Below are 115,343 nucleotides of genomic sequence, written 5' to 3' on the forward strand. Positions count from 1 at the left end.
TAATTGCATAATGGATTGGTGCACCGCCACGAAGTTCAGGAAGTAAAGAAGCGTGGACGTTAATACATCCATACTTCGGTGCTTCTAAAATTTCATTTGGTACAATTTGACCGAACGCAGCTGTTACAATTAAATCTGGCTCTAATGCCAATACTTTTTCATATTCGTCTTTTTCACGAATTCTTAACGGCTGTAACACCGGAATACCATGCTTTTCTGCTTCCACTTTAACAGGTGTAGGTGTTAATACTTTTTTTCTGCCTACCGGACGATCTGGTTGCGTAACAACACCTATTACATCATAGCCATCTTCAATAAGACGACGAAGCACCGGCACTGAAAAGTCCGGTGTTCCCATAAATACTACTTTTATCATTTAAAAACCGCTCCTTTTAATACCTATTCTAATTCATTTTCCTCATAATATCTTGTCACTTTCGATGTAAATAACACACCGTGTAAATGATCGATTTCATGTTGAATTGCACGCGCTAAAAACCCTTCTGCTTCTAGTAAAAATACTTTGCCTCGACGATTTTGCGCACGCACTTTAATATAATCCGCACGTTCCACTTCACCATAAAGTCCCGGGAAGCTTAAACAGCCTTCGGGACCTACTTGTTCACCACGTTTTTCTAATATCGATGGATTGATTAACTCAATTTTCCCAGTATCATCACCGATATCAACTACCGCCACTTGCAAGCTTACCCCTACTTGAGGCGCAGCTAAACCGACTCCGTCCGCAATTAACATTGTTTCATGCATATCTTTCAACAATTTCACTAACTTTTTATCAAAGTTAATTACTCTTTCACACGGTGTTTCTAACACTTCATTTGGATGCTTTACTATTTCTAAAACTGCCATATTTCCCTCCGCTACATTAACATTGTTGGATTAAAATCAATTGAGATTTGTAGCTCTTTTTGCATTTCTGCTTGATAATGTTCATTTACCATTTTGAGCACGTTCTTTAAGTTTGGTTCCCGTTTGTATTTTATCATGCATTGATAACGATATCTATCTTTTATCCTTGGAATTGCTGAAGCAACCGGTCCTAACACCATCGTTTGCTGCGAACAGTGCGTCCGTAAATGACCGACAATTTTTTCCGTCACTTGTACTGCTTTTAATAATTCCGGATGAGATACCGTCACAAGTACAACATAGTAATAAGGTGGGTATTGTCTCGTTCGCCTCATTTGCATTTCTTGATCAAAAAACACATCATATTGTTGGTTCTTTGCTAACTCTATACTATAATGTTCTGGCGTATACGTTTGAATTATAACTTCCCCTGGCAATTCATGTCGGCCTGCTCGTCCACTTACTTGCGTCAATAACTGATAAGTCTTTTCACTCGCCCGGAAATCAGGTAAATGAAGCATCGTATCAGCAGTTAAAACACCAACAAGCGTTACTTTCGGAAAATCTAACCCTTTTGCAATCATTTGTGTTCCAAGTAATATATCTGCTTTTTCTTCCCCGAACGCCTTTAATAATTTCTCATGCATCCCTTTACGACTCGTCGTATCTACATCCATTCGAATGACTCGTGCCTCTGGAAATAGTTTTGTAATTTCTTCTTCTACCTTTTGCGTACCTGTACCAAAGAAACGAATGTATGTACTTTGACAAGCAGGACACGCAGTCGGCATATTTTCTTCGTAACTGCAATAATGACATTTTAAACGATGATTCATTTTATGATATGTCAGCGAGATATCACAATGCGGACATTGTACAACGTACCCGCAATCACGGCACATAACAAATGTAGAATGACCTCTTCTATTTAAAAAGAGCACCATTTGTTCTTTCTTTTCTAACCGATCTGCTATTTTTTCATGCAGTGCCTTTGAAAACATGGAGCGATTCCCGTCACGAAGTTCTTCACGCATATCAACAATCTCTACTGTCGGTAAAGCTTGTTCGTTCATACGTTTTTCCATCGTCAGTAATTCATACACACCTTTTTTCGCTCTTGCAAACGATTCAAGCGTCGGTGTTGCACTACCAAGAACGATAGGGCATTTATGATATTGTCCTCTCCACACAGCTACATCCCTTGCATGATACCTCGGATTATCTTCTTGCTTGTAGCTCGATTCATGTTCCTCATCAATGATAATAATCCCTAAATTTTCAAAAGGAGCAAATACAGCTGAACGTGCACCAACTACGACTTTCACTTCTTTTCTTAAAATCTTACGCCATTCATCATATTTTTCTCCAACAGACAGCGCACTATGAAGAACTGCAACTTGTGAGCCAAATCTACCTTTAAAACGATCTACCATCTGAGGCGTTAGTGCAATTTCAGGAACAAGTACAATAGCTTCTTTTCCTTTCTCGAGCACCGCTGCTATAGATTGTAAATATACTTCTGTTTTTCCGCTTCCTGTAACACCATATAGTAAAAATGGATTGTAAGTTTCATTTGTAATTGATGATAAAATCGGTGTAATAACTTGCTTTTGTTCCTCAGTAAGTGGGAATGGTTTCGTTTGTTCAAAATCGTCATCGTCATACGGATTTCGGTACACTTCCACATACTTTTCTGAGAGTAGTCCCTTTTTAACAAGTGCTTTAATTGGAGCATCTGTTATTTGTAACTCTTCTGTTATTACTTTCAACGGTACACTTTTATAATTTTCCACAAAATAATAGAGGACATCTTGTTGTTTTTTACTTTTCAGTTCAAATGCTGCTAATTCTAATTTATCTTCTGGCAACTCCGGTTGAACGACTCTTTGTTTCTTCTTTTGTACCTTATCTTTTACTTGATAAACGACTTCAATCGTGCCATGTTTAATTTCTTGTTGAATCGTGCGGTATAGCTGTGGCTGCGTCTCAATCGCTTCCCAATCTATCGCTTCTTTGTCCTGAAATAAAAACAGTAGTTCAGGTGCTACTTCTTCTTGTTTACGAAGTTGTAGACGTTTTTTATATGTTGCTTTTATCGCCGTTGGAAGCATAACTTGAAAAGCTGAAATCATATAACATAACGTTTCACTTGTAAGCCAATACCCTAGCTTTAACAACTCTTCATTTAAAACGGGTGTTACATCTAAAATTTCATGAATTGTCTTTAACTTCTTACTTTCTACTTCAACCGAATCTTTAATCCCAATAATAAAACCTTGCAATTTCCTTGGGCCAAACGGAACTACTACACGCATGCCTGTCTGGACAATATCTTCCCATTTTTTAGGAATAATATAATCAAATGGTCGATCTGTCTGACGTGCAGGTACATCAACAATTACACTTGCAAATTTCATAGACGATCATCTTCTAACATTATTTCAATTTGCTTTAATATTTCACGAGCAACCTCTTTCTTCGTTAAAAGTGGCAACTCTATAACTTCTCCATCTTTTCTATACATTGTTACAATGTTCGTATCTGTACCAAATCCAGCTCCTTGCGCCTTTACATCGTTTGCAACAATCATATTCGCATTTTTCTCACGTAATTTTTTCGTTGCATATTCCTCTACGTTTGTCGTTTCAGCCGCAAAACCGATAAGTAACTGTTTGTCTTTCATCTCACCTAACGTTTTTAAAATATCTACTGTTCTCTCAAGTTCAATTACAGCATCGCCATTTTTCTTTTTCATTTTATTATCATGAACATATTTCGGACGATAATCTGCAACCGCTGCTGTTTTAATGACAACATCTACGTCTTCATAATGTTGAATAACCGCCTCTAACATATCTTGTGCAGATTCCACTTGCACCGTAGTTACATGTAATGGTGGATGTAATGCTGTCGGTCCCGAAACGAGTATAACATCAGCGCCTAAGTTCGCTGCCACTTCCGCAATCGCGTATCCCATTTTTCCAGAAGAAAAATTAGTCATAAAACGGACTGGATCAATCTTTTCACGAGTTGGGCCAGCAGTTATTAATATTCTTTTTCCTTGTAGTGGTTTTTGCTCTGAAAAAGCCTCTTCTAACCGTGCAATAATCGCTTCAGGTTCTTCTAATCTTCCCTTCGCTACATAACCACACGCTAAAAAACCTTCTCCAGGCTCAATAAATGTATATCCTAACGTTTTTAACGTCATCATATTTTTTTGAACAATTTTATTTTCATACATATGCACATTCATAGCAGGTGCAATCCACACTGGGGCTGTAGTAGCTAACAAAGTAGTTGTAATCATATCATCTGCAATACCGTTAGCTAACTTTCCAATACAATTGGCTGTAGCAGGTGCAACAAGTACAACATCTGCCCAATCTGCTAAATCGATATGAGCAATAACAGCTGAGTCTTTCTCATCGAATGTATCCGTATATACATCATGGCGAGAAAGCGCCTGGAATGTAAGAGGTGTAACAAACTTCATTGCCGACTCACTCATCATTACTTTTACAATAGCACCAGATTGTGTCAATTTACTCGTTAACGCAGCCGCTTTAAAGACCGCAATGCCTCCTGTTACACATAAAAGTATCTTTTTCCCTTTTAGCATATGGCTCGTCCTCTTTCTTTTTCAAACTTATAATACTGAAACAAGATTATCAGCTCATCAGTATCAATATTTCTTCCCTACCGTAAAAAAATAACAACCTACTTGTAAATAGGTTGTTACCGTTACATAGAAAATTATAAAGTCTATGTTTTAAATTGTCGAAGACAAAGTCTTATTCAGTTACTTTATCTTCACTTGGTACGTAGCTTAACGCTTCCATATCGATTTCTTCTAATGCTTTACCTACACATTTATGAGAAACTGGTTTTTCTACAACACAGTTATTAGCAAGTTGCATTTCGCGCGCACGTTTTGCAGCCACTGTTACAAGTGTATATTTAGAATCGATTTTTGTTAATAATGAATCAATTGATGGATTTAACATAATTATAGACCCTCCGTCATTTCTTTATAATATTTTGCTACTCTTTCGCGGCGGCAATGTTCGCCAACCACAATTGCTTTAATTCTTTCACAAGCTAGTTCAACTTGGTCGTTTTCTACAACGTAGTCGTAAGCGTCCATCATATCAATTTCTTCTTTCGCTACCGTTAAACGATTTTCAATAACATCTTCAGTTTCTGTACCACGACCGACAATTCGGTTCTTTAGTTCAGATAAACTTGGAGGTGCTAAGAAAATAAATACACCTTCTGGGAAAGCTTTCTTAACTTGAATTGCTCCTTGCACTTCAATTTCTAAGAATACATCTTTTCCTTCTTGTAATGTTTTTTCAACATAGTCAATTGGTGTTCCGTAATAATTACCTACGAACTCAGCCCACTCAAGTAATTTTTCATTACGAATCATTTCCTCAAATTCTTCTCTCTCTTTAAAGAAATAATCCACACCATCCACTTCACCTTCACGTGGCTTACGTGTCGTTACTGAAATGGAGTACTGAAAACGTGTATCCTCATGACTAAACAGCTCTTTTCGAACCGTTCCTTTACCAACCCCAGAAGGTCCTGAAAGAACGATGAGCAATCCTCTTCTACTTCTCATAAATATGTAAAACCTACCCTTCCTCACTTAACTCTTCTTTATTATTCAAACGATGTGCAATCGTCTCTGGCTGAATTGGACTTAATACAACATGCCCATCATCCATAACAATAACCGCCCTTGTTTTTCTCCCATACGTAGCATCAAGCAAAGCATTATGTTCGCGTGCTTCCTGTACTGTTCGTTTAATAGGAGCTGACTCCGGACTTACAATAGCAATAATTCGATGAGCAGATACAATATTTCCGTATCCAATATTTAAAAACCGCATGGCCATAGTTTGCGCCTCCTAGTAAGTCTATCCGATTTCTCCACCACGTATAACTTTATATATTTTTTGAAAGCTACTCAATATTTTGTACTTGTTCACGAATTTTTTCAAGGTTATTTTTCATTTCTACAACATATTTTGAAATTGTTAAGTCATTTGCCTTAGAACCAATCGTATTAATTTCTCTATGCATCTCTTGCACGATGAAATCCATTTTCCTTCCAACAGGCTCTTCAATCTGCAGTGTTTCATGGAATTGTTCTAAATGACTTTGCAAACGAACTAACTCTTCGTGAATATCACAACGCTCAGCAAAAATTGCAACTTCTGTTAGCAATCTTTGTTCATCTAGATCTTGATTATGTAATTCCTTTAAGCGATTTTCTAATCGTTCACGATATTTTTGTGTAACAATTGGTGCATGCGGAATAATAGCATTTACACAATTATGAATCTCTTGTAAGCGATACGCTATATCTTTATGTAATCGTTCTCCTTCGCCATCTCTCATCGTTTTTAACATATGAGCAGCTTGGCGAACAGCCTCATATAAACTGTTCTCAAATTGTTCATTTACGTTTTCTACCTCTTCAATCGCTGTTACTTCTGGCATTGCCATTAATTGCTCGAGTGTAATAGAATCTTGTAATTGAAATTTTCCTTTTATATCTTCCATAATCGATTGGTACTGCTCAAGAAGCGACCAATTCACACTTAATTTTCTTTCAACAAGCCCTTCACCCGCTATACTAATAGACACTTCAATACGTCCACGGCGAACTTGCTGTGCAATTATTTTACGAATTTTGTCTTCAAATACCGTCATTTGCTTCGGTAGTCGAATACTCATCTCTAGAAAACGGTGGTTCACCGATTTCATTTCTACTGTAATTTGAAAAGTATCACTCTCTACTTTCGATCTTCCAAATCCTGTCATACTACAAATCATTTTTTATCACATCCAAGCCATGAAATAACTCAATGAAAAAGGTAATAGAGACAAGGCTCTACTACCTTCTGTAAATTATATCACATTTTCATATCATTGACTATTTCAAGTTTAATCCCTTCTTATATAATATTGGCTTTTCCTTCTTCCCCTTCTTCCCTGTTAATAAAGAGCCTACTAATAAGAAGGTCGGAATTGACGATAAACCTCCAATTAACAACCAATCTCTCGCTTGTATTGGCATCGTGCTAAAAATCGGTTGTAACGGTGGATAATATATAACGACTAGCATGAGTAGTAATGAAATGATAACCGCTCCTACTAAATACACATTTCCAAACGGATTGCGGTGGAAAACAGAATGCTCACTTCGGCAATCAAATACATGAATCAGCTGAGCAAGTACCAATGTTGCAAACGCTACAGTTTGTGCATATTTCAGTTCATTTGGATGTTGATTATACGCAATAATAAATGCTACTAGCGTCACTGCCCCAATTAGAAAGCCACGACTTATAATTTTCCAGGCAAGCCCTCTAGCAAATACCCCTTCTTTCGGATGACGCGGCGTTCTCTTCATCACGTCTCCCTCGGCCTTATCCAAACCTAACGCCATCGCCGGTAAACCGTCAGTAACTAAATTCACCCATAAAATTTGAATTGGAACCATCGGCAGCGGTAGTGCAAGTAACATGGCAAATAACATGACCAAAATTTCTCCAACGTTCGATGCTAATAAATAACGAATAAACTTACGTATGTTCTCGTATATATTTCTACCTTCTTTAATTGCTGATTTTATCGTAGCGAAATTATCGTCCAGCAATACGAGAGATGAAGCTTCTTTTGCAACATCTGTCCCTGTAATTCCCATCGCTATCCCAATATCCGCAGTTTTTATAGCTGGAGCATCGTTTACTCCATCACCTGTCATCGCCACTATATGTCCTTTATTTTGCAACGCCTTAACAATTTTTAATTTATGTTCTGGTGATACACGAGCAAATACATACGTATCTTCTACAACATTTTCTAATTCTTCTACATCCATAGTTGCGAGTTCTACCCCTTCAACAACGCGTCCACCTGGTGGTAAAATGCTTAATTGTTCTGCAATCGCCATTGCAGTCACTTTATGATCACCTGTAATCATCACTGTTCGAATACCAGCTTCTCTGCACTCTTTTACTGCCTGCTCTACTTCTGGTCTTGGCGGATCAATCATTCCTTGTATTCCAACTAACATAAAATCTTTTTCAACATCTCTTTCATGTTCAATTGAGTCTGTTACTTTTAAAGGCTTAAAAGCAACTGCAATTGTTCGAAGTGCTTGACTACCTAAGCTATGAATAGCCGCCTGTACTTCTTTTCTATACAACTCACTTAATGGTTGCTGCTTATCCCCCCATAAAATCGTTTGACTCATTTGCAGAAGGACATCTGGTGCTCCCTTCGTAACGACAAACTTTTTCCCCTCTCGATCTCGTACAATAACACTCATCATTTTTCGAGTTGAATCAAACGGAAATTCACGAATAATTTCAAATTTCCCTTTCAGCGCCTCACGCGTTATCCCCGCTTTCATTGCTGCAGCTACAAGCGCCCCCTCAGTTGGATCTCCATCTAATACATACGCCTTTTTCTTTTGAATAATATTTGCGTTATTACATAGCGAACCAAATGTAAGTAGTTGATAAAGTGATTTCGTCTTAGCTGGATTAATTTCTTTTTCACCTTTCATAAAAGAGCCATTAGGTTCATACCCTTGGCCTGTCACTTTCCACAATTCTCCACCTGACCACATATGTGTTACCATCATTTTGTTTTGCGTCATCGTTCCTGTTTTATCAGAGCATATGACAGAAGCACAGCCTAACGTTTCTACTGCTGGTAACTTCCTTACAATTGCTCTCTTTTTTATCATACGCTGTACACCAAGCGATAAAGCTACTGTAACGATTGCTGGTAACCCTTCTGGAATAGCAGCAACAGCTAGCGACACGCCAGCTAAAAACATATGATATACTTCATTCCCTTGATACACACCAGCTAACACGACAAGCGCTGTCAAAATAAGAGCCACAATAATTAATATTTTTCCAAGTTGCTCTAATCTTCTTTGCAATGGTGTTTCCATTTGCTCTGCATTTTGCAACATATTTGCAATTTGGCCCATCGCTGTATTCATACCCGTTGCTACAACGACTCCTGTTCCAGACCCTCGTGTAATCATCGTACCCATAAAAGCCATATTTTTTTGATCACCAATTGAAACATCTTGCCCTTGCAACGCTTCTACTTTCTTCTGCACTGGAACTGACTCTCCTGTTAAAGCTGATTCTTCAATATATAAACTCGACGCCTCAACAAGACGTACATCAGCTCCAATACGATCGCCACTAGAAAATTTAATAACATCACCTAAAACGAGTGCTTTAGACGGTGCCTTTACCCACTTTCCATTTCGCAGTACAGTTACTTGCGGGGCGGCTAGCTCTTTTAAAGCTTCCAATGACTTTTCAGCCTTTCTTTCTTGAAAAAATCCGAGAATACCATTGATAATAACAATTGCCACAATCGCAATAGAATCAATGTATTCCCCTAAAAAAGCCGAAACGATTGTTGCACCAAACAAAACAAGCACCATAAAATCTTTAAATTGCGCCAAAAATACCATTAGTGCAGAAGGCCTCTTTGCTTCATCTAGTTCATTTGTACCAAATTTTTTAATTCGCCCTTCTGCTTCTTTCTCTGTAAGTCCAACCTTCACATTCGTATTCGTTCTTTCTTCCACTTCATGTGCACGCATTCCATACCAGTTCATCCTGCTATCGACCTCCTGATTCCAGACATACTCTATTGAAAGCTTATTCAGCCTCGTCCAAAAAAATGCTATAATTAACTTTTAGTTAGAAAGGAGTGTTCATTTATGGCATTCGATGGATTATTTACAAGAGCGATTACACATGAAATTGCAAATTCTCTTTACACGGGAAGAATTTCAAAAATATATCAACCTTCAAAATACGAGATTTTATTACATATTCGAGCAAACGGAAAAAATCAAAAACTGATTCTTTCCGCTCATCCGACATATGCACGTTTACACTTAACAAATCAAAATTATGATTCACCTGCACTTCCGCCAATGTTCTGTATGCTTCTTCGTAAGCATTTAGAAGGTGGATTCATTGAAAAAATTGAACAAATTGATTTAGAGCGTATTATTCAAATTACCGTTCGTAGCAGAAATGAAATTGGTGATGAATCGCTAAAAACATTAGTAATTGAAATTATGGGACGACATAGTAACATCATTTTAGTAGACACAAAAACAAACAATATTTTAGATAGCTTAAAACACGTTTCCTTAGCAGTAAACCGACATCGAACTGTATACGCTGGAGCTGAATATATTGCACCACCAGCACAACATAAAATTAACCCACTTCAGATCGAAACAAATGATGAATTTATTAGACCGCTGGACTTTCTATCTGGAAACATGGATAAACAGCTAGTCGGAACCTTTACCGGAATATCACCGTTATTCGCAAAAGAAGTAGTGAAAAAAGCAGGTATGGTAAATGAAAAAGCATTAGCTGACGCATTTTTCTCCATACAAAAACCATTATTAACTCATACATATTCACCAACAATGACTACTTCAAATGGGAAAGAATTCTTTTATCTTTTCCCTCTTGCGCACTTAGCTGGAGAAGACAAGACATTCTCATCTGTTAGTGAATTGCTAGACCGTTTCTTTTTTGGAAAAGCAGAGCGTGACCGTGTAAAACAACAAGCTCATGATTTAGAGCGCTTTATGCAAAACGAAAAAAATAAAAATGAGAAAAAACTCATTAAACTAGAAAAAACATTACAAGATGCTGGAAAAGCAGATAAATATCAACTATTTGGAGAACTACTTACAGCCAATATGTACGCTTTGAAAAAAGGCGATAAAGATATTGAAGTCGTTAACTATTATGATGAAAATGGCGGAACTGTAAAGATCGCATTAGATCCTTTAAAAACGCCATCTGAAAATGCACAACGCTATTTCCAAAAGTACCAAAAAGCGAAAAATTCCGTTGTTGTTGTAGAAGAACAAATCGAAAAAACAAAGGAAGAAATTCTTTATTTTGATAGCTTACTTCAACAAATGGAAGCTGCTTCTTCAAAAGATATTGAAGAAATTCGTGAGGAATTAGCTGAAGAAGGTTATATGCGCAATCGTAAAACGAAAAACGGAAAGAAAAAGCCTACTAAACCAGTATTAGATAAATATGTAGCAAGTGATGGCACAGAGATTTTCGTCGGTAAAAACAATAAACAAAATGATTATTTAACAACGAAATTTGCCCGTCGTGATGAAATTTGGTTACATACGAAAGATATACCTGGTTCTCACGTTGTCATTCGTTCTTTAGAACCTGCTGAAGAAACTTTACTAGAAGCTGCCAAAATTGCTGCTTATTACAGTAAAGCAAAAGAGTCTAGTTCTGTACCTGTTGATTTCACCAAAATACGCCATGTGAAAAAACCGAGTGGTGCAAAACTTGGTTTTGTTACGTACGACAATCAGCAAACTGTTTATGTAACACCCGATGCTGATACTGTAATGAAATTAAAAGCTTAAATAAAAAAATGCGTTGCTTATAAGCAGCGCATTTTTTTATTCGTTCCAACTAGTTCATATACCCATTCACTAATTCATAACATCTTTCTTTTGTCATCTTGTATTTCTCTTCTGAAGCATCTATACGTCTCATCGTCCCGTTATTTGTATCAGTACCAATTGCTTTAACCTTACTTTCCTTTTCTTTAACCCACGCAATTTGTTTCGTTTTTAATGACTGAAATGCATCAGGGGACATCGTATTTTTTAATGTACTGTAAATTTCATTTAGTTTATTATCCCACAGTTCATAATTTCCTTCTATTTCATTTACTATGTCATTTGTTGACATGACATTTGTATGTTTTTCTTGGTTTTCTAGAGCCGCTAACTCATTTAAAGCTTTAGTTTTACCTACTGCTGACGAAGTTTCTTTTTTAGTCTGCTTCTCTTCTTTAGAAATAGCATGCGTACTCATGCTATTTTCCTTAATGTTTTCGTGTTCTTGACTATTATTTTCTTTCGTTTCTTTTTCCTGCTTTTGCTCATCTAAATCATATGTAATAACCGATGTTTTTGCATCTACAGCAATTAATCTAGCATTTTCTTTAAAAATATATTTTTTGTCACCACTGTTCTCCTCTTTAACAAAATCGACATTCTTAAAGCCTCGAATTTTCAGAAACTCACTAGCTTCTTCCTTCGTAAGTTTTAAATCTCTCGGTGTATGCGATGACCATTTATCCATTAACCATTTTCCATCTTTATAAACGAAAATAAATTCCCATATCTCTGCTTCATTTCCCATATCATTTGAAGGTATAATCGTTTCAATCGTTAAATTTTTATCTTTCTGTGTATACGTTAATCTCATTTCTGGTTCAATATTAATAGGGAATGGCAACATATCTGTCTCTCTAGATCTATTAAATGTTTCAAGCGAATTAGGAAGCTGGTTCTCTACAAATTTTTCTGTAACCAATCCCTTAACTCCTTTTTTCGCTGTCGCCAAATCTCCTGGATTATTTCGACTCCATCCATTTTCTTTTTCCATCTCACTAAATGCATTTGCTATTGCATCTACACTCTTTCTTACAATCTTTTTCGCTTCTTTTTCTGTCACTTCTGGGGCTTCATCAAGCTGTTCAATCGTTTCATTTGCTTGAACTTTGATTTCACTTTTTTCACACCCTGTTACAACTAGCATACTAGCAGCGAAGCAAAATGACATGACTTTACTTAATTTCTTCATATACTCACATTCCTTATTCCTATTTATTCGTTACGCACCTTTATCTACAAGAAAACATAACGACCTCTTATTATACCAATTATCACCATTTATTTATACAAAAAATATAATATTAGAATTGAAAGATTATAATATGCAAGTTTACATTACTGTATAAATTTTTGACATCCTCATTTTATATTTGTCTAGTTTTTTTGACACAAAACTCCCGCTTCTCTTTTATTGTCAATAAGTATATTGGCACAAGTTTTGCTTTATTAAATATAAAAAGGAGGCATTAAAATGAATATAAGAATAACTAATATCCAAAAACAACTACATAAGTACGGAATTGACGGGTTACTTATTACAAAAAAAGAAAACCGCCAATATGCAACAGGCTTTACAGGTAGTGCTGGCGCCGTCTTAATCTCTGCCGATCAAGCTGTTTTTATAACAGATTTCCGCTATGTAGATCAAGCAAAATCACAAATAAAAGATGCTGAAATTATTATGCATAAAGGAAATTTAAAGGAAGAAGTTGCAAATCAAGTGTCAAAATTAAACATTCAAAAACTCGGAATTGAAGAAAACAACATGACATTGCAACAATATAAAAACTTGCAAAAGTACGTACAGGCGGAAATGATTCAAGTTTGCGAAATTATCGAAAATATTCGTATCATTAAAGACACGCCTGAAATAGAAATAATGAAAATTGCAGCTAATATTGCGGACGAAGCATTTCACCACATTCTTACGTTTCTAAAACCAGGAATAAGTGAAAATACTGTACGAGATGAATTAGAGTTTTTCATGCGAAAAAAAGGTGCTGCATCTTCATCATTTCAAATTATTGTAGCTTCTGGTGTTCGTTCTTCCCTTCCACATGGAGTTGCATCAAATAAAATAATTGAACGAGGCGACATCGTTACATTAGATTTCGGTGCACTTTACGACGGATATTGTTCCGATATAACACGTACTGTAGTAATCGGGGAACCATCAGAAGAATTCAAAAAGATATACAATATTGTACTTGAAGCATTAAAACGCGGGACTGAAGCGATTAAACCTGGAGAAACTGCAAAACGTATCGATGATATAACGAGAAACTACATTACTGAGCATGGATACGGTCAATATTTTGGACATTCTACTGGTCATGGTCTTGGATTAGAAATTCATGAACCTCTCCGCCTATCCCAAGAAAGTAAGGCTACTTTAGAAGAGGGTATGGTCGTTACAGTTGAACCAGGTATTTACATACCGAACTGGGGCGGTTGTAGAATTGAAGATGATATTGTCATTACAAAAGACGGATATGAAGTTATTACAAAATCAAATAGAGAACTAATTGTAATCCCTTGTTAATATTTTGAAATTTCCAACAGGATTTTTTCTCTGCACATAGAATTCCTTCTCTGGAGTATTCGTTTCAAGAGGGGGAATTGTAATTGAACTTTGTAATCGATAAAATAGATGGTTTACATCCTGAATTTTCCAAACTAGTTTCCATGATGAATTACGCTCGCTATACAACAATGCAAGCGGTGGAAGATTTAACAATGGAAGAACTTGATTATTTATATAATGAGGAAGCAAATTCAATCGGCATGCTATTATATCACATGGCTGCTGTTGAATTTTACTACCAGATTCATACTTTTGAAGACCGCGAACCAACGGAGGCCGAACTAGAAAGATGGTTACCTGGCCTCGAGTTAGAAGCTCTTGGACGTGAGGAAATAAAAGGAAACTCTATAGAATTTTATATTGATACATTACAAGAAGTACGTTCCAAAACAATTGAAACATTCCAATCGTTACCTGATGAATGGCTGTTTAAAACGACAGACTTTTGGTATGACAAACAAGCAAATAACTATTTTAAGTGGTTTCACGTATTTGAAGATGAAATCAATCATCGCGGACAAATTCGTTTAATTAAGAAGATGCAAAAAGCTCATTCAATAAAGTAAGAAAGTGCCACCAGATAAGGTGGCACTTTCTTCTATTATTCATTAACGAATAGCTTTTCATTTACTGTTTTAGTGACTACCGCTACCAACATTAAAATGCAAATTAAATATAGCAATTTCGTAATAAATAACCACCCTTGAAACATTACAATTCCATCTATTATCTCATTTCCCTTCAGTAACAAAAACGGAATCGTACTAATTATCATGACAAACTCAATACTGAATACAATTTTCTTTTTTCGGCTATATGCTTTCCACTCATCCCAGCGATACATAGGAGCAAAAATCAATACTCCTATACATAATATAACTGGTACCCATTCACTTTTTAAAAATTGCCCTGAAATAACTGATAATAGTAAACAAACGAGCACACCATAATAACCTATTTTCTCTCTCATTCGTACTCCCCCATTCTACTTCTCCTTTAATATGTAACTTGCTATGCTTATAACAATTCTTAGAAAAATAACTACTACAATTACAATATAAAGACTTTTTGCAGACGACATCCATTCTTGAAAAATAGACATTTTCTTCATTTGTTTCTGACCCTCTATTAAAATAACTCCTACGAATAATGAACAAACAACGATGATACCTATCATAATTCCAATACTTTTCTTGCTATATTGTTTCATATCATCCCAGTTATATAAAAGTATAAGTACAAACCTAAAAACAGGTATAATACTGATCCATTCATTGCTTGTAAACAAATTTAAAATGATTAATAGACTACAAGAGAGAATAAAGCCCCAAAACCCAATTATTTTGCGCATAAGCCTCCTTTAATTCCATTTTTAGGATTAATTGTATTTTAACATCCATTTTTTAACCTTGCCACTACGGTACATGAAATTTTGGTTTTTCGGTTTCCTATACTCACATACTTTCCCTACTTTCATACAATAAACTACACGAATGCCTAAAGGATGTGAATGTTATGGGAGTTGAATTAACGCTATTACACGCTCTCTATGTTATTTGTTTACTCACCATTATTACCTTTTTTATTTTCCGAAAGGATACGACGATTATTTGTATCGTTTTCATCTTTTTATTAGCATTAACTGCTACAAGTTCTATCCCTCTTGCCGTTAGCGGCATTTTTCAAAGTTTTATTTACGCTATTACTGAGCTATTACCAACTATATTAATCATTTCCATTATCGTATCCATGAGCAATTTACTCGTTCATACTGGCATAAATGATACAATGATTTCACCATTTACAAAGATGATTCGTACCCCTACCCTCGCCTACTGGATTATCGGTCTTTTGATGATGACAATTTCTTTCTTCTTTTGGCCTTCTCCAGCTGTTGCCTTAATGGGAGCTATTTTATTACCGGTTGCTGTACGTGTCGGCCTTCCGCCAATTGGAGTGGCAATTGCTATGAACTTATTCGGTCATGGGATTGCTTTATCCGGCGACTTCGTTATACAAGGCGCACCAAAATTAACCGCAGACGCTGCTGGTCTTCCTGTTTCTAGCGTTGTTTCTGCAAGTGTTCCACTCGTTATCGTTATGGGCATTGTGACAACTTCCGTCGCTTTTTTCTTCTTACGAAAAGAATTTCATACAGGCTTATCTATACAAGAGTCTATTTCATCAACTGCGTCTTCTAAAACACTCACTTCATTATCTACTCGGACAAAAAAATGGCTCGCTATTTGTATTCCGATCGTATATGCCATCGATATCCTTTGCATGATTCAATTTAAACTACAAGGAAGCGACGCAACTGCACTTATCGGCGGAACAACTGTTATTATGATTATCATCATTTCTCTCATCGCCTACAAAGGTAATGGACTGAATAAAACGACCGATTACTTTATAGAAGGGCTCCAATTTGGCTTTAAAATTTTCGGACCAGTTATTCCTATCGCTGCACTCTTTTATTTAGGAGATAGTGGCTTTTTGAAAATTATCGGGGACTATTTACCAAAAGGTTCACACGGAATCATTAACGACTTAGGCATCGCTTTATCTCAAACTGTTCCTTTAAATCAATATGTATCGGCAGGGACATTAACTATCGTTGGTGTCATTACCGGCTTAGATGGATCAGGTTTTTCAGGTATATCACTTGCTGGTTCCATTGCCAATCTTTTCGGAACAGCACTTGGCCATGGAACAGCTACATTAACAGCACTCGGGCAAATTGCAGCTATATGGACCGGGGGCGGGACGTTAATTCCTTGGGCACTTATTCCTGCCGCTGCGATTTGTAAAGTCGATCCATTTGAACTTGCACGTCGAAACTTTTTACCAGTTATGATTGGCTTAATTGTCACCACGATCGTTGCGATGTTTATTCTATAGCGTAAGCAAGTGTTCTCTTGCTTACGTTTTTTGCTTGTAAAATTCATCATGAATGATCAGTTTTCAAGAGGGATTCGTTATTACTTAGCGAAATTATATTAGGAGAGTAATCATTTCAAAACGTTTATAAGAAACAGATTACTGCAATTAGAAAAGGGGACATACCTATGAATGAATTGATTTTCGTCTTATTAATTTGTCCGTTATTTATCTTTATCGTATCTGTTATTGGAACACGCAAAACGAAAACGTATTACGTAATGCCGATTGTAACGTTTGCTAGTTTTTTAATAATAGGTGTTATCGCCTTTACTCCAAAATTTTTCTTTTGGGTTGGCATGTACAGCATCTTCTCATTTATTGTTTCTTATATGACGCTATTGTTTGTGAAAGGATATGAGGTTGCTGAAAACGCTAAATAGTTGTTAGCAAGGAGACAGGAATATGATTTTCTTTGATATTGATGGAACTTTACATGAAGTTTTAACAATAATATAAAAAAACGACTGCGTTCCCCCGCAGTCGTCTTTTTTCGTGTTACGCTGTGATCCAAGCTTCGTTAGCTGGATTTTTACGCCACTCTTGTAATTTTTTCGTTTCAGCTTGTCCGATCATACCTTTTTCTGCTGCAACTTCAGTTAATGCACTGTAATCACTTAAAGAATATGATGCTACGTTCGCTGCTTCTAACTTTTCTTTTCCTGCTTCTAGCTCGTATGTGAAGATTGATACGATTCCTAATACTTCACAGCCAGCTTCGCGAAGTGCTTCTACACATGTAATTGCACTGCCGCCAGTTGAAATTAAGTCTTCTACTACTACAACTTTTTGACCTTTTTCAGCTTTTCCTTCGATTTGATTCCCTTTACCGTGACCTTTTGCTTTACTACGTACGTAGCACATTGGTAAATCCATACGATCACTTACCCATGCAGCGTGCGCAATACCAGCAGTTGCTGTTCCTGCAATAACTTCTACAGTTGGGAAGTGCTCTTTAATTAACTCTTCTAATCCAGCTGCAATCGCTTGACGTACTTTCGGATAAGATAAAGTTAAACGGTTATCACAATAAATTGGTGATTTCATACCTGAAGACCATGTGAATGGATCATTCGGTTGTAAAAATACTGCTCCAATTTCTAATAAATGCGATGCGATTTCTTTTTTCATACTGTTACACCTTCCCACTGTTGTTTTACTGTTTTATACGCTTCAAGCGGATTTTCTGCTTTTGTAATACTACGTCCAACTACGATATAGCTTGAGCCAAGTTCCCTCGCACGTTTCGGTGTTGCTACGCGCACCTGGTCATTTACATCATCGCTTGCAAGACGAATCCCCGGTGTTACTGTTACAAATTCATTTCCGCATACTTCACGTAATTTTGGAACTTCGAGCGTTGAACAAACAACGCCATCCAGTCCACTTTCTTTCGTTAATTTTGCATAATGAGCAACCGCTTCTTCTAACGTTTTCTCAATGCCGATCTCTTTTTTCATCATAGCTTCCGAAGTGCTTGTTAGTTGTGTAACTGCAATACAAATCGGTCTCTCTTTTCCTTCTTGCTTACCTTCCTCTAATCCCTCAATTGCAGCTTTCATCATGCTGCTTCCCCCAGCAGCATGAACATTTACCATATCAACATCTAGACTAGCTAGGCTACGCATAGCGCTTTTTACCGTATTTGGAATATCATGAAGTTTTAAATCTAGAAAGATCTTATGCCCTTTTTCTTTTAAGTACGTAATAATCGCAGGGCCTTCTTTGTAAAATAACTCCATACCAACTTTGACAAATAACTCTTCCCCTTCAAAGTGGCGCAAGAATTGTTCTACATCTTGTTTCCCCGGAAAATCTAGTGCAACGATTAACGACTGTGACATGTTTGCTTCCAGCTCCTTCCTTGACATTCCGAAATGTGATCAAATCCTAATTCATCTAGTAATGCTGGTAACTCTTCAATAATTGTCGGACATACGAACGGATCGATAAAGTTCGCTGTACCTACTGCAACTGCGCTTGCGCCAGCGTAGAAGAATTCAATTACATCTTCCGCTGTTTCAATACCACCCATTCCGATAATTGGAATGTTAACCGCTTGGCTTACTTCATGTACCATACGAATTGCTACTGGCTTAATCGCAGGACCTGATAATCCGCCTGTACGGTTTGCTAAAATTGGTTTAGCTGTTTTTAAATCTAGACGCATACCAAGCAATGTATTAATCATCGTTAAACCATCTGCACCTGCATTTTCAATCGCTTTTGCAATTTCCACAATGTTTGCCACGTTCGGTGACAACTTCACATATACAGGTACTTCAGAAACCTCTTTTACTCGCTTCGTTAAATCAGCAGCAATTTCAGGATTTGTACCAAAGGCGATACCACCTGTTTTTACGTTTGGACAAGAAATATTTAATTCCAGTGCATGGACATTAGGCGCTTTAGAAATTTCCTTTGCAACCGCTACGTAATCCTCAGCTTGTGAACCTGCAACGTTTGCAATGATTGGAAGGTCAAATTGTTCTAACCATGGTAATTCAGAATTCATTACTTTTTCTAATCCTGGGTTTTGAAGTCCGATTGCATTTAACATGCCACCCGGTGTTTCAGCAACACGAGGCGTAGGATTTCCATAGCGTGGTTGTTCTGTCGTCGCTTTGATCATGATTGATCCTAGTACACTTAAATCGTAAAACTGTGCATATTCACGACCAAATCCAAAGCATCCAGATGCCGGTATAATTGGATTTTTTAATGATAATCCTGGTAATTCAACTTGCAATCTGTTCATAGTACAACCTCCCCGATTGGAAATACTGGTCCGTCGCTACACACCTTCTTGTAAGAATGTCCACTTGGATCTTCTTGTAAGTGGCATACACATGCGAAACAAGCTCCAATACCACAGCCCATACGTTCTTCTAATGAAATATAGGCTTTTTTCTCTTTGTAACGTCCTTCTAATGCACGAAGCATCGCTAACGGACCACATGAATAAAGAATATCAAAGTCAATTCCGTAATGATCAATTACATCTGTGACAAATCCTTTTGTACCGTGTGTACCGTCTACTGTCGCAACGTACGTATCACCAAGTTCTGCAAATTTTTCTTCATAGAAAACAACATCTTTCGTTTGAAAACCTAAGATGTGAATTACGCGTACACCTTTTGCAACGAGGCGCTGTGATAATTCATAAAGTGGTGGTACACCAATCCCCCCACCTACTAGTAAAGCTGTTTGACCAGCTTCTGCTTCTTCTACAGGAAAACCGTGCCCTAATGGTCCTAGTACGTCTACCATTTCACCTTGTTTTTTAGTTGCTAATGTTTTTGTTCCTTGTCCTTCCGCACGATATAGCATTGTAAATTCGTTCTTCTCTTGATCTATATTACAAATACTAATTGGGCGGCGCAGAAGGGGCGCAATGCCCTCTGCTACCTTAATGTGTACAAACTGCCCTGGTTCGTTCATTTGCTGTACTAAAGTTCCTTGAAGCACTAATTCGTAAATGTTCTTTGCGATTTCTTTTTGATTAACGACGATCATATTTTGCTTTTGCATCATGCATGTACCACCTCGTGACGCTTTGTTTGCGTAATTTCTTTCATTGAATGAGCTGAGAATGTCATAGATTCTAATACTCGTAAGATTGCTCTCGTTGTATCAAGTGATGTTAAGCAAGCTACACCATTTTCTACTGATTCACGGCGAATGCGGAAACCATCACGCGCTGGTTGTTTGCCTTTTGTTAATGTATTGATTACAAACTGTGCTTTTCCTTGGCGGATAATATCTAGTAAGTTGTAGTCTTCAGAATCAATTTTGTTTACAACTTGTACTGGGATATTTTGCTCTGTTAACGATTTTGCTGTTCCAGCTGTTGCTAATAAGTTATAGCCGATTTCATGGAAACGTTTTGCAATTTCCATCGCCTCTTCTTTATCTTTATCCGCTACAGTAATGATTACTGATCCGTGCGTTGGGATGTTAATTCCAGAAGCAACTAAACCTTTGTATAATGCTTTTTCAAGCGTTAAATCTTTACCCATTACTTCCCCTGTTGATTTCATTTCAGGTCCTAATGTTGTATCCACTGAGCGTAATTTCGCGAATGAGAATACCGGAGCTTTTACATACACTTCTTTCTCTTCTGGGTGATAGCCCGTTCCGTATCCTTGCTCTACTAGGTCTTGCCCTAGAATAACTTTCGTTGCAACGTTTGCCATTGGTACACCTGTAATTTTACTTAAGAATGGTACTGTACGGCTCGCACGTGGATTTACTTCAATTACGTACACTTGATCTTCGAATACGACAAACTGGATATTTAGTAATCCAACAATGTTTAATCCTTTTCCAAGTGCAATTGTATGTTCAATAATTTGTTCTTTTAATTTTTCAGATAAGCTTTGTGGTGGATATACTCCAATTGAGTCACCAGAGTGAACTCCAGCGCGTTCAATATGTTCCATAATACCTGGAATGAATACATTCTCACCGTCTGAAATTGCATCTACTTCAATTTCTTTACCAACCATGTAACGGTCGATTAATACTGGGTGATCTGCGTGAACTTTAACTGCATTTTTCATGTAGTGCAGTAGTTCTTCTTGACGATATACGATTTCCATCGCACGTCCACCTAGTACGTAAGATGGTCTTACTAATACTGGGTAACCAATTTCTTCTGCGATTGCTACCGCTTGCTCTACAGTCGTTGCTGTTTTACCAACTGGTTGTGGGATACCAAGTTTTGTTAAAGCAGCTTCGAATTTATCACGATCTTCTGCACGGTCTAAGTCTTCAAGTGATGTTCCTAAAATCTTCACACCATGTTCTTCTAATTTTGCCGCTAAGTTAATTGCTGTTTGTCCACCGAACTGAACGATAACACCTTCTGGTTTTTCTAAATCGATGATGTGCATTACATCTTCAATCGTTAATGGTTCAAAGTATAATTTGTCAGAAATACTGAAGTCTGTTGAAACAGTTTCTGGGTTATTGTTAATGATAATTGCTTCATATCCAGCTTCTTTAATTGCCCATACTGAGTGAACTGTTGCATAGTCAAACTCAACACCTTGACCAATGCGGATTGGACCAGATCCTAGAACTACTACACTCTTACGATCTGTTACAATTGATTCGTTCTCATCAGCGTATGTGCTGTAGTAATACGGTGTTGCAGATTCAAACTCTGCCGCACAAGTATCTACCATTTTGAATACCGGCGTCATATTATTTTCTTTACGCATATCGTAAATTTCGCGCTCCGTTTTGTTCCAAGCTGCTGCAATGTAGTGATCGCTGAAGCCCATTTCTTTTGCAGTTTGTAGTACTTCCATATTTCCTACATTCGCTTTTACTTCGCGTTCCATATTTACGATATTTTCAACTTTTTGTAAGAAGAAGAAGTCCATTTCACACCATTCGTTAATCTCTTCTTTCGTTACACCTTGACGAATTGCTTCTGCTACGATAAACAGTCGCTCATCATCTGCTTTAATAATGCGTTTTTTCATTGTTTCTTTATCAAGTTCTTTTAAGTGGTCTAATTCTAAGTGATAAATACCAAGTTCTAAAGAACGAACCGCTTTTAATAATGATTCTTCTAAGTTACGTCCGATTGACATAACCTCACCAGTTGCTTTCATTTGCGTTCCAAGTGTTCTGTTCGCTGATTCAAACTTATCAAATGGCCAGCGTGGAATTTTTGAAACAACATAGTCTAATGCTGGCTCGAAGCAAGCGTAAGTTTTTTGTGTTACCGGGTTTACGATTTCATCTAACGTTAAGCCGACTGCAATTTTCGCTGCTAATTTCGCAATTGGATATCCAGTTGCTTTAGACGCTAGTGCAGATGAACGACTTACACGTGGATTTACTTCGATTACATAGTATTGGAAGCTATATGGATCTAGTGCAAGCTGAACGTTACATCCACCTTCAATTCCTAGTGCACGAATAATTCGTAATGACGTGTTACGTAACATTTGGTATTCACGGTCGCTTAGCGTTTGGCTCGGTGCTACAACGATAGAATCACCTGTATGAACACCAACTGGATCGATGTTTTCCATGTTACATACTACAATCGCGTTATCATTTGAATCACGCATTACTTCATATTCAATTTCTTTACAGCCAGCAATACTTTTCTCTAATAAACATTGTGTTACTGGGCTATGTTTTAAACCACTTGTTACGATTTCAATTAACTCTTCTTCGTTATGACAAATTCCGCCGCCCGTTCCGCCTAATGTGAATGCTGGACGAACGATTACTGGATAACCAATTTCGTTTACAAAGCCATATGCTTCATCAAGGTTATGAATAATTTCACTTGGTGGTGTTGGTTCATTTAAATCTTGCATTAATGTACGGAATAAATCACGATCTTCCGCTTGCTCGATTGCTGATAATTTTGTTCCTAAAATTTCAACTCCGCACTCTTCAAGTACGCCTGATTTTGCAAGTTCAACAGCCATGTTTAAACCTGTTTGACCGCCTAATGTTGGTAAGATTGCATCTGGACGTTCTTTACGAATGATTCGGCTTACGAATTCTAATGTTAAAGGCTCAATGTATACTTTATCTGCAGTTGCAGTATCTGTCATAATTGTCGCTGGGTTAGAGTTAACAAGGATTACTTTGTAACCTTCCTCTTTAAGAGATTGACAAGCTTGTGTTCCAGAGTAGTCAAACTCCGCTGCTTGCCCAATTACAATTGGTCCTGATCCGATTACTAAAATTGTGTTAATGTCTAGGCGTTTTGGCATAACTCTTCCCCTTCTTTCTTGAAGTTTTCAATCATTGTTAAGAAATCTTCGAATAAATCATTTGCATCTTCTGGTCCTGCTGAAGCTTCTGGATGGTATTGAACTGTAAATGCTGGGAACTTCTTATGACGAAGACCTTCTACTGTTCCATCATTTAAAGCAACATGTGTAATTTCAAGTTCTGTATTTTCAACTGATTCTTCTTCTACTGCGTAACCATGGTTTTGAGATGTAATTGCTACTTTTCCAGTTGCAAGATTTTTTACTGGATGGTTTAAACCACGGTGACCGAATTTTAACTTACTTGTATTCGCACCAGATGCTAAAGCAAATAGTTGGTGTCCTAGGCAAATTCCGAATAAAGGAACTTTACCGATAATGTCTTTTAACATTTCAATTGCTTCTGGTACATCTTTTGGATCCCCAGGTCCGTTACTTAACATAATTCCATCTGGGCTAAGGCGTAAAATTTCTTCAGCTGTCGTGTTGTAAGGAACTACAATTACATCACAATCACGTTTATTTAATTCTCTTAAAATACCATGTTTCATACCGAAGTCTACTAATACAACACGATGTCCGCGGCCTGGGCTTGGGTATGGATCTTTCGTTGATACGCGTTTTACATGGTCTGTAAATACTGTCGCTTTTAATTGACTTACGATGTATTCTACATCTGCATCCATGTTACAAAGGCGTCCGCGTAATGTACCGTATTGACGAATTTTTCTCGTTAATTTTCTCGTATCAATTCCTGCTAATCCTGGAATGTTTCTTTCTTTTAAGTAGTCATTTAACGAAATTTCATTACGGAAGTTTGATGGGTGATCACAAATTTCGTTTACGATTAAACCATTTACAGATGGGTGAATCGATTCAAAATCGTCACGGTTGATGCCGTAGTTTCCGATTAATGGGTACGTGAATGTTACAATTTGACCGCAATATGATGGATCAGATAATGTTTCTTGATATCCAGTCATTCCTGTTGTAAATACAACCTCACCTGACTTTTCGATTTCTCCTCCGAAACCTGTTCCAATTAATACTGTTCCATCTTCTAAGATAAGTTGTCTTTTCATACTAATGCACTCTCCTTTTGCCATGCGATCTTACCACCAACGATTGTCATTACCGGCCATCCTTGGCATTTCCAACCTGCGAATGGTGTATTTTTTCCTTTTGATAAGAATGTTGTTGGATCAATCTCTTCTTCTTGTTCTAAATCAATGATTGTAATATCAGCTGTTCTACCTTCTTTCAGGCGACCTGCTTCTAAGCCGAATGTATCAGCTGGCTTTTCTGTTAAGAATTGAATTAACTGTTCTAGTGTAATAATTCCTTTTTTCACAAGGTTTGTGTATAGAAGTGGGAATGCTGTTTCAAAACCAGTAATTCCGAACGGTGCTCTTTCAATTCCTTGCGCTTTCTCTTCCGCTGTATGCGGTGCATGATCAGTTGCAATCATATCGATTGTTCCATCTAATAAACCTTCAATTAATGCTGCATGATCCTCTTTTCCACGAAGCGGTGGGTTCATTTTAAAGTTAGGGTCAGCTGATGGGATATCATCTTCACATAACACTAAGTGATGGGGTGTTACTTCTGCTGTTACTTTAATTCCAGCGCGTTTCGCATCACGTATTACACGTACAGATCCTTTCGTACTTACATGACATACGTGATAGTGACAATCTGCCGCTTCAGCAAGCAGTATATCCCTTGCAATATGTACAGATTCACATACTGATGGGATACCGTTTAATCCGTGTTTCTCAGAAAACTTCCCTTCATGTACACAACCTTTATTAATAAGAGTATTCTCTTCACAGTGCGCAACTACTGCCATATTCAGTTTTGCTGCACGCTTCATAGCAGCTAACATCATGCTAGCATCTTGTACGCCTACACCGTCATCAGTGAAAGCAAATGCTCCAAGCTCTTTTAATGTTTCGAAATCTGTCATTTCAGAACCCGCTTGACGTACTGTAATTGCTCCATATGGTAATACGTTAACATGTGCTTTTTCTTTAATACGATTTTGTAAGTCTTCCATATGTTCTCTGCAATCTGGTACTGGGCGTGTATTTGGCATTGCGCAAATTGTTGTGAATCCACCTTTTGCCGCTGCTAGCGTACCTGTTTCAATTGTTTCTTTATGTTCACCACCTGGTTCACGAAGGTGTACGTGTACATCTACTAATCCAGGTGCGATTAACTTTCCGTTCACATCGATTACTTCAGCATTATCTGCCGTAATATTTTCTGCTACCTTAGCGATTTTACCGTCTTGTACGAGAAGATCCGTTGCTACGATTTTTCCTTCTTCATTCATATAACGACCATTTTTAAACAAATAATTCATGTTTCATTCCTCCTAATACATTTGGTAAGGCGCGTTTTAGTACAGCCATTCTTACGTAAACTCCATTTTCCATTTGTTTAAATATGCGTGAACGCTCACACTCAACAAGTTCACTTGCAATTTCAACATCTCGGTTTACAGGAGCTGGATGCATAATAATGCTTCCTTCTTTCATACGCTTTTCTCTTTCTACTGTTAATCCGTGTTTCTCATGATACTCTTTCATAATGTCTGTTTCATAATGATCATGACGCTCATGTTGTACACGAAGTAGCATCATTACATCCACTTCCGGAACAAGCTCATCTAATGGTTTGTATGTTCCAAATGTGTTGTCTTCATCTTTCCACTCTTCTGGACTTGCAAAGTAAATTGTTGCACCTAGCTTCGTTAATGCTTCTGCATTAGAACGTGCTACTCGGCTATGACGAACATCTCCTACTATCGCAATCTTCAAACCTTCAAATCTTCCAAACTCTTGTTTAATTGTAAGAAGGTCGAGTAGGCACTGCGTTGGGTGGTTTCCACATCCATCTCCAGCGTTTAAGATCGGGATATTCACCTGATCTTTTAGTTCATCGAAGTAGCGATCTTGCTCATGGCGGATGACCACTGCTTTTGTTCCGATTGATTCTAGTGTTCTTATCGTATCGTATAAAGTTTCTCCTTTTTGTACGCTAGATGCATCCGCTGAAAAGTTTAAAACATCAAGTCCTAATCTCTTCTCAGCAACTTCAAAGCTAAATCTCGTTCTCGTACTATTCTCAAAGAACAAGTTTGCAACAAAAGTTTGCTCTGTCGTTTTGCTCTCTTTTCCATTCGCAAAATCTTCTGCGTCTTTTAGGATTTCTGAAATTTCTACTTCCGATAATTCACTCATCGTTAACAAATGGCTCATCGTCATCCCTCATCTTTCTGATTTTTATGTTACCACTTTTGTATTTTTATAACAACCTTTGCATAAAAATACCCTAGTCATGTGAGACTAGGGTGCAAGAAAGAAGCCACCCTTTCCGGTCTCACAGGACTGAATTAAAAGGTTATTATTATGAAGCAATCTGCTTAGATTGTTTTATTTGTTTCGTTTCCGGTAGTAGTAGATTTAACAGTACACCTACAATTGCTGCTAGTGCCATTCCTTCTACTTGGAATGATTCTCCTACGTGAAGTACCGCTCCACCAATACCGATTACTAGTATTACTGATGCAATCATTAAGTTTCGTTTGTCACTTAAATCTGTTTTATCGTCTACCATCATGCGTAATCCGCTTGATGCGATTACACCGAATAGTAAGATTGATACACCACCCATAACTGGTGTGGGGATCGAATGAATCAGTGCAGAAATCTTACCGATAAATCCGAACATGATTGCGAATACCGCTGAACCGATGAATAAGTATACACTGTACGCTCTTGTAATTGCTAGCACACCGATGTTTTCACCATACGTTGTATTCGGTGGTCCACCGATTAGTGATGCGATTAATGTGGCTACTCCATCACCGAAGATTGAACGGTGTAAACCTGGTTTTTTAATTAAATCTCTTTTAATAACATTTCCTAATACAATTTGATGTCCGATATGTTCTGAAATTGTTACTAGTGCAACTGGTACCATCAAGAGTACAATCTTCCATGAAAACTCTGGTGTGTATGTTACAAATGGTACTGTGAAATCTGGTACAACAAACCATTTTGCCTCAGCTACCGGCTTTAAGTCTACTAACCCTTGGAAGTAAGCGAAGATATATCCGCCGATAATGCCAAGTAACACTGGTATGATACTGAAAAATCCTCTTCCGAATATTGAGCATATAATTGTAATTGCTAATGTTACTAATGCTACTGAAAAGTGTGTAAAGCTATATTTGCCATCCGCACCATTCATCGCCATGTTAACTGCTGTATGTGCTAAAGCTAGCCCGATTACCATTACTACTGGACCAACTACGATTGGTGGTAGTAATTTCATAATCCACTCTGATCCTGATTTCTTAATTCCGAGTGAGATTAAGATGTATACAAGTCCTGCTAGCAAACCACCAAGCATTGCTGCTCCAGGTCCCCCTGCCGTTTTCGCTGTTATAATCGGTGCGATAAAGGCGAATGATGACCCAAGATAGGCAGGTACTTGACCTTTCGTTATAAGAAGAAACGCTAACGTTCCTAATCCACTTGATATTAATGCTACTGACGGATTCAATCCTGTTAAAAACGGAACAAGCACTGTTGATCCAAACATCGCGAACAAATGTTGTATACTTAAAAATAACCATTTTCCCGGTTTCGGTACTTCATTAACGTCTAACACTGGCTTTTGTTCCATTGTTACATCCTCCTTCAGTTTAAATCTTTGCAATAAAAAAACTCTTTGTGCCTGTGCACAAAGAGTCCTACACTTTCGTATGCCAAATTTGACATATGAAAGCCAAGACCCTTTGGCAGCCTCACAGGACTACATTTAAAAGGGCTTTACTTATCGTATATGCTTACTCGATCTTGTTGATCTGTCTCTTGCAAATCAACTTCGATACGCTCTTCACTTGATGTTGGAATGTTCTTTCCTACATAATCAGCGCGAATTGGTAGTTCACGATGACCTCTATCAACAAGAACCGCTAGTTGGATTTGTGATGGTCTACCTAAATCCATAAGAGCATCCATTGCTGCTCGAACAGTTCTGCCTGTATATAATACATCATCCACAAGGATAACTTTTTTCTTCGTAATATCTACAGGGATATCAGAACCTTTTACAAGTGGTTCTTTATTTTTCGATTGTAGCGTTAAATCATCACGGTATAACGTAATGTCTAGCTCTCCAACCTCTATTTCTTTTCCTTCAATTTGACCAATTCGTTCTGCCAAACGTTGTGCAATAAAAATTCCACGAGTTTTAATTCCGACAAGAACACAATTATCGACACCTTTATTTCGTTCCACGATTTCATGACTAATTCGTGTTAAAGCGCGGCGAATCATTTGGTCATCTAAAACGACAGCTTTCTCTTGCATGCTCTACACCTCCAAGCTTTTTTCTTGCGTGAGAGTAATGGTATAAAAAAAGTCCTCTCAGCGTGTGCGAGAGGACTTTTGAAAAAGGGTATAGCATACCCTATGTATTTCAAACCGTTACCTTCTCAACCTCACGGGGCTGTGTTAAAGGATCATTATTTAACTGTTGTCAGTATCTCAGTTTTCTTATGATTTGTCAATACTATTTTCGCAAAATATTTAATGCTTCTTCAAACACTTTTGGAATCGGTGCCTCAAACTGAATATATTCACCAGTACGAGGATGATCAAAGCCTAAAATACCTGCATGAAGTGCTTGTCCGTTCATATCTAATGTTTTCTTTGGTCCATACTTTGGATCTCCTGCAAGTGGATAGCCAATATATTTCATATGAACACGAATTTGATGTGTACGCCCTGTTTCTAAGCGACATTCTACAAGTGTGAAATCTTTGAATCGCTCTAACACTTGGAAATGCGTAACAGCATGCTTACCATTTTCATCAACCGTCATACTTTGGCGTTCTTTCTTATCACGAGCAATCGGAGCATCAATCGTTCCCTTATCGTGCGGAATAACACCGTGTACAATCGCTTTGTAACGTCTCGTTACTGTTTTTGCTACAAGTTGATTTACAAGTGATTCGTGTGCCATATCATTTTTAGCAACCATTAATAGACCAGACGTATCTTTATCAATACGATGTACGATACCCGGACGCATCACACCATTAATGCCTGATAAGTCTGTACAATGGTGCATAAGACCGTTCACAAGTGTACCACTTGTATGACCTGGTGCTGGATGCACAACCATACCACGCGGCTTATTAACAACAAGTACATCTGCATCTTCATAATAAATTTCTAAATTCATATCTTCTGGCTGAATATCTAACTCTTCTGGCTCAGGAATCGTCACTGTAATTTCATCATTTTCTCTAACTTTATAATTCCCTTTTACAGCTTTTCCATTAACTGTAACAACGTCATCTTTAATCCATTGTTGCACTTGTGTACGTGACCATTCATTATTTATTCCTGCAACGAATTTATCAATTCGCTCATTTTTTTGTTCTTCTGCAACTGTTACTTGTACTACTTCACTCATTCAATTACTCCTTCGTTTTCTTGCCTTCTAATAATGTTTGAATAATAATTAATACAACACCAATACATAATGCTGAATCAGCGATATTGAATACTGGATAGTTGTACGAGAAAATATACACGTGAATGAAATCCACTACTTCTTGTCTAAATACACGATCAATAAAATTACCAATTGCTCCGCCTAAAATTAGACCTAATGAAATTCCTAGAAGCTTGTCTGTTTTTGCATATTTTTTCATATAAAATACGATAAATGCTACAAAAACGACTGTAATAATGTAGAAAAACCACATTTTATTTTCTAAAATGCCCCAAGCAGCTCCTCTATTTCGATGTGATGTTATGTATAATACATTATCGATAATCGGAATACTCGTACCTAATTCCATGTTCTTTACAATTAGCCATTTCGATATTTGATCGATGGCAATGACAAATAACGCTATTACATAATATATCATTTTCATTTCCCCCACAAAGACAGTGTACCTCAAAATTTTAGCATAGCTGCAACCTTTTCACAATGAACCTTTATAGAAGAATAAAATAAATTAAAAAAAGGTAATATAATATCGTTGTGCACATTCATACATTTACTTTTTCATAGAAAAATTCATGAATGGTACGTGCAGTCGGCATCGTTTTCATTTGTTTTACCGACATTACTCTCCCTGTGTCTTCACAAATACCATACATATCTATTTCCATTTTAAATAATGCACGTTCTACATCTTTTAAATCCTCTTTTATATCATGTAATAAAAGTTTTTTCTTTATCTCTTCCTTAATTTCATACCCAAGCTCTTCGCTAAACTCTGTATTATATTTGTACATAACCTCTTTAGCTAACCTCTCTTGTAACTCTTTTCGCATCAATTGCAATTCTTCTTTGATTTCCATATACATTTCATTCACGTGTACATTCCTCCCAGTTGCAATGTACGATTAGTGTGTCCGAAATTTATATGCTTACCTCTCACACATTTTTCCTTCATAGGAAAGAGAGTGAAAGTTATTTCAATATACTATTAACCAAAAAAATGACTGCACTTTACGTGCAGTCACCCCTTATTATTTTACATAATTTTCTTTAACAACCGTTGCACAACGCTCACATAATGTTTCATGTTCAGCATCTTTACCAATTGTTTCTGAAACTACCCAACAACGTTCACATGTTTCACCAGTTGCTTGAACAACAACAACCGCTGTATGTTCATACTTCGGTGCATCTGCTGGCGCTTCTTCCATCATGCCACCAAGTTTGTACTCAGAAACGATGAATAATTGCTTTAAGTCTTCGTTAATAGACTCTAACATAGCTTTCATTTCTGCAGTTGGATATAGCGTAATGCTTGCATTTAATGACTTACCGATTACCTTTTCATTACGAGCTACTTCTAACGCTTTTAATACGTCATCACGCAATGTCATAAATGCATCCCATTTTGTTTTTAATGCTTCTGCACCATCTAATTGTACAGCTTCTGGCATATCAGTTAATTGTACACTTTCTTCTGTTACACCTGGAATGTATGGCCATACTTCATCAGCTGTATGCGGTAAGATTGGTGTTACAAGTTTCGTCAATGCAACAAGAACATCATATAATACAGTTTGAATTGCACGACGATCTTCATGGTTCGCACCTTCAATGTATAAAATGTCTTTTGCAAAGTCTAAGTAGAATGAACTTAAATCAATTGTACAGAAGTTATGAATTGCATGATATACAGCAGCGAAGTCGTATGTCTCATATGCTTCTTTTACTTTTGTAATTAAGTCATTTAATTTCACTAACATGTAACGATCTACTTCACGAAGTTCAGCTACAGCTACTGTATTTTCACTTGGCTTAAAGTCGTCTAAGTTTCCTAATAAGAAACGGAATGTGTTACGGATTTTACGATACACTTCTGCTACTTGTTTTAAAATATCATCCGAAATACGTACATCAGATTGATAGTCAACAGAAGATACCCATAATCGTAAAATATCTCCCCCTAATTGATCCATAATTTTCTTCGGTACGACGATGTTTCCAATCGACTTACTCATTTTACGTCCTTCACCATCTAATACGAAACCGTGGCTTAGTACGCCTTTATATGGCGCTTTTCCTGTTACAGCAACTGCTGTCGATAATGAAGAGTTAAACCAACCACGATATTGGTCAGATCCTTCTAAATATAAATCTGCTGGACGTTGTAAGTCATTGCGCTCTTCTAATACCGCTTGGTGAGAAGAACCCGAGTCGAACCATACATCCATGATGTCTGTTTCTTTACGGAATTCACCATTTGGGCTACCTGGATGTGTAAATCCTTCTGGTAATAGATCTTTCGCTTCACGCTCAAACCATACGTTAGAACCGTGTTCACGGAATAAATCAGCTACATGGTTAATTGTTTCATCCGTAATGATTGGATCACCATTCTCAGCATAGAATACAGGAATTGGCACACCCCATGCACGTTGACGAGAAATACACCAGTCACCACGGTCACGAACCATGTTATGAAGACGAGTTTCGCCCCATGCTGGTACCCATTTTGTTTCCGCAACAGCTTCTAATAACTCTTTACGGAATGCTTCAATAGATGCAAACCACTGTGCTGTCGCACGGAAAATAATAGGTTTTTTCGTTCTCCAATCATGTGGATATGAATGCGTAATGAATGTTAGCTTCAGTAATGCGCCTACTTCTTCTAATTTTTCTGTAATTGGCTTGTTAGCTTTATCATAGAATAAGCCTTCAAATCCAGGTGCTTCCTCTGTTAATACACCTTTATCATCAACTGGGCAAAGTACTTCTAAGCCATACTTTTTACCAACAATAAAGTCATCTTCCCCGTGTCCTGGTGCTGTATGAACACAACCTGTACCTGCATCTGTTGTTACGTGATCTCCTAGCATAACTAATGAATCACGATCGTAGAATGGATGCTTTGCAACTGTATACTCAAGCTCGCTACCTTTTACTGTTTTCACAACTTCAGCGTTTTCCCACTCTAACGTTTTTGCAACTGTCTCAAATAGTTCAGAAGCAATAATATATTTTTCACCATTTACTTTTACAATAGCGTATTCAAGTTCTGGGTGAACAGAAATACCTAAGTTTGCAGGCAACGTCCAAGGCGTTGTTGTCCAGATAATGTATTTCTCATCACCTTCTAATACGTTCTTTCCATCTTTTACAGGAAATGCTACGTAAATAGATGCTGATTTCTTATCTTGGTATTCAATTTCAGCTTCTGCTAAAGCTGATTCACTCGTTGGTGACCAATAAACTGGTTTTTGTCCTTTATAGATATAACCTTTTTTCGCCATATCACCAAACACTTTAATTTGTTGTGCTTCATATGCTGGCTCTAAAGTAATGTATGGGTTATCCCAATCAGCACGTACACCTAAACGCTTAAATTGCTCACGCTGACGTTCTACTTGTTCATATGCATACTCTGCACATAACTTACGGAACTCAGCAACTGTCATTTCTTTACGCTTCACACCTTTATTTGTTAAAGCTTGTTCAATTGGTAAACCGTGTGTATCCCAACCTGGGACATATGGTGCACAGAAACCAGTCATTGATTTATAACGAACGATAAAGTCTTTTAATACTTTATTTAATGCATGTCCCATATGAATGTCACCATTCGCATATGGAGGTCCATCATGCAGTACAAATAAAGGACGACCTTTCGTATGTTCTTGTACCTTTTCATAAATATTCATTTCCGCCCACTTTTCTTGCATTGCAGGCTCACGTTTTGGTAAATTCCCACGCATCGGGAACTCTGTTTTTGGCATTAGTAATGTATTTTTGTACTCCATGCTCAATTCCTCCTTACATGTATAAAAGAAAGACCTAAAAAACGGAATAAAAAAGAGACTTTCTCATCCCAAAAAGGGACGAGAAAGTCTCCCGCGGTACCACCCTAGTAGATTCTATACGTATGTATACAATCCTCTTTATATTCTTAACGCGAATATACGCCTACGCTTACTCTATTTGTTCAGCGCGGAACTCCAGGGTGATATTCCCATTATCTCCTTATCCTGAGCTTACACCATCCTCAGTTCGCTATATAAGGTATGAAAAAGGTACTTATCCCTATCTTCGTTTTTCTTAATAAATATGTTGTTTAAAATTATATGTAATAATGAGAAAAACGTCAAGCTTACACTGTTTCTTCTTTTTTCAACAGCTCGTCTACTTCGTCTTCTAACTCAATTAGTTTATCCCAATCATCGTTGTTTAACATTTCAAGCTGTGTTTCTAATAACATACGGAAACGAGTGCGGAATACTTTCGCTTGTTTCTTTAGCTCTTCAATATCAAAAGCAACTTTTCTTGATTTTACTAAAGCTTCGTTAATAATACGGTCTGCATTCTTTTCAGCTTCACGTACAATTAATTTCGCTTCTTTTTGGGCATTACGTTTTACTTCTTCCGCTGCTTCTTGTGCAACAACGATAGATTTGTTTAACGTATCTTCAATATTAGAGAAATGATCTAACTTCCCTTCTAATTGCGCAACTTGTTCTTCTAAAGCTTTTTTCTCACGAATGACTAATTCATAATCTTTGATAATTTGATCAAGAAACTCATTTACTTGATCCTCATCATAGCCACGGAATCCGCGACCAAATTCTTTGTTATGAATATCTAATGGTGTTAACGGCACAACGCCACCTCCAAGTAGTTATCTAAATTTCCTCTTTCAATTATATCTTTTCTTCGACAAAATAGGAGGATTTCCTTCTAAAAAACCAATCATTTTAGTATACCATACAAAATTCTCCATTTGTCGCGCTTTGTTCTACCTTCTACAGAAAACAATTTACTGCGTCCATATCCTCTCACTGAAAAAACATCTCCTGGATAACATTCATAAGAGGTTTGCTCCACTGTTTTCCAATTCACTTTTACTAAACCATTTTTTATGAAAGGTTGTACTTTTTGCCTAGATATATGTAACATTTCAGCTAACATAACATCTAAACGAAGTGAAGAAACCGTTCCGGATTTCTCCCCCCACGTTTCTTGTATCTGTAGAATTTTTTCCCCTTGCACTGGTGATAAGGAGACTTTCACTTTTCCTATAGATTGTAAGTTCATCTCAATATAAGATACAACTTCTTTCGCGACTACAATTTGGGCACGATCTTCTTGAAGCAAAATATCACCACATTTTTCTCTCGTTAAACCGAGAGACATAAATGTACCTAATATTTGCCTATGCTCTAGCGTATAAAACTTGGAAGGATAGTCAATTTCCAATACTTCTACTTGAAATTCCTCTTCATTTATTACTAGATAGTCCGGATAAATGAGTGCTCTTTTGCGCTCTGCTTGAGACGTTGCACCATCAAATTGTACAGCAACATCCCCTTGGCCTATTACCATAGTAACAATTTGTTGTTGCCTTGGATCAAGGAAATCTGTTAATTTCACTTGATGGTACTCCGCTGCTCGCTTCCACTCTAACACTTTATCCACAAAGACCACTTCATCAGGTCTAAAATGCTCGTAGATGCTCATACATATAACCTCTTACTATAAGAAATAGCCGAATAAACTTATTAAACCATTTGTCGCAAGTCTTAAAGCAAAGATCGCAACGAGTGGCGAAATATCAATCATACCAAGCGGCGGAATAAATCTGCGAAATGGTTCTAAATATGGTTCACAAATACGCGCAAGAAACTCTCCGAAAGTTGATTCCTTTGCACCTGGGAACCATGATAGGAGAATGTAAATAATAAGTGCCCACGAGTAAATCTCGATAGCATAAACTAAAAGTCTTAAAACGGTTTCCATGGCGTATTACCACCTCTTTATATTTGTGTCTTCTTCTTCACCGAATAACTCTGAAATTGCACCAACAATATCTACATTTTCAGGCGTACACATAAATGTTTTCGGTCCTATTTTTTGAATGTCCCCGCCTATAGCGTATACAGTACCACTTAAAAAGTCAACGATACGTACAGCTTGATCCGTAGACATTCGTTGTAAATTAATTACAACAGCTCGTCTACCTTTTAAATGGTCCGCAATTCCTTGCGCTTCCGAATATGTGCGTGGTTCTAGTAAAACAACTTTTGAGGATTGCTTCGCTGTTTCAATGCTCACAACATTTTGTTTCGTTTGCGCTTTTGGAAACGTAACATCTTGTTGTTCTGGCGGATCTTGCTGCTTCTTCATGTCCGTTTGCTCCTTTTCATAACTATATTGAGCTGCTTCTTTTTCTTCAGGTGTATCAAAAAAGAAGTATTTTACTTTTGACCAACTCATAATAAGATTCTCCTTCCTTTTACGCTTTTCCTACTAAAATCGTCCCCAAACGAATGTATGTAGCACCTTCTTCAATTGCAATCGTGTAATCATTAGACATTCCCATTGATAATTCTTTACATGGCGCATGTAATAATTCTAACTCCTGCACCTCTGTTTGTAGCATACGTAATGTCTTAAAACAGCGTCTAATTTCTTCCTCTTCTTCTGTAAACGGAGCCATTGTCATTAGTCCAACCACTTCAATCTTATCCAATTCTTGCAAACTTTGAATAAAAGAAACGGTTTCTTCTATTGCCAATCCTTGCTTTGATTCTTCAGATGATGTTTTCACTTGAATAAAACATTTCACTTTCTTATCCGCACGTTTTTGAATTTCTTTTGCAAGTGAAAGACGATCTAATGAATGTAAATAATCGATTTCATTAATGATTTCTTTTACTTTTCTCGTTTGTAATGATCCAATAAAATGCCAATTCACTTTTGAACCGAAATGTTCATACTTCTGTAAGAAACCTTCATTTCTATTTTCACCTAAATCGATAATTCCTGCTTCAATTACTTCGTTTGTTTTTTCAATTCCTACCGTTTTTGTAACTGCAACGAGTTTAATATCTTGCAAAGAACGTCCCGCTCGCGCGCAAGATTGTTTAATTGCTTCGTTTACAGTTGTTAAATTTGTTTGTACTGTCACTTGCTTTCATCCTCCTTAAAACCTATGAAACTCAACATTCTCCCTGTCTTACCTTGATCACGACGGTGAGAGAAAAACAGTTGTTCTTCACAGCTTGTACAAAGAGATGACATTACAATATTCTCTTCTTTTATGCCTGCTTGTACACATAATATACGATTAATTTCTTTTAAATCAATTGCGTACTGTCCGTCAGAAACTTTTTTATAAGGAACAGAACCGTTTACTACTTGCTCTGCTGCTGTTAACACTCGATCATCAACAACATAACAACAAGATCCAATTGCTGGTCCAATCGCAACATGAATTTCATCACTCGAAATCCCTTCTGCATTCCATTTTTGAATCATTTCTTTTGCAATCTCTTTTACAGTCCCTTTCCATCCAGCATGCGCAAGTCCTATCATACCATGTGATGGTGCATAAAAATAGAGTGGAACACAATCAGCATAACAAGATGTTAAAAGAACATCATTATTAGTCGTATAAATGCCATCTGTTTTTGAAATGCCGTCTTCATATGAATAAACGCCACTTCCTTTTTCCTGTTGTCCTACTTTTTCAACATGATGATCATGAACTTGTTCAGAGCAAATCCAGTTTTCTAATGGTTTTTGTAACTTATTTGCTAAAATGCGTCTATTTTCATGAACGTTCTCGGCAATATCATTCACATGTAATCCTAAATTCATTGCATGAAAGGAGCCCGTACTTACCCCACCATCTTTTGTCGTAAATCCAGCAGTAATGTTTCCAAGTTCTTTCCACGCTTCTAAATACAGTATACCGTCCACATATTTAAATGGTTCTCTCATAACAGCGGCTCCTTTTAATTAAAATAACATAAAAAAGCATGGTACTTCCTGTCTATTTTACCATACTTTTATTTTTTCATAATCCTAACAGAAAAAAAAGAGGAATTTGTAATATTCTTTATGAAATTGTCGGTGTTTGTATTGATTCTGTTACAGAATTAACAGGATTTACTCTAACAAGTATGACATCTTCCCCAATTTTCACAATTTCTTTCCAAGGAATTACAATTTCTACGTCTTTCCCAAAAATCCCAAACATACGTGCCTGTTTAGAAATAATAATAGAATCGATCTTCCCTGTGTTCATATCAATTTCAATATCACCAATATTACCCAGCCTTTTTCCGTCTGAAACATTTATTATATCTTTCATCTGCAATTCCGAAATTTGTATCACTTTCATCCTCTCCCTTATATATGACGAATCGAAAAAACATTGTTTCTCAAATGAACAGGAAGCAACCTCTTACCAACTTCATATTATTTTCATTATATGAACACAGCTACCCTACTATGAGCGCAAACAAACTATATGACATATAAAAAGGTTTCACCATAAATGGTGAAACCTTATCCTTGAATTGTCTTATTCATTTGTTTAATAGCTGATTTCTCTAAACGTGACACTTGTGCTTGAGAAATCCCAATTTCTTCTGCAACTTCCATTTGTGTTTTCCCTTGGAAGAAACGTTTGCGAATAATCATTTTCTCACGATCATTTAAACGCTTCATTCCTTCTTTTAGTGCTAGCTCTTCAACCCACTGCTCGTCCTTTTGTTTTTCATCACTTAACTGATCCATAACAAAGATAGGATCTCCCCCATCGTTATAAATCGGCTCAAATAATGAAACTGGATCTTGAATTGCATCTAAAGCAAAAACGATTTCTTCATGAGTCACTTCAAGCACTTTTGCAATATCCATTGCTGTTGGTTCTTTTGAATTTTCTGCAATCAACTTTTCTCTTACTTGTAACGCTTTATACGCAATATCTCGTAATGAACGAGATACGCGAATCGGATTGTTATCACGCAAATATCTGCGTATTTCCCCAATAATCATCGGCACAGCATACGTTGAAAATTTTACATTTTGGCCTAAATCAAAATTATCAATGGATTTCATAAGTCCGATGCAACCAACTTGAAATAAATCGTCAACATATTCTCCTCTGTTATTAAATCTTTGGATGACGCTCAGTACAAGACGTAAGTTTCCATTCACTAATTTCTCTCTTGCGCTTATCTCTCCACTTTGCATTTCACGAAATAATTTACGCATTTCATCATTTTTTAGTACGGGAAGTTTAGCTGTATCAACACCGCAAATTTCTACTTTGTTTCTCGTCAAAGTGTTCCCTCCTATCGGGAGTTGCTGTACAGTGTAAAGTATTTCCTTTGAAGGAGATTTTATGCATGCGGTTTTCTCTTCATTTTTCATTTTCGTTGTCCTCCCTCATACAACGAAAGAGAATAAGACCAGCCTACATAACGGCTGGTCTTATTCTTTACACCATTTTATTAAATTCTTTTCGTAATCTTTTTATGATTCTTTTTTCTAAACGCGAAATGTATGACTGTGAAATCCCAAGCATATCCGCTACATCTTTTTGCGTCTTTTCCTCTCCTCCAGCAAGCCCAAACCGAAGTTCCATAATTTGTTTTTCACGATCATTTAATTGATGTAATGCTTTCATTAGAAGATGACGATCAACCGTAGCTTCTAAATCTTTTGTAATAATATCATCGTCTGTCCCTAATACATCTGATAATAAAAGTTCATTCCCGTCCCAATCGATGTTAAGCGGTTCATCAAAAGAAACTTCTGAACGATTTTTATTATTCCGGCGCAAATGCATTAAAATTTCATTTTCTATACAACGTGATGCATATGTTGCTAATTTTATTTTCTTTTCTGGATTAAATGTATTTACCGCTTTAATAAGCCCAATTGTTCCAATGCTAATTAAATCTTCAATATTTATCCCTGTATTTTCAAACTTTCTTGCTATATATACAACTAGCCGTAAATTGCGTTCAATCAGTAACGACCTTGCTGCCTGATCTCCTTTTGGCAATTTATTCAAAAGAACTTCCTCTTCTTCTTTCGTTAACGGTGGTGGTAACGCTTCACTTCCACCAATGTAATAAATTTCATCGGTCTTAATTCCTAATTTCAACAATACTTTATACCAAAGGTATACTAAATAAAATTTTAATTTCATCATATTATCCCGCCTCCCATTATTAAGCAATTACCATTTTTTGCGAAATTAACATTTTCGGATGCACAATACATTGATACTCTCCATTGGTTGACAACTGTTGTGTATTTAATCCAATCAATACTTTATTGACGACAATAGAACTACCTTCATGATAAATTTGTACACTTTCTGGCTTAATTGCCCATAAAAATTGATTCTCTACTCCTACTGCTCGGAAAGGAATTAAGCGTAATTTTGTCGCCCACCCAGAATCATTTTCTGGTATTTGAGGAATCTGTGTTTTGGAATAAATTTGTTCTGTTAACCAAGCTGGTAAACAATGTTCTAACGATGAAATATGCATAATCATAACAGGTGTTTTCGTTAACGGGTCGTAAAGTTGATTCCCACTATCAATTAAACCTGCGAGTTCTAGTTCCTCTTCAGCTAATTGAATTTTCAATTTCACAATTTGATCATAGTGTATTTTTGTAACCTCTACGCTTTCAATACGCTTTTTAGAAAAATAATAAATGACTGGAAAACCAAAAATAACGAACAACCAACTAATTGGGTCACCATAAGAAATTGATTGAGATTGAACCAACCCATTTACCATTTCATTCGTTTGCAAAAAGAAATGAGTGCCCATTAATCCTCCGCCAACCATAAAGGTTACAAAGTAAAAAGTAAAAACAGTTTGTGCATAATTTCTAAATGTTGTAAACCCAAATGCTGTATACACAATAAGTAACGAGTACAGTAGTTTCATAATCGGATGTGTCATCATAGAAGCAAAAGGAGTAAAGGCAAAAATAACAATGGTTGAACCTATCAATGCCCCTAACACAAGCCTCCATCTTTTGATCTTCTTTTTTAACACGGTAGCCGTTAATAAAAGTAAAAGAAAATCAATGCAGGCGTTTAACAACCAAACAACGTCGGCGTAAACAACCAAACAATTCACCTCTTTTTTTAAGTTGAGACTAGTATAATGCATATCCAATAGGAAAGTGTGTCAATTTGCGGAGGTGTTTTTTTGTTATTTTGTGCTTTCTAGACATAATCTGTCGGTAAAAAATAAAAGTATATGTTTCATAGAATGCTATATACTTTTTACTTACATATAAAGTGAAACTTTAATCACCACGCACCAATCATGTTATCCGGCAAATAGCGAAATAGATTAAAATATATAAAATAAAAAAAGACCTGCTTAGGCAGATCTTTTCCCCGTATAAAACAAAAAAGGAGCATAAATGCTCCTTTTCTTTTATCGTCTACGACGATTACGTAAAAATGCTGGAATATCGATATCATCTGAATCTGAATGACGCTCATGTACAACTGGCTCTTCACGCTTCATTTCACGTTTTACTTCACGTTGTTTTGGTGGTTGAGCTACTGGCTGTTGCTGTTGTTGCGTGTGATTCACATTCGGACGGATAATTGGTTTTGGTGGTTGAGTTGCAATTGTATCATCAAAACCAGTTGCAATTACAGTTACAACGATATCATCTTTTAATCCTTCATTAATAACCGAACCGAAGATCATATTTACTTCTGGATCTGAAGCTGAAGCTACAATATCTGCCGCTTCTTGTACTTCATATAAGCTTAAGTTAGCTCCACCAGTAATATTCATGATAACACCTTGAGCTCCATCAATAGATGTTTCTAATAATGGACTAGAAATCGCTTTTTTCGCAGCTTCAGCAGCACGATTTTCTCCATTACCAGAACCAATACCCATTAAAGCAGAACCTCTATTAGACATAATTGTTTTTACGTCTGCGAAGTCTAAGTTAATTAAACCTGGTGTTGCAATTAAATCAGAAATACCTTGAACACCTTGACGTAATACGTTATCCGCTTCACGGAATGCCTCTAACATTGGCGTGTTTTTATCAACAATCTCTAATAAGCGATCGTTTGGAATTACAATAAGTGTATCTACATTTTCTTTAAATGCTGCAATACCAGATGCCGCTTGTGTTGCACGCTTACGTCCTTCAAATGTAAATGGACGTGTTACAACACCAACTGTTAATGCACCTAATTCTTTTGCCACTTGAGCAACAACTGGCGCTGCACCAGTTCCAGTTCCGCCGCCCATACCAGCAGTTACGAATACCATATCAGCACCACGAAGTGCTTCTTGGATCTGTTCTTTACTTTCTTCTGCAGCTTTTTTCCCTACTTCAGGGTTTGCACCTGCACCAAGTCCACGTGTTAATTTTCCACCAATTTGCATTTTTGTTTCAGCTTTTGATAGATTTAATGCTTGTGCATCAGTATTCACAGCGATAAAGTCTACACCTTGTACACCGTGTTCAATCATACGGTTTACAGCATTGTTTCCGCCACCGCCGACACCGATAACTTTTATATTCGCTAATTGATCTTGAGTAGTATCAAACTCTAACATGTCGAAATCCCCCTAGAACCTCATTTTTCGTGTCCAATTTTAATCCCATAAATAACGGAATACACGTTTTACTTTTGACATCATACGGTCATCATTTTGATTATTATTGTTTTGATTACGAGTTTTTTGTTTCGCAGGTTGCTGTTGTACCGGCGCTGGAGCTTGTGCTGGTACTGGTTCAAAATGCCCTTGCTTTTCCTGTACATTTTTCCCACGTAATTTAGCTTTTTGATAAGAATGTTTAATTAATCCTACTCCACTTGTATATTGTGGCTCACGCACACCAATATAATCAGGAGTTGCTATACGAACATTTTCATGTAAAATATCATATGCAAGATCAAGGACACCTGGCATAGAAGCAATTCCACCAGTTAGTACATAACCAGAAGCTACTTGCTTTACTCCTAACTTACGCACTTCATCTTGAACAAACATTAAAATTTCCTCTACACGAGCCTCTATTATATCCGATAATTCCAACTGAGAATATTGTTCTGTTTGATCGCTTCCCATAATAGGAACCGTAAACATCTCTTCTTCAGATGCTGTATCATAAAAAGCATGTCCATATTTCAACTTAATTTGATCTGCATTTTCTGTTGAAGTTTTCAACCCAATTGCAATATCCTTCGTTATATGGTCTCCACCTAATGGTAATACGCTCGTCGCTTGTAACTCTCCATCTTTAAAAATAGATAAAGTTGTAGATCCTCCGCCCATATCAACAAGGGCTACTCCTCTATTTTTTTCATCCGAAGATATAGCAACTGTTGCAGCCGCTAAAGGTTGAAGACAAATATCAACAATTTCAAGACCTGCTTTTTCTACACAACGAAGTAGGTTATGTAGTAAAGTTCTCGAGCCTGTAATAAGTGTACCTTCCATTTCTAATCTTACACCGATCATCCCGCGTGGATCGTTAATCTCGTCAAGACCGTCTACAATGAACTGTCGAGGTACCACATCAATAAACTCACGTTCTGGAGCAATTGACACAACTTGTGCTGCATCTAGAACGCGTAAGACATCTTCATTCCCGATTTCACGATCTTCATTTGAAACAGCGACTACTCCGTGACAAGGAAGTAGTTGTACCTGGTTTGCATTGACACCTACTACAACTTGCTCAATGTGGATTCCCACCATGCGCTCAGCTTGTTCAATTGCTTTTTTAATTGATCGAACAGTCTCGTCTATATCAACTATCGATCCCTTCTTTAAACCATTTGATTTTACATTTCCAACACCAATAATGTTTAAGCTGTCATTAACCATTTCACCAATGATGACTTTAACATTGGATGTACCGATGTCAAGACTAACATATATTTCATTGCTGTTCATTCTTTGGCACCTCCTTCTTTATTTATACCATACAACTCAATATATGGAACAACAATCGCAACTTTACTATTTATAAGAAAAATATTCAACGTCTTTATACGTTTCCCTTTTTTAACCCTATATTTTTCTTATTTTTATTTAACATTCATTTAAGAATATCGCAGTAAACTGTGAATAACTGCTTATCTTGAAATAATTCCATTTCAAGTGTAAAGATTACCGCCAAGTATAAGTCTACACTAAGATGTACTCATAGAAAAGTGAAACTTGTACCAATCCTAGTATGAATCTAAGAATTTTTACATCTTTTTCATCAAATGAACCATTCTTGTAAACTCCTATGCACCAAGCAGAACATTCGTTTCGTTTTTTTCTACAATAACGTAGTGAAAACTATCATTCTATTCTTTTTTTTCTTCTGCTCCTAATTCTTTCGTATACGCCCCTACTTCTAAATCAATTAATACCTTTTTACCTGGCTCAATTGTTTTTAAGATAAGTGGATAAGCTTCCATACGTTTTGCGAAATTTTGAATCGTAGTGCTCACTTCATACCCTTCATTCATATATAAAGTAAGGTGGTCTTCATTCGCATTCGTCGGTGAATAACGAATTTCAGAAATAGACCTTAAAATAGTTGGGGTTAATTTTTCAAGCTCAGCAATTAACTCCTTCATTTTTTCCTCTTTAAAAGGTTCAAAAATTGGCGCTGCAACAGGAAGTTTTCCGTTCGGGAGTACATCAAGTGTTTTCCCGTTCTCTAATAACGGTTGTAATTTCCCATCTTTGTTTATATAACCAATCGTTAAATATTCTTCAATATGAACGTCAATTTTATTTGGAAAACGTTTCTTTACATTTACTGCTTTAATTTCTTTTCGTTTCGTTAAGTTTTCTTCTGCTTTATGTGCTGTCACTCGGAAATAACTTGTATCATATGTCACACCTGATTCCTTCATCACTTGTTCATCTGTCATATAATGATTTCCAAACACGCTTATCTTTTTTATATTGCTAAGTGGAGACCGAAAATAAATTAAAAAGAGAACTAATAGAAATAAAATTGATATGTATAAAATCAACCGATGATTAACATTTTTCTTCTTTTTTTTCTGTTGATTTTTTAACTTTGGTACACGATCCTGTAGTTTAATTACTTTACTATTTTTCATGTACGATCCCCCTACGTAACATAAAGAACGGCATGTTCCTCATGCCGTTCTTATCTTCTTATTATAACATAAATGATAATGAGCGGAACGAATAACCGTTATCTTCCAATGATTTCTACTTCTGTATGCATTTCTACGCCAAATCCATCCTTAATTGTTTGTTTTATTAATGCAATTAAAGATAAGACATCTTGCGCGCTGGCTCCCCCAGTATTAATAATAAAATTCCCATGCATTTCAGAAATTTGAGCTCCACCTATTTGATAACCACGAAGCCCCGCCTTTTCTATTAAATCTCCTGCAAAGTATGGAGTTGGATTCCGAAACACACTTCCTGCGCACGGATGATTCCATGGCTGTGTTTCACGACGGTAATCTTTATTCTTTTGCATAACACTTACAATTCTCTCACGCTCACCTATTTGTAATTGAAACTCAGCCTCCAAAACAATACCAGGACGTTTCGTTTGCAATACAGATGTACGATAGGAAAACTCCATTTCTCCATGCGTTAACCAGTCAATTGTTCCGTCTTCAAACAAAATAAGAGCTTTTGATAATATGTTTGATATATCCGAATTATGTGCTCCTGCATTCATATACACTGCACCGCCAACACTTCCTGGAATACCACTTGCGAACTCCAGACCGGCTAACCCTTGCCGACTAAGTAAAGTTGATAATTTAATTAGGGGATACCCACCACCAACTCTTACTCTATGTTTTTCGACTTCTAAGTGGTCTAATCCTTCTCCTAAACGAATAACGACACCTTCTATACCTAGATCAGATACAAGAAGGTTCGAACCGCGACCAATTACAGTCCACTTTGTTTTATATTTCTTTACTAACTGCAACGTTTTTTCAATACCGGCAACATGCTTTGGCACAATTAAAATATCAGCTGGTCCACCTATTTTCATAGTTGTATAACGTGCTAACGGTTCATCCACTAACACACGACCAACATTTGCTTCTATAAGCTCATTTACTAATTGCTCCATAAACAATCTCCCCCATACTAAGCATCCTTATTACAGTAGTATGCAGGGCGTTCACCTAACGTTATTTTTTTACAAGCTTATTCATTACTTCATACAACTTATTTGCTGCATCTGGAATACCTAATTGCCCAGCAGCAAGCTTCATATTTTGTAATGTTTGTGCATCTAATAAAATCTCGTCAATATCACGAATAAGTGTTTCAGCTGTTAAATCTTTTTCAAGCAACATTTTTGCTGCTCCTTTATCGACAACAGAACGTGCATTTTTTTCCTGATGGTTATTTGTTACATAAGGACTCGGAATTAACACACTTGGCTTACCTAACGCTGTTAATTCTGCAAGTGTTGTTGCTCCAGCTCTTGAGACAACAAGGTCTACACCTGTAAGTACTTCTGGCATATTATGAATGAAAGGTTTAATAATAACATTATTCGGGTTCCCTTTTTGCTTCACTGCGTCCATCACTTTGTCGTAATGAACTTCACCTGTTACATACAATATTTCGTAACTTTTATTTCCAAACTGTTCAATTGCCTCTACGAAAGCATCGTTAATTGGTCTAGCCCCACGGCTGCCACCAAAAATAAGCACGGATTTTTTAGGAAGAGATAAACCTACTGAACGTTTTCCTTTCATTCCATTTTGATCCATTACTTCTGACGCTCGTGGGTTTCCTGTCATGACCACTTTTGACTGCGGAAAATGTTCTGCAGCCGCTTCAAAACAAACTGCAACTTTATCAACATAGCGGCTTAAAAATTTATTCGTTACACCAGGTACACTATTTTGTTCATGTACAATAGTTGGAATACCTAATTTTGCCGCAGCATATACAACAGGTCCACATACATATCCACCTGTTCCAATTACAATATCTGGATTAAAACGACGAATATATCGTTTACTATCTTGTACACCTTTTAGAAAACGCATCACCGTTTTCACGTTATCTAACGATATTTTACGCTTAAATCCACTTATAACAATAGATTGAAACGGTATACCTGCTTTGGGCACGATTGTGCTCTCTAATCCATTCTCCGTACCAATATATAAAAACCTTGCTTCCGGATTTAATTTTTTTATTTCTCTTATTAAAGCAAGAGCCGGATAAATATGACCTCCAGTGCCCCCACCACTTACTAATACACGCACTACTAACTCCTCCGCTTCTCTTTTTCTTATTACAGTCGTATTTATTTCTATATACATATTGTTTCTTCGTACACATACGAAAAACCCTGTCTTATAAAACAGGGTTTAGTAGCGAGAATGGCGACTTATATTTAATAATACACCTACTGCCATTAACATTAATGTCAAACTTGATCCACCATAACTTAAAAACGGCAAAGTAATACCCGTAACAGGCATCAATCCTGTTACAACACCAACATTAATCATTACTTGAATCGCAATCATCGCCACAATACCTACTGCTAAAAACGTACCATATAAATCTGGCGCTCCTAAAGCTATACGAATCCCACGCCATAATAATAGACTAAATAATAATAACACAAATGAACCACCAATAAAACCTAATTCCTCGGATAAGATTGCAAATATAAAGTCTGTTTGCGGTTCAGGTAAATAAAGAAACTTTTGTCTACTTTGTCCAAGTCCAAGCCCGAATAATCCACCTGGTCCAATTGCGAGTAACGATTGAATAATTTGAAATCCACTTCCAAGCGGATCTGACCACGGGTCTAAATATGATGTAATACGTTTCATCCGATACGGTGCTGATGCAATTAGCCCTACAAATCCTGCTACACCAAGCAAACCAAACATTGCAAAGTGAAAGACTCTTGCTCCTGAGATAAATATCATAATGATACATGTCCCAACCATTACCGTCCCTGTACCAAGGTCGGGCTGTAACATAATCATTCCGAAAGCAAGAAATACAAAACCTAAAGCTGGTAGTAAACCACGTTTAAAAGAGGTAATTAATTTTTGTCGTTCCGCTAAAAATTTCGCTAAGAAAATAATCATCGCAAACTTCATAAATTCGGACGGTTGAATGGAAAATGCCCCGATTCCAATCCAACTTCGCGCTCCTCCTCGAACAAGACCTACTCCAGGAATAAGAACGAGAATAAGAAGAATGAAGCAAACTAGCAAAATTACTTTTGAATACGTACGCCACACCCAATAATCAATTTTCATAATAAAAAACATAGCCACTACACCAAGACCTGCGAATAGCAATTGCCTTTTTGCAAAAAAGAATGAGTCCCCCATTTTATAAGAGGCCCAAACCGCACTCGCACTATAAACCATAATCATTCCGATTGTTAACAACGCAAGTGTAACGATGATGAGAATAAAATCAGGCGTTTTCTTCATTACCCATAAACACCACCTCTTTAGGCAGAAACTTTTGCCCTATGTAACAAAACATCAGTAGGTGTTAGCCTACTGATGTTTTGATTTACTTTATATAAGTTTATGCACAGCTTGTATAAAAATGTCTCCTCTTTCTTCAAATGTTTTAAATTGATCCCAGCTTGCACATGCTGGAGAAAGAAGAATTACATCGCCATCTGTAGAATGAGCATAAGCTTTCACTACAGCTTCATCTAAAGTATCGACACTTTCAATTGTATCTAATCCCGCTTTTTCTGCAGCTCTTACTAATTTTGGAGCTGTTTGTCCAAATGTTACAATCGCTTTAACATTTTTGAAATACGGAATTAAATCATCGAATTCATTTCCACGATCTAGCCCACCTGCTAATAACACAGTCGGTTGTGTAAACGCAGATAAAGCTTTCTCTGTCGCTAACATATTCGTTGCTTTTGAGTCATTATAAAACTTACGGTTGTTTATAGTTGTTACGTATTCTAAACGATGTTTTACACCTGTAAAACGTTTTAAAACTGCCGTAATCGCTTCATTAGAAACACCCAATAATTTTGAGATACTCATCGCTGCTAAAATATTTTCTAAATTATGTTGACCAGGTAAAACGATATCGCCTACTTCAACAACTTTTTCACCTTTAAAATAAAGAGCATTATCTTTTATACACGCACCATCTTCAATTTCTTTCGTTGTTGAGAACAGTACTTTTTGACCTTTACTATAAGCAGATAAAGCCATCACATCTGCATCATCTGCATTTATTACACTATAATCATTTTCTGTTTGGTTTTTAAAAATATTCGCTTTTGCTAAACCATATTCTTTCTTCGTCCCATGATAATCTAAGTGGGCCTCAAATAAATTTAAAAACGCAGCAATTTTAGGTTGGAACAATTCTACTCCCATCAATTGGAACGATGAAAGTTCTGTAACTACAACTTCATTTTCTTTCGCATCCTGTGCAACTTCACACGCTACAGTTCCAATGTTCCCTGCAATTACGGGATGCTTTTGTCCTTCTTTTAGCATTTCAAATGTAAGCATTGTCGTCGTCGTTTTACCGTTAGACCCCGTAATCCCAACAAATGGTGCTTCTGAAATACGATATGCTAATTCAACTTCCGTAACAATTGGAATTTGCTTTTCTTTCGCAGCAACTAATATTGGATTAGAATACGGGATTCCTGGATTTTTTACTACAAGAGAAATATTTCTCTCTAATAATTCTAAAGGATGACCACCGCATACAACGTCCATTCCTTTTGCTTGTAATTCTGCAGCAAGTACATTCTCTGCTAAAGGCTTTCCGTCATTTACAATAACATTTGCCCCTAACTTTTGTAACAATGTAGCTGCTGCATAACCACTTTTTGCAATGCCTAATACAAGAATATTTTTATTTTGAAATTCAGTTACAGTTTTCAATTACATCCACACCCCGATATAAATTCCTAACACAGCTAATAAAAATCCTACAGACCAAAACGTCACAACGACACGCCACTCTGACCAACCACATAATTCATAATGATGGTGTAGTGGACTCATTTTAAAGACACGTTTTCCTGTTGTTTTAAATGAAATGACCTGAATAATAACCGATAAAGTTTCCATTACGAATACTCCGCCAATGATTACAAGTAGCAATTCTTGTTTTAATAAAATTGCTACAGCTGCAATGGCTCCACCTAAAGCTAATGAACCTGTATCTCCCATAAACACTTTTGCTGGATTCGCATTGAATACTAAAAATCCAAGTACAGCTCCTACAACTGCCATACAGAATATCGCTACTCCAAATTGCTCTTGTGCCACAGCAATAATACTAAATGCTCCAAATGCAATAGCAGCAGTTCCTGATAATAAACCATCTAAACCGTCAGTTAAGTTAACTGCATTTGATCCACCAATAAGCATAAATAGTACAAGTACAAAATACGCCCAACCTAATTCAAACTTAACATCCGTTCCCGGAATCATGATGTATGTGTGGAACGCTTGCCCTTTTCCAATTAAAAAGAACGCAATAGCAATAACAAGCTGACCTACTAATTTTTGTTTTGATGTTAAACCAAGATTTCTCTTCTTAACTACCTTTATGTAGTCATCTAAAAATCCAATCAATCCGTAACCAAATGTCACTAATAGTAATAACGATACCTCTGCACCTAAATAATTAAACTTAATCGCCATAATAAGTGAAGTTACCATCATAGATACGTATATGACGATACCACCCATTGTCGGTGTCCCTGATTTTTTTTGATGTGATTTTGGTCCCTCATCACGAATACTCTGTCCGAACTTTAATTTTCTTAAAAATGGAATAAACAATGGCGAAAGGGCAACAGAAATTAAGAATGCTACCCCAGCCGTTACTAATAAACCTTGCTCAAGCACATGTAGTCCTCCTCTCACGTTGTTACTCTTCGTTGTTTAAACGCTCTGTAATTGCTTCTTTAGCGATTTCACGATCATCAAAATGATGAACATCTTTACCAATAATTTGATATGTTTCATGACCCTTACCAGCAATAATGATAATATCTTCAGCTTTTGCGTTAGCAATTGCATGGTATATCGCTTCTTTTCTATCAATAATTACTTCATAATTATTTCCATTTGCACCATGTACCATATCATCTAAAATAGCTCCTGGCTCTTCACTTCTTGGATTATCTGAAGTGTAAATGGCGTGAGTTGCATATCGTGTTGCAACACTTGCCATGATTGGTCTCTTCGTTCTATCTCTATCACCGCCACAACCGACGATGCAATATACGTCACCTTTTGCAAACTGTTTTGCTGTTTTTAATACATTTTCTAAGCTATCTGGTGTATGTGCATAATCAACAATAACTGTATAATTTTGTCCACCATCAACTACTTCAAAACGTCCTGGAACTCCAGCTAGTTCCTTTATTACATCAATGATTGTTTCTAAACTTACACCAGAAACAAGTCCTGCCGCTGTCGCAGCTAGTACGTTATATACATTAAATTTCCCAATTAATTTCATCGTAACATTTACACTCTCATACGGTGTTACAAGCGTAAATGTAGTTCCACCACTTGTCATAACGATATCTTTTGCCATAACATCACTTGTTGTATCAATTCCATACGTTACAACAGTTGCTGCAGTACTTCTCATATATTCCGCTGTTACAGCATCATCGTTATTCAATACCGCGTATTTTTCACGATTATGATTATAACTATTGCCAAGTTGCGCAAATAGCAACCCTTTTGCATGTTTATATTCTTCCATCGTTTTATGATAGTCTAAATGATCTTGTGTTAAATTTGTAAACACTGCGACATCGTAATCACATCCGTGTACACGGCCAAGATCTAAAGCATGTGATGAAACTTCCATTACTGTGCTATCCACACCGTGTTCAACCATTTTTGCAAACGTCTGTTGAAGTGTTAGTGCATCTGGTGTTGTATTTTTCACCTCAAATGTTTCATCACCGATTTTCATATTAATCGTTCCAATTAGCCCGGTTTTATGACCATGTGCGCGCATAATCTCATCCATAATATGCGATGTTGTTGTCTTTCCATTTGTACCTGTAATACCGATTAAATGTAACTTGTGTGTTGGTTGACCATAAAAATAATCAGCTAAAACCGCTAACGAACGAAAAGTATTTTTCACAAGTACAACTGGAACGTCAACATCAATTGGTCTTTCCGCAACAATAGCAGCCGCTCCTTGTGCCGCTGCTTGCTTAGCAAAATCATGGCTATCAACCGTATATCCTTTCATACATACAAATAAGCTTCCTTCTTTCACTTTACGTGAATCAGCTTCTATAGATGTGATTTCTGGATTTTCTTTTGGAACAACTGGAAAATCATGCAAACATGATACAAGTGTATGCAACTTCATTTCACTAAACCCTCTCTACATTGTGTATTTATCTCTTTTATTAATAAGCAACACGTTACCTCCTAATTATGTAAAATAGGAGGTAAGTGCTACTGTGTCTAATAAATAGACCTATTTATAACCGAGACTCTTGCGGTCTCAAATTAAGTAACTCTTCTATAAAGAACTCACTTCCACCAATTGTACCATAAAACGTACTAGGTTACCTTTAATTCCCGAAGTAAATTCTAATTTTTGAGCCTTCTTTCACTTTAGCTCCTGCTTCTGGGGACTGTTTAATGACTTTCTCTCCATCTCCGCTTATATCAAGCTTCAAATCAACGAGTTGCGTCTGTAAGTCTTTCTTTTTCATACCAATTAAATTTGGAACTTCCACAGTTGGTGTATCGCCCCATTTATATTCTCTCTCAACTTGTTCTTTTCTCGGTTTCACTCCCATAACAGGAAGTGCATCCCGCAGAATATTCCCAACAATTGGAGCTGCTACTACTCCACCAAATTGCGTTACACCTTTCGGATTATCAACAGCAACATATACAACAATTTCCGGATCATCTGCTGGAGCAAAACCGATAAAAGATACGATATAATTATTCTCTAAATATTTACCATCTTTCACTTTTTGGGCTGTACCTGTTTTTCCGCCTACACGATACCCATCAATAAAAGCACCTTTACCAGATCCCTTTGCTACAACATTCTCTAATGCATACCGAACTTTTTCTGAAGTTTCCTTGGAAATAACTTTTCTTTTTTCCACAGGTGTCTTTTTACTTACAACTTGATTGTTTTTCGGATCAATAAATTCTTTAGCTATATACGGTTGATACAATGTTCCACCATTTACAGCTGCTGCTACCGCCGCCACTTGTTGAATTGGCGTAACAGAAACACCTTGACCGAATGAAGTTGTTGCTTGCTCGACTGGACCGACTTTGTCTAAATTAAATAAAATCCCACTACCTTCACCTTGCAGGTCAATTCCGGTTTTTTGTCCAAAGCCAAAATTACGAATGTATTTAAACAATCGATCTTTACCAAGACGATCACCCAGCTCAATAAATCCTGGGTTACAAGAGTTTTGAACTACTTCTAAAAACGTTTGGCTACCATGGCCTCCTGCTTTCCAGCATTTCAATCTTGCTCCACCAACTTCAGCTGCTCCATCATCATAAAACGTATCTTTCTCTAAGTCTACTAAATTTTCATTCAAAGCTGCGGCTAACGTAATGATTTTAAATGTTGAACCAGGTTCATACGTACTCCATACTGGTAAATTTCTATTGTACACTTCTGGAGAAACACTTTGAAAATCTGCCGGATCAAAACTCGGCCGACTCGACATACCTAAAATTTCACCATTTTTCGGATTCATCGCAATCGCAATCATACCATCTGGATTATATGTCGACTCTGCGATATTCATTTCTCTTTCCATAATTCTATTAATACGTGCATCAATTGTTAAGCCTAAATTCAAACCAGCTTCTGGTTTTTTGAAATCATCGCCAACATTAGGCATCCTTTGCCCTTTTGCATCTGCAAAAAAGCGCACATGACCTTCATCACCATTCAGTTCTTTATCATAATATTTTTCTAGTCCCATAAGACCTTGGTTATCACTACCTGCAAACCCTAATACGTGTGATAAAAAGTTGCCAAATGGATAGTACCGGATAGAGTCCTCTGCGATATAAACACCTTTCAAACTTAATCCTCTTACCTCTTTCGCCTTATCATGTGATATTTTCCTTCCGCCTTTATCTAACCTTACAATTGATTCTTTTTTTGTAATCCTCTTATAAATCTCATCTTTTTCCACACCTAATACTGCAGCTAACTTCTCTGCAGTCTCTGCTGGTTTTTCAATTTGCCTCGGTACAACAAAGACAGTTGGAGCACTTTTATTCGTGGCAAGTTCCACACCATTTCGGTCTAAAATTTTTCCACGTTCAGGTTCAAAAGTAATATTACGACTCCATGAATCTTTCGCACGATCCGTTAACATATTCCCAAGAAAAAATTGCACATATCCAAGACGAATATCGATGATAGTGAAAATAAGTATACCTGATATGAGTATAAAAATAAGTCGTTTTCTAACTGTTACATTTGATACACGCATATTGGAACAAGCCTCCCTTACGCCTAGCTTGTTCCAATATATGCTTGTACTTATTTAATTAGAACTTCTTCTCTTTTACCATTACGGCTTTTCTGCTTCTTGTTGTGGTTCAAGTGGCGGTACAAGTGTTACACCTAACTCTGTACCAGGTTGCAACAATGTTCCTTCTGGTACACTTTGTTCGGTTACGTATCCTGTACCAGTAGGTTTTAGATTAAGCTTTAATGTTTTTGCTAAATTCATAACATCACGAAGTGCCCAGCCTTGTATATTTGGCATTGTAGGTTTATCTCCCACTAAGAAGACTCGGTCACCCTTCAATGTTTGTTCAGTTGCTTTCGGTACTTGATGTTGTACTTTCCCTTCACCTAATACGATTGGGCGAAGTTTTGCTTTATCAATGGCTTTTTTCGCTTCTTCCATCGTTTTTCCCGTTACATCTGGAACAGCAGTTTGCTGCTCTTTCACATATTTCTTCGGATCTTTCACTTCATTAGGCTTAATCTTTAAATACTCTAAACTATTCTTCGTTACATATTTAAAAATATCAGCTAAAGGTTGTGCGCCGCTCTCATCATCTTTCAATTTCGGCTTTTTAACAGCTACATACACAACAAGTTGCGGATTGTCCATAGGTGCCATACCTAAGAATGAGAATATATAATTCTCTCTTCCCGTCATATAGCCTCCTTTTCCATCCGGAATTTGCGCTGTTCCTGTTTTACCACCAACTGAATAGCCATCGACTTTATAAGCAGTTCCTGTTCCTTTCGGCGATGTAACAACGCGTTCTAATAACTGTCTTACTTGCGCTGCTGTCTCTTTTGTAACAGGTTTTCCCACTTCTTCTGGTTTATGTTCTAATTTTACTTCCTCTGTTATCGGATCTACAATTTTATCAATTGTATAAGGTTTCATCATTTTCCCATCGTTCGCAATAGCAGTTGCAGCCTGTACAAGCTGAATTGGTGTTACAGTAGAACCTTGTCCAAAAGCTGTTGTTACTTGCTGTATTTGCTGATCGAATACAATGGTATTTGAACCTTCACCAGGTAAATCAATATTCGTTTTTTCATCTAATCCGAAAGCATGAATATACTTTCGGAAACGGTCTGGACCAAGTTTTTGATCCCCTAAAATAGCAAACGCTACATTGGAAGAACGCTCTACCCCTTCATCAAATGTGATAGATCCCCATCCAGCGCCGCCGTTATGATCTTTTATTTTTCGGTTTCCGACTTGATATGTACCAGACTGATAATAATCTTGTCCCTTATACACACCTTCATTAATAGCTGCTGCTAGCGTGAAAATTTTCATTGTTGATCCAGGTTCAAATGCATTTGCAATTGCGTCATTGAAAAAATATTTAATTTGACGATCATTTGGATCATAACTAGGTTTAGTAGACATCGCTAATATTTTCCCTGTTTTTGGATCCGCAACGATTCCTATTAAGCTTTCTGGTTCATAATGTTTACTCGCTTCTTTCATTGCGTCTTCTAAATAACTTTGAATACGCTGGTCAAGCGTTAAATATACATTTTCTCCATTTTTAGGTGCCTTTACATTCACTTTCCCGCCATCAAGAGATACGCCTCTACGATCGCCTGTATAAGCTACTTCTCCGTTAGAAGCACTTAAATATTTATCTAAGCTTTGTTCTAAACCAAAATAACCTACTGAGGTTCCTTTATCATTTGGTTTTGCATGTCCTATGACGTAAGATGCAAAATCACCGTTTGGATACACTCTTGCATTTTCAGTAATAAAAGATATACCTGGCAATTTCAATGCTTCGATTTGTTCCTTCTGTTCTTTTGTCAAATCTTTACCTAGCGTTCCAAATTCGACCTGACTTTTATCCTTTTTGTTTAACGTAGCTAAAATCTTCTCTTCATCTTTTCCGAGTACTCCTGCAATTTTCTTTGCAGTATCCTCTTTATTCTCAACCGGCTTCGCACCTTTTAATTCTGCTACAAGTTTATAAGAGTTTGCATCTTGTGCTAATACATGGCCGTTTTGATCATAAATCGTCCCGCGATTTGCTTCGAGAATTCCTGTTTTACTATGTTTTTGCTGAGCGAGTTTATCCAAATCCTGATTATGCACTGTTCCTGTCGCTTGTATGTAAAAAAATCGGGCTAATAACAGCAAAAAGAGCAGGAGGAATAAAATCATAAAATACCCTGCTCCCTTATTGGTATGAAATTTAGTCATATTTCTCTTCATTTTCCCTTCACACCTATTGCCTTATTTGAGGCCTTTCACATTATTCGCATTAATTTCTAGCCCGTGTTTTTTTGCAACTTCAGCGATTCGTTCATAACGACTTAACTTCTCTACTTCAGCCTGTAACTCTTGATTTTCTTTTTGCTGCTGTACAATTTTTTGTTCTATTGTCGCAGCTTCTACATTAACTTGATAAAGGCCTGCTTTATTTCCAATAAACGCTACACAGGCATACAATAAAAAGCCAATAAACGCTACATACAACAGTTTTTCGATTCTTGTAATCTTCGCTTTAGCTTTTGGTTGAACCATCTGCTGTGGGGGCGTTTGAATCTGAACCTCTTCTTGCGCTTGTTGCTTGTACTTTACAGCTAAGTTACTCATACCTCTCTCCCCTTTTTATCGTTTTTCAGCGATTCTCAATTTCGCAGAACGCGCTCGATTATTTTCTTCTAACTCTATATCAGAAGGTAAAATCGGTTTTCTTGTAATAAGCTTTAATTTCGGCTTAAATTCATCAGGAATAATTGGTAATCCTGGTGGCAATTGTGGCGTTGTACTATTTCGCTTAAACGTCGTTTTACAAATACGGTCTTCTAAAGAATGGAATGTTATAACGCTAACTCTTCCGCCTGGCTTAACCATCTCAATTGCAGATTCCAACGCTTCTTCAAATACTTTCAATTCATCATTTACCGCAATACGGATCGCTTGGAACACTCGCTTCGCAGGATGTCCACCCGTTCTACGAGCAGGAGCTGGAATACCCTCTTTAATTAGTTCTACTAATTCCCCTGTCGTTTCAATAGCTTTATTCTCACGATACGCTTCAATTTTTCTTGCTATTTGTTTTGAAAATTTCTCTTCGCCATACTGGAAGAAAATTCTTACAAGTTGTTCATATGACCAACTATTTACAACATCATAGGCTGTTAATGGGGCATCTTGATCCATTCGCATATCTAACGGTGCATCATGATGGTAACTAAAGCCACGCTCTGGTGTATCTAATTGCGGGGATGAAACACCTAAATCAAATAAAATACCGTCTACTTCTGTTATACCTAATTCCTGTAGTTTTTCAGATAGGTAACGGAAATTACTCCTTACTGTTATGAACTGCTCACCGTATGAAGAGAATTTTTCTTTCGCATTTTGAATTGCTATCTCATCTTGATCAAACGCGATTAATCTTCCGCCTTCAGTTAATTGGGATAATAAATAAGAACTATGTCCTCCTCCCCCCAGTGTACAATCTACATATGTACCACCTGGCTTTATATCTAAGCCATCTACTGTTTCCTTCAAAAGCACTGTTACGTGATTAAACATTGTTGCACCTACTCTTTTTCCAATTAATTATGTTGAATGTATCTCCTCCTCTAAACGCATATTTCACGACTAGAGAACGAAATACTATGAAAGAACGACTCATTTAACTTGCCTACAAAGGCAGCATACTATACAAATCGCCATTTTCTTTTATTATATACTAAATTTTATCATCTTTTGCGGGAATTTAAATAAAAAACTGTCGAAAAAGATAATAATACGTTTACATTTTGTGCTATTTTGTCATATATTTAAGTATCCTGCATAATTACGATATTAGCTCTTTTAAAATTAATAATTCAGAAAAATTTCACTTCACAGTAAATTCAACGGAATAAAAATAAAATCCTGCTCCTAAGAGCAAGATTCTATAGTTTTATAACGTGATGTTTTCCATTCCAAGAGAACGGTTTTTCCATTACACGATCAACGAAATCTAAACCGAACTGATTTAAATAGTAACATACATTCCACACACGCTCTTGTGGCGCTCCCAATGGGCGTAGTGCAAATTGTATACGACGGAATTTATTTAGTTCCACTTCATGTTTTTTCTCAACATTTCTTTTCAACATTCTTTCCAACAGTTCAATTTGTTCATTAATTTTGAATTCGTTTTTCCCTGCAAACGAACTTAATCCAGGATCTATTTTCTTCACAAACTGTTGTAATGACTTATGAATATCAATTATTTCTTTTTTCGCCTCTACAAATCGTTCATCTATCGGTTCCTCTATTTGATTAGATAGCCAGTTTTCACGCAACTTATCTACGTTATTCAAAAACGGGTCACTCTCTTGCAATTGTAAATCGTGTAAATCTGTCGCTATATCCCTCTCAATATAAGTAATTGTAATACGAGGAACGACAGGAGGCATTCGGAAGCCGATAGTATGGAAGACTTGTTGTAATTCACTCCAGTAAGCTAATTCCCCTGGACCTCCAATAAACGCCAACGTAGGAAATACATACTCTTGCATAAGAGGGCGCGTTACAACATTATTACTAAAGCGCTCTGGGCTTCTTTCCATCTCTTCAATCAATTCCTCATATGAAAAGGAATACGTCCCATCTTTCCCAACAAACTTCCCTTGATTGTCTTCAAGCAACACTCGCTCATTATCAATTTCCATAAATATATGTACTGCATTAGACTTTGTTTCAATAATTGGCTTATATCCTAATTCTTTAATTACTTCCTGTTGGTTATGAAGCCCCTCTTGCACTTCTTTATACTTACTTACAATTTGTTTAAAAAACGGCACTTCTAATTTTCTTAATTCAGGATGATGCGAATCGACAAGAATTAAACCAGAATTCATGAACATTTTCATAATAAGGTGACCAAAGAAATCTACATACGTATTCGATTTCCGTAAAGAATCATCAATAAATCGCAGTACATCCTTTGTAAAATTCGTTTCAGGGTATGTTTTAAAAATTTCTTCAATCCACTTTCTACAGTCTTCCAAAGAAAGCTCAGACTCTGAAGCACTCGCCTTTTTCGGATTACGATCATGAAAAATGGTCTTTTTTATTTTTTTATTCTTCGTTACAAAAGTATGATTAATTTCATCCATATCATGGTCTTCACCAGCAATCCAGAAAACAGGAACAACTTTAACGCCTAAACTTTCTTCCTTTTCCTTCGCAAGCTGTAAAACTGAAATAATTTTATGAATCGTATAAAGTGGCCCAGTTAATAACCCAGCTTGTTGTCCAGCTATAACAACATATGTATCTTCATCTTCAAGCGCTTTTACATTTTGAATTGTAGCTTCTCCCGCTTGTAATTTTGTATTATATTCTAATAAATGCGCTACTAAATCTTGGCGGAAAAACTCCCTCTCACGCAAATCTTGTACACGCTGTTTAAAAGCATCTTCTGTTAACATATAATCAAAACACGACTGTATCTCTTTTTTACCGTTCATATAGTCCGCTACAACACCTTGTTGCGGAACAGAGATTTCTTTTATCTCCATATAATTCTTCCTTTCGTATCCTGTTCTCTCACCAATCCACATTGTAGTCAATGTTTCACGTAAAAGCAAAGAATTACACTTATACTTTTACTTCTAACCCTTTTATTGCATCGAACAAAAATTGAAGTGTCGGAACGGATCGTTGCTGTTTCTTAGCTTCTTCTAATACATATCCAACAATCGCACCAATCTCTGTTTGTCTATTCGCCCTTACATCTGCCAGCATAGATGATGTATTATGAGATGTTCTTTCACATACATGACGTACCATTTCCCATACCATTTCTTTTTCTTCTTTAACGAGAAAAACGACTTCCTTGAATACTTGCTCCATCATCTGATAAAAAAACGGGTTCGTGATCAATTCTCCGTTCTTGACCTGTAATAATGCCGTCAATGGATTGATACATACATTCACTACTAATTTTTTGTGCATAACATCCTTCCAATTATCTTCTATTCGAATTGGAAAATGCGGAAAAGGAAAGCAATTAAATATTTTTTCAAAATGTATAGACCGACCGCGCACGATTCCAAACTTCGTTACACCTATCCCTGTATGATAAACGGTATGTCTTTCTTCTTTTTTCGCACCATGCTCTACAATTCCAACTGCAATATTTTCATTCTCTATTTTCTGCATAGCATGAAGGTGTGACATTCCGTTTTGCAAAAAGACTACTGAGGATTTCCCTCGCACAAAAGGTAGTATGTCAGTTATATGATATTGCTTAACAGCAATAAATATATAATCTAGCTGCTGGTCTAGCATGCTTTCTATTGGTAATACTGGCGGGAATACCGTTTCACGTTTCCCCTCCCTAATACAAGTTACACCCGTTATATTTAATTCGTCAGCCTGCTTAGCTGTCCTTGTAAACAACGTAACATCTTGATTACTTTTTTGTAAATAAAATGTATACAATAGACCAATAGCTCCTGGTCCCACAACTCCAATTTTCATTTTCACACAAGGAACTCATTTGAACACGATACATAAGTCCCTTTTTCCCCTCCTCTTTTATTCCGCGAACCCCCGATTCATACGGAATCATAATTAACTAAAGATGATCAAATGCCACCTCTTCTTTCAATATGTATATACTACTTATTACTATACTTCTACTCTTAGTTTAGCAAATCCTCAAAAAAATAATAAAAGAAATACACTATCATCTTCATAAAAATAAAAAAATGAGTTATAATATTATTATAAATATTTTCACTTTTCTGCATTCAATGAGACAAAAAGGATGTGATGTTATGGGATTCCCAAAAGTTGAGCGCTTGCTCATCAATTATAAAACATTAGACGAGTTTAAAAAATTTAAAGGCTGCGGAGCTCAAGAACTATCCATGTTAGAAGAATTACAAGCAAACATTATTGAAAACAATAGTGAATCTCCATTTTACGGTATTTATTACGGTGGATCACTCATTGCACGTATGAGTCTATACATGAAAAGGAACGGCGGGGAACCATTCGAAATTACAGGTACTTACCTAGAACTTTATAAACTTGAAGTATTACCAACTTTCCAAAAACAAGGATTCGGAGAAATGCTTGTAAATTATGCGAAGGGACTGCAGTTCCCAATTAAAACGATCGCACGTATCCATTCAGCTGGTTTTTGGGATAAATTAAATTTCCAACCTGTGTCAGTACCTGATGGTGATTTTTACGTTTGGCACCCAGAAACAAATTTGAATGCGGTTACAAATGAAGAGTCTGCATAAGAAATAAAAAAACAGCTACATAGCAGCTGTTTTTTTATTTCTTTAACTTCTCTAATTTCCCATTCGAACGAGCGCTATTTCTTTCCGCTACCATTACACTTCTTTTTTGATCGATATAATCAAGCAATGTTCTATATTCTTCCTCATATACTGATAATCGCTCCAACAGGCTCTCCTTCTCTGTTTGTAACGATTCAATTTGCTGTTGCAACACCACTAAAGAGTTTTCATCTTTATAATTTTGCAAGAAATCAATAACATCATTCAATGTAATTGACGTAGGTTCTAATACCTTCGTCTCTTTCACTTCATAATTTTCCACTTTACGCAGTTGCTTCGCTTCTTCAATACGTTCTTTGTATTGCTTTCTAACGTAAGAATTCCATCTAAAGCCACATGCTGCTGGTGTACGAGATAAATGTCTTCCCACTTCTTTAAAGGCAGATAATTGCGTTCCACCTTCTCGAATATGCCGGAGTACTACTTCTGCCAGAAGCAAATCTTCATCATCAGTCCAAGCATCTTGTCTTGTTGTCGCCATCTCTCTAGTCCTCCCTATGCATTTTTTATTAAACATATGCAGTTACTAGAAAAGATAGAATACAACAAATGAAGAATAAGACAAAAAAAAATAAACGTAGAAGATATCTTCTACGTTTATTTTCCCGCAATTACTTGCTGATTACTTCTTTACCTTTGTAAGTACCGCATGCTTTACATACACGGTGAGCTAATTTCGCTTCACCACAGCTTGGGCACTCTACCATACCAGGTACTGATAATTTGAAATGCGTACGACGCTTTCTTTTTACTGTTTTAGAAGTTCTTCTAAAAGGTACAGCCATTCTTCCCACCTCCTTAAAAGAAATAGTTATTTTCATATGAAGGCCTGAACCAGTCTTCCGATTATTTGTCAAAAAACTTTGCAAGTCCTGCCAATCTTGGATCAACAGGCTTTTCTTTGTCTTCTTCCGAAATCACTTGCCAGTCTTGACCTTGCGTCGGTGCTCCACCAGAAACATCATCACTGAAAATTTGCATTGGAATCTCCAAAAGTATATTTTCCTTGATTACGGGCAGTAAGTCAAGTACTTCTCCTTCTAAACAATGAATTTCAGCTTCAGTTTCAAATTCTTCTTGTGAAGTTTGGAACACCTCAGTTGTTTTAATGTCAAATGGTAATGTCACATCTACTAAAGAGCGAGAACATGGTAAAACCATGCTTCCAGTTATATGTAGATGGAACGTAAACTTACCGGAGCCAAAATCAACTCTTCCTGTTACGTGAACAGGATTAATTTCACGAATATCTTTCTCGACCTCTTTTAGCTCACTTACATCTACCATCTCATCCAATGTCAATCCTTTATTTCTCAATTTATTCAATTGATGGATGGACCATTTCATATCATATCACCTCAAGGCAACAAACAAAATTATAGCTAGCCATTTTATATTTGTCAATGTTTTTTCTTTACACTATAATGAAGTCATCATAGTAAATAATATATAGAGTATCACGTTTTTCAAAAAGATGCTACATCGAAAGGAGAGATTACCATAAAAGCCAGTGGTATTGTTGTTGAATATAACCCTTTTCATAACGGTCATGCTTATCATGTGCAACAAACAAAAAAGTTAACACACTCTGATATTACAATCGCTGTTATGAGTGGCCCTTTTTTACAACGTGGTGAGCCAGCACTCGTATCCAAATGGTATCGTACCAAAATGGCCTTAGCATGCGGTGTAGACCTTGTTGTAGATCTTCCTTATGCCTTTTCAACGCAAAAGGCCGAAACCTTTGCAAATGGCGCTATTTCTATATTAAACGCCCTACACGTTTCTGAAATTTGTTTCGGCAGTGAAGATGGACAAATCGAAAATTTTTATAACACCATCTCTGTGCAGAAAAATGAAGAAGAGACTTTTAATCGTCTTGTAAAGCAATTTATGAACGCAGGTAATAGTTACGCAAAAGCTACATCTGAAGCTTTCCTACACATTTTATCTTCTGAAAAAAATATAGACATGTCACAACCAAATAACATTTTAGGCTTCCAATACATAAAAGCAATTCTAATGCAAAATAGTTCTATGCAAGCACAAACGATAAAAAGATTCGCATCTCATTATCATGATGAAACATTTAACGACCAACATATTGCAAGCGCAACAAGTATTCGCAAACAACTTTTTAGTGAAAATAGTTCCTTTACAGAAATTGAGCCTTTCATCCCAAAAGCGACTGCTTCTCTTTTAGCGAGTTATAAACAAAACTACGGGACATTACATAATTGGGAACAATACTTTTCATTTTTTAAATACAAACTTATGACAATGTCTCCAGAAGACTTACGACATATATATGAAATTGAGGAAGGTTTAGAGCATCGTATTTTATCAAAAATACAAACCAGTTCCTCCTTCCATTCATTCATGGAAGCGTTAAAAACGAAACGTTATACGTGGACTAGATTACAAAGAGCTTGTACACATATTTTAACAAATACAACAAAAGAAGAAATACATTGCGCAAATATAGAGCAACATGCACCATACATTCGTCTATTAGGCATGTCACAAAAAGGACAAACGTACCTTTCAAAAAACAAGAAAAAAATAGAGCTTCCAATCCTTACCCATACAAAAACATTTGACCATCCTACTTTACACATAGATCGAAAAGCCAATTCTGTATATTTCTCCATCATACAAGAACCATTACGAACACAACTACTAAAACAAGATGCAACACATCACCCAATTCGTTACGATGAAACAACTGCAAAATTCCTATAAAAAAATCTCTCTGAAAAAGAGAGATTTTTTTATTTATTGCCCATTTTTTCCAAATACATTAATGCATCATCCAACGTATCAACTGGCACAACTTTCATTTTCGTTTTAATATCTTTCGCAGCCTCAAGTGCATCTTTATAATTCGATTTCTCTGCACCTTTTTCATTTGGTGCAAAGAACACTTCAGCACCAGCATCACTTGCAGCAACCACTTTTTGCTGAATACCGCCAATCGGGCCAACTTCTCCCTTTTCATTGATCGTCCCTGTTCCAGCTATTTCATGCCCTCTTGTTAAATCATCTTCCACCAGTTGATTATATATTTCTAATGTAAACATTAGGCCTGCCGATGGTCCGCCTATTTCATGAGAGTCAATTTTCACTTTCGGATCTACCACTAATTCTCTTTCCGTAACGATAGAAACACCTATACCAACACGTCCATTTCCATTCGGAATAGTCTTTACATTTAAATTTTCTTTTAACTGTTTCCCATCCCTCTTGTACTCAATATTTACTGTATCTCCTTCTTTTTTCCCTGTCATATATTCAATAAATTGTTCTGTCTTTTCAAATGTTTTTCCGTCGACGGCAATGATAACATCTCCAAGTTTAAGCTTTCCTTCTGAAGGCATCCCTTTCGCTACACCAGCAACCAACACACCTTTATTTTCAAAAGAAACAGTACGATTTGCACGTTTATAAGCATTATAAATCGCTGCATTTTGCGAATCTTTCATCGCATAATTTTGGCGAAATTGATATTCTTCATCACTTTCACCTTTTTGCAATATTTCTTCCGCTTTTGAAATATGTGTATATTTATTAAACTGTGCCGCTATTAAATTCACTACATTTGCCGGTCCCATTGAAACCGTAACAAGCATAAAATCACCTGATTCTTTTGTTCCCCCTTCAACTTGAACGTAAGGCTCTAATTTGGCAGCCATTCCTGGTTTCGTTACATAATACGGCAGGCGTACATAAACAAGTAACATTGCCAATATAACCCCTATTAAAATTGCATATATAAACCGAAAACGCTTAAACATTATGTTTCTCCTTCCACTGCTCAATTAATAAATGAATATTTGCAACATGCTTTTCCGCTTCTACCTCTCCAACTCGAATAATGTCTTCAATGTTTGTAAAAGCCCGGGAACTAAATTGTTCTACAGCTGGTCGCATCATTAAATCAGATGCAATTTGCCGATTTATCACAAGCTCATGTTGCATAATTTCAATACTCTGCATAATTACATCATAAATAGACGTAACCTCTCCATTTACTTTAATCGGGGATACATCAACAGCAATGACAATATCGGCACCTAACTCTTTCACAACCGATACTGGGATGCGATCAATTACTCCGCCATCTACCAATAATCGTCCATCTATTTTCTCTGGCACAAACACTCCAGGTACAGAAATACTTGCTCTCACCGCCTCTGCAACTGGACCACTTGTAAAAACTACTTTTTCCCCCTTTAAGATATCAGTAGCCACAACAGCCGTCGGGATATCTAATTCTTCTAAATTTTTATTATATGTAAACATTTTAATCATATCTTTGACACGTTTTCCAGAAATAAATCCCATTTTCGGAACCGTAAAATCTAAATAATATTTCCTCTTAAAAACATTTGCCAGTTTATACAGTCTTTCAACGTTTGAACTAGCCGCATAAAATGTACCTACTAAAGCCCCCATACTACTTCCTGCAATCATATGAATCGGTATATCATTTTCCCTTAAAACCTTTATAACACCAATATGAGCAAAACCTTTTGCGCCCCCAGATCCAAGAGCTAAGCCAATTTTCGGTTCTTTCACTTTTCTCACCCTTTAATTTTTTTCGTTCCTTTTTCATACTTATGGTCTAAATTCACTACGTATCCACGTATACTGAAATGAACGTTTTTTGGGACAAAGGGGGATTTACTTACATGTATGAAAAATGGAAAACGGCTTTCCTTACCATATCAACACTTTTTTTAACCTTTTCTCTTGTACTCCACCCCCAAGCTGCTTTACAAGCTTCCATTCGAGGGTTAAATATATGGTGGGAAGTTGTATTCCCTTCACTTTTACCGTTTTTCATCATTGCCGAACTTCTCATTAGTATTGGTGTTGTAAAATTTATAGGCGTTATATTAGAACCACTTATGCGACCACTTTTCCGCGTTCCAGGAATAGGCGGATTTGTTTGGGCAATGGGAATGGCTTCAGGCTTTCCCGCTGGCGCCAAATTAAGCGCTAGACTGCGCAAAAGCAATCAGCTAACACAAATTGAAGCAGAGCGCCTCGTATCTTTTACAAACTCATCCAATCCACTTTTTATTTTTGGCGCTGTTTCTATCGGTTTTTTCAATAATCCGAAATTAGGAATCGTATTAGCTGCTGCACATTATGTAAGTAATTTTGCTGTCGGGTTACTGATGCGTTTTTATGGCAATAACAACAGTTCCACGCATGATAAACATGTTACTAAAAAACACCCTTTTCAAAACCCTTTTTCAATTCTACACGAGACACGTATGCAAGAAAAAAGACCAATAGGAAAATTACTTGGGGACGCTATCGTTTCTTCTATTCAAACGCTACTTATGATTGGTGGATTTATTATTTTATTCTCTGTTTTAAATAAAATGATTACTGTATTTCATATTACAGCAGCCCTTTCTTTTATTATGCAACATATTTTATCATTCTTCCAACTAACTACTGAATTTAGTATCCCAATATTATCTGGCATGTTTGAAATGACACTTGGAAGCCAAATGATTAGTCAAATAACTGAAACACCCCTCCTGCAGCAAGCTATGGTAACAAGCTTTATTTTAGCATTTAGCGGCCTTTCTATTCAGGCACAAGTCGCTAGCATATTAGCTGAAACAGACATTAGATTTAAGCCCTATTTTTTCGCACGAATTATCCAAAGTATTCTTGCCCCTATTTTTACTTTTATATTTTGGAAACCATTTTATGAAAAAGTAAGCTCTTTCTCACCTATGCAAAAAGATATCCCTGTCTTTTTATCGAATCATTCTTCTATTCTGCATGAATTTTGGACATCTTTTATACACTACGGACCGATATTTACATTATTTTGCTTATATGTATATGTCATCTTATTATTTTTTCGGAGCAACAAAGAAAAACCCCGTTCACTTTAACGGGGTTTGAAACTTTTCTTTTAAAGCACGTTCTACAACAGGAGGTACAAGATCTACTACACTTCCTCCATATCTCGCAACTTCTTTCACAATGCTCGAGCTTAAAAATGAGTATTGATTGTTTGTCATAATAAAAAAGGTTTCAATGTTTTCATCTAACTTTCGATTCATAGAAGTAATTTGCATCTCATATTCAAAATCAGAAACTGCGCGTAATCCACGTAAAATCGCGTTCGCATTACGCATTTTTGCATACTCAACTAATAGTCCACTATGTGAATCTACTTTGACATTAGGAATATCCTTTGTTGCTTCTCGAATTAAATCTAAACGCTCTTCCACTGAAAAGAACGGTTTTTTTGACGAGTTGTTTAAAACTACTACGTATACCTCGTCAAATACTTTTGCTCCCCTTTTAATAATATCCAGATGCCCAAGGGTAATTGGATCAAAACTTCCCGAAGAAATAGCTATACTTGTCATTCCGTCCCCTCACCTTCATACTTATAAATCGATATCGCTGTAATGCCATAATTTTCAGCTCGCACTTTTACAAGTCTTCCTATAGCCTCAGGTAAAACTACATCATTACCATGCTCCGCCATAATTAAACCATCGTTATGTAGCAATCCATGTTGATCCATTACACTAATTAAAGATACAATTTTTTGATCTTTATATGGAGGATCAATTAATATAAGATCAAATGATATTTCACGTTTTATAAGTGCTTTTATCGCACGTTCTGCATCATTCCGATATACTTCAGCTTGTTCCTGTATTCTACAACTTTCTAAATTTTGATGGATTACCTTTATCGCTTTATTGTCTCGATCAACAAAAATCGCTTTATCAATCCCTCTACTTATAGCTTCGATTCCAAGACCACCGCTACCACCAAATAAATCAAGAGCGACACCCCCATCAAAATAAGGGCCTATCATATTAAAAATGGATTCTTTTACTTTATCAGTCGTTGGACGTGTTGTATTACCTGGCACCGCTTTAAGTGGGTGTCCTTTACATTTTCCTGAAACTACTCTCATCTGTTGTCACTACCTTTATTTCAATCTATAGAGCAATTATAGAAAGCCCTTCTCCATTCGGTAACCGCTACCAAACTTTACGATTCCATTCATCTTCCAACGAAGACTAGAAGAACTTAGCTTAAAATAACCGCTCTGCATTTTTATGTATTCATCTCACCATTCGCTAACACGAACTATTCGTTTCACTTTATCTTTTTTATCCTATCATAAAATAAAAAAAAGAAAAATAAAAAGCCCAACATAAAATTTAATTTCATCATGTATATCTTCATTTAGATTGGACATAAATAACTATAACAACATCACCTTCGATGTTGTTGCCAACCGCGGAGAAGACTTACGTTTCCCCATAAGTTCTTCCTCCGGTTTCTCCTCTCCCTTTGCCTTCTTACTAGTACATGCTAGTATAAGAAGGGCCCTGCTTTGCAGGGTTTTTTTTCTTTGTCTACTTTTCATTTAAAAAGTGAGATGGTACAGTAAAAGAAAGAGGAGGAAAAGATATGATTCAACGCTTTATAGAACTCGGAGAGGGCTACTCTGATTTATATGAATTACTTGAAATTGCCAAAGCAAATCAAGAACGTATAACACATATGTTACAATTTGAAACAATTAAAAACGAAAAAAAAGTGTGCTCACTTGTTGTAATATTAAAACCAACTACTACTGGTGATTTCCAACCATTATACATATGTCGTGAAGGCATTCCTGTACTTGAAAATAAAAAAAGTAAACGCGTCATTTTATTTGAAGAAACGGCAGAACAACTTGGAAAAAAAGTGACTACCTTTACGGTAAAACCATCCACAACTTTCCCAGAAAAAGAACTGTTTTTCAATCATTTAATTGGTATTTTACGAATGAATAATTTTATTCCTCCAATGAAATAATGTGTTATTTCAAATAAAAAATCCCCTGTTAAAATTAGCAGGGGATTTTTTCTATTAGCTATAATCGTATTCTTTTGCCCGATCAGGACGTGAATTTTCAAATTCCGTTTTTAAATACGGGCGGTACGACTGTTCTATCTTTTTCACAAAAGGAAGTTTGTTCAACTTTTGCATCATATGCTCAATTTGTTCCATATCACAATATACTACTGCATATTTTAAACGTTTTGATATGTAATGTATGTTACCATATTTTCTTAAAATCTTGGCATGTTTCAATGAATGTAAATAAACAATCATACTTTGTCGTTGCCCGAACATAATCTTCTCCATCTTCTCCTTTTAAAAACATATATTTTATATTTTATGAAAACCAATCAGAAATTTATGACATTACAGGACAAACTCTGTATACGTTTTCTTCTACCTTCTAAAAAACGGGGTGATTTACCCCGTTTTTTTACAACCGCAACCTCCGCCGGTACCACAACCGCCACCACAGCCACCAGCATCAAAAAATGGATTTCCTGTTGGAACTTTGATGGAAGAGGACACCTCAGAACCGATTGCTACACTAACTTCATCTAACAACTTTTGTAAAGCCGTTTCTACTCGTTTAAAAGCTGCAATCTTATCATGTAAATCTACAGAACGCTTCAATTCCCTCATTTTCGTCGAAACGAAAGTATAGTCAGGATGATATTTACCGAAACGTTGCACTTCCTCATATCGTTCTTTCATCGCTGTAAATTGCTGAATTAACGTCTGAACTTCCATATCTTCATGCAAGTCTTTATAACATTTACGGTAATCTTCTGCTATATCTGAACAGATGATCGCTTTTGCAAGCTGCTCTGCCTTATCTAATATTAATACGCTTTCTAGCGTCGCTACAATCATGAGAGACACCTCCGAGTATTTATCATACCACATTTAGAATAGAACTACTAATTGAAGTGTCTCACTAAACAGAAAGATATCATTCTAACTATTTTTTAATAATTTCAGTACACATTTATACATTAATATGTTCCGCGATGTTGTATTTAACAACATCCCACTTCCCACTATTTTCATTCACATAACTAATACATGCGTTTTTTAACGGTGTTTTAAACGAAATATCTTCCGGAGCAATTGCATGTAAAATTGCTTTTATCGCATGAGAATGGGCTACAATAATAATACGTTTGCCAGAATGAGTTTCTGCAACATCTTTTACCGCAGCAAAACAACGAGCTACAATTTCTTCATCTTGCTCCATACCTTCTACTTTACCTTCTGCAATTAATTCCCTAACAGTCGCAACTGGCTTCCCAGAAGCTTCACCAAAATTACGTTCAACAAATCGCTCATCTAATAAAATTGATTGTAATCCAGTTGCCTCTGCAATTTCCTTAGCTGTTTCTTGCGCTCTAATTAATGGGCTACTTATAATTATATCCCATGCCTCCGCTTGCAAAGCAGCTGCACTTTGACTCGCTTGCTTCTTCCCCACTTCATTAAGCGGAATATCTTCACGTCCCTGAATAATCTCTTGAAAATTCCAATCAGTTTGTCCATGTCGTACTAAACAAATTTCGGTCATGCTCATGCTGCAACTCCTTTTTAAATAATCCGCTTCTATTGTATCAAAAGTTCTGCATGACGGACATAGTTTTCCCTTCCAATTATGTTGCATTTTGCTGCTTCATATACTGAAACATATCAATCATAATGGAAGCAACTGCCAATTGATTTTGAAATTTCTCAACTTTATCTGGTATCGTTTTTTTGAAATGTTGCATAGCTGCTAACTCAAATGCCTCTTTTTCTTCAGGGTTTCGCGTTAGTTTTCTATACCAGTAAGGTTGCTCCCTAATATAGCGAGATAAATCCTCATCAGCCTTTATAAACTCCATAATTTCTGCTCTCATCCGCTTTCCTCCTAATCCTTCTGAAAGAAAAATGGATTATTTTCGGAAGTACTCTCTTCTTGCTGCGTGCGTTTTCCTTGAAATTGTTGAAAAACTTGTTGCACACTCCCAATAGCACTCGTCACATTGGCTAAATGATGTTGCATTTGTTCCACGTCTAACTTTTTAAAGAAAGAAAGCATTTGTCCCATCACATCAGCAGTTTTTTCCTCTTCAGTTCGAGTATCCTTTTCTTTTCCATTTTCTTTTTTCTTTTCTTTTACCGAAGAAAAAGCAGGCGCTCCATCCGGTCTAAAAGTTGCCCATATTGGATCTTCTTCACCAAGTAAGTACCATTCCTCATAAAACTGTTGCCAAGTTTTATGACCACTTCGAACTTCATGAAGCATTTTAGGGTGATGGTTTACAAACTCTTTAAACTGTTGAACCGATGGATGTAACGGTCCTTTTGTTGTCGGCATAATCCTCACCTCTTCATGTATATCTACTATATAATAAGAAAAAAAAGGCGCATGGTTCGCCTATTTTTAGACGATTCATGCACCTTTTTATCCTACTATTTGCATAGGGGAAGATTCCCATCCACAATTTACAGTTTCATTTTATTTCCGAATAAAGTTTTGTGTATAAAACTTATCGTATACGCCAACACCTAATCCTGTAAATTGTTCATTCAATAAATTTTTTCGATGTCCCTCACTATTTAACCAACCTTGCAATGCCGCAACCCCATCACTATGTTGCGCCGCTATGTTCTCACCGGCAAGTTGAAATCCTACTTTCCCGCGCTGTAAACGATCTCCTAACGTACCTAATGTAGGTGAATCGTGTGAAAAGTAATTATTATCCTTCATATCTTTACTATGACCGATTGCCACCTCTGCCGTTTGTTGGTCCCACGCTAATAACGGTAAATTATGACGACTTCGAATAATATTTGTTAAATCAAAAATTTGTTGCATATTCCCATTCTCTATTTGTTTCATTTTATCTGGAGTTAATGGTTGTTCTGCTAATAATTCACCCGAATAAACGAGCTGATACGGTCTTTGACGCAATAACGTTTCGTCATCCATATAACGAACACCGACAAGCTCATGCGTAAAATGATCAAAATATAATTGTGCCCAACCATCTTCTACTGGTACTAATGGTTGTTCCATCACTTCGGTATCAGATAACTCAAATTGATAACTATTCTTTCCTCTTTTTAACGAAATCTCATGAGAAAGTGGATTCTTTTTATACACATCTTCATACTTTTCATTTATATAATAAGGTGGCACCTTAACTTGCTCACCAGCGACATACGCCGTTACAATTTTACGTTCAGCAACCCCAAATTGAACATACTGAGCTAAATCTTGATTGTATACCCACCATTCATATCCGTAAGCAGATGGTTCTATTCGAGAAGGTTCGCCCCATTTTGCTAATAAATTTTCAGAGTCCCCACCAATCATATTTAAAACCGTATCAGAAGAGTCTTCATTTACTTGTTTTTTCTTTTTCACAATTTTATTTTCTTGCTTTGATTGAGATGGGGTTAATATATATTGTGAAACGAGTAATTTCCCGTATAAATCAACAGCTAAAATTAAAATTGTAATCATTACGATACGCAATAATTTCTTCAATCGATATACCTCCTGCAAAAAACATAAAATTGAGATATACACAAATCCTTTTCTTTCCTTTTTTTGTGTGTACCGTACTCTTTTCACTATATCATATTTTCGCAAAAAAAGTCTGGATTATCCCTTTTCTCTCAATATGAATTGCGCTTTCTTATTATTCATACTATTATAAAAATAATGGTGTAACATTAAAAAAGGAGGTATTTTATGCAATTTACAAATACGAAATTTAATGGGGCAGTCGTTGATTTAACACTATTAACAGAGATTATGGAAAAGAACCATTTTGTACTTGCTGGACAGTGGGATTATGAACGAGTTACATACGATTATAAATTCGAAATATTAAACGATGTTTATTATTTACGTGTACAAGGTTTAGCTGTTGAAGGTGACATTGGCAGCAGACATGCTGAAATAAAGCTACTCTCTCCCTTATTAGGTAAACATTATTATCCTCACGGCGTTGAATATGGTGATGGTGAAACTTTCCCAACGAATGTAATTCAAAAAAGCGAACAACTCCTACAAAATATCGAAAAAGAGTTAAAAGAATTCCAAATCATTGAGTAAATAGAACAAGCGCATCAATATGATGCGCTTGTTCTATTTATCTTACTTAAGAATGAATCGTCTTTTTGACTGGATATCCATAAATAGTTCCATCCTTTACTTTAATCTCATCTTCCCAAGGAACCTTATATTTACCTTCAGCTAAATCTTTTACAAACGTATATGGGTTTTCTTTCACCCCACCAGGAGTCGCTACATATCCCCTTGAACCTAGATTATATATATTATTTTCGAGACCCCATCCTAATCTAGCTTGATCTGCTAGCTCTGGATATACTTCAGCAGTAACAATCTCCCAAGGATTTCGGTGTCCCTGCACTAAAGTAGTCCCATCAAAATTACATACTTGTCCTTCACCAAAATAATAAAATACACCATCATAACCGGCTAAGTTCACCGACAATGTATACATTAAATTTTGCCATGCATTCGAACGATTAGTTAACATCCATTGTTCACTAACTTGTGTGCTATATCCAGAAATACGAATCAAGACATTTGCACCTTTATAAGCTGCTTCACGAGCTACTTCAGGAAACATACCATCATGACAAATACAAACAGCTAATTTACTTCCTCCTGGCCCATCACAAACAGGTAAACCTAAATCTCCAGCCTTCCAAGGTTCAACTGGCACCCAAGGATTCAGCTTACGATACTTCAAAATCATTTCACCTTGTGGATCAATAATTATTGCTGTATTATACGGTTCTCCACCATCAGGATTTCTTTCCATTATAGAAAAAACACCATATACTTCAGACTCTTTACATGCCTCAGCAAACAAGTCTGTTTCTGGCCCAGGGACCGTACATAAAAACTCTTCTGTAGTCCATTTTTTTGTATTAAGCCCTTGCGTACTATATTCTGGAAATACTATCAATTCCAATCCAGGATACCCTGCTTTAGTTGAATGAATTGTTTTTATGATCTGTTTAATTTGTTTATCAATGTCTGCACGTGACTCTACTACCGGTACTGGATATTGTATTAATGCTGCTAAAAAACCACTAATTGGCTTTACCATACTTCCACTACTACCCATTTAAATTCCCCCTTAAAATAGTCCTTGTTTTATTAAAGATAACAATATAAATTTGTAACTCTCTAAAAAACTTGTACTACACATGGAATTATTATGCATTAAAGCTAGTAGTAAATCTTATATCCACTTTTAGTACATGCCTACACTAACTTAACATAAATAATTAGAAAATTCAATCTATTAAAGTTTAGTAAAACTAAAAAAGTGTATGGAAACCCATACACTTTTTTACTTCGTTTGTAAATACGGCGGCAATTGTTGTAACTGCTCTTTATCCTTTTCACGCTCTCGACGCGCCCATCGAAAGAACACATAACCAATAATTGTACCGTACACTATTTCCTGGACAATTTTCATAATGATGCCGCCTGTTTGTTGGTCTTGTACGATCGGCATCCAGTGTAAAAATTCTGGTCCAGTTATATTTAAATCAGATAAAGTTCCCGCCGGTACACATAGTTCCATCGCCTTCATCCAAGCAACCGGATCCGTATACGTTGCAAACAACGGCGCCGTTGCAAAAATAATTAACGCACAAGCTGGCGTTAATAATATACCGTTAGCAAACATATAACCAAGTTTCTTTATATCACTTAACGTTTGATATTCTGGTAATGGATTTAGCATCGGCCACCACATCATGATTGCCGTAAAGAACAATATAGCGAGACAGATAGGATGAGCAATTTGACTTTGTTTTACTGCATCAAAAACAACTGGTAAATGATAAAAAGAAAACAGGCCATTAAATACAAACAATGCAATAAGTGGCTTAGCAAATATCTTTAATATAATTTGAACGAACTTAAAAGAAGTAATATAACGATATAACCAAACTGGTATACCAAGCAACAACAAAGGCGGAACGGCAATATACATAACTGCCATTTCAAACATATGTGCACTAAATATAATATGACCAATTAAATCAATAGGCCCTCCCTTTACAAAATACAAAAGAACAATTCCAGTCGTAAAATAAAAAACTTGCTTCTTACTTACCTTTGTCGCATGTTCAAATCGCATTCTATACGGCCCAATAATTAAAAAATATCCAATGAGGATCGAAAGCATAAATAATAAAAAGATTGGACTCCATAGCGCTTGAAAACCAAATATCCACAAGTTACTCATTTTCACACCTACCTTCTTAAGGTTATCCGTTCACATAATATGAAGAGGGAGCTGTGTCAACACAAGCTCCCTTATTCTTCACTTTTCAAATCCACACAATTGTCATAAAAGCTAAAATTGTAATTAATCCGATCAACAGACCAGAATAAAGAAAGAAACTTGCCGCTTCATGTCCTTTATGACTCATATGCATAAAATAATACAATTGAAAAATTACTTGTACCACCGCTAATAGTAAAATAAATGGTACTGAAAAAGTCGGACTAAAAGTTTTCGGATATGCTACCGCTGCAAATGCAACTAATGTTAAAAAAATCATTAATGCAAATGTAATAACTTGATGCTTCATTTCCTCCGCACTTTTTCTTTTCCGATAAACAAGATCAACTTTAGGATTATTCGTTTGCTTTATCGCCATTGTTTATCCCACCATTCCCATTAAATATACTACAGTGAAAATAAACACCCAAACTACGTCAATAAAGTGCCAATAAATCGATGCAACATAAAACTTCGGTGCATTGTATAAATTTAGACCTCTCTTCGCATTCCTAAAGATTAATGTTAAAATCCAACACAATCCAAACAATACGTGGAGTCCATGTGTACCAACAAGAGCATAAAACGCGGAACCAAATGCGCTACTTCTCATAGTATGCTTAAATTCATGCGTATAATGATAAAACTCATATATCTCAAATCCTAAAAACCCTAAACCTAGCAGCACTGTTACTAGTAGCCAAAGTTGCATTTTCTTAAAATTAAAGTTTTTCATATGATACATCGCATATACGCTCGTTAAGCTACTCGTTAATAAAAGCATCGTCATAATGAAAACGAGTGGCATTTGGAACATCTCTTGAGATGTTGGTCCGCCATTTGTAGAATTCTTTAATGCTAAATATGTGCCAAATAAGGAAGCGAACAATACTGTTTCGCCTCCAAGAAATAACCAAAAACCGACAAACTTATTTTTCCCCTCAAGGGTTGCTTTTTCAGGCTCTGCTGGAAATGTTTCATTCGTTAATTTTTCATCTACATGCATTACGCCTTGCCCCCCTTATCTTCTAAATCTTCTTTATGAATATGATATCCATGATCATCAATTACTGAACGTAGGAACATTGTACCAAACGTAATAATTAAACCGATAATTGCTACTAATAACCAAAACTTATCTTTTCCACCCTGCATATACATTGCACCGAATGCCGCTATAAACAATCCTAAAGAAATGATAAATGGTGAAAATGATGGATTTGGCATATGAATATCACCCACTGGTTCCGCCGCTGTCATCTCTTTATTCCCTTCACGTTTTTCAATCCAAAACGGATCTAACCCGCGAACAAATGGTAATTGTTTAAAGTTATATTCTGGTGTAGGTGCTGGCATTGTCCATTCTAATGTACGTCCATCCCACGGATCACGACCAGCCTTTTCTTTTGATACTGTTGTTTTAATTACATTGAATAGAAGAACAATCGTTCCAAGAGCCATAAATACCGCTCCAATAGAACTAATCATATTGCCCATTTCCAACCCTTGACCTTCAAGATATGTGTAGTAACGACGTGGCATACCAATTAAGCCAAGGAAATGCTGAATGAAGAACGTTAAATGGAAACCGATAAAGAATAACCAAAATGTTATCTTTCCTAACGTTTCATTCAATACTTTATTAAACATCAGCGGCCAATAATAATGGGCTCCTGCAAGTAAACCAAATACAACACCACCGACAATTACATAATGAAAGTGAGCTACTACGAAATAGTTATCATGAAATTGATAATCAGCTGGTGCAGATGCTAGCATAACACCTGTAACTCCTCCCATTACGAATGATGGAATGAAGGCTACTGCCCACATCATCGGTGTCGTAAAACGAATACTTCCGCCCCACATTGTAAAGAGCCAGTTGAATATTTTAATACCGGTCGGAACGGCAATCGCCATTGTTGCAACTGAGAAAATAGCATTTGCAACTGGACCAAGCCCAACAGTAAACATATGATGCGCCCATACCATAAACCCTAAAAATCCAATTAATACTGTCGCAAACACCATCGACGAATAACCAAATAATCGTTTTTTCGAAAACGTCGCGAAGATTTCTGAGAATATTCCGAAAGCTGGGAGTATAAGAATGTATACTTCTGGATGACCGAAAATCCAGAATAAGTGCTCCCATATAATTGTATTCCCGCCCAGTGCTGGATTAAAGAAACTTGTTCCAAATAAGCGGTCTAACATTAAAAGTCCTAATCCTACAGTTAACGGCGGAAAAGCAAATAATATTAATGAAGATGTTACAAATGTCGTCCACGTAAACATCGGCATACGCATATACGTCATCCCTGGCGCACGCATATTAATAATGGTTACAAGGAAATTAATACCTCCAATTAATGTACCTATACCGGAGATTTGCAAGCCAAGCACATAAAAATCAACACCATGGCCTTTAGAGGCTAAAGCTAAAGATGCATAAGATGTCCATCCTGCATCAGGCGCTCCACCTAAAAACCAACTTAAATTTAAAAATACTCCACCAAAGAAAAATAACCAAAATCCGAGTGAATTCAAAAACGGGAACGCTACATCACGTGCACCAATTTGAAGTGGTACAGCGGCGTTCATAAATGCAAACACGAGTGGCATAGCTGCGAGGAAAATCATTGTTGTACCGTGCATAGTTAATACTTGATTATAAGCATCCCCAACAAGAAAAGCGTTGTTAGGAATCGCTAATTGAAGGCGAATAAATAGAGCTTCTATTCCGCCTATTATAAAAAACAATCCACCTGCAATTAAATAGAGAATGGCAATCTTTTTATGGTCTACTGTCGTTAAATAATCCCATATGACAGCACCCATCCCCTGTTTTTTTGCTACAGAACTCACGTTTTCAACCTCCCCTTCGCGAATAATCCCTCTTTACTTTTCAACTTTTAACGTTTGTAAGTATGCATTTAATGCATCAATTTGATCGTCTGTTAAGTTGCCATATTTACCAGTCATTTTATTTCCTGGTTTCATATTTTCAGGATCTTTCAGCCATTTTTTTAAGTTTTCTTCATTGTTTTCAGCAATGCCGGCAACTGTATCGCGATCCGCAAAGTTTGCTAAGTTTGGTGCGATACGAGCGGAAGGTGGTCTACTATCATTAGATCCAACTGCGTGACAACCAATACAGCTTTTATTAAATATTTCTTGGCCTTCTTGCGCCTTTGTTGAAGCTACTTCTTTCTTCCCATCAATTTTCTTCATATCAGCAAGCCACTTTTTGTACTCGCTTTCATCTAAAGCTTTCACTTTGAATTGCATTAAAGAATGTGATGGGCCGCAAAATTCTGTACAAAAACCATTATAAGTGCCCGATTTATCTGCCTTTAACCACATTTTGTTCACATTATCTGTATTTGTATCCATTTTCCCAGCTAAAGATGGAACCCAAAACGAATGTTTAATATCGGCACCCTTCAAATTCAAATACACTTTCTTACCTGTGGGGATGACTAAATCTTGAGAAGTTACTATCTTTTCTGATTTATAAGAAAATTCCCACCAATAAAGATTCGCTGTTACATCAACAACGATAGTATCTTTATCAATATTCTTTTTCTCCATCGCACTTACATCAGCAAGTTTGAATGTATATGTAACCGTCGGAACAGCTAAGATTAGCAAAAGAATAATCGGAATAACTGTCCATATAATTTCTAGTTTGTGATTCCCTTCAACTTGCTCCGGAATATAATCTTCCTGACCTTTCTTTTGTCGGAAACGCACAATTACATATAAGAAAATAATAGTAACTACTAGTACTACTCCTACCATGATCGCACTTGCTAGTAAGAGCAGATCATATTGCATTTTTGCTACTTCTCCTTGCGGAATTAAAGTAGATTGAAAGGCTTTACCGCATCCCCCTAACAGTAAAGCCAGCAGTGAAACGAACGAAAGCAGTCGCCACTGTTTCTTCATACAAACAACCCCCACTTTCCTTGTGAATTAGATTGTACTTTATAGTTAAGTAAAGTAAATCTCAACGTAAAGAAATCCAATTATGTCGTTGTCTTAGAAGAATGTAACTACAATCATTGATACAAATAAGATTGTTAAATAATTTAGGGAATAAACAAACATTTGCACAGACCATTTGATGTCATCTTTCTTACGGAAGCCATAAAAACCTAAAACGATCCATCCGATGTTAAGCAGTGTTGCAATTACCATAAATGTTATCCCTAGTCCACTCATATAAAATGGTAGTGGTAATAAACATACTGTCCAAATCATAATTTGGCGTTTCGTAATTTCAAATCCATGAACTACAGGAAGCATTGGAATTCCTGCGTTTCGATATTCATCAACACGTTTCATTGCTAATGCAAGGAAATGTGGGATTTGCCAAATAAACATAATTAAAAATAACATCCAAGCAATTGGATGGCCTAAAGATGGATCGATTGCTGCCCATCCAATTAAAGGTGGAACTGCACCAGATATACTACCTACAACAGTATTTAGTGTATACTTTCTCTTTGTCCATAAACTATATAGAACAACATATGTGAAAGCACCAATAAATCCCATTAAGACTGCCATTGGTGTTGTTAATAATAAAAATACAAAACCAAGAAGTAATATAACTAGTCCAAATGTAAGTGCAAATCCTGGTTTATACTTTCCAGTAACCGTTGGACGGGTCTTTGTTCTTTCCATTAATGGATCGATGTCTCGATCAATGTAGTTGTTTAAACAACATACCCCTGCCATAACTAATCCAGAACCAACGATTGTAAAGAATAACTTATCCAGATTGTCCATTACACTTAATCCATTAAAGTGTAATGCCAACCAAAATCCTGTAAATACAGTAAGTGTATTTGAGTTTACAATCCCCATTTTAACGAGCGCTTTTAAATCTTGTAACCGAGTTGTTTCCGGTACGCTTGTAACAGCAGACTCATCATGCAGCTCACTTGTTGCATGGTTCATCACTTTAACCCCCTCTTAAAACTTTCGTCTTTCTTTTTGCGCCTATTTCAAATTGAAATATTTCGCTTCTATATAGCAATATTATTACAGTAGAAACATTGTTAACCCATTCTACTACTAATCTACGCCCATACTCCAATATATTAAATCATATTTCCCGAACATTTTGTGAAGAAAACATGAACTTTTTGTGTCGAACATAAAAAACTTAATTGTTACTTATCCATATCATAACATGATGTTACCTTCTATAATAAACTTTTTTGTCATATTTAACACGTATTCTTCCCATTTCTTTTCAAAATAGCCTATTTTTCACCTAAAAATTTCCTTATAAACCTTATTTCCACACCCGTTTTCTCTTCCCTGTCTTCCCCCTCCATTTCTTTGCTATTTTATTATTTTTTATATATCATAGGAACTAGCGCGTTTTATTCTATACATAATGGAATGAAAATATTTCGCAATAACTTCATAGCAGAAAGATGGTGAAAGAGATTGCAACGCTTTATTAAATGGTTAGCAGTCATTACGAGTCTTGATTTATTAATAGTTTTATTAGGAGGCGCCTTAGTTACAAAAACAGGCTCTGGCCAAGGATGCGGTAAATCATGGCCACTTTGTAACGGTGAATTTGTTCCATCTAATTTATCAATGGAAACTATTATTGAACTAAGTCATCGCCTTACATCAGGATCAGCAGGAATTCTTGTCACTCTCCTTTGTATTTTGTCCTGGAAATATTATAAACATGTGCGCGAAACAAAAACGTTAGCAATTTTATCCTTCGTATTTTTAGTTGCACAAGCATTAATGGGAGCCGCAGCGGTTGTTTGGGGGCAAATGCCAGCTGTACTTGCTATCCATTTCGGTATTTCCTTAATTTCATTTGCTTCTGTCATTTTATTAACGTGTCTTATCTTTGAAATTGACCAAAAATTCGATGCACGTTCACTTATTATGGACAAAAAAATGAAATTTCATATTTATGGTGTAACAATTTACAGTTATATTGTCGTCTACACAGGGGCTTTAGTACGTCACGAACGAGCTAGCTTAGCCTGTCCAGACTTTCCTTTATGCAGCAAAAATAGACCTATGCCAACTCAATTACATGAATGGGTTCAAATGGGACATAGAGTTGCAGCGATGTTAATTTTCGCTTGGATACTATACGCGATGATTCTCGCTATCCGCCATTACAAACAGCAGCCTGTCGTATACTGGGGATGGATCATCTCATTTATCCTTGTTACACTTCAAGCTATCGTAGGAATTTTAGTCGTATTTACAAATGCTAGTTTATCAATGGCATTATTACATTCCCTATTCATTTCTTGCTTGTTTGCTGTACTATGCTATTTAGTTATGTTAGGTACAAGAAGTAAAGTGAATGCAAAAGAAGCTGCATCAATTTCTAAACAAACAAAATAAATGAAAATACCTTGCCCGAATTGGCAAGGTATTTTTTATTTTAGTGATCTAATTCAATGAGTAAGTCACCCGTTTGAATTGCATCTCCATCGTTAACATATACTTTTTTCACTTTACCATTAAACGGCGCTTGAACTGTCGTTTCCATTTTCATCGCTTCTGTAATTGCCATAGAATCGCCTTTTTTCACTTCATCGCCTTCTTTTACAACTACTTTAATAACCGTTCCTGGCATTGTTGCGCTAATGTGGTTTGGATTTTCACGGTTTCCTTTCACACGTTGTGCAACTGTCGCTTTCACACTTTCGTCTTTCACAACAATCTCACGTGGTTGACCATTAAACTCCAAGTAAAGCACACGATTTCCATCCGGCTGAGGCTCTCCAATTGATACTAGTTTAACCATCAATGTTTTACCTTGTTCAATTTCCACATCGATTTCTTCACCAAGTCTCATACCATAGAAGAATGTCGGTGTATCGAGCACAGATACATTTCCATAAATCTCAGCAACTTTTTCGTAATCCATAAATACTTTTGGATATAATGCATATGCAACTACATCAAACATCGTCACTTCGCGTCCAAGTTTATGGAATAGCTCTTCTTTTAACGCGTCGAAATCTACTGGTTCTAATAATTCACCTGGTCTTACTGTTAATGGTTCTTTCCCTTTTAAAATAATTTCTTGTAACTTTTTCGGGAAACCACCATATGGTTGTCCTAAATCTCCAGAGAACATTTCAACAACAGATCCTGGGAAGTCCATAGAATGTCCACGCTCTAAAACATCTTGTTCTGTTAAGTGATTTTGAACCATGAATAATGCCATATCACCAACAACTTTAGATGATGGTGTTACTTTAACAATATCACCAAACATGTCATTCACACGGCGGTACATTACTTTCACTTCATCGAAACGATCGCCTAAGCCAACCGCTTTCGCTTGTTGTTGTAAATTACTATACTGTCCGCCTGGCATTTCGTGCATATATACCTCTGTATGAGGAGCATTCATACCACTTTCAAACGGTGCGTAGTATTTACGTACATCTTCCCAGTAATGAGATAATTTTTCTAATGAATCTATATTAACATCTGGCTGTCTTTCGTTTCCACCTAACGCATAGTATAGCGTGTTCGCACTTGGTTGTGACGTTTGACCAGCCATAGAACTTACTGCTACATCGACAATGTCAACACCTGCTTCAATTGCCTTCGTATACGTTAATATACCATTTCCACTCGTATCGTGTGTGTGCAGGTGAATCGGAATCGATACCGTCTCTTTTAATGCTGAAACTAAATCATATGCTGCATTTGGTTTTAGTAAGCCCGCCATATCTTTAATACCTAAAATGTGAGCTCCTGATGCTTCTAATTCTTTTGCTAAATTTTTATAGTAATTTAAATCATATTTACTACGCAGTGGATCATGAATATCCCCTGTGTAACACATCGTTGCTTCTGCAATTTTACCAGTATCTCGTACAGCATCAATCGCAACTCTCATACCTTCTACCCAGTTTAAGCTATCAAAAATACGGAACACATCAATTCCAGCTTGGGCAGAACACTCCACAAACTTTTGAATTAAATTATCCGGATAGTTTTTGTAACCAACCGCGTTTGAAGAACGAAGTAACATTTGGAATAAAACATTTGGCATTTTTTCACGAAGATCTAGTAATCGTTCCCACGGATCTTCTTTTAAGAAACGATATGCAACATCAAACGTTGCACCGCCCCACATTTCTGCTGAGAATAAGTTCGGTAACATTCTCGCTGTCGGCTCTGCAATTTGGTGTAAATCTTTTGTGCGAATACGCGTTGCAAGTAATGACTGATGCGCATCACGGAACGTTGTATCCGTTAAAAGTACACGTTTTTGATCTTGTACCCATTTTACTAATCCGTCTGCCCCACGCTCATCCAAAATTTGTTTCGTTCCATTTTGGATTGGCTCTGAGTGTAATACATTCGGTATACGAGCATCTGGGAAAATTGGTTTCTCTTTTTTCCCTACCCCCGGGAAGCCATTTACTGTTACTGTCCCGATGTAATTTAACATTTTCGTTCCGCGGTCTTTACGTTTCGGGAACAAGAATAGTTCAGGTGACGCATCAATAAATGAAGTGTCATATTCCCCTGATAAGAAGTTTTTATGTTTTACTACATTCTCTAGGAATGGAATATTCGTTTTAATACCACGGATACGGAATTCTTTTAAGTTACGTTCCATTTTTGCAGCAGCTTGTTCAAAAGTAAGCGCCCATGTTGTAACTTTTACGAGTAAAGAATCATAGTACGGTGTAATAACAGCACCTTGGAAACTATTACCTGTATCAAGACGAACCCCAAATCCACCACCTGATCGATATGCCATAATTTTTCCTGTATCCGGCATGAAATTATTTAGTGGATCCTCAGTCGTTACACGAGATTGTATTGCAAATCCATGTACAACAACTTCCTCTTGCTTTGGAACACCTACCATTTTACTATGTAATGCATGTCCATCAGCTATTAAAATTTGTGATTGAACAATATCGACTCCTGTAATCATTTCTGTAATTGTATGTTCTACTTGAACACGCGGATTCACTTCAATGAAATAGAAATTATCATCTTTTACAAGAAATTCAACTGTTCCTGCGTTTAAATAATTTACATTTTTCGTTAACTTTACAGCAGCATCACAAATACGCTGACGCAAATCATCTGAAAGCGACACACTAGGTGCAATTTCTACTACTTTTTGATGACGACGTTGTACAGAACAGTCTCGCTCGTATAAATGAACAACATTGCCCTCTTCATCTGCTAAAATTTGAACTTCTATATGTTTAGGTTTTTCAACGAATTTTTCTACGTATACTTCATCATTACCAAAGGCTGCTTTTGCTTCTGACTTTGCTCGATTATACGATTCTCTTAATTCTTCACTAGTACGTACAATACGCATACCACGACCGCCACCGCCAAGGGAAGCTTTAATAATAATCGGGTAATCATACTTTTCAGCAAATTTTTCGACTTCTTCTAATGAATCTACTGGCCCATCACTACCAGGAATAACTGGAATTTGTGCTAGCTGCGCTTGTGTTCTTGCTTTCACTTTATCTCCAAACATATCTAAATGCTTACTTTTTGGACCGATAAAGATAATCCCTTCTTCTTCACAACGTTTTGCGAATTGAATATTTTCTGACAAGAAACCATATCCAGGGTGAATTGCATCTACATGATTACTTTTCGCAATCTCAATAATGCCCTCAATATCTAGATAAGCATCAATTGGCTTTTTTCCTTCCCCAACTAAATAGGATTCATCGGCTTTATAACGATGATAAGAACCACTATCCTCTTTAGAATAGATTGCAACTGTTTTTAATCCCAGTTCCGAACAAGCTCGAAACACACGAATTGCAATCTCTCCACGGTTAGCTACCAATACTTTTTGAATACGTTGCAGCTTTGTCATGATTTTCCCCCTCTACTTTCCTACCACTCTAGAGATAAAATATATACACACCATAAAGAGCGTGAAGTTCTTCACTTTCCACATTATATTATACTTAGAAAGCTTCACTTTATTTTTATCCATCATACCTTATTTTTTAACAAATGATAAGTTTTCTGAGCAATTTGTCTCACAAAAATAGTATAGCATACCTCTTCCTTTTCTAACAACTTAATTGTATATCACTTTTTATTAATGTGATATACAATTTACCTGAAAGATAAATTAATACATCATATTTAAAACTACTTAAAAATAAAAAACACATCATGCTCTAAAGCACAATGTGTTTTATTTTACAACTACAAGATGTGGTCCACCTTGTTCTCTTTCTTTAACTGTCTCGTTCTGTTGCTTCTCTTGTCGTTTTACATGACTAGCAATATTGAGTAATATCCCCATCGCGAGTAGATTAGCTAATAAGGAACTCCCGCCATAACTAACAAACGGTAAAGGAACTCCTGTAAGTGGTATTAATCCAGACATACCACCAACATTAACAAATGTTTGGACTCCAAACAAACTTGCAATTCCGATAGCTATTAAACTTCCAAATGGATCTTTACACTTTTGTGCAACTCTAAAGGCCCGAATAATTATAAGTAATAAACAGATTAAAATAATAGCCACACCTATAAAACCAAGTTCTTCAGATATAATTGCCATTATAAAATCCGTTTGTGGTTCTGGTAAGTAACCATACTTTTGTACACTATTTCCTAATCCTCTACCATTTAGCCCTCCCGAAGCAATTCCAATAAACGAATTTATTAATTGAAATCCATCCTTTTGCGGATCGCTAAATGGATCAAGAAAAACAGAAAACCGTGCTTTTTGGTACTGACTTAATTTATAACTCCCAAGAAAATACAACGCCGGAGCCCATACTATAGATGTTAACAAGAATCTCTTTATCCATAAATTTACATTAACTCCTGAACAAAGAAACATAATTCCTACTGTTCCCGCAATTAACATATCGGTACCTAAGTCATTTTGCTTTAAAATTAAAAACATGATTAAACCAACACCTAAAAGTACTGGTCCTGATCCTTTAAAAACAGACGTATTCGTTTCTTGCCTTTTCGCAAAGAAATGGGCCAATACGAGAATAACTGTTATCTTAACAAATTCCGCAGGCTGTATTCCAAATATCCATCCATTTGCACCATTTACCGCTTTAGCAAAGAAGGCAGCTGCTGCTAATAATGCTACACTAATTCCATAACTCCCCAATAAAAAGATTCGTTTTCTCCACACTTTATATGGGATAATAACAAGAATTATTAATACTATTGTCCCAGCAGCTAAAGTAATTAATTGTCTTTTAAAAAAGAAATTTGCTGGTTTATCAAACCTCGAAATCGCAACAATGGAACTAGAACTATATACCATTATAACTCCCAGCACACATAAGATAACAAGAGGAAGTAATAATGAATAATCCATTGATTTCCATACTCTTTTCATTTCATTTCCTCTCTCTGTTTCAATTTAATTATTGTTGTATTCCATATGTACATTGATTCTTCCTGCTTTATTATACAAATAAAAAGCTCAAACTTTTTCAGTTTGAGCCCCCTTATTTGAACCCGTTATTGTTGTTTGTTTGTAAATGCTTCATGAAGTGCAGATAACTCACGTTCAAGCTCTCCTAACATTGCTTTCCCTTGTTCTTCTGCAATAAGACCAAGGCGAACTGCAAAATCGACTTCGCGGGATAGTCCAAACATTTGTGTGTCTAACACTTCTTCATATAATGGACATTGCGGCATTGTAAGATGGTCCATTTGCACCTTAATAAGTCTTAAAATCTTCTCCGCATCCGCTTGTAGAAGGGCTAGTGCCTTTTCCTGATGATTTGATACTGTCTCAGACGCCAAATTGATTCCCTCCGTTTCCGTCCTACTCTCTCCTATCTATTAATATTAGCGATAGTTTTAATAAATTGCAATAGAAACATTTTTTGTGACAATAGTGTCTAATACTATTATACTGAAAAGTGGGAGTATAACACAAATGGGGGAACAACAATGAGCGAAATTTTATTTATTAATGGAAAAGTTCGTTTTCCAATCACTATCGATCCAACCGTTTGGATCTTTGATGATCGAAAAGTAGATTTGACAACTTACTTTGATGAAACGAGAGAAAACACTTCAGAACTAGAAGCTTATTTAAAAAACACTTCGGAACATTGGGATCGCGAAATCCGTGATGGTGCTGCTTTCCCGCCGATACAACAAAGTGTAAAGAAATTTAAAAAAGAACAGCTAATTACTGGAACGTTCGGTATACCATTTCAACCTTTTCTTGCTAATGCCGAAATTTCAGATGACGCTACGCAAGTCGAGATCGAAACAGTAGATGATACAATAACGCTTCCATTAGAAACTGTCAAACATGCTATTCTTGGTTTTTCAAAAGAAGGAAAACCATTAAAAGAAGATGGACCTGTTCATTTATATTACAATGATGGATCTAATAGACAAAATCCAATCCGTAACATCCGCAAATTTACAATTATTTAAAGAAAAGGAGTGAGCTTTTGCTCACTCCTTTTTATAGTAAATCTGCGGCTAGTTGAGCTAAATTAGATCGCTCCCCTTTAACAAACTTTACATGACCACTAATACGTTGCTCTTTAAACTTCTCTACAACGTATGTTAAACCGTTATTATATTCATCCAAATACGGATGATCAATTTGCTGAGGATCTCCCATTAATACGATTTTACTTTTTTCTCCTACCCTCGTTAGTATCGTTTTCACTTCATGCTTCGTTAAATTTTGTGCTTCGTCAATTATAATGAATTGATCTGGAATACTTCTCCCGCGTATATACGTAAGAGCTTCTACTTCTATCGAACCCATTCCAGCTAAAATAGCATCTAACTCTCCTGGTTTTTTCGTATTAAATAAATACTCTAGATTATCAAAAATCGGTTGCATCCACGGTCTTAACTTTTCTTCTTTTTCTCCCGGTAAATAACCGATATCTTTCCCAACTGGAACAATTGGCCGTGCAACGAGTAGTTTTTTATATAACCCTAAATCTTCCGTTTGCATGAGCCCCGAAGCTAAAGCTAGTAATGTCTTTCCTGTACCAGCTTTCCCTGTTAGCGTAACTAGTGGAATATCTTCACGAAGCAACAATTCTAATCCCATAATTTGCTGCACATTTCGTGGTCGTATTCCCCATACTTGTTCATTTGGAAAAATAAGTTTCTTTACCTTCTTACCTAAATGATCCACAATGCCTAGTGCTGAACTAGATCCACCTAACGCATCTTTCATTACTACAAACTGATTTGGATAAAAAGGATGATTTGCAATTTCGGATAAAGGCAATTCGCCTTTTTCATAAAAATAATCCAATTGTTCTTTTGATATATATCCTTCTAAAAATCCTGAATATATATTTTCCACTTCAATAACCCGATCACTTAAATAATCTTCCGCCTTTAAACCTATTGCATCTGCTTTTACCCTTACGAGCACGTCTTTACTTACTAAAATAACAGACTTCCCGTCCTCTTTTTCTTGTTCTTCTAAAGATAGATTTTTTGCTACAGCTAAAATTCGATTATCATTTGTTTTTTCTACAAAAATATCTTGTAGTTGGACAAACGAACGATGATTTAATTCAATACGAAATGTACCGCCGTTTTCTAGCGGAATACTTTCATGCAGTTTTCCTATTTCACGAAATTTGTCTATTAACTTAGATACATAACGAGCGTTTCGTCCTACTTCATCCATATAACGTTTTTTCGAATCAACCTCTTCTAATACAACTGCTGGAATCACTACTTCATTGGTTTCAAATGAAAAAATAGATAAAGGATCCTGCAAAAGTACATTCGTATCTAACACATAAATTTTATCCAACCTGTTACCCCCTGACTCCACTTTTAAATTTGTAGAACAAGGGTTTCATCCATAAAATATGGACGAACCATTGTTATAATTATATGTACCGTATAAACGAGGTAGAATCGAAATTTATAGCCATTAAACCTTTTATTTATTTTTTATTCATTTCTATTCAATATATTACTTTTAATTATAATTATTAACATAAAATCACAATAAGCGATTACAAAAGTTAATAACTGACTTTCTTATTTATCACATTTATAATTCTTTCATTCCTGCTAACACTTGGTTATCGAGCTTTTTAGCTGCACGAAGATCATACGTTTTTTCATATGTTGGCTCAATTGCAAGTTTTGCACCATAAAACATAACATCACGTACTTCTTGTACATTTACTTCTATTACAGTTAATTTTAGAGGAATGCCTTCCATTCTATCAGTCAAAATTTCACCTGCACCACTTATGGAAAATACGGATTCATTCGCCATTATAGTCAATACCACTCCAGTACTATGTCTTATATTTTCCACAATACGTGAACGTTGATCTACTGCAAATCGAATACTAGTTTTACTCACTGCATACACCCAAGAAATAGCACTTACGTTAGGCACTTGTTTTTCAAAATCTGTTGTTGCTACCATAACAATACACTCTTTACGTAACGTTTGTACTAAATCATCTGTTAATGTGGGCTCTACTACATTCGCCATATTTCCACCTCCAAATATACTTCATATATCCTTATCATAACCTATTTTTTGAATTGCGAAAATATTATTTTTTCCCACTATTATTCAAAAACATTACACTTCCATGATATACTTATACTGATAGAATTCGTATTGAGGTGACGAAATGAGAGTCAAATGTATGATTTGTGATAAAAAAGATATGTTAGATGATGAAAATCCTATGGCAAAAAAGCTGCGTAATCGCCCTATTCATACATATATGTGCATGGAATGTTCGGAACGAATTGCTGAACGTACGATGGAACGTCATGCAAGTGGTAATTTCCGATTATATCGTGATAAAAAAGTCGAAGACGATTGGTAAAATATAAATAAGTCCTTTATCAATATGATAAAGGACTTATTTATATTTTTCAGGTTCGCGATTCATTTGATCCAAAAAACAATCAATAGCTTCTAATGGAAACCTTGCAGATTTTCTTTCTCCATTTATTTCATATGTAACTAAATACATTTCCTCGTTCTTCTTAACTTCCACATTTCTCAATTTATGTTCTTCATATATCATATTTTGAAATAACAAATACGTTTCTTTTGCAGCACGATCATCCGGACGTGCTTCGGCAACTGTTTTAATTGTTAACCAATTATATAACGCATCTTGTACGGAACGCATAAAACTCCCCCTCATCCTGCTTTTTGTTGTCTTGCTTGACGTAATCGCAACCTATAAATCCCAAGTACAATTGCTGCTACAACAAGCCCCTCTCCAACAGGTAAAAAAACTGCAAAGAAAGTTAATACTGTACACCCAATCGCTAACGATATATATATCACTATATTTTTTATTATAGATAGTTTTCTTGCAAAACCTAAATTATACACAAGTGCACTTAATATAATAATGACGCCATACAGTAACCACATCCCTAGCTCTGGATTTTCATCGACTTTACATAACTTCGCAAAAAACGACATTCTTTCTAACACCATTTATCCCCCTTCCTCATAAATCAAACCATTTTTCTTTATGTACTTAATACAAGAGTAACCTGTGAAAAAAATACTGTCCACAAAAAGAGTAAATATTCTAAAAAAAAACATAAAAAAACAGCTACCTTAATTAAAGGTAGCTGTTTTACTATTTTACGCTTCTACAGATTTCTTTTTCTTAGCAGCTCTTTCACGTTCGCTCTTATCAAGAATCTTTTTACGTAAACGAATTGATTCTGGAGTTACTTCACAGAACTCGTCATCGTTTAAGTACTCTAATGATTCTTCTAAAGTCATTAAGCGTGGTTTTTTCATTGTTGAAGTTTGATCTTTCGTCGCAGAACGAATGTTAGTTTGTTGTTTCATTTTCACAACGTTAACTGTTAAGTCATTCTCACGAGTGTGTTCTCCGACAATCATACCAGCATATACTTCTGTACCTGGTTCAACGAAGATTACACCACGATCTTCAACTTGCATAATACCGTATTGTGATGCTTTTCCTGTTTCAAGTGAAACTAGAACACCTTGACGACGTCCACCAACTTGTCCAGCGTGTACTGGTTGGTAGCAATCGAATGTATGGTTTAAAATACCGTAACCACGAGTTAATGTTAAGAATTCTGTTGTGTAACCAATTAAACCACGTGCTGGAACCATGAAAGTAAGGCGAACTTGACCGTTTCCGTTATTCACCATATCTAACATTTCACCTTTACGAGCACCCATAGATTCCATAATAGAACCAGTGTATTCTTCAGGTACATCGATTTGTACACGCTCTACAGGCTCACATCTTACGCCATCAACTTCTTTAATAATTACTTCTGGCTTAGATACTTGTAGTTCATAACCTTCACGACGCATGTTTTCAATTAAGATAGATAAATGTAGTTCCCCACGTCCAGATACGATCCATGCATCAGGAGACTCTGTATTATCTACACGTAAACTTACATCTGTTTCTAATTGTGAACGAAGACGCTCTTCGATTTTACGAGATGTAATGTATTTACCTTCACGACCTGCAAATGGACTGTTATTTACAAGGAACGTCATTTGTAGTGTTGGCTCATCAATACGTAATAATGGTAACGCATCTTGATGTTCAACTGGACATACTGTTTCACCAACGTTAATGTCTTCCATACCAGAAACAGCTACTAAGTCTCCAGCTTTTGCTTCTTCAATTTCTTGACGTTTTAATCCCATGTAACCAAATAATTTTGTTACGCGGAATTGTTTTACGCTTCCGTCTACTTTCATTAAAGCAACTTGTTGTCCAACCTTCATTGTACCGCGGAATACGCGTCCAACTCCAATACGTCCAACATAGTCGTTGTAATCAAGAAGTGCTACTTGGAATTGAAGTGGCTCTTCGCTGTTATCAATTGGTGCAGGAATATGTTCAATAATTGTATCAAATAATGATTTCATATTCTCTTCTTGATTTGCTGGGTTTGAATCTAAGCTTGCTGTTCCGTTCATTGCTGATGCAAATACAACTGGGAACTCTAATTGATCTTCGTTTGCACCAAGTTCGATGAATAAGTCGATTACTTCATCAACTACTTCATCAGGGCGAGCGAAGTCACGGTCAATTTTATTTACTACTACGATTGGAGTTAAGTTTTGCTCAAGAGCTTTCTTTAAAACAAATCGTGTTTGTGGCATACAACCTTCATATGCATCAACAACAAGTAAAACACCATCAACCATTTTCATAATACGTTCTACTTCTCCACCGAAGTCAGCGTGACCTGGTGTATCTAAAATGTTAATTCTTTTATCTTCATAGTGAATCGCAGTATTTTTCGCTAAAATTGTAATACCGCGCTCTCTTTCTAGATCATTTGAATCCATTGCGCGCTCTTCAACGTGTTCGTTCGCACGGAAAGTCCCCGCTTGACGTAATAACTGGTCAACAAGTGTTGTTTTACCATGGTCAACGTGGGCAATAATTGCTATATTACGTAAATCTTGTCGTTTTTTCAACATGTCCAACTCCTAATGTCTTTTTAATCCTTCTCTATTATAAGAGCGAAGGGGATACAATAGCAATTAAAATAAAATCAAGAATGAAAATATAGTTGTATTCTTACTTTTGTGAAAGTAAAATGAGATTGGAGGGTGAAGAAATGGAACACATTCAATATCGCTTTTTATTAACTGCAATTATCGGTGTTATTTTCTTAATTGGTATCGGCATTATGATTGCTGAAAATAGTCCAATCGGTATTATTATTTGCATTATCGGCACATTTGTTACAGTTGGATACGGTTTTGTAACAAAAAGAAAAATGCGTAAATCGCAATAACGTCAAAAAGTAAGAAGCCTGTATACAGCCTCTTACTTTTTTTGTTACTTGGATATAAAGTGAAACTTTAATCAGTGGTTTTTTTCTTCATCCCCCACTGATTATCAGCCCTCACCAATCGGGATAAACGATAACACTTCTTCATACACCCCTGGCTTCGCAACTAATACGCTACTCTTCTCTACGATAGAAAGTGGCGCTCCGGAGAATGTTGTTACCTTGCCTCCAACTTCCTCTACAATTATCTGTCCCCCGCCAAAGTCCCATGGTGATAATCTAGGTGTTACATATGCATCGATTCTTCCAGTTGCAACGTATACCATCTCTAATGCTGCACAGCCATATGATCTCGTGCCTCTTGCTTTCTTAACAAGTGCCATCATACTTTCCATATTAAGCAATGGATTGTCGGTAAGCCATATCGCATTTAAAGCTACAATACCTTGCTCTACAGTACCTTTTTCTAATAAAGGTATCGGTACTTCATTACAAAATGCTCCAGCCCCTTTTAACGCATGATATAATTCATCATGAACTGGATCATAAATAAGTCCAATCTTTCCGATACCGTTCTCATAAATTCCAATTGAAATTGCAAAATTTCTTTTTTGGTGAACAAAGTTCATCGTGCCGTCAATTGGATCAATTAACCAAACAACCCCGTCAGAAGAAGTTACCTCGTCTCCATAGCCCTCTTCACCTAAAATATGATGATGTGGGAATGTTTCTTTAATTTTCCCAATTAAAAACTGTTCTATTTCTCGGTCCATATTTGTTACTAAATCAGCTGCATTTGATTTTGTTTCTATAATAAGTGCTTTTTTCATTGATGCCATTAAATGCTCTCCCGCATCCCGAATCCACTGTTTGGCGTGTGCATCGATGTCTTTCCATACTTCTTGCATGTTTAAACACTCCGATCTATACTGTTCACAGAAAAAACGAACCCTTTATAAGGTTCGCACCAACTAATTTTTTATACATATACTATTATTACGCTTCTAAACGAATCATTTCAAGTCTTAACACTTCTAACTTTTGTACACACTCTTCTTTTTTCTGTTTATCATCTTCCATCATCGCATCATATAAAGTTGCTAATTCATAATCTAGCTCCAAACGTAGCACCGGTATTCTCTTTTCAGCATCTGTTCTCTTTAACGCATTAATCACCTGTCTCATATTATTTGCCTCCTCCCAATATTCGTCTGCCCTCGGACTAGAATTAATTCAATTTTCTGATTTTTTGTTTTATACTATACTATGTTGGATAAATCATCTATGCAACAAAATTATATTTTTTTATTTAAATTTTTTTGTGCTGTTTTTTTTATGAATAGTACAAGCTATGCTAAAATAAAAGCAAAATAGGAGTTGGAGGAACAATCATGACACTACAAACATTCAAATCAACTGATTTTGAGGTCTTTACAGTTGATGGTCTCGAAGAACGAATGAGTGCAATTAAAACGAACATTCATCCTAAGCTAGAAGCTTTAGGGGAACAGTTTGCAGCGTATTTATCCAAACAAACTGATGAGAACTTTTTTTATCATGTAGCAAAACACGCACGTCGCAAAGTCAATCCACCAAACGATACTTGGGTTGCTTTTTCAACAAATAAACGCGGATATAAAATGCTACCACATTTCCAAATTGGATTATGGGGTACTCATGCCTTCATATACTTTGGTTTAATCTATGAGTGTCCACAAAAAGTGGAGACGGCTCACGCCTTCTTAGAACATATAAATGATTTAAAAACAAATATTCCAAATGACTTCGTTTGGTCCATTGACCATACTAAACCAAGTGTAAAATTACATAAAACACTTGAAACAAATGATTTACAAAAGATGATTGAACGTCTAGCTACTGTAAAAAAAGCAGAATTATTAGTTGGTATTCATATATCACCAGAGGAGTTTTCAGCAATGACCAACGAACAATTCCTTGCTAAGATTGAATCTACGATGCAATCACTCCTTCCTTTATATGCACTTTGTAATCGATAGTAGAAAACGGACAATTTATATTGTCCGTTTTTAGTTGTTATCACATTATATCACTTCAGTTTTTATTTTTCAAAATATTTTTTACATTTTCACAAGCTTTTCTTCTTCAATTTCTTTAGCCTTCTGAATCGCACGGTATATAGAATATCCACTTACTTCTTGAAACTCTTTATCAATTTTCTTTTCTTCTGCTTTCGATGGAACAATCTCTTTAAAACGACGATATAAACCCATTAATTCTTCTCTTACAATTCCTTTTTCATATGCTTTCTCAATCGCTTCATAAAACTTCACAATTGTAACCATTTCCTCATTTGACCAATCATAATCTAACGGATATTGATATTCCATTTCGCACCTCATTTATCATTTCTTCTTATTTCAATACGCTATCTTAAAGTGATTTTTTCTACTTCACTATAGTCACTTTGCATTATACACTATTTATTCATTTTAATGGAATTGCCTTCCACTAGAAGTTAGTAGGCAGCTACTATTTAACATACTCACCGTAAAAATATTTTTTGCTATACATCTATAATTATTGGTGATATAATGCTTTTGTTTTATAGGAAATAAAGTGAAGCTCCCATCTCAAAAAAGCTTTTGTGAATGGCAGAAAAACAAGTCTCATTCTAAAAAAGAACTTAACTTTTTTAGAACAAGATTATATAAAACAAACTCTAATAAATATAAAAAAAAGAAGGGGTGTATAGATTGTCCCAATACGAAACACCATTGTTTACCGCTTTAGTTGAGCACAGTAAGCGAAATCCAATTCAATTCCATATTCCAGGTCATAAAAAAGGGCAAGGCATGGATCCTGAATTTCGCGAATTTATTGGGCATAATGCATTAGCAATTGATTTAATTAACATTGCGCCGCTCGATGATTTACATCATCCAAAAGGTATGATTAAAGAAGCACAAGATTTAGCAGCCGCTGCATTTGGTGCGGATCATACTTTCTTTTCTATTCAAGGTACAAGTGGCGCAATAATGACAATGGTGATGAGCGTTTGCGGTCCTGGTGACAAAATACTAGTGCCACGAAACGTGCATAAATCAGTAATGTCAGCTATTATTTTCTCAGGTGCAAAACCTATTTTCATGCATCCTGAAATTGATCCAAAACTTGGTATTTCACATGGAATCACAATCCAATCTGTCAAAAAAGCACTTGAAGAGCACTCAGATGCGAAAGGCTTACTTGTTATTAATCCAACATACTTTGGCTTTGCTGCGGACTTAGAACAGATTGTACAATTAGCACATTCTTACGATATCCCTGTACTCGTTGATGAGGCTCATGGTGTTCATATTCATTTTCACGATGAACTGCCGATGTCAGCGATGCAAGCCGGTGCAGATATGGCAGCAACGAGTGTTCACAAATTAGGTGGATCTTTAACGCAAAGTTCTATTCTTAATGTAAAAGAAGGCCTTGTGAACGTAAAACATGTTCAATCTATTATTAGCATGCTTACGACTACATCAACGTCTTACATCTTGTTAGCCTCCCTAGATGTTGCTAGAAAACGTCTTGCTACAGAAGGAAAGGCGCTCATAGAACAAACAATACAATTAGCGGAACAAGTTCGTAATGCTATAAATGATATTGAACATCTTTACTGTCCAGGGAAAGAAATGCTAGGTACGGATGCTACTTTTAACTATGATCCTACAAAGATAATTGTATCTGTAAAAGATTTAGGTATTACAGGCCATCAGGCTGAAGTATGGCTTAGAGAGCAATATAACATTGAAGTAGAACTCTCAGATTTATACAACATACTATGTCTTGTCACTTTTGGGGATACAGAAAGTGAAACGAATACACTTATTGCGGCATTACAAGATTTATCAGCAACATTTAAAAATAAAGCTGATAAAGGTGTTCAAGTGCAAGTAGAAATTCCAGAAATACCTGTGTTAGCACTTTCTCCTCGAGATGCTTTTTATTCGGAAACAGAAGTCATCCCATTTGAAAATGCAGCAGGTCGTATTATAGCTGATTTCGTTATGGTTTATCCGCCAGGGATTCCAATCTTTACTCCGGGGGAAATTATTACACAAGATAACTTAGATTATATTCGTAAAAACTTAGAAGCAGGTTTACCTGTACAAGGTCCTGAAGATATGACATTACAAACATTACGCGTGATTAAAGAGTACAAGCCTATCAGTTGATAGGCTTTTCTTTCACCCTTTTGGCCTTTTCTCATACGATATTATGTAATGTAACGTATAGGTGGGGATACTATTATGATTGTAATAGGCCGTTCTATTGTACATCCTTATATCACAAATGAATATGAGCCATTTGCAAATGAGAAACAACAAATTTTATCTATAATGGCAGGAAATCAAGAAATCTATTCCTTCCGAACATCTGGTGAACTCAGCTTTGATCTAAATTTGCGTGTTAATATTATTACTTCTGCATTAGAACTTTTTCAAAGTGGTTTTCAGTTTCGTACATTTCAACAATCTTTTTGTAACCCTCAGTATTGGAAAAGAACATCTCTTGGAGGATTCGAGCTCCTTCCAAACATACCCCCTTCCATTGCCATACAAGATATTTTTAAAAACGGAAAACTATATGGAACTGAATGTGCCACCGCTATGATCATTATTTTTTACAAAGCTTTACTAGCATTATATGAGGAAGAAACTTTCAACCGTCTCTTTGCAAACCTTTTACTTTATACGTGGGACTACGATCAAGATTTAAAGCTCATAACAAAGACAGGTGGCGATCTTGTCCCAGGTGATCTCGTTTACTTTAAAAATCCACAAGTGAATCCAGCTACAATCGAGTGGCAAGGAGAAAATACTATCTATCTAGGAAATTTCTTTTTTTATGGGCATGGCGTAGGTGTAAAAACAAAAGAAGAAATTATATACGCATTAAATGAGCGACGAGTCCCTTACGCTTTCATTTCCGCTTTCTTAACCGATACTATTACCCGTATTGATAGCCGTCTCATGAGCTACCATGCTTCTCCTAGCACACCACAGACATCCATAGGATTTATTCCGATTAGAGATGATGCAATTGTTGCAACAGTTGGCAACACAACTACAGTTTATTAAAAAAGCACCTACATATGTAGGCGCTTTTTTTATTTAAGCTTTTGAATGTTCTTTATGGTCACAGTCGCAATGAGATCCACATTTCCCGTATAGTACTGTTGATTTTTCATCTTCAAAATGTCCGATTGTTCCTTCACATACTTGGCATACGATTGTTCCCATTTTTCATTTCCCCCTGAGTTTTAATAGTAATCTATTTATTTATTTATCATTAAGCTTTCGCATTATCTCTACTAGCACAGTCACAATTTGTTCCGCATTTTCCGTAAAGCACTGTCGTTTTTTCATCTTCAAAATGTCCGATTGTTCCTTCACATACTTGGCATACGATTGTTCCCATTTTTCATTTCCCCCTAAGTTTATGGTCCTAAAAACTTTCAGCTGTCCATTTCCTATCAATTATTGGGCTTTTGTATGCTCTGTGTGATCACATCCGCAAGATCCACATTTCCCGTAAAGTACTGTTACTTTCTCATCCTCGAAGTGTGCAATTGTACCTTCACAATCTTGACATACGATTGTTCCCATTTTTCATTTCCCCCTAAGTTTATAATCCCAAAAACTTTTTTGTAACCGCTTAACTTTCTGTCTTTATTTTAATATGTTATACTTTTTACGTCAATAGGTTTTTAGTATAACACATTAAATATTTTAAATTTAAATTAGTATGCGATATTCAAATAAAAAAACAGCCATATTTATACGTACGACTGTTTTACATTATTTATTCTTCGTATTCCGCATGCAAAGATGTAGATGGAACTAGAAATGAGAAAAACTGAGATAACTCAGCTGCTTCCTCTTCTGAGCCTAATTTGAACACTTCCTGTAAATGTTGAACATTCTCTACATCATCTCGTCCAAGTAAAGTAGACCTTCCTGTTTGCATGCAAACAATAAGTGGCTTTCCAAAGAACATATTTGTATAAATAACACCAAAATCATAACGATTATCATGTGTCATAAACCCCAAAAATCGTACCTTCACACTTTCATGCTCATCATACAATTTTTCAAACATCGGTTTCCACCTTTCTACATCACCTTTCATTAGTATATTAAACAAAAAAAGGAATACTCCTTTTAATTGTCAAAAAATTCAGTAGGATGTAGAATGAGAGTATTCTACTAAGTTAGGGGGAACTTATATGCAACATGCCTTTATTACGCTTGTACCTAAATCCAATCAACAATCTGTTTCAATAGATGATATAAAACAACTTTTTCATTATTATAAAACAGTTACTTCCAAAACCGGTGTTCAAATTAATTACGCTTATACAAATACCGCTTTTCCGTATGAAATTTTAGATACATCAGCAACAACATTCAAACTACAATCTACTCACGATCGATATGACTCCATTTATGTTGGTGTCGGTATAGAAAAGGAACAAACTTATATTCAAGTTTCTTTACCACCTAATGCAACATTTGGTGATAAAGGAAAAGCAAATGAATTTTGCCGTTTTCTAGCGAAGAAATTAGAAGGAGAGTTAAAATTATTTAATGGAAGAACAATGTATTTCTATAAACGTTAATTTAAAAAATAGAAAATATAATTAAGAAAAGTATGCAATTTGAACACGTAAGGAATAATGCCTGCTTTCTAATTTGCAATACAAAATATGCGATCACATATGCTAAATAAAGAAATACAAAAAATAGAATAACTTTATAATGCAACTTATCACCATTTGACAATGATAATACAACGGAAAAACCACTCCATAATAAAAAATGATAAAATATAACATGTAATATTCTCATGGAACCTTCTCCTTTGACATGCTCTATTTTATTAATATATGGTATTAAGTTTGAATCAATTACATATTACACGAAAGCATATATATGGCTTTTGGATTTATATATGTTTTAACAATTCAATTAAATTATTATATATTCATTCGACAAGTACGTATAAAGACCTTGCAAGCCACTTTTATTATAAAATAAAAAATAGCCCATCTCTTTAAATAAGAGATGGGCTATTTTCATTACTTAAATTATTTTACAATGTGAATTGGCATTCCAAGAGCAACTTCAGCTGCTTCCATTGTGATTTCACCTAATGTTGGGTGAGCGTGGATTGTTTGAGCGATATCTTCTGCTGTCATTCCAGCTTCGATAGCTAAACCAATCTCAGAAATAATATCAGAAGCGCCTGCACCTGCAACTTGAGCACCTACAAGAAGACCATCTTCTTTACGTGTTACAAGTTGTAAGAAACCGTCAGTGCTGTTTAATGATAATGCACGACCGTTAGCAGCGAATGGGAACTTAGATACAGTTACAGTCATTCCAGCTTCTTCAGCTTGTTTCTTAGTGTAACCAACAGATGCTAATTCTGGATCAGTGAAGCATACTGCAGGAATTCCGATGTAATCGATAGCTGACGCATGGCCACTAATTGCTTCTACAGCTACTTTACCTTCGTAAGAAGCTTTGTGAGCTAATGGTGGTCCAGGAACGATATCACCGATTGCATAGATGTTTGGTACATTTGTACGACATTGCTCATCGATTTCGATGATGCCGCGGTCAGTCATTTTAACTCCAACTTGCTCAAGACCGATTTCTTGAGTGTTTGGACGACGACCTACAGTTACTAATACGTAATCTGCTTCTACAGTTTGGATTTCACCTTTAACTTCGAAGCTAACTTTTACGCCAGTTTCTGTTTCTTCAACGCCTTTAGCCATAGCTTTTGTATGGATTGTTACGTTACCTTTTTTCTGTAGAGCACGTTTAACAACAGAGCTCATAGCTTTTTCGAAACCAGCTAAGATTTCGTCGCCAGCTTCTACTACAGTAACTTCTGTACCGAAGTTAGCATATGCAGTACCTAATTCCATACCGATGTAACCGCCGCCGATTACAACAAGTTTTTTAGGAATTTCAGGTAAGCTTAAAGCACCTGTAGAGTTGATAACACGTTTAGAGTATTTGAATCCTGGAATTTCGATTGGTGTAGAACCAGTTGCAAGAACAGCATTTTTAAACGTATAAGTTTGAGCTGCATCTTCAGTCATTACGCGTAATGTGTTAGCATCTACGAAGTAAGCTTCACCGCGAATGATTTCAACTTTGTTACCTTTAAGAAGGCCTTCAACACCGCCAGTTAATTTCTTAACTACGCCGTTTTTCCATTCTTGAACTTTTGTAAAGTCAACTTTTACGTTCTCTGCAGTGATACCCATGTCATCAGAATGCATTGCATTCTCATAACGATGACCTGCATTGATTAACGCTTTTGAAGGAATACATCCAACGTTTAAGCATACGCCACCAAGGTTAGCTTTTTCAATAATCGCTACCTTTTGACCTAATTGTGCTGCACGAATTGCCGCAACGTATCCACCAGGACCTGCACCAACAACGACTGTATCTAATTCAATTGGGAAATCTCCTACTACCATTGTTATTACGCCTCCATTACTAATAATTGTGGGTCATTCAATAGACGTTTAATTTGGTTTAATGCTTTTTGAGCAGTTGCGCCGTCAATTAAACGATGGTCAAAGCTTAGAGATAATGCTAATACTGGAGCTGCAACGATCTCACCGTTTTTCACAACTGGTTTCTCAGCGATACGGCCGATACCAAGGATTGCTACTTCTGGGTGGTTGATAACTGGAGTGAACCATTGTCCACCTGCAGAACCAATGTTTGTAATTGTGCAAGAAGCGCCTTTCATTTCAGCAGGAGCTAAACGACCTTCACGTGCTTTACCAGCAAGATCATTGATCTCGTTAGAAATTGTGAAGATAGACTTGCGATCTGTATCTTTAACAACTGGTACTAATAGACCTTTGTCTGTATCAGCTGCGATACCGATGTTGAAGTAATGTTTATGAACTACTTCTTGAGAAGCATCATCTAAAGAAGTGTTTAACATTGGGTATTCACGTAATGCAGATGTTAAAGCTTTAACAACGTATGGAAGGTAAGTTAATTTAATACCTTTGTCAGCTGCCACAGCTTTGAACTTCTTACGATGAGCAACAAGTTCAGTTACATCTACTTCATCCATTAATGTTACGTGAGGAGCTGTATGTTTAGAGTTAACCATTGCTTTCGCAATTGCTTTACGGATACCACTCATTTTCTCACGAGTTTCTGGATATTCACCAGCTGGGATTGGTTGTGCTTTTGGTGCTTCTTCTTTCGCTGCTGCTGGAGTAGCTTCTACTGCTGCTGGAGCCTCAGTTGCTGCTACTGCTTGTCCACCATTTGCAAATGCATCGATGTCAGCTTTTACGATACGACCGTTCTTACCAGAACCAGCTACTTTATGAATGTCTACGCCGTTTTCACGAGCATATTTACGAACAGATGGCATAGCGATTACGCGCTCATTTACTACTTCTGCAGTTGCTGCTGGAGTAGCTTCAGCTTTAGGAGCTTCTTCTTTTGCTTCTTCAGCTTTAGGAGCTTCGTCATGATCGTCGCCTTTAAATTTAAGGTTTTCGTATCCAGGAGCATCAAATTTAATTAATGTATCTCCAACTACTGCAACCGTACCTTCTTCTACAAGTACTTCAAGTACTTTACCTTTAACAGGAGAAGGAATTTCTACTACTGCTTTATCATTTTGTACTTCAAGAAGTACGTCGTCTTCGTTTACTTCGTCGCCTGGTTTAATAAACCATTTTACGATTTCACCTTCGTGGATACCTTCACCGATATCTGGTAGTTTAAATTCAAATGCCACGGAATTCAGCCCCCTGATTCATTTCTTTATTATGGAATATGGCAAAAGAAATCAGCATGTGCTGATTTCTTTTGCACATGAATAAGTAAAAATTAGAAGTTCATTACTTTGTTAACAGCTTCAACAATATCTTTATGGTTTGGTAACCATACGCTCTCAGCTTGAGAGAATGGGAATACTGTATCAGCAGCTGCAACACGTACAACTGGAGCTTCTAAGTTTAAAATTGCACGGTCGTTAATTTCCGCTACAACGTTAGCTGCAATACCAGCTTGTTTTTGAGCTTCTTGAACGACAACTACGCGGCCTGTTTTTTCAACAGAAGCGATGATTGTTTCGATATCTAATGGTTGAACTGTACGTAAGTCAACAACTTCTAAAGAGATACCTTCTTTTTCAAGTTCTTCAGCAGCTTTTAATGCAGCGTGAACCATAGCACCGTAAGCGATAACAGATACATCTGTACCTTCACGTTTGATGTCAGCTTTGCCTAAATCAATTGTGTATTCACCTTCTGGTACATCTTGACGGAATGAACGGTACAATTTCATATGCTCTAAGTAGATAACTGGATCGTTGTCACGAATCGCAGAGATTAAAAGACCTTTTGCATCGTATGGAGTAGATGGAATAACAACTTTTAGACCAGGTTGTTGAGCCACTAAACCTTCTAAGCTATCAGCATGTAGTTCAGGAGTATGAACACCACCACCGAATGGAGAACGAACTGTTACTGGAGCAGTCCAACGTCCACCAGAACGGTAACGCATACGAGCTAATTGACCAGAAATTGAATCCATTACTTCATAAACGAAACCGAAGAATTGGATTTCTGGAACTGGACGGAATCCTTCAAGTGCAAGTCCAACTGCAAGTCCACCAATACCAGACTCTGCAAGTGGAGTATCCATTACACGGTCTTCACCGAATTCAGCTTGTAAACCTTCAGTAGCACGGAATACACCGCCGTTTACACCAACGTCTTCACCAAACACAAGTACGTTAGGGTCATTTTTCATTTCAACGCGTAAAGCATCAGTGATTGCTTGAATCATTGTCATTTGAGCCATGGCTTACTTCGACTCCTTTTCTTTGTAAATTTCATATTGTTCAGCTAAGTTGTAAGGCATTTTTTCGTACATGATTTCCATTAAATCAGTAACTTTTTGTTTTGGAGCTTGGTCAGCCTTAGCAATTGCTTGTTTGATATCTTCTTTTGCTTCTTCGATTACTTTCTCTTCAACTTCTTGAGACCATAGGCCTTTGTTTTCTAAGAATACACGGAAGCGTACGATTGGATCTTTTTGTTCCCATTCGTTCTCGATATCTTTTGTACGGTAACGAGTTGGGTCATCACCAGCCATTGTATGTGGACCGTAACGGAATGTTAAAGTCTCGATTAAAGTAGGACCTTCACCATTTACTGCACGCTCACGAGCGAAAGCAGTTGCTGCGTATACAGCTAATGGATCCATACCGTCTACTTGAATTCCGTAAATACCTGCTGCTACTGCTTTTTGTGCTACAGTTTTAGCTGCAGATTGCTTTTCTACTGGAGTAGAGATTGCATAACGGTTGTTTTGTACAACGAAGATTGCTGGAGCTTTGAATGCACCCGCAAAGTTCATACCTTCGTAGAAGTCACCTTGTGAAGCACCACCGTCACCAGTGTAAGTAATTGCAACAGATTTTTTACCACGTAATTTCATACCTAACGCAACACCAGCAGTTTGGATGATTTGCGCACCGATGATGATTTGTGGAGCAAGTGCATTTACGTTCTCAGGCATTTGGTTACCCATAAAATGTCCACGAGAGAATAAGAATGCTTGGTATAATGGTAAACCGTGCCATACTAATTGTGGCACATCACGATATCCTGGTAAGATGAAATCTTCTGCTTCAAGTGCGAAATGACTTGCTAATTGAGAAGCCTCTTGTCCAGCTGTTGGTGCGTAGAAACCTAAACGTCCTTGACGGTTTAAAGAAATAGAACGTTGATCTAGTACGCGAGTATACACCATACGGCGCATTAATTCTTTTAATTGATCATCAGATAATTCAGGCATAGCTGCTTCATTCACAACTTCGCCTTTTTCATTTAAAATTTGTAATGTTTCAAATTGAGCTGCGATAGCTTTCATTTGCTCATCAACATTAAATAGGGTCTTTTTTGTTTTAGTACCCATTCCGTTCACCTCTTCCTCTCTTGAACCATATTCTGAAACGCTTTCACTATCTATTAGCTAGATGGAAACCGCAACAATGTAAACCAACAAATTTATTTGTCGGTTGAGAATAATTTTGTGTACCTAACAATCTGTACTAATGTTTTTTCAGAAACATATTAATACAATCTTGATCACGTTTTTTAGTTTACAACTATTCTAATTACGATGTCAATTACTTTGAATACGTTTTTTTATAAATAATCTGCAGGTTTCTCCTACACAAACGTGTTTTTATTTTTCACATCTGTATTAGTAAGCATTAACCTACTGTTATATTATTCCCTTTTTAACTTGTTTTTTCTCTTAGAATAATATGTAAACGATTTAATTCCCTTTAGTTTTTCTCTCTTCTTCGCAAAAATATACAAACTCTTCTTCCTTTTATAGGTAATTACCCATACATTTCTACTCTTCCCTCCATACATTATAGTAACCGCAGTATTAGCGGGAAATGATAAAGGAGGTCATCTCATGTACGGATATTCATATTGCTATCCAACTTGTTCATATCCTTCCTACGGTTATGGCGGTTCTTGTGGTGGTTCTGGACGCGGCTTCGCCTTGATCGTTGTGTTGTTTATTCTTTTAATTATCGTTGGTGCTGCTTGCATTCGCTAATGTAAAATGAAACAACTATGGAAAGAAAGAGACGGCTCTGCCGTCTCTTTCTTTTTATTCCTACATAACCGATCTATCTTCCCCTTACTTGCCGATGACTTTTTCCATCTCCTTTGGTAGACTAAAAAGGAAAGGAGAGATTACATATGCTTACAATGAAAGATGTAATTCGCGAAGGAGATCCTATTTTGCGAAACGTTGCAGAAGAGGTAGTACTACCAGCGAGCGAAGAAGATACAAATACTCTTAAGGAAATGATTGAATTTGTAATAAATAGCCAAGATCCTGAAATGGCTGAAAAATATAGTTTACGCCCTGGAATCGGATTAGCGGCTCCGCAAATCGGTATTTCAAAAAGAATGATTGCGGTTCATGTAACAGATACGGACGGTACGTTATATAGTCATGCATTATTTAATCCAAAAATCATTAGCCATTCTGTTGAACGTACATATTTACAAAGTGGTGAAGGCTGTCTATCAGTAGACCGTGAAGTACCTGGTTATGTCCCTCGTTATACAAGAATTACAGTGAAAGCAACTTCTATTAACGGCGAAGAAGTAAAGTTACGTTTAAAAGGGTTACCAGCAATTGTATTTCAACATGAAATTGACCATTTAAATGGTGTTATGTTCTATGATCACATTAATAAAGAAAATCCATTTGCCGCTCCTGACGATTCAAAACCTCTAGAGCGATAGTAAAAAAGGCGGAATATACTCTTCCGCCTTTTTACTATATGAAATAGATTCCATATTCACTTATAGCAATCCAGCCCATTTTAAACCATGATATATACCGTCTTCACTAACATCCTTTGTCACATGATTTGCAAGTTTTTTCAAGTCTTCATGACCATTCCCCATCACAATACCTGTCCCAACTGCTTCAATCATTTCTAAATCATTTAAGCCATCCCCAAATGCATACACTTGTTCACGGTTAAATCCTAGCTTTTCAATGAATTTCTCAATCCCTTTTGCCTTAGAACCACCATTTGGAATAATATCCATTGAATACGCATGCCAGCGAATAAAATGAAAGTCTGGGTACTGATTTATAAACTTTTCTTCTTCATTTACTTCACAGAAAAGAAGTGTTTGATAAATATTACGCTTCTCATAAAAATCAGGTTCATATGCCGGATGCTCAAAATGTAAACTGCCAAACCCTTCTTTCACATAATCATGATATTCCACTGATGCTCTCATTTCTTGATGATCAAGATATACAAGTGGATATCCTTCTTGTTTTGCAAACTGAGTAAACTTATGTAGAGCAGCTGGATGTAATGGGTTATTAAATACTACCTCATCTTCAAATACAACGTACTGTCCATTAAAGCTAACATAATTGTGGATATTAAGTTCCTTACGAATATCTTCGAACATAAATGGCGCACGTCCTGTCGCAATTGCTACATGCACGTCTTTTTCTTGTAACTGCCTTACTGCGTCTCGCGTAGATTGCGGAATCTTCTTATCATGATCTAATAATGTTCCATCAATATCAAAAAAGACAATTTTATCATTCATTTGTCAAAATCCTTTCTGTTACTCTATATTCCTATTTTGATTATCGCTTTTCAAATACTAAAAAAAAGTATAACATATTAAACATCTGTGAAGAAAGCGTTCACTTTCTGACCTTATTTATGAAACCTGCATATATATATTAGTAAAAAATGTGGATACTTGTTCGTATGAATTTTCTTTTCTATTCTTTCTCATACTATAGCTATAACTAACGGCTACTAATCGTTACTATAGAATAACTTTCTCTGTATGAGAAAAGACAAGATTCAACATTCACTTTTGTCCTCTTTCTTATACCAGAGACGGCGTTTTCACTAGTAATATGCATGTTTAAAATAAGGAAAGGAAGGAGTAATCATGCTGAAGAAGCTGAAGAAAAAGCTGAAGCGTTATTTAAAAGATCTAGTCCGTAAAAAGACGATCGCTTAAATTGTGCCCATTTCGGGCTTTTTCTTCATTCTCATTCGAAAAAACATGAAAATCGTGACTGTTTGCTTTATAATAAGTAACAGATAATGCAAAACATAGACAAGGAGAGGTTTTCCAAATGATTTTTAAAGTATTTTATCAAGAAAAAATGACTGAGGTTCCAGTACGTGAAAATACAAAAGTTTTATATTTAGAGGCTACGTCTGAGAAGGATGTTCGTACAAAATTAAATAAGTTCGCATATAATATCGAATTCGTTCAGTCTGTGACTGGCAATCATCTTGAATATGAAAAAGAAAACGCTGATTTAACATTAGCGGAAATCGTATAGTCATATGAAATTTCTAAAGAATGATCAAGCAGCCGTTTTTGCTTTAGGTGGTCTTGGTGAAATCGGTAAAAATACATATGCTGTTCAATTTCAAGATGAAATTATTATAATTGACGCTGGAATTAAGTTTCCAGAAGACGAACTCCTCGGAATCGATTATGTAATACCAGATTACACTTATTTTGTGCGAAACGAAGATAAAATTAAAGGGCTATTCATTACACATGGTCACGAAGATCATATCGGTGGAATTCCTTACTTATTACGTCAAGTGAACATTCCGATTTATGGCGGAAAATTAGCAATTGCACTAATCAAAAACAAATTAGAAGAGCACGGATTACTTCGTAAAGCAAAGCTTTATGAAATTCAAGAAGATGATGTTATTAAATTTAAAAAGACATCTGTTTCCTTCTTCCGTACAACTCACAGTATCCCAGATTCATACGGAGTTGTTGTGAAAACACCTCAAGGACAAGTGGTTCATACTGGAGATTTCAAATTTGACTTCACACCGGTTGGTGAACCAGCGGACTTAACAAAAATGGCTGAAATCGGAAAAGACGGTGTACTTTGTCTCTTATCTGACAGTACAAACAGTGAAGTTCCAAACTTTACAATGTCTGAGCGCCGTGTTGGTGATAGTATTCAAGATATTTTCCGCAAAGTAGAAGGTCGTATTATCTTCGCAACCTTTGCATCAAATATCCATCGCTTGCAACAAGTCGTTGAAGCGGCTGTTGAAAACAATCGTAAAGTGGCTGTATTTGGCCGAAGTATGGAGGCAGCGATTGAAATCGGACAAAACCTCGGTTATATTCGCTGTCCGAAAGATACATTCATAGATGCATCTCAATTAAATCGTCTACCGGCTAATAAAGTTGTTATTTTATGTACAGGTAGTCAAGGGGAGCCAATGGCAGCACTTTCACGTATTGCTAATGGTACCCATCGTCAAATTCAAATTATTCCTGGCGACACAGTTGTGTTCTCTTCTTCACCAATCCCTGGTAATACAATTAGTGTAAGCCGTACAATTAATATGTTGTACCGTGCTGGTGCTGATGTAATCCACGGAAAACTGTCAAACATTCATACGAGTGGACACGGTGGACAAGAAGAACAAAAACTAATGCTTCGTCTAATTAAACCGAAGTATTTCATGCCAATTCATGGTGAATATCGTATGCAACGTATGCATATGAAATTAGCAAATGATTGTGGTATTCCAGAAGAAAACTGTTTCATTATGGATAATGGTGATGTTCTTGCCTTACGTTCAGATGAAGCAAGTGTAGCTGGTAAAATACCATCTGGATCTGTTTATATTGACGGAAATGGTATTGGAGATATCGGTAATATCGTATTACGCGATCGTCGTATCCTTTCTGAAGAAGGACTTGTTATTGTCGTTGTAAGCATTGATATGAAAGAATTTAAAGTTGCAGCAGGGCCTGATATTATCTCACGTGGTTTCGTTTATATGCGCGAAAGTAGTGATTTAATTAATGATGCTCAAACATTAATTACAACTCATTTAGAAAAAGTAATGGAACGTAAAACAACGCAATGGTCTGAAATTAAAAATGAAATTACAGATACATTAGCACCATTCCTATATGAGAAAACGAAACGTCGCCCAATGATTTTACCAATCATTATGGAGATATAAGAAAAAGGACAATACCTTTATGGTATTGTCCTTTTCTCTTATCTTAAAAAGTGCTTGAAACGATCTACTTCATCGTCATGACCAATTACAATTAATATATCTCCCGCTTGAATGTTTTCCGTAGCTCGAGGAGATACAATAACTTCTTTACCACGTTTAATCGCTACAATATTCAATCCAAACTTCGCACGAATATCTAATTCGATTAAAGAATGACCATCGATTTTTTTATTTGCAATAATCTCTACAATACTATGCTCATCTGAAAGCTCAAGGTAGTCTAATACATTACTTGATGCAATATTATTAGCAATCCTTTTTCCCATATCACGCTCTGGGTGCACAATGTGATCTGCTCCTATTTTACTTAATACTTTTTCATGGTAATCATTTTGAGCTTTTACAGTAATATTTTTTACACCTAACTCTTTCAGAATTAACGTTGTTAAAATACTTGAATTCAAATTGTCCCCAATCGCAACGACTACATGATCAAAATTACGAATACCAAGACTTTTTAATACCATCTCATCTGTTGAATCTGCAATTACAGCATGTGAAGCTATATTTGCAAACTCATTAATTTTATCCTCATCTGAGTCAATTGCCATTACTTCCATACCTAATTGAGCAAGTTCTCGACAAATACTTCCACCAAAACGCCCAAGCCCAATGACAGCAAATTCTTTCTCTTTTTCACCCACAGGAATTCCTCCAATAACATCGAATACTATGTATTTTTATTGTAACATACTTTAGATTTGCTACAAAAACCTGTATATCATTCTTTATTTTTGTTTTTGCATATAAAAATACTGTTGTAAATAAAATGCGATACTGAAAATTAACATACCAAATACAAATATGTTTCCAAATGAACTAAACGTTTCAAAAACGAATAATAACGTTTCTTGTCCGAAGAAAGCAAATAATAGTTGTGTGAATGCAAATAGCAATGCCAATATATAATGGTGTTGATGAAATAAATAATGCGTTGCACCTAAAAAAGCGATAAACGAAAGAATGAAAATCCACCAATTTTCTAAAAACAGTTGCCAATTCGTAAATTGATACCCATTTACTAATATCGCAATAATTGCTATAACCGCCATCGTTGGCACACTCCATAACAATGCACGCCCTCTAAAGAAATGCGTACCTTTTACATCTCCCTTTTCATTTGCAATGTATGTTAGCACGACAGTACTTATATACAACACAGAGAGAATTGTTAAAACAATTATGAGCCAAAAATGCAACTGATAATATTCATGTTCTATATTCGTCACGATAGCAGCTAGCATACACGGTATTAGCATTCCCGTCCAACCATCTACTTTTCTCTCATTCCAAAATACCGTATTACCAATACGAATTCCTAATAGCATAAAAATAATGATACCTAGTACAAATAATGTAGTCTTATTTCCTACTAAGCTCGTTGAAAAAGCAATTAATCCAATAAATAAAAAAAGAACAAACCCATTCATAATTTCTAGTACAGGTGATAAATACCTTTTCACCCAGTTGTATGTCTCTTCATATTCATTATTATTCGCTAAACGGTAGGCATAAAAACTTATCCCAAAATAAACCGCCGCAATAATAACATATGTATATAAAACAAAACATAAAATCGCACTGCTAATCTGCACGTAATTCCCCACCCTTTTTTCTACGTTTCACCTTGATTTTACACACTTTCCACACGAATTGTAAACATATATAAGCTAGTTAACTAATCATCTTCTCAATAAGCGATAATGAATAATGAGCAGCGGCTCAAAACCACTGCTCATTATTTTATCCATTTGTATGCCGATGTGTATTCAAAACAAATATGAAAGATGTTTTCACCTTGGAACTAACGAATACCCACCAAGTTGGCGAGCAAATTTACTTTCTAGTTCCCTTCCATTTTACATATTGATCTAAAAATACGATAGCTTTCTCAATGGCCTCTTCATCTGGCTTTAATTTTGCATGATGTAAACCATATTCTGAATTTACCCCAAGCCAAAACATAAATCCAGGAATCTCTTGAAGCATATAACCAAAATCTTCACCTGTCATTGCCTCAGTACATGTAATTACTTTCATATCAGTTTGTTCACTTACAAATTGCATAAACTCTCTCGTTAATGCTTCATGATTGTATACTTGATGATACATCGCTCCGTAGTCAATAACGGCTTCACATTGGAAGGAAGCTTCTATACCTGCAACAATTGCCTCAATCCTACTTTTAACACGGCTCATCGATTCCACTGATAACGTTCGGATCGTTCCCTCTAATCGAGACTTTTCTGCTATGATATTTTGAACTGTACCGCCTGTTATTTTTCCGATTGTAATTACTGCACTATCAAGTGGGTTTACATTACGACTAATAACAGACTGAAGCTGTGTAACAAGGTGACTAGCTGCGACAATCATATCATTTGCAGTATGAGGATAAGCTGCATGTCCACCTTTCCCCTTTAAATCAACATATAACTCTGATGTATTTGCAAATAATAGCCCCTCTTTTGTAGCAATTGTCCCTACAGGGTATTCAGGTGCAATATGAAGGCCGAGAATAATATTCGGCTTCCATTCTTTTAACTCTTCACTCTCTAACATAGGAAGAGCCCCTCCAGGCCCTTCTTCAGCTGGTTGGAATAGAAATACAAGGTCATCATCTATTCTTTCTGTTACAGCTGCTGTTAGGAGGCCTAAACCGATTGTCGTATGTAAGTCATGTCCACATGCATGCATCATTCCTTCATGAACAGAAGCGAACTCATATCCAGTTTCCTCTGTAATTGGTAAACCGTCTATATCTGCGCGATAACCTATAACTTTTTCTGGATTCCTTCCCTTTACTTTAACAATAACACCTGTTCTCCACACTTTCACTTCCACATGTTCATTCGAAAGCGTTCCTATGTAATCTAAAATATACTGTTGTGTTTTCCACTCTTTAAATCCAATTTCCGGTATTTTATGTAAGTCTCTACGAATTTGAACGAATTTGCTTACTACCATTTTTGCACCTCTATCTATAAAAAGCGTAAGAGCCTGTTTATGCTCTTACGCTTTTTTGTTTTTATTTCTCTGGGTTTAATTGACGAAGTTCTTGTTTAATTTCAGTTTTTGCTTTTGTCTTCTCATCAATCTCTTTAATTACACGTGCTGGAGTACCTGCTACAACTGTATATGGAGGTACATCTTCTGTTACAACAGCTCCTGCTGCTACAACTGCACCTTTACCTACTGTAACTCCCTCTAACACAACTACGTTAGCACCAATAACAACATCGTCTTCAACGATAACTGGTTTTGCTGAAGGTGGCTCAATAACACCTGCAAGTACTGCGCCTGCACCTACGTGACAGTTCTTACCAACAGTTGCACGTCCACCAAGTACCGCGTTCATGTCGATCATAGACCCTTCACCAATTACAGCACCGATATTAATTGTTGCATTCATCATAATAACAGCGTTGTCGCCGATTTCAACGTGGTCACGAATAATCGCACCTGGCTCAATACGAGCTTTAATACCTTTTAAATCAAGCATTGGAATTGCAGAATTACGACGGTCATTTTCAACAACGTAATCAACAATGTACTTGCTATTTTCATCTAGAATTGTCTTAATTTCAGACCATTCTCCAAATAATACACCAGACTTTTTATTTACAAATGCTTGTACCGTTTCAGGGAATGTTACTTCTTTTAAATCCCCTTTTATGTATACCTTTACAGGAGTTTTCTTTTCACTTTTTTGAATAAACGAAATAATTTCGTTAGCGTCCATCATTTTCATTCTTGTTGCCTCCTAAATCCATTTATAATGTTACTCTACCAAACGATAGGGCGAGTAGCAAGATAATAATCCTATTTTTCCATTTGAATTTCTTCTATAATTTCTAAAAATGCTTGTACTTGCTTCAATTGTCTAGCTGATTCACTCGTCAATAACCATGTTTCTCTCGTTAATTGGACAGGTGTTTTATACATATTTTCCTGTACTTCTTTTAGAACAGTAGAAGGTAAAAGAGCATAACCTATACCATTTAAAACGAGTTGTTTGCAAGTCTCAATTTGATCAACGACAATCGTTCTCTTAGGTGGATTAGAAAATAAACCATACCACCAATTTTGTATTTGTCCATAATAAGTCGAATCACTTTTAAATTGAATAAATGGTCTATTTGTTTCTTTTAACATCGAAATATCTTTTATTTCTTTATCCACTAAATAAAGTTCATCTTCAAATAATTGTTGCTTCTGGCCTTTATATTCTTGTGTTCCTCTCAATATAGCAACATGCACGTCTCCTTCATAAAATTGCTTTTGCACCTCACTACTCCAGCCAGTAAACAGCGATATTTTTACAGAAGGATATTTATGTACAAACTTCTTCAAAACAGGAGGAAGCCAATATTGACCAATAACTGATGCGACAGCTATTTTTAACGTCCCGTGAGTTTCTGTTCTAAAAACAGCTAGTTCACTTTTAATATCCTCTTCCCTTTGTAGCATTTCTTTTGCGTAATTTGCAACTTTTTCCCCTTCAGGTGTAATTGTCAATCCTTTTTGCGAGCGAATAAAAAACTTCATTCCCCATTGTTTCTCCATAGATTGTAATCGTTGACTAAGCGCAGGTTGTGAAACAAATAAACGTTCCGCCGCTTTTCTCATATTTGATTCCTGTGCTAACACAACCATCATTTGAAAATCATCAATTTGCAACTTTCTCCCTCTTTCCTTAGCTTCCATACACCTTATCTCAATAAGCTTTTCATCCGTAATTTAACT

The 115,343-nt window shown here is 36.4% G+C and carries 119 protein-coding genes and 1 other annotated feature (1 of these 120 cut by a window edge); of the genes, 22 read left to right on the plus strand and 97 right to left on the minus strand.

Annotated elements, in window-relative coordinates:
- The 9 genes from fmt to BAQ46_RS06975 form a co-directional block, all read right to left on the minus strand.
- Positions 1 to 376, minus strand: the 5' end (the start) of a protein-coding gene (gene fmt, locus BAQ46_RS06935; protein ID WP_000598790.1) for a methionyl-tRNA formyltransferase. It extends 569 nt beyond the left edge of the window; the window shows 376 of its 945 coding nt (coding positions 1-376); its start codon is at positions 374 to 376; the stop codon falls past the left edge of the window.
- 23 nt (positions 377 to 399) lie between these two features.
- Positions 400 to 870 (minus strand): peptide deformylase, encoded by a 471-nt coding sequence (gene def / locus BAQ46_RS06940; protein WP_000279468.1) that lies wholly within the window; start codon positions 868 to 870, stop codon positions 400 to 402.
- 11 nt (positions 871 to 881) lie between these two features.
- Complete coding sequence (gene priA, locus BAQ46_RS06945) at positions 882 to 3,287, minus strand: primosomal protein N' (protein ID WP_000666727.1); 2,406 nt, start codon at positions 3,285 to 3,287, stop codon at positions 882 to 884.
- Complete coding sequence (coaBC, locus tag BAQ46_RS06950) at positions 3,284 to 4,489, minus strand: bifunctional phosphopantothenoylcysteine decarboxylase/phosphopantothenate--cysteine ligase CoaBC (RefSeq protein ID WP_000911757.1); 1,206 nt, start codon at positions 4,487 to 4,489, stop codon at positions 3,284 to 3,286. The genes priA and coaBC overlap by 4 nt, the downstream gene beginning before the upstream one ends.
- 172 nt (positions 4,490 to 4,661) lie before the next feature.
- The gene (gene rpoZ, locus BAQ46_RS06955) at positions 4,662 to 4,874 is read right to left on the minus strand and encodes a DNA-directed RNA polymerase subunit omega (protein ID WP_000933970.1); all 213 of its coding nucleotides are present in this window, start codon (positions 4,872 to 4,874) and stop codon (positions 4,662 to 4,664) included.
- Between the two features lie 2 nt (positions 4,875 to 4,876).
- Entirely contained in the window at positions 4,877 to 5,494 is a 618-nt protein-coding gene (gene gmk, locus BAQ46_RS06960; RefSeq protein WP_001257738.1) for a guanylate kinase, read from the minus strand.
- Between the two features lie 13 nt (positions 5,495 to 5,507).
- Positions 5,508 to 5,771 carry an extracellular matrix/biofilm regulator RemA gene (remA, locus tag BAQ46_RS06965; protein WP_001251458.1) on the minus strand — a complete coding sequence of 88 codons (264 nt, stop codon included), beginning with the start codon at positions 5,769 to 5,771 and terminating at the stop codon, positions 5,508 to 5,510.
- Between the two features lie 67 nt (positions 5,772 to 5,838).
- Entirely contained in the window at positions 5,839 to 6,714 is an 876-nt protein-coding gene (locus tag BAQ46_RS06970) for a YicC/YloC family endoribonuclease (protein WP_071741801.1), read from the minus strand.
- A 100-nt stretch (positions 6,715 to 6,814) separates the two neighbouring features.
- Entirely contained in the window at positions 6,815 to 9,538 is a 2,724-nt protein-coding gene (locus tag BAQ46_RS06975) for a calcium-translocating P-type ATPase, SERCA-type (protein ID WP_001104746.1), read from the minus strand.
- 105 nt (positions 9,539 to 9,643) lie between these two features.
- On the opposite strand from BAQ46_RS06975, the gene BAQ46_RS06980 reads away from it, so the two are divergent.
- Complete coding sequence (locus tag BAQ46_RS06980; protein WP_000863254.1) at positions 9,644 to 11,353, plus strand: Rqc2 family fibronectin-binding protein; 1,710 nt, start codon at positions 9,644 to 9,646, stop codon at positions 11,351 to 11,353.
- Between the two features lie 49 nt (positions 11,354 to 11,402).
- Here the strand turns inward: BAQ46_RS06980 and BAQ46_RS06985 are convergent, their stop codons facing one another.
- Positions 11,403 to 12,584 (minus strand): lysozyme inhibitor LprI family protein, encoded by a 1,182-nt coding sequence (locus tag BAQ46_RS06985; protein WP_071741802.1) that lies wholly within the window; start codon positions 12,582 to 12,584, stop codon positions 11,403 to 11,405.
- A gap of 282 nt (positions 12,585 to 12,866) precedes the next feature.
- On the opposite strand from BAQ46_RS06985, the gene BAQ46_RS06990 reads away from it, so the two are divergent.
- Positions 12,867 to 13,937 (plus strand): M24 family metallopeptidase, encoded by a 1,071-nt coding sequence (locus BAQ46_RS06990; protein WP_071741803.1) that lies wholly within the window; start codon positions 12,867 to 12,869, stop codon positions 13,935 to 13,937.
- Between the two features lie 83 nt (positions 13,938 to 14,020).
- The gene (locus BAQ46_RS06995) at positions 14,021 to 14,545 is read left to right on the plus strand and encodes a DinB family protein (protein ID WP_001012018.1); all 525 of its coding nucleotides are present in this window, start codon (positions 14,021 to 14,023) and stop codon (positions 14,543 to 14,545) included.
- Between the two features lie 35 nt (positions 14,546 to 14,580).
- Here the strand turns inward: BAQ46_RS06995 and BAQ46_RS07000 are convergent, their stop codons facing one another.
- Together BAQ46_RS07000 and BAQ46_RS07005 are read right to left on the minus strand one after the other, a co-directional pair.
- The gene (locus tag BAQ46_RS07000; RefSeq protein WP_001208265.1) at positions 14,581 to 14,949 is read right to left on the minus strand and encodes a YoqO family protein; all 369 of its coding nucleotides are present in this window, start codon (positions 14,947 to 14,949) and stop codon (positions 14,581 to 14,583) included.
- Positions 14,950 to 14,964: 15 nt separating this feature from the next.
- Positions 14,965 to 15,330, minus strand: coding sequence for a YoqO family protein (locus BAQ46_RS07005; RefSeq protein ID WP_071741804.1), 366 nt, complete (start codon positions 15,328 to 15,330; stop codon positions 14,965 to 14,967).
- A gap of 164 nt (positions 15,331 to 15,494) precedes the next feature.
- Here BAQ46_RS07005 and BAQ46_RS07010 point away from each other — a divergent pair, with 164 nt between their 5' ends.
- Both BAQ46_RS07010 and BAQ46_RS07015 read left to right on the plus strand, forming a co-directional pair.
- Entirely contained in the window at positions 15,495 to 16,880 is a 1,386-nt protein-coding gene (locus BAQ46_RS07010) for a hypothetical protein (protein WP_071741805.1), read from the plus strand.
- A 167-nt stretch (positions 16,881 to 17,047) separates the two neighbouring features.
- Entirely contained in the window at positions 17,048 to 17,302 is a 255-nt protein-coding gene (locus BAQ46_RS07015) for a YbeF family protein (RefSeq protein ID WP_001003915.1), read from the plus strand.
- Positions 17,303 to 17,417: 115 nt separating this feature from the next.
- Here BAQ46_RS07015 and pyrE read toward each other — a convergent pair whose 3' ends face one another.
- The 39 genes from pyrE to panE all read right to left on the minus strand — a co-directional run bounded on the left by pyrE (position 17,418) and on the right by panE (position 61,048).
- A complete protein-coding gene (pyrE, locus tag BAQ46_RS07020) occupies positions 17,418 to 18,050 on the minus strand; it encodes an orotate phosphoribosyltransferase (RefSeq protein WP_000711449.1) in 633 nt (210 codons plus the stop codon).
- Entirely contained in the window at positions 18,047 to 18,763 is a 717-nt protein-coding gene (gene pyrF, locus BAQ46_RS07025) for an orotidine-5'-phosphate decarboxylase (RefSeq protein ID WP_000083496.1), read from the minus strand. Before pyrF ends, pyrE begins: the two co-directional genes overlap by 4 nt.
- Complete coding sequence (gene pyrD, locus BAQ46_RS07030; RefSeq protein WP_001081057.1) at positions 18,748 to 19,677, minus strand: dihydroorotate oxidase B catalytic subunit; 930 nt, start codon at positions 19,675 to 19,677, stop codon at positions 18,748 to 18,750. The genes pyrF and pyrD overlap by 16 nt, the downstream gene beginning before the upstream one ends.
- Positions 19,674 to 20,453 (minus strand): dihydroorotate oxidase B electron transfer subunit, encoded by a 780-nt coding sequence (pyrK, locus tag BAQ46_RS07035; protein WP_071741806.1) that lies wholly within the window; start codon positions 20,451 to 20,453, stop codon positions 19,674 to 19,676. Before pyrK ends, pyrD begins: the two co-directional genes overlap by 4 nt.
- Positions 20,450 to 23,668, minus strand: coding sequence for a carbamoyl-phosphate synthase large subunit (gene carB, locus BAQ46_RS07040; RefSeq protein WP_001126106.1), 3,219 nt, complete (start codon positions 23,666 to 23,668; stop codon positions 20,450 to 20,452). The genes pyrK and carB overlap by 4 nt, the downstream gene beginning before the upstream one ends.
- On the minus strand, positions 23,653 to 24,750 hold the full coding sequence (locus BAQ46_RS07045; RefSeq protein ID WP_000828682.1) for a carbamoyl phosphate synthase small subunit: 1,098 nt from the start codon (positions 24,748 to 24,750) through the stop codon (positions 23,653 to 23,655). Before BAQ46_RS07045 ends, carB begins: the two co-directional genes overlap by 16 nt.
- On the minus strand, positions 24,747 to 26,033 hold the full coding sequence (pyrC, locus tag BAQ46_RS07050; protein ID WP_001108374.1) for a dihydroorotase: 1,287 nt from the start codon (positions 26,031 to 26,033) through the stop codon (positions 24,747 to 24,749). The genes BAQ46_RS07045 and pyrC overlap by 4 nt, the downstream gene beginning before the upstream one ends.
- Entirely contained in the window at positions 26,017 to 26,931 is a 915-nt protein-coding gene (gene pyrB / locus BAQ46_RS07055; protein ID WP_000018849.1) for an aspartate carbamoyltransferase, read from the minus strand. The genes pyrC and pyrB overlap by 17 nt, the downstream gene beginning before the upstream one ends.
- Before the next feature lie 148 nt (positions 26,932 to 27,079).
- Positions 27,080 to 28,363, minus strand: coding sequence for a uracil permease (uraA, locus tag BAQ46_RS07060; RefSeq protein WP_000435929.1), 1,284 nt, complete (start codon positions 28,361 to 28,363; stop codon positions 27,080 to 27,082).
- A 146-nt stretch (positions 28,364 to 28,509) separates the two neighbouring features.
- Complete coding sequence (gene pyrR / locus BAQ46_RS07065; protein WP_001156487.1) at positions 28,510 to 29,052, minus strand: bifunctional pyrimidine operon transcriptional regulator/uracil phosphoribosyltransferase; 543 nt, start codon at positions 29,050 to 29,052, stop codon at positions 28,510 to 28,512.
- A gap of 202 nt (positions 29,053 to 29,254) precedes the next feature.
- The gene (locus BAQ46_RS07070) at positions 29,255 to 30,163 is read right to left on the minus strand and encodes an RluA family pseudouridine synthase (protein ID WP_071741807.1); all 909 of its coding nucleotides are present in this window, start codon (positions 30,161 to 30,163) and stop codon (positions 29,255 to 29,257) included.
- Positions 30,164 to 30,167: 4 nt separating this feature from the next.
- A complete protein-coding gene (lspA, locus tag BAQ46_RS07075; RefSeq protein WP_000642177.1) occupies positions 30,168 to 30,626 on the minus strand; it encodes a lipoprotein signal peptidase LspA in 459 nt (152 codons plus the stop codon).
- Positions 30,627 to 30,750: 124 nt separating this feature from the next.
- The gene (locus BAQ46_RS07080; protein ID WP_001004664.1) at positions 30,751 to 31,080 is read right to left on the minus strand and encodes a TraR/DksA C4-type zinc finger protein; all 330 of its coding nucleotides are present in this window, start codon (positions 31,078 to 31,080) and stop codon (positions 30,751 to 30,753) included.
- Between the two features lie 156 nt (positions 31,081 to 31,236).
- Positions 31,237 to 34,002 carry an isoleucine--tRNA ligase gene (ileS2, locus tag BAQ46_RS07085; protein ID WP_000455935.1) on the minus strand — a complete coding sequence of 922 codons (2,766 nt, stop codon included), beginning with the start codon at positions 34,000 to 34,002 and terminating at the stop codon, positions 31,237 to 31,239.
- Positions 34,003 to 34,073: 71 nt separating this feature from the next.
- Positions 34,074 to 34,298: a binding site (T-box leader), on the minus strand.
- Positions 34,299 to 34,349: 51 nt separating this feature from the next.
- Positions 34,350 to 34,856, minus strand: coding sequence for a septum site-determining protein DivIVA (divIVA, locus tag BAQ46_RS07090; protein WP_001131612.1), 507 nt, complete (start codon positions 34,854 to 34,856; stop codon positions 34,350 to 34,352).
- An 89-nt stretch (positions 34,857 to 34,945) separates the two neighbouring features.
- Complete coding sequence (locus BAQ46_RS07095) at positions 34,946 to 35,713, minus strand: YlmH family RNA-binding protein (protein WP_000029725.1); 768 nt, start codon at positions 35,711 to 35,713, stop codon at positions 34,946 to 34,948.
- A 15-nt stretch (positions 35,714 to 35,728) separates the two neighbouring features.
- Entirely contained in the window at positions 35,729 to 35,992 is a 264-nt protein-coding gene (locus BAQ46_RS07100; protein WP_000450920.1) for a YggT family protein, read from the minus strand.
- Between the two features lie 6 nt (positions 35,993 to 35,998).
- Positions 35,999 to 36,469 carry a cell division protein SepF gene (locus BAQ46_RS07105; protein WP_000119138.1) on the minus strand — a complete coding sequence of 157 codons (471 nt, stop codon included), beginning with the start codon at positions 36,467 to 36,469 and terminating at the stop codon, positions 35,999 to 36,001.
- Positions 36,470 to 36,488: 19 nt separating this feature from the next.
- Positions 36,489 to 37,163: a YggS family pyridoxal phosphate-dependent enzyme gene (locus BAQ46_RS07110; RefSeq protein WP_000218169.1), complete on the minus strand. Its 675-nt coding sequence runs from the start codon at positions 37,161 to 37,163 to the stop codon at positions 36,489 to 36,491.
- Positions 37,160 to 37,978: a peptidoglycan editing factor PgeF gene (gene pgeF / locus BAQ46_RS07115; protein WP_001209002.1), complete on the minus strand. Its 819-nt coding sequence runs from the start codon at positions 37,976 to 37,978 to the stop codon at positions 37,160 to 37,162. Before pgeF ends, BAQ46_RS07110 begins: the two co-directional genes overlap by 4 nt.
- 118 nt (positions 37,979 to 38,096) lie before the next feature.
- Entirely contained in the window at positions 38,097 to 38,381 is a 285-nt protein-coding gene (locus BAQ46_RS07120) for a YlmC/YmxH family sporulation protein (protein WP_001998116.1), read from the minus strand.
- A 167-nt stretch (positions 38,382 to 38,548) separates the two neighbouring features.
- Positions 38,549 to 39,328: an RNA polymerase sporulation sigma factor SigG gene (gene sigG / locus BAQ46_RS07125; RefSeq protein ID WP_000197753.1), complete on the minus strand. Its 780-nt coding sequence runs from the start codon at positions 39,326 to 39,328 to the stop codon at positions 38,549 to 38,551.
- 157 nt (positions 39,329 to 39,485) lie between these two features.
- On the minus strand, positions 39,486 to 40,205 hold the full coding sequence (gene sigE / locus BAQ46_RS07130) for an RNA polymerase sporulation sigma factor SigE (RefSeq protein WP_000976948.1): 720 nt from the start codon (positions 40,203 to 40,205) through the stop codon (positions 39,486 to 39,488).
- 19 nt (positions 40,206 to 40,224) lie between these two features.
- Positions 40,225 to 41,142: a sigma-E processing peptidase SpoIIGA gene (gene spoIIGA, locus BAQ46_RS07135; RefSeq protein ID WP_000261994.1), complete on the minus strand. Its 918-nt coding sequence runs from the start codon at positions 41,140 to 41,142 to the stop codon at positions 40,225 to 40,227.
- A gap of 315 nt (positions 41,143 to 41,457) precedes the next feature.
- Positions 41,458 to 42,612 carry a cell division protein FtsZ gene (gene ftsZ, locus BAQ46_RS07140; protein WP_000888991.1) on the minus strand — a complete coding sequence of 385 codons (1,155 nt, stop codon included), beginning with the start codon at positions 42,610 to 42,612 and terminating at the stop codon, positions 41,458 to 41,460.
- 39 nt (positions 42,613 to 42,651) lie between these two features.
- A complete protein-coding gene (ftsA, locus tag BAQ46_RS07145) occupies positions 42,652 to 43,959 on the minus strand; it encodes a cell division protein FtsA (RefSeq protein ID WP_071741808.1) in 1,308 nt (435 codons plus the stop codon).
- A 401-nt stretch (positions 43,960 to 44,360) separates the two neighbouring features.
- Complete coding sequence (gene divIB, locus BAQ46_RS07150; RefSeq protein ID WP_000798222.1) at positions 44,361 to 45,131, minus strand: cell division protein DivIB; 771 nt, start codon at positions 45,129 to 45,131, stop codon at positions 44,361 to 44,363.
- Between the two features lie 98 nt (positions 45,132 to 45,229).
- Positions 45,230 to 46,135: a UDP-N-acetylmuramate dehydrogenase gene (gene murB, locus BAQ46_RS07155; protein ID WP_000437042.1), complete on the minus strand. Its 906-nt coding sequence runs from the start codon at positions 46,133 to 46,135 to the stop codon at positions 45,230 to 45,232.
- Between the two features lie 61 nt (positions 46,136 to 46,196).
- Positions 46,197 to 47,291: an undecaprenyldiphospho-muramoylpentapeptide beta-N-acetylglucosaminyltransferase gene (gene murG, locus BAQ46_RS07160; protein WP_001265415.1), complete on the minus strand. Its 1,095-nt coding sequence runs from the start codon at positions 47,289 to 47,291 to the stop codon at positions 46,197 to 46,199.
- Positions 47,292 to 47,396: 105 nt separating this feature from the next.
- Positions 47,397 to 48,488, minus strand: coding sequence for a stage V sporulation protein E (gene spoVE, locus BAQ46_RS07165; RefSeq protein WP_000753510.1), 1,092 nt, complete (start codon positions 48,486 to 48,488; stop codon positions 47,397 to 47,399).
- 90 nt (positions 48,489 to 48,578) lie between these two features.
- Complete coding sequence (gene murD, locus BAQ46_RS07170) at positions 48,579 to 49,931, minus strand: UDP-N-acetylmuramoyl-L-alanine--D-glutamate ligase (RefSeq protein ID WP_000860124.1); 1,353 nt, start codon at positions 49,929 to 49,931, stop codon at positions 48,579 to 48,581.
- Positions 49,932 to 50,906, minus strand: a complete 975-nt coding sequence (mraY, locus tag BAQ46_RS07175) for a phospho-N-acetylmuramoyl-pentapeptide-transferase (protein WP_063675631.1) — start codon at positions 50,904 to 50,906, stop codon at positions 49,932 to 49,934.
- A 22-nt stretch (positions 50,907 to 50,928) separates the two neighbouring features.
- Positions 50,929 to 52,404 (minus strand): UDP-N-acetylmuramoyl-L-alanyl-D-glutamate--2,6-diaminopimelate ligase, encoded by a 1,476-nt coding sequence (murE, locus tag BAQ46_RS07180; RefSeq protein WP_000766300.1) that lies wholly within the window; start codon positions 52,402 to 52,404, stop codon positions 50,929 to 50,931.
- 208 nt (positions 52,405 to 52,612) lie between these two features.
- Positions 52,613 to 54,529 carry a stage V sporulation protein D gene (locus BAQ46_RS07185; RefSeq protein WP_001266227.1) on the minus strand — a complete coding sequence of 639 codons (1,917 nt, stop codon included), beginning with the start codon at positions 54,527 to 54,529 and terminating at the stop codon, positions 52,613 to 52,615.
- An 81-nt stretch (positions 54,530 to 54,610) separates the two neighbouring features.
- Entirely contained in the window at positions 54,611 to 56,761 is a 2,151-nt protein-coding gene (locus BAQ46_RS07190; protein ID WP_084638309.1) for a penicillin-binding protein, read from the minus strand.
- Positions 56,762 to 56,782: 21 nt separating this feature from the next.
- On the minus strand, positions 56,783 to 57,145 hold the full coding sequence (ftsL, locus tag BAQ46_RS07195) for a cell division protein FtsL (RefSeq protein ID WP_000067081.1): 363 nt from the start codon (positions 57,143 to 57,145) through the stop codon (positions 56,783 to 56,785).
- Between the two features lie 15 nt (positions 57,146 to 57,160).
- The gene (rsmH, locus tag BAQ46_RS07200) at positions 57,161 to 58,093 is read right to left on the minus strand and encodes a 16S rRNA (cytosine(1402)-N(4))-methyltransferase RsmH (RefSeq protein WP_000481790.1); all 933 of its coding nucleotides are present in this window, start codon (positions 58,091 to 58,093) and stop codon (positions 57,161 to 57,163) included.
- Between the two features lie 368 nt (positions 58,094 to 58,461).
- Positions 58,462 to 60,078, minus strand: coding sequence for a bacillithiol biosynthesis cysteine-adding enzyme BshC (bshC, locus tag BAQ46_RS07205; RefSeq protein WP_000403052.1), 1,617 nt, complete (start codon positions 60,076 to 60,078; stop codon positions 58,462 to 58,464).
- 79 nt (positions 60,079 to 60,157) lie between these two features.
- The gene (gene panE, locus BAQ46_RS07210; RefSeq protein ID WP_000782392.1) at positions 60,158 to 61,048 is read right to left on the minus strand and encodes a 2-dehydropantoate 2-reductase; all 891 of its coding nucleotides are present in this window, start codon (positions 61,046 to 61,048) and stop codon (positions 60,158 to 60,160) included.
- A 293-nt stretch (positions 61,049 to 61,341) separates the two neighbouring features.
- On the opposite strand from panE, the gene BAQ46_RS07215 reads away from it, so the two are divergent.
- Positions 61,342 to 61,815 carry an N-acetyltransferase gene (locus BAQ46_RS07215; protein ID WP_000506707.1) on the plus strand — a complete coding sequence of 158 codons (474 nt, stop codon included), beginning with the start codon at positions 61,342 to 61,344 and terminating at the stop codon, positions 61,813 to 61,815.
- 34 nt (positions 61,816 to 61,849) lie between these two features.
- Here the strand turns inward: BAQ46_RS07215 and BAQ46_RS07220 are convergent, their stop codons facing one another.
- The 3 genes from BAQ46_RS07220 to BAQ46_RS07230 form a co-directional block, all read right to left on the minus strand.
- Positions 61,850 to 62,356: an RsfA family transcriptional regulator gene (locus BAQ46_RS07220; protein ID WP_000246478.1), complete on the minus strand. Its 507-nt coding sequence runs from the start codon at positions 62,354 to 62,356 to the stop codon at positions 61,850 to 61,852.
- 130 nt (positions 62,357 to 62,486) lie between these two features.
- Positions 62,487 to 62,660, minus strand: coding sequence for a 50S ribosomal protein L32 (gene rpmF, locus BAQ46_RS07225; RefSeq protein ID WP_001984764.1), 174 nt, complete (start codon positions 62,658 to 62,660; stop codon positions 62,487 to 62,489).
- Positions 62,661 to 62,721: 61 nt separating this feature from the next.
- Positions 62,722 to 63,222 (minus strand): YceD family protein, encoded by a 501-nt coding sequence (locus BAQ46_RS07230; protein ID WP_000872145.1) that lies wholly within the window; start codon positions 63,220 to 63,222, stop codon positions 62,722 to 62,724.
- 153 nt (positions 63,223 to 63,375) lie between these two features.
- Between BAQ46_RS07230 and BAQ46_RS07235 the strand changes: the two genes are divergently transcribed.
- A complete protein-coding gene (locus tag BAQ46_RS07235) occupies positions 63,376 to 64,617 on the plus strand; it encodes a nucleotidyltransferase (protein WP_169823862.1) in 1,242 nt (413 codons plus the stop codon).
- Between the two features lie 29 nt (positions 64,618 to 64,646).
- On the opposite strand, the gene BAQ46_RS07240 is transcribed toward BAQ46_RS07235, so the two are convergent.
- Together BAQ46_RS07240 and BAQ46_RS07245 are read right to left on the minus strand one after the other, a co-directional pair.
- Positions 64,647 to 65,669, minus strand: a complete 1,023-nt coding sequence (locus tag BAQ46_RS07240; RefSeq protein ID WP_000476307.1) for a SepM family pheromone-processing serine protease — start codon at positions 65,667 to 65,669, stop codon at positions 64,647 to 64,649.
- Complete coding sequence (locus BAQ46_RS07245) at positions 65,662 to 66,453, minus strand: patatin-like phospholipase family protein (protein WP_000662598.1); 792 nt, start codon at positions 66,451 to 66,453, stop codon at positions 65,662 to 65,664. The genes BAQ46_RS07240 and BAQ46_RS07245 overlap by 8 nt, the downstream gene beginning before the upstream one ends.
- Positions 66,454 to 66,566: 113 nt before the next feature.
- Here BAQ46_RS07245 and ylbJ point away from each other — a divergent pair, with 113 nt between their 5' ends.
- Complete coding sequence (gene ylbJ, locus BAQ46_RS07250) at positions 66,567 to 67,796, plus strand: sporulation integral membrane protein YlbJ (protein WP_000273104.1); 1,230 nt, start codon at positions 66,567 to 66,569, stop codon at positions 67,794 to 67,796.
- Here the strand turns inward: ylbJ and coaD are convergent.
- Positions 67,788 to 68,279 (minus strand): pantetheine-phosphate adenylyltransferase, encoded by a 492-nt coding sequence (coaD, locus tag BAQ46_RS07255; RefSeq protein ID WP_000200598.1) that lies wholly within the window; start codon positions 68,277 to 68,279, stop codon positions 67,788 to 67,790. The two genes, ylbJ and coaD, sit on opposite strands and share 9 nt — an antisense overlap.
- Positions 68,276 to 68,842, minus strand: coding sequence for a 16S rRNA (guanine(966)-N(2))-methyltransferase RsmD (rsmD, locus tag BAQ46_RS07260; RefSeq protein WP_001266987.1), 567 nt, complete (start codon positions 68,840 to 68,842; stop codon positions 68,276 to 68,278). The genes coaD and rsmD overlap by 4 nt, the downstream gene beginning before the upstream one ends.
- Positions 68,843 to 69,345: 503 nt before the next feature.
- Here rsmD and BAQ46_RS07265 point away from each other — a divergent pair.
- Positions 69,346 to 69,735, plus strand: a complete 390-nt coding sequence (locus BAQ46_RS07265; RefSeq protein ID WP_000616011.1) for a DUF7147 family protein — start codon at positions 69,346 to 69,348, stop codon at positions 69,733 to 69,735.
- A gap of 54 nt (positions 69,736 to 69,789) precedes the next feature.
- On the opposite strand, the gene BAQ46_RS07270 is transcribed toward BAQ46_RS07265, so the two are convergent.
- The 6 genes from BAQ46_RS07270 to BAQ46_RS07295 form a co-directional block, all read right to left on the minus strand.
- Positions 69,790 to 70,056 (minus strand): YlbG family protein, encoded by a 267-nt coding sequence (locus tag BAQ46_RS07270; protein WP_002080814.1) that lies wholly within the window; start codon positions 70,054 to 70,056, stop codon positions 69,790 to 69,792.
- Positions 70,057 to 70,182: 126 nt separating this feature from the next.
- On the minus strand, positions 70,183 to 70,635 hold the full coding sequence (locus BAQ46_RS07275; RefSeq protein ID WP_000634351.1) for a YlbF/YmcA family competence regulator: 453 nt from the start codon (positions 70,633 to 70,635) through the stop codon (positions 70,183 to 70,185).
- Positions 70,636 to 70,750: 115 nt separating this feature from the next.
- Positions 70,751 to 71,323, minus strand: a complete 573-nt coding sequence (locus BAQ46_RS07280; RefSeq protein WP_001998138.1) for a histidine phosphatase family protein — start codon at positions 71,321 to 71,323, stop codon at positions 70,751 to 70,753.
- 82 nt (positions 71,324 to 71,405) lie between these two features.
- Positions 71,406 to 71,651, minus strand: coding sequence for a YlbE-like family protein (locus BAQ46_RS07285; protein ID WP_001200990.1), 246 nt, complete (start codon positions 71,649 to 71,651; stop codon positions 71,406 to 71,408).
- An 11-nt stretch (positions 71,652 to 71,662) separates the two neighbouring features.
- Complete coding sequence (gene ylbD, locus BAQ46_RS07290) at positions 71,663 to 72,112, minus strand: YlbD family protein (RefSeq protein WP_001143326.1); 450 nt, start codon at positions 72,110 to 72,112, stop codon at positions 71,663 to 71,665.
- 141 nt (positions 72,113 to 72,253) lie between these two features.
- The gene (locus tag BAQ46_RS07295) at positions 72,254 to 73,288 is read right to left on the minus strand and encodes a CAP domain-containing protein (RefSeq protein ID WP_000735391.1); all 1,035 of its coding nucleotides are present in this window, start codon (positions 73,286 to 73,288) and stop codon (positions 72,254 to 72,256) included.
- 207 nt (positions 73,289 to 73,495) lie between these two features.
- Here BAQ46_RS07295 and BAQ46_RS07300 point away from each other — a divergent pair, with 207 nt between their 5' ends.
- The gene (locus tag BAQ46_RS07300) at positions 73,496 to 73,861 is read left to right on the plus strand and encodes a YugN family protein (RefSeq protein WP_001160941.1); all 366 of its coding nucleotides are present in this window, start codon (positions 73,496 to 73,498) and stop codon (positions 73,859 to 73,861) included.
- A 46-nt stretch (positions 73,862 to 73,907) separates the two neighbouring features.
- On the opposite strand, the gene BAQ46_RS07305 is transcribed toward BAQ46_RS07300, so the two are convergent.
- From BAQ46_RS07305 to ctaB, 7 genes are all read right to left on the minus strand, one after another.
- The gene (locus BAQ46_RS07305) at positions 73,908 to 74,906 is read right to left on the minus strand and encodes a formamidase (RefSeq protein WP_000535781.1); all 999 of its coding nucleotides are present in this window, start codon (positions 74,904 to 74,906) and stop codon (positions 73,908 to 73,910) included.
- Between the two features lie 228 nt (positions 74,907 to 75,134).
- Positions 75,135 to 76,040 (minus strand): cytochrome c oxidase assembly factor CtaG, encoded by a 906-nt coding sequence (gene ctaG / locus BAQ46_RS07310; protein ID WP_000069013.1) that lies wholly within the window; start codon positions 76,038 to 76,040, stop codon positions 75,135 to 75,137.
- Positions 76,041 to 76,125: 85 nt separating this feature from the next.
- The gene (gene ctaF / locus BAQ46_RS07315; RefSeq protein WP_000985699.1) at positions 76,126 to 76,458 is read right to left on the minus strand and encodes a cytochrome c oxidase subunit IVB; all 333 of its coding nucleotides are present in this window, start codon (positions 76,456 to 76,458) and stop codon (positions 76,126 to 76,128) included.
- A 3-nt stretch (positions 76,459 to 76,461) separates the two neighbouring features.
- On the minus strand, positions 76,462 to 77,085 hold the full coding sequence (gene ctaE / locus BAQ46_RS07320; protein WP_000557861.1) for a cytochrome c oxidase subunit III: 624 nt from the start codon (positions 77,083 to 77,085) through the stop codon (positions 76,462 to 76,464).
- Entirely contained in the window at positions 77,085 to 78,920 is a 1,836-nt protein-coding gene (gene ctaD, locus BAQ46_RS07325) for a cytochrome c oxidase subunit I (RefSeq protein ID WP_011040617.1), read from the minus strand. Before ctaD ends, ctaE begins: the two co-directional genes overlap by 1 nt.
- A gap of 60 nt (positions 78,921 to 78,980) precedes the next feature.
- Entirely contained in the window at positions 78,981 to 80,030 is a 1,050-nt protein-coding gene (coxB, locus tag BAQ46_RS07330; protein ID WP_000745271.1) for a cytochrome c oxidase subunit II, read from the minus strand.
- Between the two features lie 93 nt (positions 80,031 to 80,123).
- Positions 80,124 to 81,047, minus strand: coding sequence for a protoheme IX farnesyltransferase (ctaB, locus tag BAQ46_RS07335; protein WP_001015058.1), 924 nt, complete (start codon positions 81,045 to 81,047; stop codon positions 80,124 to 80,126).
- A gap of 498 nt (positions 81,048 to 81,545) precedes the next feature.
- Between ctaB and ctaA the strand changes: the two genes are divergently transcribed.
- The gene (ctaA, locus tag BAQ46_RS07340; RefSeq protein ID WP_001188736.1) at positions 81,546 to 82,481 is read left to right on the plus strand and encodes a heme A synthase; all 936 of its coding nucleotides are present in this window, start codon (positions 81,546 to 81,548) and stop codon (positions 82,479 to 82,481) included.
- 40 nt (positions 82,482 to 82,521) lie between these two features.
- Here the strand turns inward: ctaA and pyc are convergent, their stop codons facing one another.
- The 3 genes from pyc to BAQ46_RS07360 form a co-directional block, all read right to left on the minus strand.
- Positions 82,522 to 85,968 (minus strand): pyruvate carboxylase, encoded by a 3,447-nt coding sequence (pyc, locus tag BAQ46_RS07345; RefSeq protein WP_000164061.1) that lies wholly within the window; start codon positions 85,966 to 85,968, stop codon positions 82,522 to 82,524.
- Between the two features lie 330 nt (positions 85,969 to 86,298).
- A complete protein-coding gene (locus BAQ46_RS07355; protein WP_000832767.1) occupies positions 86,299 to 87,477 on the minus strand; it encodes an FtsW/RodA/SpoVE family cell cycle protein in 1,179 nt (392 codons plus the stop codon).
- A 125-nt stretch (positions 87,478 to 87,602) separates the two neighbouring features.
- Positions 87,603 to 87,890, minus strand: a complete 288-nt coding sequence (locus BAQ46_RS07360) for an Fpa/YlaN family protein (protein ID WP_000135695.1) — start codon at positions 87,888 to 87,890, stop codon at positions 87,603 to 87,605.
- A gap of 150 nt (positions 87,891 to 88,040) precedes the next feature.
- On the opposite strand from BAQ46_RS07360, the gene BAQ46_RS07365 reads away from it, so the two are divergent.
- Positions 88,041 to 88,538, plus strand: a complete 498-nt coding sequence (locus BAQ46_RS07365) for a molybdopterin-binding protein (protein WP_001289788.1) — start codon at positions 88,041 to 88,043, stop codon at positions 88,536 to 88,538.
- Between the two features lie 31 nt (positions 88,539 to 88,569).
- Here the strand turns inward: BAQ46_RS07365 and BAQ46_RS07370 are convergent, their stop codons facing one another.
- Positions 88,570 to 89,898, minus strand: coding sequence for a PhoH family protein (locus tag BAQ46_RS07370; RefSeq protein WP_000358084.1), 1,329 nt, complete (start codon positions 89,896 to 89,898; stop codon positions 88,570 to 88,572).
- A gap of 246 nt (positions 89,899 to 90,144) precedes the next feature.
- Positions 90,145 to 90,600, minus strand: coding sequence for a pyridoxamine 5'-phosphate oxidase family protein (locus tag BAQ46_RS07375; RefSeq protein WP_000024588.1), 456 nt, complete (start codon positions 90,598 to 90,600; stop codon positions 90,145 to 90,147).
- A 145-nt stretch (positions 90,601 to 90,745) separates the two neighbouring features.
- Here BAQ46_RS07375 and BAQ46_RS07380 point away from each other — a divergent pair, with 145 nt between their 5' ends.
- Positions 90,746 to 90,946 carry a YlaI family protein gene (locus BAQ46_RS07380; protein ID WP_001995040.1) on the plus strand — a complete coding sequence of 67 codons (201 nt, stop codon included), beginning with the start codon at positions 90,746 to 90,748 and terminating at the stop codon, positions 90,944 to 90,946.
- Between the two features lie 36 nt (positions 90,947 to 90,982).
- Here the strand turns inward: BAQ46_RS07380 and BAQ46_RS07385 are convergent, their stop codons facing one another.
- The 3 genes from BAQ46_RS07385 to typA form a co-directional block, all read right to left on the minus strand.
- Complete coding sequence (locus BAQ46_RS07385; RefSeq protein WP_071741811.1) at positions 90,983 to 91,258, minus strand: hypothetical protein; 276 nt, start codon at positions 91,256 to 91,258, stop codon at positions 90,983 to 90,985.
- A gap of 11 nt (positions 91,259 to 91,269) precedes the next feature.
- Entirely contained in the window at positions 91,270 to 91,572 is a 303-nt protein-coding gene (locus tag BAQ46_RS07390; RefSeq protein ID WP_000893666.1) for a YlaH-like family protein, read from the minus strand.
- A gap of 156 nt (positions 91,573 to 91,728) precedes the next feature.
- Positions 91,729 to 93,573 (minus strand): translational GTPase TypA, encoded by a 1,845-nt coding sequence (gene typA, locus BAQ46_RS07395; protein ID WP_000914763.1) that lies wholly within the window; start codon positions 93,571 to 93,573, stop codon positions 91,729 to 91,731.
- Positions 93,574 to 93,713: 140 nt separating this feature from the next.
- Between typA and BAQ46_RS07400 the strand changes: the two genes are divergently transcribed.
- Positions 93,714 to 93,893 carry a DUF5325 family protein gene (locus BAQ46_RS07400; RefSeq protein ID WP_000400127.1) on the plus strand — a complete coding sequence of 60 codons (180 nt, stop codon included), beginning with the start codon at positions 93,714 to 93,716 and terminating at the stop codon, positions 93,891 to 93,893.
- A gap of 104 nt (positions 93,894 to 93,997) precedes the next feature.
- On the opposite strand, the gene BAQ46_RS07405 is transcribed toward BAQ46_RS07400, so the two are convergent.
- The gene (locus BAQ46_RS07405; RefSeq protein ID WP_001158692.1) at positions 93,998 to 94,798 is read right to left on the minus strand and encodes an inositol monophosphatase family protein; all 801 of its coding nucleotides are present in this window, start codon (positions 94,796 to 94,798) and stop codon (positions 93,998 to 94,000) included.
- Between the two features lie 88 nt (positions 94,799 to 94,886).
- On the minus strand, positions 94,887 to 95,075 hold the full coding sequence (locus BAQ46_RS07410; protein ID WP_001250164.1) for a hypothetical protein: 189 nt from the start codon (positions 95,073 to 95,075) through the stop codon (positions 94,887 to 94,889).
- A gap of 206 nt (positions 95,076 to 95,281) precedes the next feature.
- Here BAQ46_RS07410 and BAQ46_RS07415 point away from each other — a divergent pair, with 206 nt between their 5' ends.
- Complete coding sequence (locus BAQ46_RS07415; protein WP_000175082.1) at positions 95,282 to 95,908, plus strand: YktB family protein; 627 nt, start codon at positions 95,282 to 95,284, stop codon at positions 95,906 to 95,908.
- Between the two features lie 81 nt (positions 95,909 to 95,989).
- Here BAQ46_RS07415 and BAQ46_RS07420 read toward each other — a convergent pair whose 3' ends face one another.
- Complete coding sequence (locus BAQ46_RS07420) at positions 95,990 to 96,259, minus strand: UPF0223 family protein (protein ID WP_000456556.1); 270 nt, start codon at positions 96,257 to 96,259, stop codon at positions 95,990 to 95,992.
- A 366-nt stretch (positions 96,260 to 96,625) separates the two neighbouring features.
- Between BAQ46_RS07420 and speA the strand changes: the two genes are divergently transcribed.
- Together speA and BAQ46_RS07430 are read left to right on the plus strand one after the other, a co-directional pair.
- Positions 96,626 to 98,098, plus strand: a complete 1,473-nt coding sequence (gene speA / locus BAQ46_RS07425; protein ID WP_000084881.1) for an arginine decarboxylase — start codon at positions 96,626 to 96,628, stop codon at positions 98,096 to 98,098.
- A gap of 75 nt (positions 98,099 to 98,173) precedes the next feature.
- On the plus strand, positions 98,174 to 99,004 hold the full coding sequence (locus tag BAQ46_RS07430) for a protein-glutamine gamma-glutamyltransferase (protein WP_000635351.1): 831 nt from the start codon (positions 98,174 to 98,176) through the stop codon (positions 99,002 to 99,004).
- A 33-nt stretch (positions 99,005 to 99,037) separates the two neighbouring features.
- On the opposite strand, the gene BAQ46_RS07435 is transcribed toward BAQ46_RS07430, so the two are convergent.
- The 4 genes from BAQ46_RS07435 to BAQ46_RS07450 all read right to left on the minus strand — a co-directional run bounded on the left by BAQ46_RS07435 (position 99,038) and on the right by BAQ46_RS07450 (position 100,025).
- A complete protein-coding gene (locus BAQ46_RS07435; protein ID WP_000536793.1) occupies positions 99,038 to 99,166 on the minus strand; it encodes a GapA-binding peptide SR1P in 129 nt (42 codons plus the stop codon).
- Between the two features lie 49 nt (positions 99,167 to 99,215).
- Complete coding sequence (locus tag BAQ46_RS07440) at positions 99,216 to 99,344, minus strand: GapA-binding peptide SR1P (protein ID WP_000536805.1); 129 nt, start codon at positions 99,342 to 99,344, stop codon at positions 99,216 to 99,218.
- A 59-nt stretch (positions 99,345 to 99,403) separates the two neighbouring features.
- The gene (locus BAQ46_RS07445) at positions 99,404 to 99,532 is read right to left on the minus strand and encodes a GapA-binding peptide SR1P (RefSeq protein ID WP_000536778.1); all 129 of its coding nucleotides are present in this window, start codon (positions 99,530 to 99,532) and stop codon (positions 99,404 to 99,406) included.
- A 196-nt stretch (positions 99,533 to 99,728) separates the two neighbouring features.
- Complete coding sequence (locus BAQ46_RS07450) at positions 99,729 to 100,025, minus strand: DUF3055 domain-containing protein (RefSeq protein WP_001993838.1); 297 nt, start codon at positions 100,023 to 100,025, stop codon at positions 99,729 to 99,731.
- Positions 100,026 to 100,152: 127 nt separating this feature from the next.
- Here BAQ46_RS07450 and BAQ46_RS07455 point away from each other — a divergent pair, with 127 nt between their 5' ends.
- A complete protein-coding gene (locus BAQ46_RS07455; protein WP_001163309.1) occupies positions 100,153 to 100,545 on the plus strand; it encodes a DUF1885 family protein in 393 nt (130 codons plus the stop codon).
- 1 nt (position 100,546) lies between these two features.
- Here BAQ46_RS07455 and BAQ46_RS07460 read toward each other — a convergent pair whose 3' ends face one another.
- From BAQ46_RS07460 to pdhA, 5 genes are all read right to left on the minus strand, one after another.
- Entirely contained in the window at positions 100,547 to 100,774 is a 228-nt protein-coding gene (locus BAQ46_RS07460; RefSeq protein ID WP_001221351.1) for a hypothetical protein, read from the minus strand.
- Positions 100,775 to 101,013: 239 nt separating this feature from the next.
- On the minus strand, positions 101,014 to 102,426 hold the full coding sequence (lpdA, locus tag BAQ46_RS07465) for a dihydrolipoyl dehydrogenase (protein ID WP_000260111.1): 1,413 nt from the start codon (positions 102,424 to 102,426) through the stop codon (positions 101,014 to 101,016).
- Between the two features lie 5 nt (positions 102,427 to 102,431).
- Positions 102,432 to 103,721 (minus strand): pyruvate dehydrogenase complex dihydrolipoyllysine-residue acetyltransferase, encoded by a 1,290-nt coding sequence (gene pdhC, locus BAQ46_RS07470; RefSeq protein WP_000863427.1) that lies wholly within the window; start codon positions 103,719 to 103,721, stop codon positions 102,432 to 102,434.
- Positions 103,722 to 103,813: 92 nt separating this feature from the next.
- Entirely contained in the window at positions 103,814 to 104,791 is a 978-nt protein-coding gene (gene pdhB / locus BAQ46_RS07475) for a pyruvate dehydrogenase complex E1 component subunit beta (RefSeq protein WP_000068166.1), read from the minus strand.
- 3 nt (positions 104,792 to 104,794) lie between these two features.
- On the minus strand, positions 104,795 to 105,910 hold the full coding sequence (gene pdhA, locus BAQ46_RS07480) for a pyruvate dehydrogenase E1 component subunit alpha (protein ID WP_071741812.1): 1,116 nt from the start codon (positions 105,908 to 105,910) through the stop codon (positions 104,795 to 104,797).
- A gap of 513 nt (positions 105,911 to 106,423) precedes the next feature.
- On the opposite strand from pdhA, the gene BAQ46_RS07485 reads away from it, so the two are divergent.
- On the plus strand, positions 106,424 to 106,570 hold the full coding sequence (locus BAQ46_RS07485) for a YjcZ family sporulation protein (protein WP_000274562.1): 147 nt from the start codon (positions 106,424 to 106,426) through the stop codon (positions 106,568 to 106,570).
- Between the two features lie 146 nt (positions 106,571 to 106,716).
- On the plus strand, positions 106,717 to 107,271 hold the full coding sequence (def, locus tag BAQ46_RS07490) for a peptide deformylase (RefSeq protein ID WP_000957059.1): 555 nt from the start codon (positions 106,717 to 106,719) through the stop codon (positions 107,269 to 107,271).
- Positions 107,272 to 107,331: 60 nt separating this feature from the next.
- Here the strand turns inward: def (BAQ46_RS07490) and BAQ46_RS07495 are convergent, their stop codons facing one another.
- Positions 107,332 to 108,105 (minus strand): Cof-type HAD-IIB family hydrolase, encoded by a 774-nt coding sequence (locus BAQ46_RS07495; RefSeq protein ID WP_071741813.1) that lies wholly within the window; start codon positions 108,103 to 108,105, stop codon positions 107,332 to 107,334.
- A 547-nt stretch (positions 108,106 to 108,652) separates the two neighbouring features.
- On the opposite strand from BAQ46_RS07495, the gene BAQ46_RS07505 reads away from it, so the two are divergent.
- Both BAQ46_RS07505 and rnjA read left to right on the plus strand, forming a co-directional pair.
- Positions 108,653 to 108,865: a DNA-dependent RNA polymerase subunit epsilon gene (locus BAQ46_RS07505; protein ID WP_000576444.1), complete on the plus strand. Its 213-nt coding sequence runs from the start codon at positions 108,653 to 108,655 to the stop codon at positions 108,863 to 108,865.
- Positions 108,866 to 108,869: 4 nt separating this feature from the next.
- On the plus strand, positions 108,870 to 110,537 hold the full coding sequence (gene rnjA / locus BAQ46_RS07510) for a ribonuclease J1 (protein ID WP_000670368.1): 1,668 nt from the start codon (positions 108,870 to 108,872) through the stop codon (positions 110,535 to 110,537).
- 38 nt (positions 110,538 to 110,575) lie between these two features.
- Here rnjA and BAQ46_RS07515 read toward each other — a convergent pair whose 3' ends face one another.
- The 5 genes from BAQ46_RS07515 to ccpC form a co-directional block, all read right to left on the minus strand.
- Positions 110,576 to 111,241 (minus strand): potassium channel family protein, encoded by a 666-nt coding sequence (locus tag BAQ46_RS07515; protein WP_000504032.1) that lies wholly within the window; start codon positions 111,239 to 111,241, stop codon positions 110,576 to 110,578.
- A gap of 84 nt (positions 111,242 to 111,325) precedes the next feature.
- On the minus strand, positions 111,326 to 112,192 hold the full coding sequence (locus BAQ46_RS07520) for a hypothetical protein (protein ID WP_001167329.1): 867 nt from the start codon (positions 112,190 to 112,192) through the stop codon (positions 111,326 to 111,328).
- A 241-nt stretch (positions 112,193 to 112,433) separates the two neighbouring features.
- Complete coding sequence (locus BAQ46_RS07525; RefSeq protein ID WP_000261645.1) at positions 112,434 to 113,564, minus strand: N-acetyldiaminopimelate deacetylase; 1,131 nt, start codon at positions 113,562 to 113,564, stop codon at positions 112,434 to 112,436.
- A 61-nt stretch (positions 113,565 to 113,625) separates the two neighbouring features.
- Entirely contained in the window at positions 113,626 to 114,348 is a 723-nt protein-coding gene (gene dapD / locus BAQ46_RS07530; RefSeq protein WP_000783248.1) for a 2,3,4,5-tetrahydropyridine-2,6-dicarboxylate N-acetyltransferase, read from the minus strand.
- A 71-nt stretch (positions 114,349 to 114,419) separates the two neighbouring features.
- Positions 114,420 to 115,304 (minus strand): transcriptional regulator CcpC, encoded by an 885-nt coding sequence (gene ccpC / locus BAQ46_RS07535; protein ID WP_001984809.1) that lies wholly within the window; start codon positions 115,302 to 115,304, stop codon positions 114,420 to 114,422.
- Positions 115,305 to 115,343 lie beyond the last annotated feature (39 nt).

It is taken from the genome of Bacillus paranthracis, assembly GCF_001883995.1.
Taxonomy (GTDB): Bacteria; Bacillota; Bacilli; order Bacillales; family Bacillaceae_G; genus Bacillus_A; species Bacillus_A paranthracis.

Bases quoted from the DNA above. Each gene is read 5' to 3' on its own strand.
- pyrB (WP_000018849.1), bottom strand. From the start codon at position 26,931: ATGAGCCATTTGTTAACGATGAGTGAATTATCGGAAGTAGAAATTTCA.
- lspA (WP_000642177.1), bottom strand. From the start codon at position 30,626: ATGATATATTATGTAATAGCGTTATTTGTCATTGCCATCGATCAAATA.
- pyrD (WP_001081057.1), bottom strand. From the start codon at position 19,677: ATGAACAGATTGCAAGTTGAATTACCAGGATTATCATTAAAAAATCCA.
- BAQ46_RS07495 (WP_071741813.1), bottom strand. From the start codon at position 108,105: ATGAATGATAAAATTGTCTTTTTTGATATTGATGGAACATTATTAGAT.
- rpmF (WP_001984764.1), bottom strand. From the start codon at position 62,660: ATGGCTGTACCTTTTAGAAGAACTTCTAAAACAGTAAAAAGAAAGCGT.
- pdhA (WP_071741812.1), bottom strand. From the start codon at position 105,910: ATGGGTACTAAAACAAAAAAGACCCTATTTAATGTTGATGAGCAAATG.
- ylbD (WP_001143326.1), bottom strand. From the start codon at position 72,112: ATGCCGACAACAAAAGGACCGTTACATCCATCGGTTCAACAGTTTAAA.
- def (WP_000279468.1), bottom strand. From the start codon at position 870: ATGGCAGTTTTAGAAATAGTAAAGCATCCAAATGAAGTGTTAGAAACA.
- BAQ46_RS07215 (WP_000506707.1), top strand. From the start codon at position 61,342: ATGGGATTCCCAAAAGTTGAGCGCTTGCTCATCAATTATAAAACATTA.
- BAQ46_RS07015 (WP_001003915.1), top strand. From the start codon at position 17,048: ATGAATGAATTGATTTTCGTCTTATTAATTTGTCCGTTATTTATCTTT.
- BAQ46_RS07450 (WP_001993838.1), bottom strand. From the start codon at position 100,025: ATGTTTGAAAAATTGTATGATGAGCATGAAAGTGTGAAGGTACGATTT.
- pyrC (WP_001108374.1), bottom strand. From the start codon at position 26,033: ATGAATTATTTGTTTAAAAATGGTCGTTATATGAATGAAGAAGGAAAA.
- def (WP_000957059.1), top strand. From the start codon at position 106,717: ATGCTTACAATGAAAGATGTAATTCGCGAAGGAGATCCTATTTTGCGA.
- BAQ46_RS07355 (WP_000832767.1), bottom strand. From the start codon at position 87,477: ATGAAAAGAGTATGGAAATCAATGGATTATTCATTATTACTTCCTCTT.
- BAQ46_RS07230 (WP_000872145.1), bottom strand. From the start codon at position 63,222: ATGAAATGGTCCATCCATCAATTGAATAAATTGAGAAATAAAGGATTG.
- ccpC (WP_001984809.1), bottom strand. From the start codon at position 115,304: ATGGAAGCTAAGGAAAGAGGGAGAAAGTTGCAAATTGATGATTTTCAA.
- BAQ46_RS07270 (WP_002080814.1), bottom strand. From the start codon at position 70,056: ATGTTCGGGCAACGACAAAGTATGATTGTTTATTTACATTCATTGAAA.
- pyrF (WP_000083496.1), bottom strand. From the start codon at position 18,763: ATGTCACAGTCGTTAATCGTTGCACTAGATTTTCCGGGGAAACAAGAT.
- BAQ46_RS07375 (WP_000024588.1), bottom strand. From the start codon at position 90,600: ATGGCGAATGTAGTAGAGCCCACATTAACAGATGATTTAGTACAAACG.
- BAQ46_RS06980 (WP_000863254.1), top strand. From the start codon at position 9,644: ATGGCATTCGATGGATTATTTACAAGAGCGATTACACATGAAATTGCA.
- ctaE (WP_000557861.1), bottom strand. From the start codon at position 77,085: ATGCATGTAGATGAAAAATTAACGAATGAAACATTTCCAGCAGAGCCT.
- BAQ46_RS06985 (WP_071741802.1), bottom strand. From the start codon at position 12,584: ATGAAGAAATTAAGTAAAGTCATGTCATTTTGCTTCGCTGCTAGTATG.
- pyrK (WP_071741806.1), bottom strand. From the start codon at position 20,453: ATGATGCAAAAGCAAAATATGATCGTCGTTAATCAAAAAGAAATCGCA.
- ftsZ (WP_000888991.1), bottom strand. From the start codon at position 42,612: ATGTTAGAGTTTGATACTACTCAAGATCAATTAGCGAATATAAAAGTT.
- BAQ46_RS07120 (WP_001998116.1), bottom strand. From the start codon at position 38,381: ATGAAAGTGATACAAATTTCGGAATTGCAGATGAAAGATATAATAAAT.
- BAQ46_RS07405 (WP_001158692.1), bottom strand. From the start codon at position 94,798: ATGCAAGAAGTATGGAAAGACATCGATGCACACGCCAAACAGTGGATT.
- uraA (WP_000435929.1), bottom strand. From the start codon at position 28,363: ATGGAACAAAAGCCAGTGTTAGACGTTAATGAAGTACCGAAACCGGGA.
- BAQ46_RS07265 (WP_000616011.1), top strand. From the start codon at position 69,346: ATGATTCAACGCTTTATAGAACTCGGAGAGGGCTACTCTGATTTATAT.
- rsmH (WP_000481790.1), bottom strand. From the start codon at position 58,093: ATGTTTAATCACGTAACAGTGCTTTTGAAGGAAACAGTAGATGGCTTA.
- carB (WP_001126106.1), bottom strand. From the start codon at position 23,668: ATGCCAAAACGCCTAGACATTAACACAATTTTAGTAATCGGATCAGGA.
- BAQ46_RS07430 (WP_000635351.1), top strand. From the start codon at position 98,174: ATGATTGTAATAGGCCGTTCTATTGTACATCCTTATATCACAAATGAA.
- rnjA (WP_000670368.1), top strand. From the start codon at position 108,870: ATGAAATTTCTAAAGAATGATCAAGCAGCCGTTTTTGCTTTAGGTGGT.
- pyrR (WP_001156487.1), bottom strand. From the start codon at position 29,052: ATGCAAGAGAAAGCTGTCGTTTTAGATGACCAAATGATTCGCCGCGCT.
- BAQ46_RS07240 (WP_000476307.1), bottom strand. From the start codon at position 65,669: ATGTTTAAGCGTTTTCGGTTTATATATGCAATTTTAATAGGGGTTATA.
- BAQ46_RS07420 (WP_000456556.1), bottom strand. From the start codon at position 96,259: ATGGAATATCAATATCCGTTAGATTATGATTGGTCAAATGAGGAAATG.
- BAQ46_RS07460 (WP_001221351.1), bottom strand. From the start codon at position 100,774: ATGAGAATATTACATGTTATATTTTATCATTTTTTATTATGGAGTGGT.
- BAQ46_RS07435 (WP_000536793.1), bottom strand. From the start codon at position 99,166: ATGGGAACAATCGTATGCCAAGTATGTGAAGGAACAATCGGACATTTT.
- typA (WP_000914763.1), bottom strand. From the start codon at position 93,573: ATGTTGAAAAAACGACAAGATTTACGTAATATAGCAATTATTGCCCAC.
- rsmD (WP_001266987.1), bottom strand. From the start codon at position 68,842: ATGAGAGTAGTTTCAGGAAAATGTAAAGGACACCCACTTAAAGCGGTG.
- pgeF (WP_001209002.1), bottom strand. From the start codon at position 37,978: ATGAGAGAACCATTTAAATATGTGGACGGTATACTGTATTTAGAAGCG.
- BAQ46_RS07285 (WP_001200990.1), bottom strand. From the start codon at position 71,651: ATGAGAGCAGAAATTATGGAGTTTATAAAGGCTGATGAGGATTTATCT.
- ctaF (WP_000985699.1), bottom strand. From the start codon at position 76,458: ATGGCGATAAAGCAAACGAATAATCCTAAAGTTGATCTTGTTTATCGG.
- coxB (WP_000745271.1), bottom strand. From the start codon at position 80,030: ATGAAGAAACAGTGGCGACTGCTTTCGTTCGTTTCACTGCTGGCTTTA.
- BAQ46_RS07280 (WP_001998138.1), bottom strand. From the start codon at position 71,323: ATGACCGAAATTTGTTTAGTACGACATGGACAAACTGATTGGAATTTT.
- BAQ46_RS07185 (WP_001266227.1), bottom strand. From the start codon at position 54,529: ATGCGTGTATCAAATGTAACAGTTAGAAAACGACTTATTTTTATACTC.
- priA (WP_000666727.1), bottom strand. From the start codon at position 3,287: ATGAAATTTGCAAGTGTAATTGTTGATGTACCTGCACGTCAGACAGAT.
- murE (WP_000766300.1), bottom strand. From the start codon at position 52,404: ATGAAGTTGCATACACTTGTATCATGTTTGCATGATTTTCCAGTTGTT.
- gmk (WP_001257738.1), bottom strand. From the start codon at position 5,494: ATGAGAAGTAGAAGAGGATTGCTCATCGTTCTTTCAGGACCTTCTGGG.
- BAQ46_RS07415 (WP_000175082.1), top strand. From the start codon at position 95,282: ATGACACTACAAACATTCAAATCAACTGATTTTGAGGTCTTTACAGTT.
- BAQ46_RS07410 (WP_001250164.1), bottom strand. From the start codon at position 95,075: ATGAGACAGGTGATTAATGCGTTAAAGAGAACAGATGCTGAAAAGAGA.
- coaD (WP_000200598.1), bottom strand. From the start codon at position 68,279: ATGACAAGTATAGCTATTTCTTCGGGAAGTTTTGATCCAATTACCCTT.
- BAQ46_RS06970 (WP_071741801.1), bottom strand. From the start codon at position 6,714: ATGATTTGTAGTATGACAGGATTTGGAAGATCGAAAGTAGAGAGTGAT.
- BAQ46_RS07275 (WP_000634351.1), bottom strand. From the start codon at position 70,635: ATGATTGTAGCGACGCTAGAAAGCGTATTAATATTAGATAAGGCAGAG.
- coaBC (WP_000911757.1), bottom strand. From the start codon at position 4,489: ATGCTAAAAGGGAAAAAGATACTTTTATGTGTAACAGGAGGCATTGCG.
- remA (WP_001251458.1), bottom strand. From the start codon at position 5,771: ATGGCCATGCGGTTTTTAAATATTGGATACGGAAATATTGTATCTGCT.
- BAQ46_RS07305 (WP_000535781.1), bottom strand. From the start codon at position 74,906: ATGGGTAGTAGTGGAAGTATGGTAAAGCCAATTAGTGGTTTTTTAGCA.
- BAQ46_RS07505 (WP_000576444.1), top strand. From the start codon at position 108,653: ATGATTTTTAAAGTATTTTATCAAGAAAAAATGACTGAGGTTCCAGTA.
- rpoZ (WP_000933970.1), bottom strand. From the start codon at position 4,874: ATGTTAAATCCATCAATTGATTCATTATTAACAAAAATCGATTCTAAA.
- BAQ46_RS07445 (WP_000536778.1), bottom strand. From the start codon at position 99,532: ATGGGAACAATCGTATGTCAAGATTGTGAAGGTACAATTGCACACTTC.
- ftsL (WP_000067081.1), bottom strand. From the start codon at position 57,145: ATGAGTAACTTAGCTGTAAAGTACAAGCAACAAGCGCAAGAAGAGGTT.
- BAQ46_RS07100 (WP_000450920.1), bottom strand. From the start codon at position 35,992: ATGGAAACCGTTTTAAGACTTTTAGTTTATGCTATCGAGATTTACTCG.
- BAQ46_RS07045 (WP_000828682.1), bottom strand. From the start codon at position 24,750: ATGAAAAGACAACTTATCTTAGAAGATGGAACAGTATTAATTGGAACA.
- BAQ46_RS07070 (WP_071741807.1), bottom strand. From the start codon at position 30,163: ATGAGTGAAGTAGTACAAGTAACAGTTGCAGAAGAACAAAAAAATGAG.
- BAQ46_RS07525 (WP_000261645.1), bottom strand. From the start codon at position 113,564: ATGGTAGTAAGCAAATTCGTTCAAATTCGTAGAGACTTACATAAAATA.
- bshC (WP_000403052.1), bottom strand. From the start codon at position 60,078: ATGGAGATAAAAGAAATCTCTGTTCCGCAACAAGGTGTTGTAGCGGAC.
- ylbJ (WP_000273104.1), top strand. From the start codon at position 66,567: ATGTATGAAAAATGGAAAACGGCTTTCCTTACCATATCAACACTTTTT.
- BAQ46_RS06990 (WP_071741803.1), top strand. From the start codon at position 12,867: ATGAATATAAGAATAACTAATATCCAAAAACAACTACATAAGTACGGA.
- ileS2 (WP_000455935.1), bottom strand. From the start codon at position 34,002: ATGGAGTACAAAAATACATTACTAATGCCAAAAACAGAGTTCCCGATG.
- BAQ46_RS07455 (WP_001163309.1), top strand. From the start codon at position 100,153: ATGCAACATGCCTTTATTACGCTTGTACCTAAATCCAATCAACAATCT.
- spoVE (WP_000753510.1), bottom strand. From the start codon at position 48,488: ATGAAGAAAACGCCTGATTTTATTCTCATCATCGTTACACTTGCGTTG.
- ctaG (WP_000069013.1), bottom strand. From the start codon at position 76,040: ATGAGTAACTTGTGGATATTTGGTTTTCAAGCGCTATGGAGTCCAATC.
- BAQ46_RS06975 (WP_001104746.1), bottom strand. From the start codon at position 9,538: ATGAACTGGTATGGAATGCGTGCACATGAAGTGGAAGAAAGAACGAAT.
- BAQ46_RS07385 (WP_071741811.1), bottom strand. From the start codon at position 91,258: ATGCGTTCCGTACAAGATGCGTTATATAATTGGTTAACAATTAAAACA.
- lpdA (WP_000260111.1), bottom strand. From the start codon at position 102,426: ATGGTAGTAGGAGATTTCCCAATTGAATTAGATACAGTCGTTGTTGGT.
- ctaD (WP_011040617.1), bottom strand. From the start codon at position 78,920: ATGGGTGCTGTCATATGGGATTATTTAACGACAGTAGACCATAAAAAG.
- BAQ46_RS07010 (WP_071741805.1), top strand. From the start codon at position 15,495: ATGGGAGTTGAATTAACGCTATTACACGCTCTCTATGTTATTTGTTTA.
- BAQ46_RS07440 (WP_000536805.1), bottom strand. From the start codon at position 99,344: ATGGGAACAATCGTATGCCAAGTATGTGAAGGAACAATCGGACATTTT.
- BAQ46_RS07400 (WP_000400127.1), top strand. From the start codon at position 93,714: ATGGAACACATTCAATATCGCTTTTTATTAACTGCAATTATCGGTGTT.
- BAQ46_RS07300 (WP_001160941.1), top strand. From the start codon at position 73,496: ATGCAATTTACAAATACGAAATTTAATGGGGCAGTCGTTGATTTAACA.
- BAQ46_RS07365 (WP_001289788.1), top strand. From the start codon at position 88,041: ATGAGCGAAATTTTATTTATTAATGGAAAAGTTCGTTTTCCAATCACT.
- BAQ46_RS07000 (WP_001208265.1), bottom strand. From the start codon at position 14,949: ATGAGAGAGAAAATAGGTTATTATGGTGTGCTCGTTTGTTTACTATTA.
- BAQ46_RS07380 (WP_001995040.1), top strand. From the start codon at position 90,746: ATGAGAGTCAAATGTATGATTTGTGATAAAAAAGATATGTTAGATGAT.
- pyrE (WP_000711449.1), bottom strand. From the start codon at position 18,050: ATGAAAAAAGAAATCGCATCGCATTTATTAGAAATTGGAGCAGTATTT.
- divIB (WP_000798222.1), bottom strand. From the start codon at position 45,131: ATGAAAAATAGTAAAGTAATTAAACTACAGGATCGTGTACCAAAGTTA.
- BAQ46_RS07105 (WP_000119138.1), bottom strand. From the start codon at position 36,469: ATGAGTTGGTCAAAAGTAAAATACTTCTTTTTTGATACACCTGAAGAA.
- sigE (WP_000976948.1), bottom strand. From the start codon at position 40,205: ATGATGAAATTAAAATTTTATTTAGTATACCTTTGGTATAAAGTATTG.
- ftsA (WP_071741808.1), bottom strand. From the start codon at position 43,959: ATGAACAGCAATGAAATATATGTTAGTCTTGACATCGGTACATCCAAT.
- BAQ46_RS07095 (WP_000029725.1), bottom strand. From the start codon at position 35,713: ATGAGCATCTACGAGCATTTTAGACCTGATGAAGTGGTCTTTGTGGAT.
- pyc (WP_000164061.1), bottom strand. From the start codon at position 85,968: ATGACAAAGCTGCAACGTATTCAAAAAGTATTGGTAGCTAACCGTGGA.
- dapD (WP_000783248.1), bottom strand. From the start codon at position 114,348: ATGAAAATGATGGACGCTAACGAAATTATTTCGTTTATTCAAAAAAGT.
- ctaB (WP_001015058.1), bottom strand. From the start codon at position 81,047: ATGAACCATGCAACAAGTGAGCTGCATGATGAGTCTGCTGTTACAAGC.
- BAQ46_RS07485 (WP_000274562.1), top strand. From the start codon at position 106,424: ATGTACGGATATTCATATTGCTATCCAACTTGTTCATATCCTTCCTAC.
- BAQ46_RS07220 (WP_000246478.1), bottom strand. From the start codon at position 62,356: ATGGCGACAACAAGACAAGATGCTTGGACTGATGATGAAGATTTGCTT.
- BAQ46_RS07005 (WP_071741804.1), bottom strand. From the start codon at position 15,330: ATGCGCAAAATAATTGGGTTTTGGGGCTTTATTCTCTCTTGTAGTCTA.
- murB (WP_000437042.1), bottom strand. From the start codon at position 46,135: ATGGAGCAATTAGTAAATGAGCTTATAGAAGCAAATGTTGGTCGTGTG.
- BAQ46_RS07190 (WP_084638309.1), bottom strand. From the start codon at position 56,761: ATGAAGAGAAATATGACTAAATTTCATACCAATAAGGGAGCAGGGTAT.
- pdhB (WP_000068166.1), bottom strand. From the start codon at position 104,791: ATGGCTCAAATGACAATGATTCAAGCAATCACTGATGCTTTACGCGTT.